Raw genomic sequence first — 111073 nt, 5'->3', positions numbered from 1 at the left:
GCACCATCACCCAGTCGTAGCCGTCGACGAAGGCGCGGTGGAACCAGTCGGTGACCTGGGTCGGCGACCACCCGCGCTGCAGGGCGTACGACCCCAGCACCATCAGCCGTGGGATGTGGTGCACCCAACCGTGCTCGGCGACCTGGTCGAGGGTGTGCGAGAGACAGCGCGCGTCGGTCGCGTCGGCGTCGAGCTCGGCGAACCACTGCGGCATCCGCTGCGTCGCCCGCAGCGCGTTCTCGCGCCGGTAGCCGTCGCCCTGGTGCCAGTAGGTGTGCCAGACGTAGTCGCGCCAGCCGATCACCTGCCGCACGAACCCCTCGACGCTCGCGATCGGCGCGGCACCACTGCGGTACGCCGCTTCCGCACGCTCGACGACCTCGAGCGGGTCGAGCAGCCCGAGGTTCATCGGCGCGCTGACCAGGCTGTGCGCCATCCACGGATCGCCCTCGAGGATCGCGTCCTCGTGCGCGCCGAACTCCGGCAGCCGGTGCTCGACGAAGTGGTCGAGCGCCGCCAGCGCCTCACGTCGGCTCGCCGCGAAGAGTCGCGGGCCGTCGCGGCCGATGAACTCGACGCCCTCGCTCTCCCACCGGTCGAGGTCGTCGCGCACCTGCGCGTCGATGTCGTCCTCGGTCGGCCACCACGGCTCGGTCACGCCGAGCGTCGTCGCGCCCTTCGGCGGCGGCTCGCGGTTGTCGTGGTCGAAGTTCCACTGCCCGCCGGTCGGCTCACCGTCCTCGACCAGTACGCCGTGCGCGAGGCGCGCGCGGCGGTAGAAGTCCTCCATCAGCAGGCGCTTGCCGCGACGGCCCTCGGCCCAGCGCTCGAAGTCCTCGCGCGGGGTCGCGAAACCCCGGGGCGGCAGGACGGTGCAGCCCATCCGCTCGACCAGCCCGAGGGCGGCGTACGACGTCGGGTGCACGATCTCGACGTCATCGAGGTCGCGCACCGCGTCGGCGTACGTCTCCGACTGCACGTAGGTCAGGCGGTCGCCGAGCTCCGCCGCGCGGTGCCGCATCGCACTGAGCACGAGGTGCGCCTTGGCCCGGTGGAACCGACGCCGCCGGAAGACCGCCTTCGACTCGACCATCAGCAGCGGCCCGCGGTGGCCGTCGGTGAAGTGCGGGCCGAGCTGGTCGCCGAAGAGCCACCGGGTCGTCATGCTGTCACCCTAGGCAGGCGGCACCGACAGGCTCAGTCGCCCTGCTCGGTGCGTACGACGTCACCGGTCTCGGCGTCGACCTCGACGGTCACCTCGTCCGGGGTGTCCTCGTCGATCTGGACCTCCCAGATGGCGGTGCCGTTGTCCTCGGACAGGTCGACGCCGGTGACGGTGCCCTGCACCTCGGCTAGCGCGGCCTCGATCGCTGCCAGGTAGTCGACGGAGACCCCGAGCAGCTGCTCGGTCTCGGCGGCGTCGTCGGCGTCGTTGTCGGACTCCTGGTCCGGGCCGCGGGTGACAGCCGTGGCGGCCGCGTCGAGCTCGAGGTCGTTCTCGATGCCGTCAGCGCCGACGACGGTGACGTCCCAGCCCTGCGGATCGCCGTCGACGGAGAAGACGGTGCCGTCGACCTCGCCGAGCGCCGTCTGGGCGGCGGTCTCGACATCACCCTGGAGGGTCGTGGTGCCCTGGTCGGCGGTGCCGCCGTCGTCCGAGGTCCCGGACGAGGTGGAGGTCTGCGCGTCGTCGGTGTCATCGTCCCCGCACGCGACCAGCCCGAGGGCGAGTGGCGCGAGGAGTGAGGCGGTCGCGAGGCGGGTGCCGAAGGTGGTGCGGTGCATGGGGATCGCTCCTGGTAGGTCGAGTTCTGAGTACGTCGTCGACCTTCCCGCGGAGACGGATAACGCGGCTTCCGCGCAACCTCAACAGTCCGCTAAGCCGCGAGCAGCCCCTTCACGTACGCCGCCTGCCCGAGGTGCTGCAGGCAGTCGCCGATGATGCTGACGAGCCGCTGGCCGGCCGTGACCGGCGGGTCCCAGTTCTGGTCGACCTCGCGCTCGAGCTCGCGCTCGTCGACAGTCTCGAGGTAGCGCGCGGTCGCGAGGGTGACCTCGTGGTGGTAGCCGACGAGGAGCTCCGGATCGCTGATCCGGATGGCATCGACCTGTTCGCTGGTGTGGCCGTAGCCGATGTCGTCGGTGCCGTTGGGCAGCCCGAGCTTCTCCTGCCACTCCTCCCACACCTGCGGTCCGTCGGCGAGGCCGGCGACGTGGTCGTCCTGCACGCGCGCCAGGTGCCACAGCAGCCAGGCGATCGAGTTGCCGGTGCCGCCCGGTCGGTGGTGCAGGGTCTCGTAGTCGAGGCCGTCGGCCACGCCGTCGTACAGCTCCGTGATCCGTCCGAACGCCTCGGTCAGCACTCCACGCGGGTCCATCGGCTCACCCCACCGGCGACGCGGACCGCACCTGCGGTGCGCTCGACTGCTCGTCCTTCATCCCGTCGATCTCGGCCAGGATGCGCGTGCGCTCGTCGTCGCTCAGCGAGACCTGCGCCTTCGCGAGACCCTCGTCGAGCTGCTGCGCGATCGTGTCGTCCTCCGCGCTGTACTGGTACGAGCTCACCTCGTCGACCACTCGCTGGGCTGCCTCGATCGCTGCCTGCTTCTCCTCGTCAGTCATGCGTTCCAACGTAGCGAGGGCGTGCGACGACGCAAGGTCCATCGGGGTGGCCGGGCACCTCGCCGCCCATCGGTGGTTGAGGTGCGAGCGCAGCGAGCCTCGAAACCACTAACCCTTCGAGTACCGCCAGAACGCCTGCAGCAGCTCCATCGCCGGGTCCGCCAGCCCGACCTGCGTCAGCAGCACCGCGACGGTCTCGTCGGGATGGACGTACGCCGACGTGCCGGTGCCGCCGACCCAGCCGTAGCGGCCGACCACGTTCCACGGGTCGATCACCTCGGTGTCGACCCCGCCGCCGAACCCCCAGCCCTGGCCGTCGAGGAAGAAGCCGCCCAGCTCGCGGTGCGCCGGCGTGATCTGGTCGCTCATCATGAGCCGCGCCGAGTCCTCGTGCATGATCCGCCAGCCCTGACCCATTCCGCCGCCGAGCAGCATCCGGCCGAACCTCAGCCAGTCGTCGACCGTCGTCACGATCCCGCCCGATCCGGATGCGAAGGCCGGCTCTTTGGTGAAGACACCGTCGGGCTCGTCGCTGACCTGCAGGACACCGCCGTCGTCCCGGGACCACAACGTGGTGAACCGGTCAAGCTTCTCCGCTGGGACGTGGAAGCCGCTGTCGACCATGCCGAGCTGGCCGAGCAGGTAGTCAGCCATCAGGTCGGCGAAGGACTTCCCGGACGCGCGGGCCAGCAGGACAGCGAGGACGTCGTACGACGCGTTGTAGGTCCACCCCTCCCCCGGCTGGTGCATGAGCGGAATCTCACCGAGCCGCCGCATCCACTCGTCCGGCTCGGGCACCTCGTGGATGTCATCGGCGGCCTGGCCGAGCCGCTCCATCAGCAGCCCGATCACCGGCGACTCCCAGGTCGCGAAGCCGTGACCGGCCGTCCCGGTCAGCAGGTGGCGCGCGGTGATCGGCCGGTCGACCGGCACCGTGTCGGCGAGCTCGCTGTCGAGAGTGCGTAGCACGCGAGGCGACGCCAGCTCGGGGAGGAAGTCGCCGACCGGGTCATCGAGGTCGAACAAGCCTTCCTCGACCACCATCAGGGCCAGCGCCGCTGTCAACGGCTTGGTGATCGACGCACCGCGGAAGATCGAGTCGCGCCGCATGAGAGCCCCGCTCGTCCCCTGCAGCCCGAGGGCCGCGACCTCGACGTCGTCCCCGCGTGCGACCAGCGCCACGAGACCGGGCACCGCCCCCGAGTCGACGTACGGCCGCAGCACTGCCTCGAGATCAGCCATGGACCGACGGTACGCCCGCCCGAACGGGTGTGGACCTGCGCCAGGGGCGGAGGGACCGTAGCCGCATGGCCGTGACCAGCTTCCAGGACCTGCCCCTCGCCGACCGCGATCACGAGTGGGACGGCGACGCCGCCGAGAAGCGCGTACGCGCGTGGGCGGGCGCCGAGGACGAGCCCAACGAGAAGTATCGCGACGCGCACGTCTGGTACGACGCCGAGAAGAAGGACAACTTCACGGCCTACAAGCTGCTCATCGCCGACCTCGTCGACGGTCGGCTACGCGCCGTCCCGAGGGGAGTGATGGCTGCCGGCAACGTCATGGTCGGCGGCCGCGGTGGCGTCGACATGCCCACGAAGGACGTCGACCGCGCCAAGAGCCACCTGGCGAAGTACTACGCCAAGATGGACGACGAAGCGCCCTGGGAGCGCGACTGGCCCTGGGTCAGAGGTGCTGGAGCTTGGCGTAGGGCGGCTTGATCCGCACCGACTGCTCGCCGAAGTCGACCGTCACCGCATGGGTGTCGAGGGCGGTGACGACGCCGAGGCCGTAGAGGTCGTGGCAGACGCGGTCGCCGACCTCGAAGACCTCCACCACCTGCTCCGTGGCGGGGGCGAACGGACTGCTGCTGAGGTGTCTCGGCCGTGAGCCGTGCGAACTGGTCATCGTCTGTCCATTATGCGCCCTTCCAGGTGAGATGCACCCATGGAGGACGAAATCGGGGTCGCACTACGCTCGCCGCATGAGCACTCCCGTAGCACTGGTCACCGGCGGATCCTCCGGCATCGGCGAGTCCACCGCCCGCGCTTTCGCGTCCCAGGGCTTCACGGTGTACGCCGTCGCCCGCCGCGTCGACAAGATGGCTGGACTGGCCTCGGAAGGCGTCCACACCTTCGCCATGGACGTCACCGACGACGCCTCGATGACAGCCGGGATCGCGCGGATTCTCGAGGAGCAGGGGCGGATCGACGTCCTGGTCAACAACGCCGGCTACGGGTCGTACGGCGCCGTCGAGGACGTGCCGATCGACAAGGCGCGGCGCCAGTTCGAGGTCAACGTCTTCGGCCTCGCCCGCCTGGTCCAGCTCGTGACGCCGCACATGCGCGCGCAGAAGTCGGGCCGCATCATCAACATCTCCTCGATCGGCGGGAAGTTCTACGAGCCGTTCGGTGCGTGGTACCACGCGACCAAGTTCGCCGTGGAGGGCTTCAGCGACAGCCTCCGCATGGAGCTGCGCCCCTTCGGCATCAAGGTCGTGCTCATCGAGCCCGGCCCGATCAGGACCGAGTGGAACGAGATCGCCCGTGACTCGCTGCTCGAGCGCTCAGGGTCGGGGCCGTACGCCGAGTGGGCGCGCAAGGCGTTCGACGTCATGCGGCGCTTCGACGAGCCGTCGCGCGCCTCGACGCCCGAGGAGGTGGCGGACAAGATCGTGAAGGCCGCCACCGTCTCCCGTCCAGCAGCCCGCTACCCCGTCGGCCGCGGCGCCCGGATGATCACCACCTCGCGCGACCTGCTTCCCGACCGGATCTTCGACGAGGTCGTGAGCCGGACCTACGGGACGCGGTGATGCGTCCCCTCGGTGGTTGAGGTGCGAGCGAAGTCTTTCGGTGGTTGAGGTGCGAGCGGAGCGAGCCTCGAAACCAGACCTGGTCGAGCGTGCCCGCGCGCTGATCCCCACCCACGGCCGCGCGATCCTCGGCATCACCGGCCCTCCTGGAGCCGGCAAGTCGACGCTGACCGCCGTCCTGCTCGCGGAGCTCGGTCCCGAGGTCGGCCACCTGCCGATGGACGGCTTCCACCTCGCCGACGTCCAGCTCGACCGGCTCGGCCTGCGTGACCGCAAGGGCGCGCCGGAGACGTTCGACGTCGATGGCTACGTCTCCGCGCTCTCGCGCCTGCACTCCGCGCCGGACTCGGTCCTCTACGTCCCCGGCTTCGAGCGCGACCTCGAGCAACCCATCGCCGCCGCCATCGCCATCCCGCCCTCGGCGCGACTGGTGATCACCGAGGGCAACTACCTGCTGCTCGCGGACGCTGGCTGGGAGCACGTACGCCCGCTGCTGGCCGAGTGCTGGTACGTCGACCTTTCCGACGACGTACGCCGCGAGCGCCTGGTCCGGCGGCACGAGCGGTTCGGGAAGTCGCCCGACGCCGCCGGTGCCTGGGTCGACCAGGTCGACGAGGCCAACGCGCGGCTGGTGGCGGCGGCCAGGGATGCAGCCGACCTCGTCGTTCGTGCTGACGGCGCGGCACCGCGCGTCTAGGCAGCCCGCTCCTCGCTGAGCTCCGCCAGCCGCACGCACCGGTCGCGGACGGGTGAAGGCGTCGCCGCCGCCAGGATGCGCCAGAACGGCCCGCTCCCGTCGAGCGTGCTGTGCTGCTTCAGCGCCTCGAAGACACGTGGATCCATCATCACGGCGGTGACGTGGGGTGCGATCGCCCCGGCATCTCCGGTGACCTTGGCCACGACCAACCCGAGCTCGGCCACGCACACGTCATTGGCGACGCGACCGGACAGACCGGCAGCCTTCAGCTCGGTCACCCGTCCGGCTTCCTCGCCTCCTTCCTCCAGCACGTGGTGGTTCTCCTCGCTCTTCGCCCACTGCTCCATCGGGACGATGTCGGTGGACCACAGCGTGCCGTGGCCCCACGTCGACCCTGCGGGCAATCGCCCGGAGTCATGGGCAGCCGCGAGCGCCCGGAACCAGCCCAGGTCGTCATCGTCGTCCCGCATCCGGTCGGCGACGTCGCGCGCGGTCACCTCGTCCACCGGCAGCGGCCGTGACTCGAACATCGCGAACGGCCAGACCGACACGGGCACCACACGACCGATGACGGTGGCGCCAGGCCCGATGTCGGTCGTGGCACCGAGGTTGAGCAGCTCCACTGTCTCGTCGTCGCCGAGACGGAGCGTGCGCAGCACGTCGCCCTGGACGTCGACCAGCTCGTACGCCGCGACCGCCGCGCGCTCCCACTCGTCGATGTGGTCGAGTCGCTCCAGAAGGCCAGGGTCGGCGCGCGCGTCGAGGAAGTCACGCAGCCCGCCCGCTTCGTAGGCCGCGAGCTGCTGGTAGACCCAGTCGCTCGCAGCGAGCAGGGTGCCGTACTCGACGAGCCCGACCGGGTCGTCGAGCAGGGACTCGACCTGATCGAAGTGCAGGCCGGCCATCACCGTGCGGACGAGCTGGTCGCATCGTGGGTCCTTCGTCAGCAGCATCCAGCGCAGCGACTGGTCGACAGCCCAGCGGGAGGACATCCATGCGGGCGCCTCGTCCTCGAGGCGAGCGAGCTCGAGCAGGCGGTGATGGGTGAGGGACTCCTCGACCAGGAGCCCCGACACATGGTGGTGCCACGCGGCCCAGGCATCACCGCGCGCCTCGGCGTCGGTCGCCAGTTCCATGCACCGCCGGTCGTCGTCGGTCAGCAGGTGCTCGAGCGACTCCCCGGGTCGCAGGGTCGCCACGAGATGGCGTTGGCCGGTGGAGCGCTGCTCGCTCTGCCTCAGCCGGTGGGCTCGGCGGCGCTGCTTGGCGGACCGGTTGCGGGGAGTGCGTCTCCGAGAGGTGGGCATGCCCTCAGTCAAGGACGACACCGACCTCGCCGCGAGGCCCCCGGCCACATCTGTGGACAACCACGGTCGCTGCTCACGGTCGGCCTACGTCCGCCTGGCGTAGCTGACCTTGTTGTCGGCATGGACCGTCATCGCATAGCGGGGGTCGTGGGCGAGGCGGTGGTGCCGTGGGCACAGGAGCCGTCCGTTGGCGAGCTCGGTGAGCCCGCCCCTGGACCAAGGATCGTCGTGGTGGGCGTGGCACCCCGACGCAGACGTCTCACATCCGCGAGCAGTGCAACCGCCGTCCCGGAGACCGAGGGCGACGCGCTGGGCCTTGGTGAAGAGCCGTGCGGCGCGGCCCAGGTCGAGCGGCTGGGATCTCGTCCCTAGGACCGCCGGGACGATGCGCGCCTCGCAGGCGAGACGGCGCGCCTGGCCCGCGGTCATCCGGGTGCCGTCGTCGAGCAGGGCGGTGGCGTTGTCGGACAGCAGCTGCTCGAGCGTCATGGTGACCACGACCGTGGCGTTCACGCCGGCGGTCTGCGGGGCCGAGTCGACCGGGTAGCGCTCGACGTACTCCACCAGTGCCTCGCCCAAGCGGCGGCGCTGCGGCTTCCAGTCGCCGGACTCGTCGCGGAGCTCGGCGTCGGTGTGGCGCGCTGGGTTGGCGAGCGCCAGCAGGTGGCGCTTCAGGATCGCACCCACGTGTGTCGGAACCGTGAAGCGACCGTGGCAGCGGCCCTCACCGTCGTCGATCAGCGTCAGCTCGACCCCGGCCGTCGCGCGTGACTCCTGGGCTGCCAGCGTTGCCGCTTCGTGGGACTCGCCCACGTCGGGCGCAACCACGTCGAGGATCCGCTTGCCGATCTGCTTGAGGTCGCGGGCATCGTGCTGATCAGCGAGCACGAGCAGCGCGGACTCCGCACGGTCACGGGTCTCGGTGTCCACGTGCACGGGCAGGACGTCGACCGCCTCCGCGATCACCCGGGCCTGCTCGGACCGCAGCTCCCCCGCAGTCATGGCGACGGCGAGCGAGGGGTGCCGCTCGAGCGCGCGGCCGAGCACCAGGTCTTGACGTGCCTCACGTCGGGTGGTCCGGGTCTGCACGGCAAGCCAGGCCGAGGCGTCACGCAGTCCGTGGTCGGCGGCGAGGTCGTCGGAGGCCGCCAGCACCCGTGCCGCCAGCTCGTCGAGCTGCGAACGGGCAGCTGCCAGCGCGACCAGCGCTGAGGCCTTCTGGCCCGTCGTCATGAACGCCGGCTCGACGGACGCGACGCCCTTCAGCGTGGACCGCAGGTCGCCCGCACACTCGACGATCGGGTGCAGTCGATCGGACAAGGGGCCACCTCCTCGGCGCGCGTCACGGACAGCCACCCTGATTCCGGGGTGGTGCGGTGAGACGTTCCGGCCCATTGCCAGGTCGCCACCCGTGAGCCGTCTGGCGTCCCCGGAGCACCAACCGGAGTTCTATGGGTGACTGCCCCGATCCCGGGATCACCGTCGCCTCAGACGGGTCCGTTCCGGATCGGCGTGCTTGCACGTCATCGTACACCTGTTCGAATATGGCCGCAACCCTCGCCGACTCGGACCGGGGGTCATCGGGCATGCTCGTCCCATGACCAAGTGCAACGTCCTGGGCGGCAACCTCGAACCGTGCGGCACCGACCCCGTCACCGGCTTCTACCGTGACGGCACCTGCACGGTCGGCCCGCAGGACGTCGGCCTCCACGCGATCTGCGCGGTCATGACCGAGGAGTTCCTCGCCCACCAGCGCTCGGTGGGCAACGACCTGTCGACCCCGCGCCCCGAGTGGCACTTTCCGGGCCTCGTGCCGGGTGATCGCTGGTGCGTTGTCGCGGCTCGCTGGCTCCAGGCGTACGACGCCGGCGTCGCCGCCCCGGTGGTCCTGGCCGCGACGTCCGAGATGGCACTTGAGGTGGTGCCGCTCGAGGTGCTGCAGGCCCACTCCGTCGACGTACCGCCGGACCTCAGCTCGATCGAGTGAGCTCTGATCAGTCCAGGCGACCCTCGGTGTACCTCGACAGGCGCAGCTCGTACCCCGTCTCGGCGCCGGTCGCCGTCAATGCCTCGCCCCCGCTCGTCGCGGCCCTCCAGACCCACGGACGGCTGTCGCTCCCGTCCCGGATGAGCTCGTCGCGCAGCTGGACCCGCACCTGTTCGAGCTCTTCGATGCTGTCGAAGCGGTGATCCAGCGCCCGCTGGCGCCCGTCCGCCGACGTACGTCGAGCAAGTGCACGCGCGGCCGCCGCGGGCTCGTCGAGCCTGCCCGTGCGCCAGGCCTGCCACTTCTCGTCGCTCTCCTCGAGGGTCTGCGACAGCGCCTCGACGATCCTGCCCAGCACGCCGGGCTGACGGCCCCAGACCTCGACCACCAGCGGCATCAAGTCGGGCCAGGTCAGGTGGGCGAATCGACCGCCGTTCGCGGCTTCCAGGGCTGGCCCGCGAAAGGGCGGCGAGATGTAGGTCAGGTCGATGCGGGCGTCCGGGTGGTGGTGCGCGGCGTATGCGAAGTACGAGGGCACCTGATCGGCGCGATGGCTGGCCGCCTCGGTCTTGAGCTCGACGATCCACAGACGGGACGCCGTCACGACGGCGTAGTCCGGCGCACATCCAGGCTCCACCCCGTCCCTCGACGGGAGGTCAAGCTCATCGACGAACACGGCTGCGTCGTCGAACTCGGCTATCCCAAAGCTGAGCTGGTCGAGACGGCGGAGGAACCGCAGTCCTCGCTCGGAGGGCGTGGATCTCGTGTTCCACCGGGGATAGGGCCCCTCCAGCACCAGCATCGTGAGAAGTCGCTGGCAGAACTCCTCGCGACCAAGCTTGAGCCGGCGCAGCAGTGCCCACGGGTCCTCGATCGAGCCGGTCAAAGCCCCAGCCTCCGAGCCACGTCGTCGCCCGCCACCCGGCGTACGGTCTCCGGATCTCCAACCACGACCAGCTCATCGGTGGCGCGGGACATCCCGACGTACAGCCGCTCACGCGCGCGGTCGCGCGATCCGTCCTCGTTGAGGCACAGCACGACGGCCCGCCGCTCGAGCCCCTTGCAGCCGAGGACGTGGCCGTAGAAGACGTCGTCGTCCCAGTAGGTGCGCCAGTAGCCGTCCTGGTCGTGGAAGTCCGTGCGCTCGACCTGGATCGGGTGCCGGTGGCCGGTCGTCAGGAGCGCGACGTGCTTCGGGTCCCAGCCGCCGTCGAGCAGGCGGTCGACCTCGTCGTCGGCGACGTCCAGCGGATCCTGCTGGCTCGCGTCGAGGAACCGGACGGTCGGCCCATCGCCACCGCGTGAGTACATCCGGCTCGGCGCCAGCGGGCCGAACGACTCGTGGATCTGCTTGGTGTTGCGCAGGTTGTGGTCGAGCACGAGCGGGACGAGCGCCACGGGCGGCCGTCCGAACCGAGCGAAGATGCGCTGGTTCTCGTCGGAGTAGACGAACAGCCCACCCTCCTCCTCGTCGCGCAGCGACCTGAGGACTGGCGTCCACCACGAGTCGGCGAAGTCCTGCGCCTCGTCGACGATCACGGCGTCGTACTTCTTGCCGTCGGGCAGGTCGGCGGCGAGCTCCGCCATCTCCGCCGGCAGCCGCTCCTCCCAGAACTCACTGTCCTGCCGGTCTCCCTCGGCCGCTCCCCACTGCTGGCCGAAGGCGTGGAACGTGCCGACGAACGCCGGTCGGTGCCGACGGTCCCACGTCGCGACCTCACGCCTGAGGTGCTCAGCCAGGCCGATTGAGTAGCAGAGCAGCGCGACCCGCTGCGGCTTGCGTCCGTGGCCGCCGCGGGTGAGCTCCTTGGCCTGCTGGAGGGCGAGGACGGTCTTGCCGCTGCCCGCGCCGCCGCGCACCTCGACGCGGTGGAGCAGCCGCGTCACGCTCAGGATCGACGCCTGCTCGAGGGTGAGCCGATCGGCCACGGCGGCGCGCTCGTCGGACTCGGCGCGGATGTCGTACGACGTCCCCAGCCGGCCAGTCAGGATCTCGGCGATCTCGTCGACGTCGTCGTGTGTCGCGACCCGCTGGCCGTGGGTCAACCTCGTCGCGGTCTGCCTGAGCCGTTCAGCGAGATGAGCCTGGTCGCCCTTGTCGTGCAGCGCCCAGCGGGGAAGCTCGGTCAGCGTGAAGTCGGCGTCGAAGTCGGAGTACGGCGTCACCACCGCGTGCGCCCACGCGACCCGCGTGCGGCTCCCCCAGCGCTCGTCGTGTTCGACGTAGGCCCGGAGGGCGTACTTCGCGTCGCGCGCCTGGTCGACGGGGTGGATCGTCGTCTCACGACCGCGGCGCATGATCCGCCAGCCGTCGTCCCACCAGACGCTGCCGCCCTTCACCTCGACCGCGACGATGCCAACGTCGGGCATCAGCACGACGAGGTCTACCTCGTGGTCCTTCTTCTCGTCGGTGAGTCGCAGGTTCGCGATGAGGACGTCGTCGTCGCCGAGCGTGTCGCGCAGCCGCTCCCACACCTCCTGCTCAGACGGCGTGGTGAAGGTCGGGCTCTCCGGGATCAGGCGCGGCATGCGGCCACCCCATCACTGATCGCGACGGCGCGTCCGGGGAACGCCGTCACCGGCCGGTCCCCGCCTCGTCCTCGTCGAACAGGGCGAGCTGGTCGACCTGCGGCTTGCGCACCGGACCGTCGACTATGAGCCGGAGACCGGCCCGCATGCGCGAGGCCAGGTCGCGGAGGTAGTCGTGCCGTGCCTGGATCACCTTCGCCTTGTTGGGCTGGTTCAGCTGGCGCGCTTCACGGACCCTGCTGCGCATCTCGCGGCGGCGCTGCTCGGTGATCCGGATCGCCTTGAGCAGGAGCCCGGTGTCGTTGCCGTAGATTCGCACCATCACGGCCGGACCGACCGAACCGCGACGCTCGCGCTCCAGCTCAGCCATCACGGCGTACGCCGTCCCGAACCGGCTGTCCTTCCGCTCGCCCTCGCGACGGGGCGCGGTGCGAACCAACGCGGCAAGCTCGCGTGACCACTCGTCGACCTGCGACAGCAACCGCTGGATCTCGCCCTGCACGGCAGACGGCACAGCAACACCCAGCCCGAGCTCGCGCGTCACGGTGATGCGCTGCTCGGTCAGGGCGAAGGTCAGGCCGAACTCCGTGCGGTTGAGGCGGTTGACCTCCTCCAGGGCTGCCGCCTCGTGGGTGACGCCGTCGACCAGCAGGCACGACAGCAGCACCCGCGGCGCCTCCTTGTGCACCAGCACCCACACCAGGCAGTCCTCGGCGGGCAGGGGGAGATCCCCGTCGCCGTCCCATGCCGGCGCCTCGTCGAAGACGCCCGCCACGGCCAGATCGACCAGGGCCCGCACCTCGTCCGGCGAGGACGGCCTTACGACCCGGTCGGTGTCGGGCGCTGGTCCGGGCTCGGCGACCATGGCCTGCGGCTCGAGCCCGCCGGCATCGAGCAGGATCGGGTGCAGTACGCCGTGCGTCTCGCGCAGCGCCTCGACCACCATCACGGCGGCACGGTCCACCTCGCGCGGCTCGAGCTCGACGCATAGGTCGAACTCGCCATTCGTGAGCACCTGCACCCACAGGACACCGCCGGTGAGCGTCACCTCGCACCACGGCGCGGCTGCGTCCGCCGGATCGGTGTCGATCACGACGCTGTCGTCGATCTCCAGCACTGCCAGCCGGTCAGCGAGTCGCTGGCGGAACTCCCGCCACGCCGTCTCCACCGCGTCGTCCCACCGACGCTCCACCCCATCGCTCATTGCTCCGACCCCTCACTGGATCGCCCCCGCGATCCCCACGAGGCTGACTCTAGGGACGACCACCGACACTGGGGCCGGCGAGCGCCGGCCTCACCGGCGAACCTGCAGCACCCCACGGGCCCCGCGCTCGGCGTCGACCATGACGTGGCTGACGAACGGGTAGTCGCCGGGCTCGTCCAGCACCAGCTCGACGAACCCGCCCTGGGCCGGGAGCAGCGGCAGCACCTGGGCACCCCCGTCGCGCGACGGCCCCGACCGGCTGCCGAGCTGCCACGCGCCCTCGGAGAACACGGTGTCGCACTGTCCGCCGACCACGTGGAAGGACGAGGCGCGGCTCGGTCCCGCGTCGAGCACCCAGAGCCGGACCCGTTCGCCGGTCCGGGCACGCAGGGGCTCGTGCGCGTACTGGTCGGGGTAGCCGTTGAACACCACGGCGTCCGGGTCCTCGGCCGCGACCTTGTCGAGGTCGGCGACCGCGCCGTTTGCCCCGTGGTACTGCTCCGACTGGACCAGGACGTACTCCCGGTCGACAGGGGGCAGGCCGGGCGGCTCGATCACGACGGCGCCGAAGAGGCCGTTGGCGATGTGCGCGGTCATCGGCATCGTGGAGCAGTGGTACATCCACACCCCGGCCCGGGTCGCGGTGAAGCGGTAGGTCAGCGACTCCCCGGGCGGGATCGTGCGCATCACCTCCTCGGGCGCGCGCACGCCCGCGTGGAAGTCGATCGAGTGGCCCATCGTCCCGTCGTTCACCAGCGTGATGACGAACCGGTCACCAACGCGTCCGCGGAGCACCGGGCCGGGCGCGGTGCCGTTGAAGGTCCACACCTCCTGGGTCACACCGGGAGCGACCTCCGCCTGCTGCTCGGTGATCCGGAAGGTGCGGCGGTGGACCCGTCCTGGTGCTAAGGGAGGCAGGACCGGGTCGTACGCCGCGAAGTCCGGTCCCGGGTCGCCGGCCGCGTCGATCGGGGCGCCGGACGCATCGTGGCCGTGGTGCTCGTGCCCGGCGGGCTCGACGGCACCTCTCTCGGCGTCACCCCCTGCCGCGCCGTCCGACCGACCGCCGGTGACCTCGACCGTGAACGTCATCCCCATCTGGCGGTGCCCGACGACCGAGCACCAGCCGTCGAGGTCGCGACCGACGACGCCGACGTCCAGCACGGTCTCCTCCCCCGGCGCGATGCGACCGGTGTCTGCGCCGGTCTCCAGGACCAGGTCGTGGACGTCGCCCGCGCTCTCGTTGCGCACCGTGATGACCAGCCGGTCACCGGCCGCCACCTCGACGCGGTCGGGGGTGAACCGCATCTCCCGAGCCACCACCTCGACCTCGACGGTCCGGCCGGTGGGTGCGACCCCGGCGTCCGCCGAGCCCACCCGGCCCAGCGCGGCCGGGTCGACGGCACCGCCGACGGCCACGGCCAGCGCGGCGAGCGCCACCCCGACAGCGGCCAGCCCGGTGTTCTGACCGCGGGGTCGGACGGCGGCCGCTGGGGACGCCTCGCCCCGGTGCCGAAGGCGTACGGCTCGCAGCAACAGCGGGACGAAGCTGGCGAGCGCGCCGAGCACCAGCACCGACGCCACCACCCGTACGACGCTCGGCACGGGCAGCAGGCACCACACCAGTCCGACGTTGGCGAGGGTCACCCGCAGCGCCCCGCCCGAGTCGAGCGCCTGGTTGGCCGTACGCACGGCGGCCGGTCCGCCGCCGAGCACCACCGGCACGAGGTAGGACAGGGCGCCGAGCAGCACCTGGGCGACGAATCCGGCAGCCAGGTAGGGCGCGGCGTCGTGCAACGCACGGGACACGTCGTCCCACTGGCCGCCGGCCGCGACCCGCACCGACACCCAGGCGAGCATCGCCACCAGCCACAGCACGCCCGCGCCGACCGACCACGTGGGGAAGCTGCCGGGCGGCTTGGCCCGCGCCGCGGCGATCATCGGGCGGACCAGGACCAGGACGCCGCCGAGGTAGGTCAGCAGGCCGAGCGCGACGACGCGGGGCTGGTCCGTCCACGCGGCGGCCGCCACCAGGCCGATCCCCGCGACCAGCACGGGCAGCGCGGCGCGCGACGTCTTCTCCGCACCCTCGGCCAGGCGCGTACGCAGCATCGTCGGCCAGAGGGTGACGAGGGTGCCCAGCACGGTGAGGCCGACCCAACCGAGCACGTTGATGCCGGCGTGGGCGATGCGCACGCGGGCGTCGAGGGGATCGGCGAGCCCGCGGGCGAGCCACACGCCCAGCGTCGCCCCGACGGGGAGCAGGGAGCCGGCGGCGAGGTAGTAGTGCACCGTCGGCGCGAAGCGTGACCGGAACCTGCCGCGCAGGCCTCGCGCCAGGGACACGACGTGCCACGTGACGACCAGCGCCACGGCCACCGCGCCGACCAGGACGAGGAGCCACCCGTCGAAGGCGACTCCGATCGTGACCGCGACCGCGCCGAGGTCGAACGTCGCCAGGCGGATCGACTGCTCCCGCCGCGGCGTCGCCGGTCCTCGCAGCAGCGTGTCGGCGAAGTAGCGGCTCCACACGAGGATCGCGTGGCCGGCGGCTCCGAGCAGCAGCAGGTGCAGCAGCAGCCAGCGCGGCTCCGGCACCCACTGGTGCACGAGCGCCACGACCACGGCTGCCAGCAGCCAGCCCACGACGGGCAGGTCCCGGATCGGCCAGAAGCCGCGGGTGCCACGTGTCGGTTCGCCGGCGCGGGTCCCGGAAGGCGTCTGCAGTGTCGTCATCGCGCGACCTCTGCGGTGCGCCTGGTGGGTGCGGTGGCGTGCGGCGCGGGCGGGCCCATCACCGTGCTCGCGGCAGCCACCACGAAGAACAGCAGCAGTGCCACGGCGTTGCCGGCACCGCCGATCTCGCGCGCCAGGTCGCTGCCGAGGGCGTCGCCTCCCCAGAGGCGGAGGACGAGCGATGCCTGGAGCAACAGCCACGGCGCCCACATCGCCGGGCGATAGGGCAGCGGCACCCGCGTCACCGCCGGGAGGATCGACGGAGCGTGCGCCATGATCATCGAGATGGTGAAGCCGAGGAAGACCGCGTGCACCAGCGCGTCGTACGCCGCCCCGTCGGCCGGCTGTCCCGAGACCAGCCAGATGCCGCCCGCAACGGCCAGCCAGCCCTGACCGGCGAGCATGCAGGCAGCCGCGAAGCGCGGGAGACCGCTGCTGCGGAGGGTCCGCCTCGCCACGTCGTACGTCACCAGCCAGGCGACCAGCAGCAGGATCACCAGGCCCAGGACGCCGGCCCCGACCCGCGGCCACATGGTCGCAGCCGGGACGCCGACGGTGACCGCGAGGCCCAGCAGCACCAGCGAGGTCCCCGCTCCCACCGGCATGGCCAGCCGGGCCAGCTCGAGCCGCTCGCCGCCGATCGTCAGCACGACGAAGCCGGCCAGCCACGGCAGCGCCAGGGCTGTGTCGGCGCCACCGAGGACGAGCACCGCGCCACCCAGCGCGAGGACCGCGCCGAGCGCGGTGACGAGGACCGCGTCATCGCGCTGGCGCCGCCACAGGGGGACGTAGATCGCGCACAGCCCGGCCGTGCCGGCCACGAGGAGGAGGTGGCCGAGCCGCTCCCCACCCGGGACGAGCAGCGTCAGGCCGCCGGACCCGAGGAGGGCGGGCGCGGCGTAGCCCCAGGACGTGCCGAGGGCGACCGCGCGCTCGAGTGCCACGAGCGTGCCGACGAAGCCGAGCACCATGAGCAGCCCGTGGGCCTCACCCAGGCGACCGGAGGGCACCGGCGCCCACACGCCCAGCAGGGTCAGGCCGGCGTCGACGCCGACGACCATCGCGACGGCTGCGGGGATCGCCAGCAGCGCGCGCGGCGCGGGTGCTCGCCGCTCGCTCACGGGAGGCTCACCACGCAGCCCAGGGTGTCGGGGCGCGGACGGAGCCCCGCACCGTCGGCGCCGAGCACCCCCTCGACGAGCCCGAGGTGGACCGCGCACACGACCGAGGGGTGCGACCGTGCCGCCTGGAGGATGGGACAGGCGTTCAGGGCGATCCGGTCGCCACTGGCCTCGGGGGCGAAGCCGGTATGGGCGAGGGCCAGCAGCACGCGCTCGCGGCCGTCCTCGACCGCTCCGAGCTGGGAGCGGAGTCGTTCGCCCCAGGCCCGGCCGCCGCGCACGGCGGCGGGGTCGAGCGAGGGCCGCTCGCCACGATCGACGCCGGCACTCGTGTCTGCGTCCGACGCTGGTTCCTGGTCCAGGCCGGAGGCGAGCGCCATGGCGAGCGCCGCATACTCCGGCTCGCGGGCGAGGTAGCCCCACGCCGGGCGACCGCGACCGCCGCTCCGGCTGGCGATGCGGCTCGCGTTGCCGCCCGCCACGATCGCGTCGAGGTGACCGCGCAGGGTGTTCGGGTGCAGCCCGGTGAGGTCCTCCAGCTCCCCCAACGTCACCGGTCGGCCGGCCTCGCGAAGGGTGGCCAGCACGCGGGCCTGGGCCGCGGTCACACCCTGCTCGTTTATTTCCACGGGGTTCATTGTAGATTATTAGCAACCCCAACAGAGGAGACACCCCATGTCCACCGTCACCATCGCCAGCAGCCACGCCGACGCAGAAGCGGCCGAGAAGGTCGAGCAGCACCATGCCGCGATGGCCGGCCGGCTCGACCTCCTCACGGCCGACGTCGTCCGCGCGGCACGCACCGACCGCGCCGAGATCGCGCGGGACGAGCTCCTGTCCTGGCTGCGCGACGACCTCGTGCCGCACGCGACCGCGGAGGAGCAGACGCTCTACCCGGCGGCCGCGCAGCTCCCGGAGACGCGGCTGCTGGTCGAGGCGATGCTCGCCGAGCACGTCCTCATCCACCGGCTCGTGGCCGACCTCGAGGCCGCGGCCGACCCGGTCGAGGCCGCCGCGATCGCCCGCGCCCTCGAGACCGTCTTCGACAGCCACCTCGCCAAGGAGAACGACCAGCTCATCCCGACGCTCGTCGCCTCGTCGGCGTACTCGGTGGCCGAGATGCTCGACGGCATGCACGACCTCCTCGGCGGCGGTCACGACGGCCACGACCACGTCGAGGAGGCCGCTCCGATCGCCGCCACCGGTGGGCACCAGTGCGCGTGCGGCGGCCACGACGAGGTGGGCCTGCCCGAGCTCGACGCCCGCACCATCCCGCACGCCATCCGCCACGCGACGATCTTCGGCGCACTGGAGGGTCTGCGCCTCGGCTCCGGCTTGCTGCTGGTCGCCGACCACAACCCGCTACCGCTCCTGGCCCAGCTCGAGCAGCGCGCTCCTGGCGCCTTCGCAGTGGACTACCGCGAGTCCGGCCCCGAGCTCTGGCGCCTGGAGCTGGCCCGCAAGGCCTGACCGGAGCGCGAACGTCGCAGCCGCTCGGCCGTGGTGGCCGGTCGGCCCACAGATCGGGACCAAAGGCCCTGCGCCCTGCGCGAACCGGAGCCCACACTGGCCAGATGACCTCGAGCTCCTCGCACGTGTACGTGCCGTGGTTCAGTCGCCGCCCTCGGCTTGCGCTCGCTGGAGTGCTGGCGATGTTCGTGGCCATCACAGCGGCGCGGCTCGCGCTGGGCGACGACCCCACGGTGGGCATCACGCTGTTTTACGTCGTGCCGATCAGCCTCGTCGCCCTGGCCTGGGGCCGCCTGCCCGGCGTGGTCGCGTCAGCGTCCGCCCTGGCCCTGCTCGCGCTGTGGGTGGCGATCGACGGCGTGGACCTCACCCCCCTCGGCTGGGCCGCGCGTGTCGTACCGATCATGCTCGTCGGCTTGGTCCTGGGCGACGCCTCGGACCGCCTGCGCCGTGCCGAGCAGGCCCGGGTCGAGCAGGTCGAGCGTGAGCTGCTCCACCGAGAGGCGGTCGAGATCAACGACTCGCTGCTCCAGGACATGGCCGCAGCCAAGTGGGCGCTCGAGGCCGGCCGCTCCGACGTCGGGCTCGAGCGCCTCAGCGAGGCGATCGCGTCGGGGCAGAAGCTCGTCTCACAGCTGATCCGCGACTCGGCGATGGGGCCGCTCGACATCTCGTCCGACGTACGCCCACGCTGACCGACGCAGTCGTTGGGCACGTCCCTCGCCGGCGACCTCGACCAGCTGCAGCAGCGACCCCATCACCGGCGTCTATCGCGACCGTACCTGCACGAACGGCCCGCAGGAGGTCGGCCTCCACGCGAACCGCGCCGTCATGACCGAGGAGCCACTCGCTCACCGAACGTCTGTGGGCCACGACTCTCTACCCGCCCCGAGTGGCACTTCCACGGCCCGGACGTCCCCGCCGACACCTCCCACCGTCACGAGTACTGACAGATCGAGCGGGGGTTTCGTGGCGGCACAGCGTTGACTAGCAGGGGTACCAGATGACGCCGCCCGGTTCATAACAGCGCGGCCCCGTGTAGCTGTGCGAGACACCAGGCGGCCACCACCCGCCATTGTTCGAGCTAGATGAGTCGTCATCAGTGTCGTTGTGACCAGAAGACGCATTGCGCACGATGTTCCACTGCCGCGTGTTGGATGCTCGAACGGCGTTGGCACGCCGACGCACTGGGGCCATCAATGCCTTGGTGTACGCCGTGAAGTAGGCCGACTTTACGCCGTAGCGCGACGCCGCAGCGAGCGCCAGTACGGCCAGCGCGCGATTTAGCTTTCGGTTGGCAGCCTCGTACTGCGCGCGTGTGCGCACAGGCGCTGATGCTGCCTGGGAAACCAAAGCGTTGGCTCGGCGCGTGCGTGCGATTGGCGTGCACGTCCGCGTCGGGCTGAACATCCCCACTTTTCCTCGCTTGGCCCGATTCGCGGCTGAGACAACGCGGGGGTAGAAGGCGCTGTTCGGCGCGATCATGAGCGGGAACCCCAGACCGCGTTCTGCGAGGGAAACCGAAAGCCACTCGCCCTCGGCCGGCTTCACCAGCGCCAGTAAGCGCTCGTACGGATCGCGAAGGTCGCGGTCGTACCGAAGAGCGATCACTTCTCCGGCAGGTAGCTGCACAGACGTGAAGTCGGTCGCTTGATCGGCCATGCATGTCCCGACCTCAGGTGTGTCGATGTTGAGGAAACGCACTCGTTCCTCGACGCCATCGACCGTCGCAACGATCGTGTCGCCGTCGGCGACTCGCTCGACGAGGCCCGCAGTTGATGGTGCCGCAGCGGCGGCAATCGGGAGAAAGCTAGTGACGGTCAGGATGACCGCAGCGGCACTGACCGCAGCACGCATGAGCGTTGGGAGTGACGCGGACGGAATGATCGGTGACGGCAAGAGAACTCCACTGTGAGTGCACGGACGCATGCTGCGAACATCGCAGCAGCGGATCTCAGCGGGCGCCCTGCGAACGCCAGTACGCGTTGAGCGCCCCGTTGGTCTTTACGAACCACACGATGGCGCCAACCAGGAAGAACCAGCCGAGCAGTAGCATCCACAGTCCGGTGACTCCGCTGACGGGACCCCGCATGCCTCGGCGCTCATAGAGCTTTCCCACCTCGCTCGACGAGAGGAACGGGCTCGCGATGCCGATGAAGATCGCCAGCACGAGAGCGAGCCCTCCACCCAGACCGTCACCCGTGTGACGCTTCATCTCGTCGTGCGTCGCGTAGTACCAGTACAGCGAGTAGATGCCCAGGGTGACGATGCAGAGCGCAAAGCAGGTCCCTGTGCTGCGAACCTTGCCAACCGGACCCGCAGCTGGTGCATACGCCGTTGCGACGGGGTAGCCGGTCGTCGCGGGGATCATCGGGTACCCCGGCTGCTGCGGAGCGGGCCAGTTCTGTCCCTGGATCGGGCTAGTCGTCACGTCGTTGTTCTCGGTCACAGGTCCCCCAGTGGCGTTGCGTTGGCTTTCGGCTCGGCGAAACGTACATGCCGTTTCGCCCCGTGTCCGGGTTTCGGTGAGTTGCCCGCCGACACGAGCGAGCGACGTGACCGGGACTTCAGAGCCGTCAAGACGACTTTGACGAAAGCGCCACGGGATGCGAGGCGTCTTACCTAGTCTGCTTCCACACATTCAGCATCACGGGGGAACAAGTCATGAAGAAGATCCTTGGCGCAGCGATGCTCGCCTCAATTCTGACGATGAGCATGACGGCCTGCGAGGTCCCGGAGGACGGGGGGACCGCTGCCGATGGCGCGTCCGTCAATCAGAAGAAGAAAGACAAGCCCGCGAAGGCTGACAAGGCCAAGAGCGAAGCGCCTAAGGAGACTGCCGGGCAGGAGAACGCTCGCGAGAGTGCCGAGTCGTACCTCGACGTCAGCGCGTTCTCTCGCACGGGGCTCATCAAGCAGCTCAAGTTCGAGGGCTACTCGGAGAAGGACGCGACCTATGGCGTCGACGCCCAGAAGGCCGACTGGATGAAGCAGGCCGCGGCCTCCGCTGAGAACTATCTGGACATGAGCTCCTTCTCGCGCGATGGCCTCATCCAGCAGCTGAAGTTCGAAGGCTTCACGCCGGAGCAGGCCGCGTTCGGGGCCAAGAAGAACGGACTCTAACCTCGCCTTTGCTTCGATGAGCGCAGTCGCCCGGCCCACTCGCTACTCCGGAGACCGGGAGTTGACCTAACCCGGCGATCAGGCAAAGGAGTTCGGTGAAGAAGGACATCCACGTCGTGGGCGCGGTCATCGTGTCATCGGGCAAAGTGCTGTGCGTTCAACGTGGGCCAGATGGCACTCTGCCGGGCCTGTGGGAGTTTCCCGGGGGCAAGATCGAGCCTGGTGAGACCGCGCAGGAAGCATTGCGTCGCGAGGTCGTGGAGGAGCTTCAGTGCCACGTGCACGTAGGCGAAGAGTTCACCACCACGCGCCACACGTATGACTTCGGCATCGTCCACCTCTCCACGTTCTACTGCGAACTCGTCGATGGATCTCCTCAACTTTCGGAGCACTCGGACATGACGTGGAGAGATCCTGCCGATCTCCGCGATCTGGTGTGGGCCCCAGCAGACATCCCAGCGGTCCAACTCATCGAACAACGCTTTGGTGTCTCGAGAAGCGCAGGCTGACGGACCGAGGCGGACGCTGTCTTGCTACCGAGCGCCATCGATCACCACCCAACTCTGGAAGGGTTCGAGACGTGACGACCGCAGGCGAACTCCCGACCGGACTACACGAGTCGGTGGTTACGGCTCAGCTGCAGGACCAGCTTCTGGCAGAAGTCACCCGGTTGGTAGAGCTCGGGAAAGTTGATGATGGGGATCAGACACACGTGCTGGTACGCCACATCAGCGCGGCCCTCCACCGCCGACTGGCGTCCATCAAAGACCCCGCCGCACGCCTCGTCGTGGCCAACGAGCTTCTCGGCGCTATCGAGCATCCAGCGGACTCCGTCCTGGGACCCGTGCAGCAACTGCACTCCCTTCGACCAGCACTCGGCCCAGGTCAGGTCACGCGGTTCACACAGCGGCCCAAGACCCCCCTTAACGACGCCGCCCTGCTGACCAACGCTCAGGGCGAACCCAGCCTTGCGTCCGAGTTGCGCGCCGAGATTGGGTCCGCCAACTCGATCGACCTCCTGTGCGCATTCGTCATGTGGCATGGGCTGCGTCTCATCGAGGGCGAGCTCGCATTGGCCCGCGAAGCAGGCATCCCCATTCGCGTCGTGACGACCACCTACATCGGCGGCACCCAACGCGAAGCGCTTGATCGCCTGGTTTCCGACTTCGGCGCCGAGGTCAAGGTCCAGTACGACGCCAAGCGCACCCGCCTCCACGCCAAGGCCTGGCTATTCGGTCGCGACAGCGGCTTCGACACTGCCTACGTCGGGTCTTCCAACCTGACGACTTCCGCAATGCTTGAGGGCGTTGAGTGGAACGTTCGACTCAGCAAGGCTGCGACCCCCAGCCTCTTGGACAAGTTCCGTGCGACGTTCGATGCCTACTGGAACAGCCCAGAGTTCGAGTCGTACGACCCGGAGCGCGACCGCGATCGTCTTGACGACGCCCTCCTCGAAGCGAAAGGGGTCAAGAGCTCAGATCGAGTCACCATCAGCCTGGTCGGACTCGAGGTCCGCGCCTACCCGTATCAGCAGGAGATGCTGGACGCGATCGAGGTCGAACGTGTCCTCCACGACCGCCACCGAAACCTGGTCGTCGCTGCGACCGGCACGGGGAAGACGGTCATCGCAGCATTGGACTACCGCCACTTGGTCCAGCAGGCAGGCGGTCAGATGCCCAGCCTCCTATTCGTTGCGCACCGCCGCGAGATCCTCGAACAATCAATGCGCACCTACCGGGAAGTGCTTTCCGATGGCGACTTCGGTGAGCTCTACGTCGGTGGGCAGCGGCCCGAGCGCTGGAAGCACGTCTTCGCGAGTGTGCAATCGCTCACGTCGTACGGCGTAGCCAATATCCCGTCGGATGCGTACGACGTTGTGGTGATCGACGAGTTCCACCACGCTGAGGCGAAGACCTACCGCCGCCTCATCGACCACCTGCGAGCGCAAGAGCTCCTTGGTCTCACTGCCACACCGGAACGCGCCGACGGCACCGATGTGCGCTCGTTCTTCGATGGTCGCACCGCTACCGAGCTCCGTCTGTGGGATGCCCTCGGCGCCGACCTCTTGTGCCCCTTCCACTACTTCGGCATTGCAGACGGGACGGACCTTCGTCAGATCACGTGGAGTCGCGGGCGGTACGACGAGGGTCAGCTGGCAGACGTGTATACCGGCAACGACGCCCGAGCTCGCATCGTGCTCACTCAGGTCCGAGACAAGATCGCTAACGTGGGCGAGATGCGGGCACTGGGCTTCTGCGTCAGCGTCGCGCATGCCGAGTACATGACCCGAGTCTTCAACGAAGCCGGCATACCTGCACAGACAGTTACCGGTGGTACCCCTAGCGATGACCGTGCGAACGCTCTCAGGCAGCTACGGGCGGCCGAGACGAACGTGCTGTTCACCGTCGACGTGTTCAACGAGGGTCTCGATATCCCCGACGTCGACACTGTGCTGTTCCTGCGGCCCACTGAGAGCTCGACGATCTTCATGCAGCAGCTGGGCCGTGGCCTCCGACGCACGCACCGCAAGGCGGTTCTCACGGTGCTCGACTTCGTGGGCTACCACCGCAAGGAGTTCAGCTTCTCGAGGAAGTTCGGCGTCCTGACCGGCATCCACGGCAAGCACCTGGAGAAGGCCGTGAAGGAGGACTTCCCCTTCCTGCCATCCGGTTGCCAGGTGCGCCTCGACAAACAGACCCAAGAGGTGGTGCTGGAGAACCTCAAGTCTCAGATCGCCAATCGATGGGCACAAATCGTGGCCCAGCTTCGTGTCACACAGGACGACTCGCTGGACTCGTTCTTGGAGTCCTCTGGTCTCGAGCTCAGCGACATCCTTCGGCGCGGTAGCCACTCCTGGACGAAGCTCCGTCAAGACGCTGGACTCGAGACGCTTCCGGGCTCAGAGCTTGAGGCGAAGCTTCTCAAGCGGGTACGAGCCTTCGCCCATGTCGACGACCCGCAGCGTGCGACTGCCTATCGCTCGCTGCTTGCCGACGAGTCACCGCGGTACGCCGAACTCACTGCTGGGGAGCAGCGCATCGCACGCATGCTTTACCACTCGTTCTGGTACGACGGCGGAGGGTTCGAATCGATCGAGGAAGGTTTCGACGCGATGCGTCACGAGGCGGCCGCCCGGGCGGAGGTCGCGACCGTCGTCGACCTGAGCTTCGAGGCAGCTCGACACGTCCCCGTCCCTCTTGGCGGAGCTCTGGCCGACATCCCACTCCAAGTCCACGCTCGCTACCAACGTGAAGAAATCCTGTCGGCGCTCGACTTCCCTCGCCTGCCGAACAGCTTCCGCGAGGGCGTCTTCTACTTCGCGGAGCGGAATGTGGACGCTTTCTTCATCACGCTCAGGAAGTCCGAGGCCGACTACTCGCCAACGACGATGTACGCCGACTACCCGATATCGCGGGACCTGTTTCACTGGGAGTCGCAATCGACAACCTCAACCAACTCCCCCACGGGTCGTCGCTACCTCGACAGCAGCTCGACGGTCCTGCTCTTCGTGCGTCAGGAGCCGAAGGACGGCTTCGGAACGTCGCCCTACCTGTTCCTTGGCCCGGCGTCGTACGTGTCTCACACCGGCGACCGACCCATCGCGATCACCTGGCGTCTAGCCACGCCGATGCCGACGGACTTCTTCAACCACGCGTCAGCGATCGCGCACTAGGGCAGCCCCGCCGCCCGGAAGTGACGCAAGCGATGCGCTTAGTTCGACCGTCTGACGCGGCTCGGCTCGGCTGCGGACGCGATCGCTTCGTCAAGTTCAGAGAATGGATGTGGCCGTCCTGCAGTGCTCGAGAGCGTCGTCAAGCTCATGGAGGCGCCTGCTTGTGTCGCGATGGCCTCGCGTCCGGTGACGTAGAACTGCCACTGCGAGACAGCTAGCGGGTCATATTCGTCGTGAGTCACGGCGGTGTGAAGGCCGAACACGTACGCATCTGCATGGAAGAGTTGCGTCGTCGACCATGCTCCCGTGGCTTCATCCCATCCGTACGCAGCGCCGACCTGGAATCTCGGAACACTGAGCTTGCTTTGTCCCCACGCCTGTAGGTATCCCGACGACTTGACCTCGATCCGCGCGCCATTCGGACTCGTGACGTCCCATGGGGCCCACTCAACTCGGGCAGCCGTTGAGCCGACAGCGCGAGCGACCAAGAACTCGGCGAGGTAGCCGCGGACGTTGTTAGTGCGCAGGTCGGTCATCGCGAATCGCCAGAAGTCGATGACTGCTGCTTCCACGCCCTCAAACGGCTCGGTCCCGGTCAGACGGGGAGCCTGCGGAGGATCAAACATCATCTGCCGATCGAATCAGTTCGGAGCGAGCCGCACTGCGAGTTTTACTCAAGCGGCGCCTTAACCTCGCCGCCAAAACACAACTTGTCCGGCCCATTTGCCGCCACGCCGTCGCAGCGGATTTTTGCAGGTAGGCCCATAGGCAGATGGGCCCCACGCTCGACGCGTAAGGGCCCACCTACCTGGCGATCATCAGCTGCAGCCGCTGGTGCTCCCGCAGCCCTCGCACACGTAGCACGAGCCGGCCGGGCGCATCTTCGTGCCGCAGGTCATGCAGAGCGGCGAGTCGACGGCGGTGCCGGTGAGCTTCTCGAAGAGCTCGGCGGTGGTCTTGGCCTCGCCCGTCGTGAGCTTGGCCGGGACCTCGCGGGCCTCGTTGCCGTGGGTGTCCTTGGTCTCGATGTCGATGACCTCGGTCTCGATACGCTCGCTGGCGCTCGCTACTCGACCAGCAGTGGGCTCCGCCTCGACGAGCTCGGCAGCCGAGCCCGTCTCCTCCACGAGCGGCTCGTAGGAGCCGGTCTCGAGGTGGCGCTGGCGCTCCGTGGCCGAGTAGATGCCGAGCATCGAGCGGTCCTCGAAGGACAGGTAGTCCAGGGCGAGGCGGCGGAAGATGTAGTCCATGATCGACTGCGACATCCGCACGTCCGGGTCGTCGGTGAGGCCGGCGGGCTCGAAGCGCAGGTTGGTGAACTTCGAGACGTAGGTCTCCAGCGGGACGCCGTACTGCAGGCCGACCGACACCGCGATCGAGAAGGCGTCCATCACGCCGGCCAGGGTCGAGCCCTGCTTGCCGAGCTTGAGGAAGACCTCGCCGAGGGTGCCGTCGTCGTGGGCGCCGGAGGTCATGTAGCCCTCGGCACCGCCGACGGTGAACGACGTGGTGCGAGCGGTGCGCGACTTCGGCAGGCGCTTGCGGACCGGGGCGTAGACGACCTTCTCGACGACCTTGGCCTCGACTGCAGAGTCGGAGGCGAGCTTGTCGGCCGCGTCCTTCTTGGCCTTGCCGCCACCGTCGGACAGGGGCTGGCCGACCTTGCAGTTGTCGCGGTAGATCGCGGTGGCCTTGAGGCCGAGCTTCCAGGACTGCATGTAGACGTCCTCGATCTCCTCGACCGTGGCCGTCTCCGGCAGGTTGACCGTCTTCGAGATCGCGCCCGACAGGAACGGCTGCGCGGCAGCCATCATCCGCACGTGGCCCATCGGCTTGAGCGAGCGGGCGCCCATCGCGGTGTCGAAGATCTCGTAGTGCTCGGTCTTGAGGCCGGGGGCGTCGATGACGTGGCCGTGCTCGCCGATGTAGGCGACGATCGCCTCGATCTGCTCCTCCTGGTAGCCCAGCTTCTTCAGGGCCCGCGGGATCGTCTGGTTGACGATCTGCATCGAGCCGCCACCGACGAGCTTCTTGAACTTCACCAGCGAGAAGTCGGGCTCGATGCCCGTCGTGTCGCAGTCCATCATGAAGCCGATCGTGCCGGTCGGCGCGAGCACCGAGGCCTGCGCGTTGCGGAAGCCGTTCTTCTCACCGGTCTTGATCACGTCGGCCCAGGCCTGCGTCGCGAGCTTGTGCACGCGGCCGTCCTCGGTGTGCAGCACGCGGACGACGTCGTTGGCCGCCTGGTGCTTGCGCATCACGCGCTTGTGGGCGTCGGCGTTGCGGGCGTAGCCGGCGTAGGGCCCGACGATGCCGGCGAGCTCGGCGCTGCGCTTGTACGACGTACCGGTCATGAGCGACGTGAGCGCGGCAGCCATCGAGCGGCCGCCCTCGGAGTCGTACCCGAGGCCCATCGCCATCAGCAGCGCTCCGAGGTTGGCGTAGCCGATGCCGAGCTGGCGGTAGTCGCGGGTGGTGTCGCCGATCGGGTCGGTCGGGAAGTCGGCGAAGCAGATCGAGATGTCCATCGCGGTGATGATGAACTCGACGGCCTTCGCGAAGAGGGCGGCGTCGAAGGTGTCGTCGTCCTTGAGGAACTTCAGCAGGTTGAGGCTGGCGAGGTTGCAGGACGAGTTGTCGAGCGACATGTACTCCGAGCACGGGTTGGACGCGGTGATGCGGCCGGTCTCCGGGTTCGTGTGCCAGTCGTTGATCGTGTCGTCGTACTGCAGGCCCGGGTCGGCGCAGGCCCAGGCGGCCTCGCTGATCTTGCGGAAGAGGTCGCGGGCGTCGACGGTCTCGATGACCCGGCCGTCCTCGCGGGCCTTGAGGCCGAACGACGTGCCGTCCTCGACCGCGCGCATGAACTCGTCGGTGACGCGGACGGAGTTGTTGGCGTTCTGGTACTGCACAGAGGTGATGTCGGCGCCGCCGAGGTCCATGTCGAACCCGGCGTCGCGGAGGGCGCGGATCTTGTCCTCCTCCTTCGCCTTCGTCATCACGAACTCCTCGATGTCCGGGTGGTCGACGTCGAGGACGACCATCTTGGCCGCACGACGCGTCGCGCCGCCCGACTTGATGGTGCCCGCGGAGGCGTCGGCGCCGCGCATGAAGGAGACCGGACCCGACGCCGTACCGCCGCTGGAGAGCAGCTCCTTCGACGAGCGGATGCGGGAGAGGTTGAGGCCGGCACCGGAGCCGCCCTTGAAGATGAAGCCCTCCTCCTTGTACCAGTTGAGGATCGAGTCCATCGAGTCGTCCACGCTCAGGATGAAGCAGGCGCTGACCTGTTGCGGCGAGGCGGTGCCGACGTTGAACCAGACGGGGCTGTTGAAGGAGAAGTACTGGTTGACGAGCAGCCAGGTGAGCTCGTGCTCGAACGTCTCGGCGTCGGCGTCGGTGGAGAAGTAGCCGTGCTCGATGCCGGCCTTGGTGTACGTCTTCACGACCCGGTCGATGAGCTGCTTGAGGCTCCACTCGCGGGCGTCGGTGCCGACCGCGCCGCGGAAGTACTTCGTCGTGACGATGGTCGAGGCGTTGACGGACCAGAAGTCGGGGAACTCGACACCGCGCTGCTCGAAGACCACGTCGCCGGTCTTCCAGTTCTGCTGCACGACGTCGCGACGCTCCCAGGTGATGGCGTCGTAGGGGTGCGTGCCCGGAGTGCTGAAGACACGCTCCAGCGACAGGCCCTTGCCCTTCGCGCCCTTGGCCTTCGAAGCGCCGGTGCTCACCGTCTCGGTCATGCTGTGTCCTCTATCCCGTGTGGTTGCTGAACTGTTGCGAGTCGTCTCGCTGGTGCTTGGTGAGGCCCGGCAGACCGCTTCCCCACGATCTGCCGGGCCCGCTTGGGGTCAGCCTGTCGTGGCGGGCTGATCGTGGGTCGCGCGTTCGAGTCGCAGCATGGCGATCTCGGCCGTGAAGTCGTCGGCCGACTCGAAGGCGCGGTAGACGCTCGCGAAGCGGAGGTAGGCCACCTCGTCGAGCGCGCGCAGCGGGGCGAGGATCGCGAGCCCGACCTCGTTGGCGTCGAACTCGGCCTGGCCGCTGAGGCGCAGCGCGTCCTCGACGTCCTGGCCCAGGCACGCGAGCTGGGCGTCGGTCACCGGTCGGCCCTTGCAGGCCTTGCGGACGCCGGCGATCGCCTTGTCGCGGTTGAAGGGCTCGGTCGCGCCGGAGCGCTTGAGCACCGTGAGCTGCATCTTCTCGACCGTCGTGAAGCGGCGGTCGCACTCCGAGCACGTACGACGCCGGCGGATCGACCCGCCGTCGTCGGCGACGCGGGAGTCGAGGACCTTGGTGTCCTCGTTCTTGCAGTAGGGACAGTGCATGGCAGCCTCTCCTCTCGAGTCGTCGTGCAGGCGCGCTTCATAGGCCCTGCGTGGGGTGTGAATGAACTGTGGATAACCGGCTCTGGGGTGTGGGCGACGCCCGGTCCCTCTGTGAATGAGCTGGGGATAACTACAGCGGTGTAAGTACTAGATGTAGTGGTAACCGTACGTCCCGACCACAACACTTGGCAAGGGAACGCCGGAGATCTCCCTGGGTATTTGCGTCATCAGGTAAAACCGCAGGTCAGTGCGCTGGATTCCCTCTGGGGGCGGCGTGTCGGACACATCCGGTTGGCTGATCAGGTGCCCCACTCAGGCCACATCCGTCACAATGAGCCCGTGTCCACGGGGAAGCGAGCAGGGTCGCGTCGCGGGGCATCCGCGCCACGGACACTGAACAAGGCAGCCCTCGTCCTCGGCGCCGCGATCACGCTGTGCGTCGTTGCCTGGGGCTACCTCGTCTACGCCGCCATCGACTTCGGTACGGCGGCACGCGGGGGCAGCTCGTCGGCGTGGTGGTTCATGGCCCTGGCCTGCCTCGGCGCGATGGCCTGCCTGTTCGTGGGACTGCTGCTGGTAGCCCGCCTGCTCCGGGCGCTGGGGATCACCGAGGCCCCGGAAAAGCCGTCTTCCGAGCCTCGCCCCGTCGGGGGCAAGCGCGCCGCTCGCTGAGCTGGTGTCGCCTAGGGTCACTGAGGTGCACCAGCTCCCGCGCGACACCCCCGCCAGCCAGGGCGTCGACCCCGCCGCCGTCCTCGGATTCCTCGACGCGGTGGACGCCGACCCCGCGGTCGAGCTCCACGGCCTGATGGTGCTGCGGCACGGGCACGTCGTGGCGGAGGGCTGGTGGGCGCCGCACACGCCCGAGCGGACCCGCCTGCTCTACTCGATCAGCAAGAGCTTCACCTCGACGGCCCTCGCGCTCGCCGTGGACGAAGGCCTGCTCGGGCTCGACGACACGGTGCTCGACCACTTCCCCGAGTACGCCGACGAGGACCTGTCGGCGTACACCCGGTCGACGACCCTGCGACACCTCGCCTCGATGGCGAGCGGCCACGGTCGCGAGATGTGGCCCGAGGCGGTGGCCGCGGATCCGAGCGAGCCCGTCCGCGGCTTCCTGGTCTCGGCTGCTCCCGAGCACGCTCCCGGCAGCGTCTTCGCCTACAGCCAGCCGTGCACCTACACGGTCGCCGCCGCGATCCAGCGCCGGACGGGGCAGCGGCTGAGCGAGTACCTCCGAGCCCGTCTCTTCGACCCGCTCGGCATCGGCGAGGTGGGCTGGCGCTGCTTCCCGCCCGGGCGCGAGCAGGGCTTCAGTGGGCTCTTCGCCCGGCTCGAGGACGTCGCCAAGCTCGGCCAGCTCTACCTCCAGCGCGGCCGGTGGGGCGACGACCAGCTCATCCCGGTTGCGTACGTCGACGAGGCCACGTCCGCGCAGGTGCCCTCGCCCGACATGGACCAGCCCGACTGGAGCCAGGGCTACGGCTACTGCTTCTGGATCGCGCGCCACGGCTACCGCGGCGACGGGGCGTTCGGCCAGTTCTGCATCGTGCTGCCGGAGCACGACGCGGTCATCGCGATCACCGGCGGCACCGAGGCGATGCAGGAGGTGGTCGACCACGTGTGGTCGCAACTCCTCCCTGGTTTGGGTGGCTCCGTCGACGCGTCTGCTCAGGACGCCCTTGATGATCGGCTTCGCACGCTCGGCCTCCCGCCGTGCGCGGCTGACCCTTCACCTGTCGTCCGCGCGGACGAGGCCGGCCCCGGACTGGCGGCAGGCACCTTCACGGTCTCGAGGGGCGACGATCGGATCGAGGTCACGGCGACCGAGGGCGACAACATTCTGACCTTCCCCGTGGGGTTGGGCTCGTGGCTGACCTCGGAGCCCGTGGATGCGTACGGCGACCCCGTCCCGCTCGCGGCGTCGGGCGGCTGGATCGACGGCGACACGCTCCGGGTCGAGGTCGTCTTCCTCGAGACACCCCACCGCATCGATGTCGAGTGCTCGCTCTCTTCAGGGGCCTCGCACGCCACCTGGCGCACCGCCCCCTTGGACGGCGGCAGGATCAAGACGCTGCACCGTCCGCGCTAGTGCGGCGTCCACGGTGCGTCAGCTGCACCACGGACACCGCACAATCAGCGGACGACGAGCTGCGGGAGTGCCTCGACGACCTCGAGGTCCTGGTCCTCGCCGTTGATCCAGATGGTCGACGGGATCTCCTCGGGCGGACCGCCGTTCACGGTGAAGCTCGCCGCGCCGTACTGCGTGTCCACACTGACGAGGACCTTGTCGGTCGTCTCGTAGACGTGGGCGACGTCGAGGTCGGGGTACGGCGCGCCCGGGCTGGTCGTGGTCGTCGAGCTGCCGTCGCCGAAATGCCACCTGTACGCGATGGGCTCGGCGGTGACGACGACCCTCGCCTGGACGAGGCTGACGGGGATGCTCGTCGCCTCCGTGTTGGACGTGTAGAAGTTCGTGTCGAGGTTGACCAGGGTCCGGCCGTCGGGCGGTTGGACCTCGAGCTCGGAGGCGGGCCAGTCGAGGTTCTCGAACGCCTTGAGCACCAGGATGCGGATGGGCGGCGGGTCGCCCACCTTCCGCTCCTCGTCTGCGGTGAGGCACGCCGTCCCGAAGACCTCGCCGTCACGGTAGAGGGTGTACCGGGTGCCGGGGACGCCAGCGGCGGTTGTGCACTCCTGGGGGTTGAAGCACACGCCCTCGGGGGTGCGCCCGTCGTCCTTGCAGAGCTGACGGACGGTCCAGGTGGCGGTGGGGTACTGCGTCTTCATGTCCTCTATCTCCGCAGAGGACTTGTCAGCGCACTCTTGGCTCGCAAACGTGAGGTCGACGTCCTCGCCGCATCCGGCGACGGCAGCACCGGCAGGAACGAGCGCAAGAAACGCCGCGATCACAACGAGACAAACCCATCGACGCATCATCCGGGCAGTTCCTTGCTCTCAAGGACCTGCCAGCTTGAGTCCACCGGCTTGAGCACGATCAGCTGCACACCCCGGCCACCCTCTAGCTGCTTCCAAGGACCGTTCGCGGTTTCTCGATACCTCGTGGGCGCCGATCGGACGACGAATCGGAAGGCGTTAGCACTCGGTGCACCCCGCGGCGCGAGGTTCAAGATCTTCCACCCGTCCCACTCGACTGACCCTCCGCCGTCATAGATGCCGTCGACCGTTTCGGCGATTCGCTTGCAGTCGTCGCAGTCCGGACCCAAGCTCAAAAAGCGTTCCGTGTCGCCGGTCACGAACATCCGCTGGTTCTCGTCGGCCCAACGCCGGATGAAGTCCTCCGCGCTCTCCTGCTCCGGCGTCTCCGAGTCCGTAGGCGAAGGCGTTGTCGGAGACGGCGATGTGGTCGGCGGGTCGGGCAGGATCGGTTCGGGGTCGGAACAGCCCGCGAGCAGGAGAGGTCCTGCGAGGGCCAGCGCGAGGATGCGGCGTACGTGCATGAAACTGCCTTCCCGAGACAACGTCTGCACCGCTGAAACTACCCATGGGAGCTGCCCGAGAAACAGCCCCTCGGCAAAGCCTGTGGAGAACTGGCGCCGAGGCTGAGGGGTCTCGATACGCCCGCTCGTTCCTCGCGGGCTACTCGACCACCGACGGGAAGCGCACCTCGCGGCTACTCGACCGCCGATGGGTGCGTTCTTCGCGGGCTACTCGACCACCCGTGCAAATGTGCGAGGGGCGGGCCACTGGGCCCGCCCCTCGTCTTCCCCTTGGTTCCACCAGCCGGGGTCGAAGCGGCTGATGGAGGCCTCTGCGTCAGTCGGTGACGACCGGGACGCGGAGCTTCTGGCCGGCGGCGAGGCCGGTCGACTCGAGGGCGTTGAGCCGCTCGATGTCGTTCATGACGCCGCGGACGTCGCCGTCGACGGCGATCTCGCTGGCGATGCCCCACAGCGTGTCGCCGGGCGCGACCTGGACGATCTCGGTCGGCTCGGGCTGACCGGCCTCGTCGGTGCCGACCGCGCCGCCGGCCAGCACGAAGGCGGCGGCGAGCGCGATGAACAGCGCGGTCAGGAAGACGACCAGTCGACCGCGACGGGTCAGGCGGACCGTCGAGCGGCGAACGGTGGTGGGGACGAAAGCGGGGGAAAGGCTGAGGGTGCTCATGGTGGCCTCCTGGGGAAGTGTCAGCCGGTCTGGTGTCTGTTGATCTATGTCTAGAGGGAGCCACCGACAATGGGTCTGGATCGTCGGGGTCGATCAGACGTTCGATCGAACAGGTGTACGACGTTAGAGCACGTGTTCGAACAACGCAAGCACCCGATCGAACATGTGTTCGGCGTGTCGAACAGACGGATTTCGCGACACGCAGGTTCGAACAGGTGTTTGATCCCGGGCCGCTCCGAGGACTACGGTGAGCGGACTTGCTTCCCGCGTCGAGAGGTTCCCAGTCATGGCCAGGTCGGACGACAAGACAGTCATCGAGATGCCGGACGGTCCCCCGGACGCCACCGGACTGACCCCGCGCCAGCAGCGCGTGCTCGCCACCATCAAGGACTCCATCGAGACCAAGGGCTACCCGCCCAGCATGCGCGAGATCGGCCAGGCCGTCGGCCTCACGTCGTCTTCCAGCGTGGCCCACCAGCTGCGCGTGCTCGAGGGCAAGGGCTTTCTCAAGCGCGACCCCAACCGGCCCCGCGCCCTCGAGGTGTTCCTGCCCGAGGTGATGGCCGCCCGTCGCTCGATGTCCAGCAGCGACGAGTCGAGCGTCGACGAGACCGGCATCGGCGACTTCTCCCCGACCGCGGTCAACATCCCCGTCGTCGGCCGGATCGCCGCCGGTGGCCCGATCCTCGCCGAGGAGCAGGTCACCGACGTGTTCCCGCTGCCCAAGCAGCTCGTCGGCGACGGCACCCTCTTCCTGCTCGAGGTCTCCGGCGACTCGATGGTCGACGCGGCCATCTGCAACGGCGACTACGTCGTGATCCGCCAGGAGCAGACGGCCGAGAACGGCCAGATCGTCGCCGCGCTCATCGACGGCGAGGCCACCGTGAAGACGTTCCAGCGCAAGGACGGCCACGTCTGGCTGCTGCCGCACAACGCGGCGTACGACCCGATCCCCGGTGACAACGCCACGATCCTCGGCGTCGTCACCGCGGTGCTGCGCAGCCTGTAGCCCGACGGGGTGGGACGGCCGTTGAAAGCAGCCACCCACCGGGACACGATGGCGGCATGAGCGACGCCGAGAAGACCTACGACTACGTCATCGTCGGAGCAGGAGTGGCCGCGGCCAGTGCCGTGAAGGGCATCCGGTCCGGGGACTCCAGCGGTTCGATCGGGGTGTACGGCTCCGAGCCCGACAAGCCGGTCTACCGGCCCGTGCTGTCGAAGGACCTCTGGCTCAAGGACGACGAGACCCTCGAGGGGAGCTCGCTCGCCGGCGACCTCGACGACGACGACCACGTCGACCTGGTCACCGACACGACCGTGACGGCGATCGACCCCGACGCGCACGTCGTACGCCTCGCCGACGGCACGAGCGTCGGCTACGGCAAGCTGCTGCTCGCCACCGGCGCCGAGCCGCGCACGCTCGCGGTCGACCCCGGGCCGCGCGTCGTCTACTACCGCACGGCAGCCGACTACGAGCGGCTCCGTGCGATCGCCACCCCGGGCAGCCACGTCGCCGTCGTCGGTGGCGGCTACATCGGCTCCGAGATCGCGTCCGCGCTCGTGCAGAACGACGTCCAGGTGACGCTCGTGCTCGACCTCGAGGACGTGCAGGAGCAGATGTTCCCGCGCGCGCTCGCGGCCAGCCTGACCAAGGCCTTCGCCGACCGCGGCGTCACCGTCGTGCACGGCTCGGTCGCGGGCGGCGAGGAGGCCGACGGCAGTGTCCGCATCCGCCTCGAGGACGGCACCGACATCGCCGCGGACGCCGCGGTGATCGGCGTCGGGGTCCTCCCCCGCACCGGGCTCGCCGAGGCCGCCGGCCTCGACGTCGACAACGGCGTCGTCGTCGACGACCACCTCCGCACGAGCGCGACCGATGTGTACGCCGCGGGCGACGTCGCGTCGTACCCCGATGCCCTCCTCGGGCGCCGCCGCGTCGAGCACGTCGACCACGCCGAGAAGTCCGGCGAGCACGCCGGAAAGGTGATGGCAGGCGCCGACGAGGCCTACGACTACACGCCGTTCTTCTGGTCCGACATCCTCGACGCCGGCTACGAGGCGATCGGCGAGACCAGCAGCCGGCTCGACATGGTCGAGGACTGGAAGGACGGGCAGGTCGGCACCGGAGTCGTCTACTACCTGCAGTCCGGCGCGGTGCGGGGCGTGCTGCTCTGGAACGTCTGGGACAGCGTCGACCAGGCCCGCGAGCTGATCGCGGAGACCGGCAAGGAGCCGCTGACAGACGTGGAGTCGCTGCGGGGGCGGATCCCCTTCGAGTAGCCTCGCGGCGATGTCCGAGCCTGCCGTTCCTGCGCCCGAGGTGTTCCGCACCCGTGAGGCGAACCGCCGGCGGCTGACGCCGGCCGGGCAGGCCGAGATCGACCGGCTCACCGCGGCAGGTGAGGCATCGGGCTGGCTCAGCCCGCTGGCGTACAACCTGACGATCAGCCACAGCCACCGGTTCGTCTGGTACCGCGTGGCCAAGGTCGCGACGCGCACGATCCGGCACCACTGCGAGACGCACGGCGTGACGCTCGACGTCGACCACGCGATGCGGGTGCGCTACCCGCTGGCGTCGTACGCCGACTACTTCACGTTCGCCTTCGTGCGCGACCCGCTCGACCGGTTCGTGTCCGCATGGCACGACAAGGTCGTCGACCACAATTACTACGACTTCGACGCAGGCACCCACGAGCGGATGCAGCGGGTCGAGGAGTTCGCGCGGTGGACGGCCACCCACGACCTGTCGGCGGTGCCGGGCACCGACCAGCACCTGACGCTGCAGAGCCGGATGATCGACCTCAACCGGGTCGACTTCGTGGGTCGGCTGGAGACGTTCGACCGCGACTTCGCCGAGGTGTGCGAGCGGATCGGCGCACCCGCCGTGCCGACCGCCCCGAAGAACCAGACCGCCCCCGGCGGCCGCGGCCGGCAGGTGTCGGCCGAGCTGCGCGAGCTGGTGAGAACGATGTACCGCCGCGACTACCAGGTCTTCGGCTACCCACCCGACGCCCCCGACCAGGAGGACTGACAGATGGCGCTCGAGCGGCCACGCTTCGGCACGACCAAGCTCCGCGAGGGCTACGACATCGCGGACGTCGACGCCGCGGTCGACCGCGTCTTCGTCGCACTGGCCGACGGGGCGACGTCGATGACGGCCTCGGACGTCAGCAGCCTGAGGTTCAACCCCGTGCGGCTGGCAGCGGGCTACGACATGGGCGAGGTCGACACCTGGCTCGACCAGGCGGCGGCGGAGCTCGGTCGGACGTCAGGAGGCGCGGCACCGGCGGCCCCGGCCGCTCCCGCGACGCCCGCACCGTCGGCGTACGAGACCACGGGCGGCACGCGGTCGGACGCCATCACCGAGGTGAGGCCGAGCTCGTCGCGCATCATGCTGGTGCTGGCGCTGGTGGTGCTGCTCGCGATCGTGGTCTACGCGTTCTACGCCTGACCCAGTCGCGACAGCGCCTGGCGCACGAGCGCGGGGTCGATCGTCGACCACATCGGCGGCAACGACGCCTTGAGGAAGCGCCCGTAGCGGGCGGTCTCGAGACGCGGGTCGAGCACGGCGACGACGCCGCGATCGGTCATCGTGCGGATGAGCCGACCCGCGCCCTGGGCGAGCAGCAGCGCCGCGTGGGTCGCCGACACCTCCATGAACCCGTTGCCGCCCGAGGCGTCGGCCGCCTTGGCGCGCGCCGACATCAGCGGGTCGTCGGGCCGCGGGAACGGGATCCGGTCGATGATCACGAGCTGGCACGTCTCGCCCGGCACGTCGAGGCCCTGCCACAGGGAGAGGGTGCCGAAGAGGCAGGTGTGCGGGTCCTCGACGAACTGCTTGGCGAGCTCGGGCAGCTGCGCGTCACCCTGCGCGAGCGTGGTGAGGTGCGGCAGCCTCGCACGGACGGCCTCGGCCGCGGTCTCGGCGGCGCGACGGCTCGAGAACAGGCCGAGGGTGCGCCCGTCGAGCTTGTCGACGAGGTCGCAGATCTCGTCGAGCTGCGCCTGCCCGAGGCCATCGCGGCCGGGCTGCGGCAGGTGGCGGGCGACGTAGAGGATGGCCTGCTGTCCGTAGTCGAACGGCGAGCCGACGTCGAGGCCCTTCCACGGCAGGACGGTGTCGTCGTCCGCGGGCGCCACGATCGAGCCCTCGCGCTCCGTCGGCTTGAGGCCGAGCGAGGTGGCGACGGCGCTGAAGTCGCCGCCGAGCATGAGCGTCGCGCTCGTGAAGACGACGGTCTTGTCGGTGAGGAGCTTGTCGCGCATCGGGCCCCACACCTGGAGCGGCGCGACGTGCAGCCGCGCCGGGAACCGGTCGCGCGCCTCCCCCAGCCACAGCACGTCGGCCTGCGAACCTGCGGCCATCCGCTCGGCGTTGACGAAGACCTCCTGCACCATGCCCTTCGCCTGGGTGCGGCCCGCGTCGCCCTCGCCCTCACCGCCGCCGGACTCCCGCGGGAACGCCGACAGGCAGGCGCGCGCCGCGTCGCGGACCAGCACCAGCGCGTCGGCCAGCTGGGTGGACACGTTGTCGATGCGGCCGGGCGACGTCGCCTCGATCGCCTCGGCCAGGGCCCCCGCGGCGTCCTCGAGGTCGCCGGCGGGATCGCCCGCGGCGTCCGCCGTCCAGCGGGTGGCGCGACGGGCCGCGCGCTCGATGTCGCCTGCGCCGAGCTCGTCGGTGGCGGCCTGGGTGACGCGGGCGGTGAGCTCGTGGGCCTCGTCGATCACGACCGTGTCGTAGTCGGGGATCATTGGCACGTCCTCGATCGCGTCGATCGCGAGGAGGGAGTGGTTGGTGACGATCAGGTGGCTGCGTTGCGCCTTCTCCTTCGCGAGCTCGGCGAAGCACTCCGCGCCGAACGGGCACTTCGAGGCGCCGAGGCACTCACGGTGGTTGACCGCGACCTGGCGCCACTCGCGGTCGGTGTGGCGCGGCGCGTTGTCGCGCTCGCCCGAGCCGCCCTGCTCGGACTCCTCCTCCGCCCACGCCCGCAGCTCGAGGACCTTCTCGGCCATCGACCCCGTCGGGACGTCGACGAGGGTGCCCTGGTCATCGGGGACGCCGGCCCGGATGCGGTGCAGGCAGGCGTAGTTGGACCGCCCCTTGAGGACGGCGTACGACGTGTCGAGGCCGGGCACGCCCTTGACCGCCTCGACCAGGCGCGGGAGGTCGCGCTCGACGAGCTGGTGCTGGAGCGCGAGGGTCGCCGTGGCGACGACGACGCGCTTGTCGTGGAGCATCGCCGGGACGAGGTAGCCCAGTGACTTGCCCGTGCCGGTGCCGGCCTGGACGAGGAGGTGGCGGCCCTCCTGCATGGCCTCCGCGACCTCGCCGGCCATCTGCACCTGGCCGTCGCGCTGCTGGCCGCCGAGGGCCGTGACCGCCTTCGCGAGCACCTCGCTGACGGGCGTGGTGGTCGCGGCGGTCTCGGGCACCAGAGAACCCTACGGGGCGGCGCCGACAGGACGGCGTACGCCATCCACAGGGGTGCTCAGTAGTTCTTCTTGCGGCCGATCTGGCGCTCGATGCGACGCTCGGGCTGGCCGAGGATCCTCGCGAGGAGCTTGACCCGGTAGCGGTAGGCGACGACACCCAGGACGACGATCAGCAGGAGCCACAACATGCAGCGAGCGTACGCCGACCCAGCAAGGTCTGGCGGGACTTGTCAGGCTCTCGCTGAACATGTCAGGGCGTGCACGGCCTGACATGTTCAGTGATTCCCGGCCAGCCGGGGATCACTGGAAACACGGCACACCAGGTCAGACGACGGCGCCCGAGTCCTCGGGAGTCCGCTCGACCTTCTCCTTCTTCACCCGCGACATCGGGTAGCGCTCCTGCAGGTAGGTCAGCAGCGGGGTGGCGACGAAGACCGAGGAGAACGTGCCGACGACGAGACCGACGAGCAGCGCGACGGCGAAGTCCTGGAGCGAGTCGCCACCGAGGAACACCAGCGCCGCCAGGATGAACATCGAGCCGAGACCGGTGTTGACCGTGCGCGGGATGGTCTCAACCGCGGCCTTGTTGGAGACGTCCGTGAAGTTGTCCTCGGGCTTCGAGCCCCACCAGCGTTCGCGGATGCGGTCGAACACCACGACGGTGTCGTTGACCGAGAGACCGATGATGGTCATCGCGGCGGCCAGGAAGATGCCGTCGATCGGCTTCTGCAGCCAGGCGAAGAGGCCGACCACGAGTATCACGTCGTGGAGCATCGCGAGCACGGCAGCGACGCCGAAGGTCCACTTGAACCGGATGGCGAGGTAGAGCAGCTGGGCCAGGAACGCGACACCGAAGGCGATGAGCGCGTTGTTGCGCAGCTCGTCGCCGAGCGAGGCTCCGATCGTCTGGTCGTCGATCTTCTCGACCGTGCCACCGACCTTGCCCAGCTCCTCCTCGATCCGCTGCTCCTCCTCGTTGGTGATCGTCGAGGTGCGGACGGTGAAGGCGGTGTCGCCGGTGTCGGCGGTCTGCACGACGGCCTCGGCGAAGCCGGCGTCGGCGACGGCCGTACGGGCCTGCTCGACGGTCATGTCGTTGCTGACGGAGTAGTCGAGCTGACGGCCGCCGGTGAACTCGACACCGAGCTGGAGGCCCTGCGTCACGATGCCGGCGATGGCGATCAGCAGACCGGCGGCGGAGACACCGAGCCACGTCCCGCGGCGCCTCATCAGCTGCGGGTCCTTCTTGTCGAGCCAGAGGCGCACCCTGCCGTGGTGGCTCAGGCCGCTGATCGCGGGACGCGCGGAGACGGGCTTGTTGGCGACCGCGAGGTCGCACAGCACGCGGGCGATGATCAGCGCCGAGACCATCGAGGCGACGACACCGATCGTCAGCGTCACACCGAAGCCCTTGATCGGACCGGAGCCGAGGAAGAACAGCAGCCCGGCCGCGAGCAGGGTCGTCACGTTGGAGTCGATGATCGCGCTCCACGCCTTGTTGAAGCCGACCGCAAGGGCCCGTCTCAGTCCGGCACTCGGGTAGGCGACGTACTCCTCCCGTGCTCGTTCGAAGACGAGCACGTTGGCATCGATGGCCATACCGATCGCGAGCACGAAGCCGGCGAGGCCGGGCAGCGTCAGCGTCGAGCCGAGGCCGACGAGCATCGCGTAGGCGAGCAGGGCGTACGACGCCAGCGCGACGGTGGCGGCGAACCCGACGAGGCGGTAGACGAAGATGATGAACAGGCCGGTCAGGACGATGCCGATGATGCCGGCCTCGATGGAGGCGTCGATCGCCGCGGCACCCAGCGAGGGGCCGACGAGGCGGTCGGAGATGGCCCTGAGCTCGAGCGGGAGCGAGCCGCCCTCGATCAGCGCCGCGAGCTCCCTGGCGTCGGTCGCGCTGAAGTTGCCGGTGATGTCGGTGGAGCCGCCCCGGATGCCGACGTCGCAGCCGACACCGGTGTTGACCTCGGGCGAGGAGATGATCTCGCCGTCGAGGACGATCGCGATGCGGCGCTTGGGGTCGCCGGACGGTTCGCAGGCGGCCTTGCCGGTGATGTCGGCCCAGGTGTCGCCACCCTTGCCGTTGAAGTCGATCGCGACGACCCACTCCACGCTCTGGTCGCGCTGCACGGCGCTGGCGCCGGTGATCTCCTCACCCTGGATGACCGTCGGGCCGACCTCCAGTGTGTCGCCCTGGTCGGACGGCAGGATCTCGTTGCCCTCCTTGGCGGGCTCCTGCTCGGCCTGGGCGGTCGCGATCACCTCGTGGATCGTCAGCTTGGCGGTGGTGCCGATGCGCTCTTCGGCCTCCTGCGCCTCCTCGTCGCTGGCGACGCCGGGCAGCTCGACGAGGATGCGGTTCTCGCCCTGGCGCACGAGCGTGGGCTCCGAGACACCGAGGGAGTCCACGCGACCGCGGAGCACCTGCAGGGTCTTGTCGACGTTCTCCGCGTTGGCCGGGGTCTGCTCCGTGCCTTCTGCCTGGAAGACGAACTGCGCGCCGCCCTTGAGGTCGAGACCCAGGTTGGGCTTGACGTTGATCGCCAGCGCCAGGCACCCGACCAGGAGGCCGAGCACGAGGAAGAACCGGACCCAGACACCACGTGACATGCGCGACATCCTCCACCACGAGACTCAGGAGCCCGAATCCGGGCACATGGGGGCTCAACGGCCGACCCCCGGCAAAGGTTCCGGTCGTCACCGGCCGTCGCCACCCCTCGACAACTCGCCGCGCCCCGGTGTTGTGTGGATCACACCCGCGACAGATCTCGCGGCGCACACCTCTCGGGAGAACACATGTCACCACGCACGCCCAGGGCCGCCGCCACCCGGCTGGCCACAATCACGGCGCTCGTCGCCGCCGGGCTCGCCGCCGCCACCGCGGCGGGCGCCACCGATGACGAGAGCCGCAGCACCGTCCCGCGCGAGCTCGCCCGCACCGCCGACGGCGACGTCACCCAGGTCGTCAAGGTCGCCGCCCCGTCGGTCGCCGACCGCAACGAGGTCATCGCCCTCGGACTCGACGTCACCGAGCACGCGGACAAGAAGGGAATCGAGGTCGTCCTCCACGACTCCCGCGACGCCCAGGTGCTCCGCGACGCCGGCTTCACCTGGACCGTCACCGTCGACGACCTCGAGGCGCTGACGAAGAAGAACCGCAAGCTCGACCGTGCGTACGCCGCCTCGGTCGCGGAGTCCGCGCTGCCGAGCGGCCGCACGTCCTACCGGCAGTACGCCGACTACCTCAGCGACATGGACCAGCTCGCGCGCACCTACCCGTCGCTCACCAAGCCGCTGACGCTGGCCAACACGACGGTGCTCGGAGCGGACATCCGCGGCATCGAGGTCACCGTCGGGGCCGACCGGGTCGCCGACGGCAAGCCGGTCTTCCTGCTCATGGGCGCGCACCACGCGCGCGAGTGGCCGAGCGCGGAGCACACCATGGAGTTCGCCTTCGACCTGCTCCAGTCCTACCGCGCCGGCGATGCCCGGGCGCGCGACCTGCTCTCACGCTCCCGCGTGATCCTGGTGCCGGTGGTCAACGTCGACGGGTTCACGATCTCGCGCGGGGCCACCCCGCGCGGCGACTTCTCGCAGTTCGACTACGAGATGAAGCGCAAGAACTGCTCGATCTCGGCGAACACCACGCCGCCGAGCGCCACCGTCCCGGACTACCGGTCCGGCACGTGTGCCGACAACCCGGCCGGTCGGCTGCGCGGCACCGACCTCAACCGCAACTACCCCGGCTTCTGGGGCGGCGGCGGCGCGAGCCCGAGCTGGTCGAGCGACACCTACCGCGGCGACGGCCCGGGCAGCGAGCCGGAGAGCGACGCCGTGCGCCAGCTCATCTCCGAGCGAGCCGTCACGATGATGATCTCCAACCACACCTACAGCAACCTGGTCCTGCGCCCGCCGGCCATCGCCGCCACCGGGCGCGCACCCGACGAGCCGGCGCTGGCCTCGATCGGCCAGGCGATGGCGGACCAGAACAGCTACGTCAACCAGGCGTCATACCAGCTCTACGACACCTCGGGCTCGACCGAGGACTGGAGCTACTGGATCACCGGCGGCTACGGCTACACCTTCGAGATCGGCGACGAGGGCTTCCACCCGGCCTACGAGGAGGCCGTCGTCGGCGAGTACCTCGGTGAGGCGCCCGCCGACAGCGCCGGTCGCGGCGGCAACGGGGAGGCGTACTGGATCGCGCTCGACGCAGCGGCCGACCCCGTGCACCACAGCCGCATCACCGGCACGGCCCCGGCCAAGCACACGATCAGCGTCTACAAGAACGTCGTCTCGCCGACGTCACCGGTGATCCAGCCGTCCGGTCCGCCGGCGGCACCGATCCTCTACGAGGACACCCTGACGACCGACTACGCCTCGACCGGCGGCGCCTTCACCTTCGACGTGAACCCGTCCACCCGGCCGCTCGTGGTCGGCCGCTACGGACGCCAGCCGCAGGGGCCGGCGCAGTCGCCGATCACGCTGACCAACCCGGCCGGCGTGCCGGCCGTCGGCAGCTCCGAGTCGACGACCTTCACGGTGCAGGGCCTCCCGCAGGCCGACAACGGCTTCGCCAACGTCTCGATCTCGTGGCCGGCCACGTCGGACCCGGAGGCGCAGGACTGGGACTTCACCGTCATCGGGCCCGACGGCGTCGCGGTCGGCTCGGGGGCGACGCTCAGCAACCCGGAGACGATCCGCATCCCCGACCCCAAGCCGGGGACGTACACGGTCGTCGCCGACAACTACGCCGGCGGAGCGCCGGAGTACGACTGGTCCGGCACCGTCACCTTCGAAGGCCCGACGCCGCCGATCGAGACCGGCATCACCGAGGCGTGGGTGCTCTCGTGCGCCGACAAGCGCGGCACCGTGGTGAGCACGCAGGACCTGGTGATCAAGCGCGGCCAGGCCGTCGACGTCGGCAACGTCTGCCGGCGCACGAAGGGCTGACCCGCTGTTCAGGGATCCCCGGTCAGCCGGGGATCCCTGAACATGTCGGCCCGTGCAAGGCCTGACAACTTCAGCGATCCCCGGTCAGCCGGGGATCGCTGGAAGGCAACGTCAGCGAGCGTACGCCGTCAGCTCGCTCGCGAGGTCGGCGTTGGCACGGCCGACGACGAGCGTGCCGTCGCCGGTGTGCTCCAGCGAGCCGATCTCGGCCTCCTGGTGGATCCGGTTGACCAGGTCGCCGCGCTCGTAGGGCAGCAGCACGTCGAACTCGACCTGCGGCCGCGGCAGCTCGGACTCGATCGTCCGCAGCGCGTCCTCGATGCCGTCGCCGGTCTTCGCGCTGACCACGACGCTGTGCGGCTCGCGGGCGCGCAGGCGGCTGATCACCATCGGGTCGGCCGCGTCGGCCTTGTTGATCACGATGATCTCGGGGACCTTGGTGGCACCGATCTCGGCGAGCACCTCGCGGACCGCCGCGATCTGGCCCTCGGGGTCGGGGTGCGACCCGTCGACGACGTGGAGCAGCAGGTCGCTGTCGGCGACCTCCTCCAGCGTCGAGCGGAAGGCCTCGACGAGGCCGTGGGGCAGGTGGCGGACGAAGCCCACGGTGTCGGACATCGTGTAGATGCGGCCGTCAGCGGTCGTCGTACGACGCGTGGTGGGGTCGAGGGTCGCGAAGAGCGAGTCCTCGACGAGCACGCCCGCGTCGGTGAGCCGGTTGAGCAGCGAGGACTTGCCTGCGTTGGTGTAGCCGGCGATCGCGACACTGGGGATGTGGTTGCGACGACGCGACTGGCGCTTGACGTCACGGGTGCCGCGCAGGTCCTTGAGCTCCTTGCGAAGCTTGGCGATCTTCGTGTTGATGCGACGCCGGTCGGTCTCGATCTTCGTCTCACCGGGGCCGCGGCCACCGATGCCGTCACCGCCGGCGGCACGACCGCCGGCCTGGCGCGAGAGGTTGCCACCCCAGCCGCGGAGGCGCTGCTTCATGTACTGCAGCTGCGCCAGCTCGACCTGCGCCTGGCCCTCCTTGCTCTTCGCGTGCTGGGCGAAGATGTCGAGGATCAGCGCGGTGCGGTCGACGACCTTGACCTTGATCTTGTCCTCGAGGTTGCGCAGCTGGCTCGGCGCGAGCTCGCCGTCGCAGATCACCGTGTCGGCGCCGGTCGCCTGGACGATCTCGCGGATCGCCTCGACCTTGCCGCGGCCGATGAAGGTCGCCGGGTCGGGCGACTGGCGGCGCTGGAAGATCGCCTCGAGCACCTCGGAGCCGGCGGTCTCCGCGAGCAGCGCGAGCTCGGCCATCGAGTTCTCGGCGTCGGCGACGGTTCCTTGCGTCCACACGCCGACGAGCACGACCTTCTCGAGGCGCAGCTGGCGGTACTCGACCTCGGTGATGTCCTCGAGCTCCGTGCGCAGCGCGGCGACGCGTCGCAGCGCGTGGCGCTCGGCGAGCTCCTGCGCGCCGATCGTCAGCTCTTCGGGGTCCGGCTCGTCATAGGCGTCGTCGGACGAGCCGTCGTCGGCGTAGCCGGACTCGAAGGAGTCCTCGGGGTCGAGGAGGTCGTCGTCCAGCTCGATCGAGTCGTCGTCCCAGCCGCGGGTCGCGTCGAGGGCGTCCTTGAGGTTGAAGTCAGGTGCGTTCGTCATATGCCGACAAGCGTAGGTCGGCAGGCACGCCGAGCGCGAACGGATTCACGCTGCGGCGGCACTCAGGAGCGCTTCACCCGCACGGTGGGGGACGTCGCCGAGGCGCAGAGCGGCTGCTCCGGCGAGGTGACGGTGACGTAGTAGCGGCCGGCGCGGGCGGGACGCCCGGTGCGGAAGGTGCCCGTCTGCTTGCTGGTCAGCACCACCAGGCGGCGGTCGGCGCCCTTCTTCTGGCGCCACAGGGTGATCGTCGCGTCCGCGCGGCAGCCCTGGGCGACCGAGTCGACGGCACCCTTGAGCTTGGTCGTCGTCACGCGCAGGTCGACCTCGCGCAGGTACGCGCAGGACGCCTGGCACCCGGGGGACACAGTGGGTACGCCGACGGTCGGCGTGCTGGTCGGCACCGGCGGCTGCGTGGTGGGCGGCTGCGTCGTCGGGGGCTGGGTCGTCGGGGGCTGGGTGGTCGGAGGCTGCGTGGTGGGAGGCGTGGTCGGCGTCGGGTCGTCGCAGGTGTCGTACGGATCCCGCGGGCAGGGGTCCTCGCAGTCGTAGACACCGTCGCCGTCGGAGTCTTCGCTGCACGGGTCCGGCGGCTCGCAGGGCAGCTGCGAGTCGGCACCGGCGCCGCTCGAGGGCTTCGGGCACACCGTCGGGTACTGCTCGATGTCGGGCGAGACCGATCCGTCGGCGACCTGACCGGCGGGTGCGGACCCGGCCGACTCCGCGGAGGCACCCGGCTGGGTGACCCCGAGTGCCGCCACGACGCCCAGCACCACCCCGACGAAGACCCGACTCCCGCGCTGCTGTCCCATGCGACGGACATGCCCCGCAGGCGGGCTCCCGAAACCTCCGGGACGGGGCGGCCTCAGCGGCGCCGCACCCGCACCGTCGTCGACCTGCTGCTGCCGCACTCGGCGACGCCGACGGCGTACCGCTTGCGGACCACAACGTAGTAGCGGCCGGCTGCCTTCGGGACGCGCGTGCGGAAGCGACCGCTGGACTTCGTCGTGACGACCAGGAGCTTGGTGTCGCGCCCCGCCTTCTTCCTCTTCAACGTCGCGCGGACCTCGTCCACGCACGCCGCGCGGTCGGAGCGCACCTTGCCGACGAGGCGCGACTTCTCCTTGCGGAGGCGGACCTTGGTCGCGACCGACGGGCAGCCCGACGACGTGGCGGCGGACTCCAGGCGGCAGCCGTCGTCCGCGTCGGCGCGGCCGTCGTCGTCGTCATCCGCGTCGCACGCGTCGCCGAGCGCGTCGGCGTCGCTGTTGGCCTGTGTCGGGTTGGCGGCCCTCGGGCAGTTGTCGGCCGGGCCGCTGATCCCGTCACCGTCGGGGTCGCCGTCGCACGCGTCACCCACGCCGTCGCGGTCGATGTCGGCCTGGTCGGGGTTGGCCACCGGGTCGCAGTTGTCGACGTGGTCCTCGACGCCGTCGCCGTCCGCGTCGCAGATGCTGTAGCTGATGGTGACGCTCCAGGACAGCACGCGGCCCGCGGACGGGCCCCAGTTGTCCACGAGCAACCGCCACGCGCCGCCGATCGCGGCTCCGTCGTGGAGGCTGAGCGGCTGGTCGGGGCGGTAGGAGCCGGGCGCCGAGGTCGGGCCGTAGACCGCCGCGGCCTCGTCGTCCCACGAGAGCGGGCGCACCTGCGGGCCGCTGTCGGCGAACCGCTTCTGGAGGATGGTGGTGCTGGTGGCGTGCGAGAGGCGTACGCGCAGCTGGAAGGCATCGGGGTGCTCGATCGCGACGGTGACGTCGACGTCCTCGACCACTCCGGGTGCAGCCGGTACGGCGAGCGAGGCCGTCGTCGTGGTGGACGGCGGGTCGCCGGCCGCGTCCGGCGCGACGGCCGTCGCGGATCCGCTGAAGGTGCGCACGCACGGCACGGGCGCGGAGGCGGCCGGGGCCGGTGCTGCGACCGTCGAGACGAACCCGGCCACCAGTGCGGTCAGGGCGAGGCGGATCGGGAGCAGGCGCATCGGCACAGGGTAGGTGGGACCGGCGGGGCCGGCCACACCTCTGCGGTCAGCGCTTGCGGATGCGTACGACACGCGAGGTCGCGTTGCCGCAGAGCGGTTGCGCGGGTGACCCGACGGTGGCGTAGTAGCGCCCGGCCCGACGCGGCGCCCTGGTGCGGAACTTCGCGGTCGATCGGGTGGTCACCACGACGAGCTTGCGGCCCTCGCCCGACTTCTTGCGCCAGATCGTGACCTCGACGCCCGCGCGACAGCCGAACGCGACCGACTCGACCTTGCCGGTGAGGCGGTGGCGGGCCTTCTGGTGCCGCAGCCCTATCGTGCTGGCGTAGGCGCAGCTCGCGGTGCACCCGGGGGGCGGTGGCACGGTCCCCGGCGGCGTCGTGGTCCCCGGCGGGACCGGGGTGGTCGCCGGCGGGGGCGGCGCGATGCCGGGAGTGGTGTCGCAGGCGTTGCCGATGCGGTCGCCGTCCCAATCGGTCTGGTCGTTCGCGGTCGTCGGGCAGTTGTCGCTGACGTCGGCGACGTTGTCGTTGTCGTCGTCGGGGTCGCAGGGATCGCCCTTGCCGTCCCGGTCGAGGTCGAACTGCTCGGGGTTGTGGAGACCGACGCAGTTGTCGCGGGTCTTGTCCCCGTGGAAGTCGCGGTCCTCGTCGCAGTCCGCCCACGTGACGGTGACGGTGATGTCCGACGGCATCGGCATGCCTGACTCGATGGAGAACGTGTAATCGCCCGACCAGTACTCGGGCAGCTCCTGCTTGGGACGCACCCGGACCTCACCGCTGCTCGGAGGGGAGTCGTAGTACCCATAAGGTGCCTGGTTGTCGAAGGTGACTCCGCCAGGCTGTCCGAGCCGGTTGAACTGGTCCGTCAACAGCCAGCGCGGGCCGTACTGGTACTCCGGTCCGCTGACGAGGTAGATGTCGCTGCGAATCTCCTGGTAGCCCACCCAGATCCGGACGTCCAGATCGGTGGCGGGCACGTTGGAGTCGAACCGCACGGTGGTGCCGCTCCGCGACTCCACGCACCGATCAGGTAACCCACCGGCGGCGACGGCTGCCGGACCCGATGCGAGGGTCACGAACCCCGTCGTCATCAGCAGCACCATCGCTACGAGCGCGCGCATCCCCCGTGTGTCCCCCATGCTCGGGTCCTACCCCGCCCTCGGTGCCCGAAACCTCACCGATGGCGCGGTCACTTCGGTGGCATCCGGATGCCGCCGTCGACGCGGATCGTCTCGCCGTTCATGTAGGAGTTGGTGAGGCACTCCACCACCATGCTGGCGAGCTCCTCGGCATGCCCGAGCCGCTTGGGGAAGAGCACGTTCTGCCCGAGGTTGGCCTTGAACTCGGCGGGGTCGGGGAACGCGTCGTAGATCGGGGTGTCGATCAGCCCGGGCGCGACGGTGTTGAGGCGGATGCCGGCAGCCGACAGGTCGCGGGCGACCGGGAGGGTCATCCCGACGACGCCGCCCTTGGACGCGGAGTAGGAGGCCTGGCCGATCTGCCCGTCGAAGGCGGCGACCGAGGCGAGGTTGACGATCGCGCCGCGTTGGCCGTCCTCGTCGGGCTCGTTGCGGCTCATCACCGTCGCGGCCTGGCGGGTCATGTCGAAGGTGCCGATCAGGTTGATCTCGACGACCTTGCGGAAGGCGTCGAGGTCGTGGGCCTGCTCGAGCAGCCCGTCGCGGCCGATCGTGCGCTGGGCCCAGCCGATGCCGGCGGAGTTGACGCACGCGCGCAGCGGGGCGATCTCGGCGGCGGCTTCGACGGCGGCGGCGACCTGGTCGGTCCTCGTCACGTCGACGGAGGCGAAGACGCCGTTGATCTCGGCGGCCAGCGCCTCGCCCTTCTCGGCGTTGAGGTCGGCGACGACCACGACGGCGCCCCTGGCGGCGAGGGCGCGCGCGACGGCGGCACCGATGCCGCTCGCGCCGCCGGTGACGATGGCGGAGGATCCGGTGATGTCCATGCGGAGGATCGTAGAAGGGTCGAGTGCTCGGCTACGCGGCGGCTACTACCGGGAGCGCACTCGACCTCAGAGGTCCGTCAGGCCCTCGGCCACCAGCACGGCCGGCCCGCTGAGCAGGACGCGATCCTCCTCGGTCCACACGACGGTGAGCGTGCCGCCGGGGACGTCGATGCGGTACGGCGTACCGCGGGGTGCGTCGTCGACCAGCGAGGTGGCCACCGCGACGGCGCAGGCGCCGGTTCCGCAGGACCGGGTCTCGCCCGAGCCGCGCTCGTGCACCCGCATGGCGACGTGGTGCTCGCCACGACGTGCGACGAACTCGACGTTGACGCCGTCGGGGTAGATCGAGTCGTCGTGCTCGGGCTCCTCGTCGAGGGCACCGGCCTCGGCGAGGTTGTCGACGAACACGACGGCGTGCGGGTTGCCCATCGAGACGTGCGCGGCCGGGTAGCTCCGGCCCGTGACGGTCACCTCGGTCTCGCCGAAGACCTCCGGCGCGCCCATGTCGGCGGTGAAGTCGTCGCCGGTGCGGTCGAGGACCTTGATGCCGTCGCGGGTGTGGATCTTCATCGGGAAGGGCTCGCCCTCGCGCTCGTGCAGGTAGCGCGCGAACACCCGAATCCCGTTGCCGCACATCTCGCTGACCGAGCCGTCGGAGTTGCGGTAGTCCATGAACCAGCCACCGTCGCGGCGGACGGCCCGCAACACACCGTCGCCACCGATGCCCGCGCGCCGGTCGCAGAGCGCGCGGACGCGCTCGGCGGACAGGTCACCGTGGACCGTGCCGTCGGCGTCGGGCAGCACCACGAAGTCGTTCTCCGTGCCGTGGCCCTTGAGGAAGAGGTAGCTCACCCTGCGATTGTGGCAGAGCGAGCCACCCCGACGAAGTCCTACTGCGGGTCGACCACCTTCGCGGACCCCTTGCCGCGCCGGCTCGGCTCGGCGACCGCGGTCAGCAGCTTGCGCGGGCCGAACTCGATGGCCGTCGCGGCACCGATCTCGGAGGCGCTGGTGAACGCGTCGCCCGCCGGCGCGAGGGTGTGGCCGAGCGCAGTGAGGGCGGGCCCGGAGGCGGTGATGAAGGCCGGCTCCGCGGTGACGCTCGCGGTGTTGCGCTGACTCGCACGCGGCGCCGCGATAGCCTCCTCGAGGGTCATGCCGAGGTCGATCCGGTTGACCAGCATCTGCAGGACGGTGGTGATGATCGTCGAGCCGCCGGGCGAGCCGAGCGCGAGGAACGGCTTGCCGTCCTTGAGCACGATCGTCGGCGACATGGAGCTGCGCGGCCGCTTGCCCGGCTGGATCCGGTTCGGGTCGGCGGCGTCGTACACCGTGGAGAAGTCGGTCAGCTCGTTGTTGAGCAGGAAGCCGTGGCCCGGCACCGTGATGCCGGAGCCGCCGGTCTGCTCGATGGTGAGCGTGTACTCGACGACGTTGCCCCACCTGTCGGCGACGGTGAGGTTGGTGGTGGAGATGTTCTCGGTGTCGGCGTCGGTCGTGCCCTTCGCGGTCGCCGGACCGCACACACCGTCGTACGACGTCACGTCACCGGCGGCGACCGGCTTGGTCGCGGCCTTGGCCGGGTTCAGCGAGCAGGCGCGCTCGGCGGCGAAGGTGTCGTCGAGCAGCCGCTTGACCGGCACGTCGACGAAGGCCGGGTCACCGACGTACTTCCCGCGGTCGGCGAAGGCGAGCGCGCTCGCCTCGAGGTAGTGGTGGAGCGCGGCCTCGGGCGTCATCGAGCCGAGGTCGTAGCGCTCCAGGATGTTGAGCGCCTCACCGACGGTGGTGCCGCCGGACGACGACGGCGCCATGCCGTAGACGTCGTGGCCGCGGTAGCTCGTCCTGCTCGCGCGCTGCGAGCGCACCTTGTAGTCGCGCAGGTCGCGCGGCGTGAGGTAGCCCTTCGGCGTCGGCAGCTCGGTGTTCTTCGTGGTCCGGGGCTTGCGGACCACGTCGGACATCAGCCGTGCGAGCGGGCCGCGGTAGAACGCGGACGTGCCCTTCTCCGCGATCAGCCGGTAGGTCTCGGCGAGGTCGGGGTTGCGGAAGATCGAGCCCACCGCGGGGGCGTCGCCGCCGCGGAGGAACAGCTTCTTGGTGTCCTTGAAGGCGCGGAACCGCTCCTCGTTGTCCAGGGTCTGCTGGCGGAAGGTGTCGTCGACCTTGAACCCGCGCGTCGCGACCTTGGTCGCCGGGGCGAGTGCCTCGCCGAGCGAGAAGGTGCCCCAGTTGGCCAGGGCCTTGTCCCACGTCGCGAGGGTGCCGGGAGTGCCGACGCTGACGCCGCTGGTGACCAGGTCGGGCGTGAAGGTGTACGGCTTGCCGGTCGCCGGGTCGATGAAGGCGTCCTGCGGCATCTTGTTGGGCGCGGTCTCGCGACCGTCGAGCGTGCGGACCTTGCCGGTCTTGGCGTTGTAGTAGACGAAGTAGCCGCCACCGCCGATGCCGGCGCTGTAGGGCTCGGTCACGCCGAGCGTCGCGGCCGCGGCGACGGCGGCGTCGACCGCGTTGCCACCGGCCTTCAGCACCTTGAGGCCGGCCGCGCTGGCCTCGGGGTCGACGGTCGTGACGGCGCCACCCGTGCCGATCGCGATCGGGATCTTGGCCGTGGGCCGCTGGTCAGGCGCGCCGGGCGGCTGGGCTCCGGTCGCGCCCGTGGGGGTCGCGAGCACGAGTCCGGTGATGAGGCCTGTCGCGGTGACGGCGGCGAGGGACGTACGCAGGTGCATGGGGGTCCTCCCGAGAGATGGTCCGTCCACCCTGCCCCCAGTCCGCGCGGGCTGTCCACGCCCTCCCGAGGGTGTCTCAGCGGACGACGCTGTAGCGCCCGCACATGAAGTCGAGGTTGCGCGCGGTCTCCTCCAGCCGCAGCTCGACGTGGCGCGGGAGCACCGGAGCGCCGCTGCCGATCGTCACCGGCGCGAACTGGACCCACACCTCGTCGAGCAGGCCGAGGTCGTGGAACTGCCCCACGAGCTCGCCACCACCGACGATCCAGAGGTCCTTGCCGTCGGCGACCTCGGTCATCTCTGCGTGCACGTCGGCGACGGCAGCGTCGGTGAAGCGGACCTGCTTGCTCGGTGCGAAGTCGCGGTGCGTGACCACCCACGTCGGCTTCGGACCCCACGGGTCGTCGTCGTGGTCGAGGATCCACTGCCAGGTGTTGGCTCCCATCACGCACGCGCCCGTGCGCTCGCTGAAGCCGGGGTAGGCCATCGGGCCGTCCATGTCGATGTCGCGCGAGGTCAGCCAGTCGAGGGAGTGGTCGTCGGTCGCGATGAAGCCGTCGAGGGTGCAGCCGGTGTAGTAGATCGTCGCCATCGACCCACCCTGACACCGGCCACCGACAGTGCGCTTGATCGAGATTGCCGTCTAGCGCACGAGGGCGTCGAGCGCCGGCTCCGCCGCCTCGAGCGGCAGGTGCCCCAGCATGATCAGCTGGGCCATCCCGTGGACGGTCGACCACAGCGCCGCCGACAGGGCCATCACGTCCCGCCCCTCCCAGCCGGGCTCCTGCACGAGGGCGGCCACCTCACCGCCGAGCAGGTCCTCGTTGCGGGCGATCAACGGCGCCATCTCCGCGCTCGGGGAGCCGGCCGCGCAGTAGTCGGGGTCGAAGACCAGCGCGAACGTCTGCGGGTGCGCGGCGGCGTACCGGATGTAGGCGAGGCCGAGCGCGCGCACCCGCTCGACGGGGCCGGCTGCGGACGCCACTGCCTCCTCCTGCGCCGCGAGCAGGGCGGCCATCCCCCGCACGCCGAGCGCGCTCAGCAGCGCCGCCCGGTCGCCGAAGTGGTGGTAGGGCGCGTTGTGGCTGACGCCGGCGCGACGGGCGACCTCGCGGAGGCTGATCTTCGGCGCCGAGGTCGTCTCGAGCAGGTCGAGGGCGGCGTCCTCGAGCGCGGCCTGGAGATTCCCGTGGTGGTATCCGCCGACAGATCTTGACATGAGCAACATCCTACTCCAATCTGGGCGTTGTCCACATTCTTGACAGTGTCTACTTAGGAGCTCCCATGGCCCGCATCCTCGTCATCGACGGTCACCCCGACCCCGCCTCCCTCACCGCCCAGCTCGCCGCGTCGTACACCGCCGGCGCGGGCGACGACGCGGTCGCGCTCGTGCTGCGCGACCTCGACTTCGACCTCACCCTGCGCACCGGCTACCGCACGCCGCAGGACCTCGAGCCCGACCTGGTCCGGGCACAGGAGCTGCTCGAGTGGGCCGACCACGTCGCGGTCTTCACGCCCCTGTGGTGGGGGTCGGTGCCCGCGCTGCTGAAGGGCTTCTTCGACCGCACGCTCGAGCGCGGCTGGGCCTTCCGCTACAAGGAGAACGGCATGCCGGAGGGCCTGCTCGCCGGCCGGACCGGGCGGCTCGCGGTCACCTCGGACTCGCCGGGGTGGTACCTCCCGTTCGTCGGCGACTCGACGGTCAAGCAGGTCAAGGGCCGGACGATGGAGTTCTGCGGCATCAAGCCGACGAAGCTGACCAGGTACGCCGACGTGCGGGGCCGCAGCGAGGCCGACATCGCCACCTGGATCCGGGAGGCCGCCGACCTCGGCGCCGCCGACGCCGCGCGCCCGGCCCGGGCCGGAGTCGTACGACCGCTGGCGCGGGTCAGCTGAGCGACTCGATCGCCCCGACCGCCTTCGCCACACGGTCGGGGTCGTCGTGCGCGACCCAGACGATGCGCGGGTCCTTGCGGAACCAGCCGTCCTGGCGTCGCGAGAACCGGCGGGTGCCGGTCTTGGTCTGCTCGATCGCCTCGGCCAGCGTCCGGTCGCCGGTGAGGAAGCCGATGACCTCGCGGTAGCCGATGGCCCGCTGCGAGGTGAGCCCGTCCGCGAGGCCGCGGTCGAGGAGGGCCTCGACCTCCTCGACGAAGCCGGCGGCGAACATCTCGTCCACCCGCCGGGCGATCCGCTCGTCGAGCGTCGGGCGGTCGATGTCGACGCCGATCTGGACGGTCAGCGGGTCGGCGTACTCCAGGCGCGGCATGCCGGCGCCGTAGGGGCGGCCGGTCAGGGCGATGACCTCGAGGGCGCGGACCGTGCGGCGCCCGTTGTCGGGCTCGATCTGCGCGGCGGCGGCCGGGTCGACGCCCTCGAGCCGGGCATGGAGGGCAGGCCCGCCGATCCGCTCGAGCTCCGCCTCCAGCTCACGGCGCAGCGACTCGTCGGTGCCGGGGAACTCGAAGCGATCGACGATCGCCCGGGTGTAGAGCGCCGATCCACCCACGAGCACCGGCGTCGCGCCGTGGCCGCGGATGTCCGCGATCGACGAGCGGGCCCACCCCTGGAAGTGCGCGACGGTGGCGGGCTCGGTGACGTCGAGGATGTCGAGCAGGTGGTGCGGGACCCCGCGGCGTTCGGCGACCGGCAGCTTCGCCGTGCCGATGTCCATGCCGCGGTAGACCTGCATCGCGTCGGTGTTGACCACCTCCCCGCCGAGGCGCTCGGCGAGGTCGAGGCTGAGCCCGGTCTTGCCGGATGCGGTCGCGCCGACGAGGGCGACGATCGGCTGGGGCATGGGCACATTGTCTCCTCTTGGCTACTGTCGGCGGCACCGGAGTCCTCACCCGTCGGGGTGGGCCGGCGTTCCTCGAGGAGGACCCTGATGAGTTTCCTGGACAAGGCGAAGGCCAAGCTCACCGACGCGGTCGACCAGCACGGCGACAAGATCGCCGACGGCATCGACAAGGCCGGCAAGTTCGCGAACGAGAAGACCGGCGGCAAGCACGCCGACAAGATCGACCAGGCCACCGGCAAGGCCCGCGACGCCCTCGACAACCTCGACGGCAAGAACGACGACATCCCGCCGGCCACCCCCGCACCCTGACGGCCCTAGGGTCGGCCGCGTGACCGACCGCTTCGTGCTCGTCCCGGCGTCCTACGTCTACCTCCTGCGCGAGGGCGACGCGGGGACCGAGGTGCTGCTCCAGCTGCGGCAGGGCACGCCCTACATGGACGGCCACTGGGCAGCCGCCGCGGCCGGGCACGTCGAGCGCGGCGAGACGGCGTACGACGCCGCGCGCCGCGAGGCGCTCGAGGAGCTCGGCGTCACCGACGTCTCGCTCGACCTCGAGTTCACCATGCAGCGCACCCAGCACGGCGAGCCGATCGACGAGCGCGTCGACTGGTTCTTCACCGCGCGGTCGTGGACCGGGACTCCCCGCGTCGTGGAGCCCGACAAGGCCGCTGCGATCGAGTGGTTCCCGCTCTCGGCGCTGCCGGAGCCGATGGTGCCGCACGAGGCGTGCGCCCTCGCGCACCTGTCGTCCGGCGCCGTCTACCTGACGTTCGGGTTCTGAGTCCGGGCTGGCCCCGCCCCTCGGGGGTGGTCAGTTCATGACCCGCGCGGCACGATCGAACGAACCAACCTGTGGGAGGGAACCCGATGAGCAACGAAGAGCTGAGCCCGATGCCGACCCCGGTCACCGAGGACCCGGAGCTCTACCCGGGCGGCGTGGACGCGATCGCCGACGACCCGGAGGACAACGGCCTGGGCCGCGACCTGACCCCGGAGGACAACCCCGCGGTCGACGACGTGCTGCCCGACGAGATCTCGGAGCCCGACGACAAGTCGCAGGCCCCCGAGGGCGAGGCGGACGATGCGGAGGCCGACACGACGGCCGAGTCGCCGGAGGCCGGCCAGGAGGCCGAGGACGGGTCGCCGGAGCCTCCGGCCTGACCTTCTCGTTGTCGGACTCCCCGCCTGTGCGGGGACTCATGCAGGATCGTGGAAGTTCCGAGCCGGATGCCGGCTCGGATCTTCCACAATGGCTGTCAGGCCGCGTCGGCGACGGCGCATCCGGAACCACACGGGCGAGCCGCCGGCCAACCGTCCACCTCGAGAAGACGGGAGAGCTTCGCTGCCGTCGAGCACGGCCGTTCGTAGACCTGCCCCCACGTGAGTCGTACGGTGCCCTGCCCGGCGACTGCAGCATCGAGGTCCCGTTCGAAGTCCTTGTCGCGCTGCTCCGCCGTGTCGTGCCACAACCGACCGTCGAGCTCGATCAGCCTTTCTCCGTAGGCCGCGTCGCGGTAGACGATGCCGCTGGCGGTGCCGACACGCTTCTGGCGCTGGGCGGGCGGCAGGCCGTGCGGTCGCTCGACCAACGTCAGGAACCCGTGCTCGAGGACCGAGCAGCTCCCCGCTGCTACGTCTCTCAGGACGCCGGCGAGGAAGTCCCGCCGCGGAGCTCTCGTGCGAGCATCCAGCGCGGCGACCATGCGGAGTGCCGTGGTGTGCCTGCTCTGCACGGCTCGCGAGACAGCGCCGATGGCGGCGAAGTCGCCCGTCTCCTGCAGTGCGACATCCAGGGCGGCTTCGTCGTAGCGCATGCGCGGCGGCCCGAGGTTCCACTGGACCCGGTCCTCCATGCCGAAGGTCCTCACGACCCGGACGCCCCGGGGTGCGACCACGCGGCGCGTGCGTGGGACAGCGACCGTGATCGGTCCGTCCTCGGACCCCGCTCGCCCCGGTCCGTCCGCAGCGCGCATCGCGGAGGCTCCGGCGAGGGCCGCACCCAGGTCGCTGCCGGAGGCTCCACCCGGGGCCGCGCACGCGAGGACCCCCGCCCAAGCCCGCTGCACCCACGTCGGGACACCCGTGTGGTCGATGAACACACCGGGGAACAGCGGCGTCAGGTCACGGCGGCGCACGAGACGGCGTACGTCGTGGGGCTGAAGACCGACGCCGATGGCTTGGCTCCGCGAGACGACGCCGTCCTGCGAGGCGAGCAGGTCGGCCAAGGGGTCCACTCCCCCACGATCGGACGTCGCGACGTGGCGCGCGACCCGTCTGGACCGATCTGTGGACGAAGGGATCGTGGAAGTCCTGAGCCGGGAGCCGGCTCGAAAGCTCCACGATCGTGCATGAGTCCCCGCTCAGGCGGGGACTCCGACAGGGGGTCAGCCGCAGGCGGCAGCCGGCGGCAGGGGCGCGGGCACCCCGACGGTCGGCATCCCGAGCCCCACGCCGGTCGGCGCGGAGGAAGACGACGTACGCCGCTCCCACGCGTCCCCCGCACGGGTGCGGCGGACGGAGTGGATCGGGCCGTCGGCGACCAGGTGGTGGGGGGCGGCGTACGTCACCGAGACCGTCACCATGTCGCCCGGGCGCACGGAGGACTCGGGCACCGAGGAGAAGTCCGCGGCGAAGTGGACGAGGCGGTTGTCGGGAGCGCGGCCGGAGAGTCGCTTGGTCTCGATGTCCTTGCGGCCCTCGCCCTCGGACACCATCAGCTCGACGGTGCGGCCGACGACCGCCTTGCCTTCTGTCCACGCGACCTCGTCCACCACCGCGGCGAGGCGGAGGTAGCGGTCCTTGACCACGTCGGGCGGGACCTGGTCGTCGAGCGTCGCGGCGGGCGTGCCGGGGCGCTTGGAGTACTGGAAGGTGAAGGCCGACGAGAAGCGCGCGGCTCGTACGACGTCGAGCGTGGCTTGGAAGTCCTCCTCGGTCTCACCGGGGAAGCCGACGATGATGTCGGTCGTGATCGCGGCGTCCGGGATCGCGGCCCGCACGCGGTCGATGATCCCGAGGTACTTCGACTGGCGGTAGGACCGGCGCATGTCTCGCAGGACCTTGTCGGAGCCGGACTGCAGCGGCATGTGGAGCGACGGCATGACGTTGGGCGTCTCCGCCATCGCCTCGATGACGTCGTCGGTGAACTCGGCCGGGTGGGGTGAGGTGAAGCGGACCCGCTCGAGACCCTCGACGCCGCCGCACGCGCGCAGCAGCTTGGAGAAGGCCTGCCGGTCGCCGAACTCGACGCCGTACGCATTCACGTTCTGCCCCAGCAGGGTGATTTCCGTGACTCCCTCGGCCACGAGCGCCTCGATCTCGGCAAGGATCTCGCCCGGCCGGCGGTCCTTCTCCTTGCCGCGCAGCGCCGGGACGATGCAGAACGTGCAGGTGTTGTTGCACCCGACCGACACCGACACCCAGGCGGCGTACGCCGACTCGCGCCGCGTCGGCAGCGTCGAGGGGAAGACCGACAGGGACTCGAGGATCTCGACCTGCGCCTCCTCGGCGAACCGCGCCCGCTCGAGCAGCACCGGCAGCGAGCCGATGTTGTGGGTGCCGAAGACGACGTCGACCCACGGCGCGCGCGACGTGATCGTCTCGCGGTCCTTCTGCGCCAGGCAGCCGCCGACGGCGATCTGCATGCCGGGCGTCGCGGCCTTCACCGAGGCGAGCTGGCCCAGGTTGCCGTAGAGCTTGTTGTCCGCGTTCTCCCGGACAGCGCAGGTGTTGAGCACGACGACGTCGGCCTGCCCCGAGTCCGCCCGGACGTAGCCGGCGTCCTCCAGCAGCCCGGCGAGGCGCTCGGAGTCGTGGACGTTCATCTGGCACCCGTGGGTCTTGACCTCGTAGGTGCGCGCGGGGGCGTCGGCGGCGCTGTCGAAAAGGGTGCTCATGGCGGGTCCAAGGGTACGGCCGCGCGAGGTGCCGCAGGAATCCCGGCGTCCTGCGGCTCGGAGGGACGCGCTCCCACCGCGTGGTGGGCCCAGGCCGTCGAGATGGGTCGTCCGGAGACATCCGCATGGCCCGTTGTGACTAGACGACGTAGTCCATCGAGGGCGAACATCAAGATTCCTCGGATTTCGCTGTTACTTCGACACAAGGTTCCTACTGCGATCAACAAATACCCCACAACACGCGTAGATCGCGCCCGCTCCCCCACCACGGATCCAGCACAGGAGACACGCCGTGAGCATCCTCGAGGTCTTCTCGTCCGCAGACGCCCGCGTGCACCTGAGGGTCCGGCGTGCCGCACGCGGGGCACTGGGCGTGCTTGTCACCATCCTGTTGCTGTCGATCGGTCTCGGGCGGGCGGATGCGGTCGAGCACCGCCCACGGGTGGCACGCCAGGTCGAGGTCCGCGGAACGCTCGCCTCCCTGCCGCCGATCGTCCAGCCCGGGACGTCCCCCGCGGCGCCGTCCGAGAAGGGCGCGCTGGTCGCCACCTTCACCCCGGCCTCGCCCGGCCAGCGGGTGACCCTCGAGCGGCAGACCCGCAACGGCTGGCGGACCGTCGCCACCACCGTCGAGGACGCCTGGGGCTCGGCAGCCTTCGCCCCCAGCGCCGGCACCTACCGTGCGCGCACCACCTCCGACGGCCGCACGTGGGTCACCGGCCGCGTCACCACCTCCCGCTGGGAGCCGAGCTTCGAGGACACGTTCTCCGGCACCGCTCTGGACACGTCGGTCTGGAACGACCAGAAGCGTGAGCACGAGAGCGTCTACGCGCCCCGCACCTGCGCCCGCGTCGACCCCAGCGCGCGTCGCGTGAGCAACGGCGTGCTGCGCCTCGGCGTCGCCCTCGACCCGGCGCTCGCAGGCACCCCGTGCAGCTACACGTCCACCCGCGCCGCCGGAACCGTCTCGGGAACGAGCCCCTACCTCCTCAACAGCCAGGTGGCGACGGAGCACACCCGCTTCTTCCAGCACGGCATCGTCGCCGCACGCATCAAGCCGCAGCGCGCGAAGGGCATGCACTCGGGCTTCTGGATGCTGCCCAACGGCACGACGTACGCCGACGGCCAACCTGCCGCGGGGACCGAGATCGACGTGATGGAGTTCTTCGGCGAGAACGGCCGGGGCACGGAGACCATCAGCTCGAGCATCCACTACTACCAGGGCGGCTGGAACAAGGTCAGCCTCGGTGACCCCGTCCCGGCCGCCCGGCGTGTGCTGGCCAGGAAGAACGACTGGTGGGACGAGTTCCACGTGTTCTCCGTCGAGTGGACCCCCACCGAGTACGTCTTCCGCGTCGACGGTCGGGAGTACTACCGCGAGGCCGAGGCGGTGTCGCAGGCGCAGCAGTACCTCGTCCTGTCGAACCTCACCTCGGACTACGAGCTCGCCGAGCTGACGGCCGACGAGATGGCCGACACCGCCCAGGTCGACTGGGTGCGGGTGTTCGACGCCTCCTCGACCGCAGCGTCGCGTGCCACCCACGGCCGCCGCGTCGCCCGCCGCACAGGTCGCTGACCAGACCGCTGGCCAGATCTCCGGGAGCGCCGTCGTAACTTCTCCACATTCTCCACGTTAGATCAACAGGAAGGTAACAAACGGTTCGCTCTACCCGCTCGGGAGGTCCAGTGCGCACCCCGTCCGTCGTCACGCTCGCCTGTCTCGCAGCATTCCTCGTCGCGCGGCCGCGCACGGGCAGCCTGGTTGGCGTCGTCGGATCGGGCACGTCATGAGCTCCGATGAACCCCACGTCTACTCGGTCGAGTGGACCGCGTGGGAGCGGGTGTTCGGCGTCGACGGCAAGGAGCACCACCGCGAGCGCAGGGGCGTGGTGCTCCCCCGGCAGCGCATCGTCCGCTCCGTGCTCACCTGCGACTACGAGGTGGTCGAGGTCGCCGAGCGGCTCGTGCTCGCTCCCGATCTAGGCTCACCGCATGCCGCGACTGCACGCGATCGAGCTGCTGCCGGACGACGCCGGCTGTGACGTCGTACGTCGTGACTGGCAGGCCCTGAGCGACGCGGGACTTCCCTCCCAGCTGGACCACCGCGGCACCACCAACAGCCCGCACGCCACGGTGGTCGCCGCACCATCGCTGGGCGCCGACGACGAGCAGCGGGCGCGTGAGCTCGTCGCGCCGCTGCTGCCCGTGGAGGTCGGGACTGGCGGCATCGCGCTCCTCGGCGGGGCCAAGGTCTCGCTGGTCCGCCTGCTCGACGTGCCCGACGAGCTCGTCCGGGCCGTGCTCGACCTGCGCTCCGGCCTCGCGGTGCAGCACGCCGGCTGGCTGCCGCACGTCACCCTGGCCCGTCGCGTCAGGCGGGTCGACGTACCCGCAGCCCTGGAGGTCCTCGGCCACGACGACGCCATGCTCACCCTGACCACGCTGCGGCGGTGGGATCCCGAGGCGGGAATCGTCACCACTCTGTGATGGTCAGTCCGGGCCATGTGTGATGGCCCGAACGGGCCACCTGCCGATAGGTTGCGCCTATGACCGCGCAGGAGACCGTCCCTGTCAGCGCCGGCAAGGGCGAGCCGCTCGTCGTGCTGAGCGACGTGCAGAAGCACTTCGGCCAGCTCCACGCCCTCAAGGACATCGACCTCACCGTCACGCGCGGCGAGGTCGTCGTGGTCATCGGTCCGTCGGGATCGGGCAAGTCGACCCTGTGCCGCACGATCAACCGTCTCGAGACGATCGACGAGGGCACGATCACCCTCGACGGCCAGCCGCTGCCGCAGGAGGGCAAGGCCCTCGCCGCACTGCGGGCCGAGGTCGGGATGGTCTTCCAGAGCTTCAACCTCTTCGCCCACAAGACGATCCTCGAGAACGTCACCCTCGGTCCGATCAAGGTCCGCGGGATGAAGAAGGAGACGGCGGAGAAGAAGGCACGCGAGCTCCTCGACCGCGTCGGCGTCGGCCATCAGGCCGAGAAGTACCCCGCCCAGCTCTCCGGCGGCCAGCAGCAGCGCGTGGCGATCGCCCGCGCGCTGGCGATGGAGCCGAAGGTGATGCTCTTCGACGAGCCGACCTCGGCCCTCGACCCGGAGATGATCAAGGAGGTCCTCGACGTCATGGTCGACCTCGCCCAGCAGGGCATGACGATGGTCGTCGTCACCCACGAGATGGGGTTCGCCCGCACCGCGGCCGACCGCGTGATCTTCATGGCGGACGGCGCCATCGTCGAGGAGAACACCCCCGAGGAGTTCTTCACCAACCCGTCCTCGGATCGCGCCAAGGACTTCCTCGGCAAGATCCTCAAGCACTGATCCATCCAAACCCAACGGGGGCCGAAGACACTTCGGCTCGGGACAGAAGGAGAAGCAATGCGATTCACCAGGACCAAGGCGGCACTGGCCGTCACGGCCCTCGCGTTCTCACTGGCTGCATGCGGTGACGCGGGCGAGGAAGGCGGCGAGGGCGCGGCCGCCCCCGAGGCCGCCAGCGACTGCGACGGCAAGTTCGAGGAGGGCTCGCGCATGGCCGAGCTCGCCGAGGCCGGTGCGATCAACGTGGGCGTGCGCTTCGACCAGCCCGGTCTGGGCTTCAAGGGCGGCACCGACGAGCTGCCCTCCGGCTTCGACGTCTCGATCGCCAAGCTGCTCGTGGCCGACCTCTGCATCGACCCCGACGACACGGACGCGGTGAACTACGAGGAGACCATCTCCGACAACCGCGAGCCCTACCTCGAGACGGGCCGCGTCGACCTGGTCGCCGCGTCGTACTCCATCACCGACGAGCGCCGCGAGATCGTCGGCCAGGCCGGTCCCTACTTCCTGACCGGTCAGCAGGTCCTCGTGCCCGCCGACAGCGACGTCGAGTCGATCGAGGACCTCAAGGGCGAGGAGGTGTGCTCCGCGTCGGGTTCGACGTCGCTGGAGAACGTCACCGCCGCCGGCGCCGTCGGCGTCCCGGCCGACACCTACAGCATCTGCGCCGAGCAGGTCGCCGACGGCTCCGTGCCGGCCATGTCGACCGACGGCTCGATCCTGCTGGGCCTCGCCGCCCAGTACGACGGTGAGCTGAAGGTCGTCGGCGAGGAGTTCTCCGAGGAGCGCATCGGCATCGGCTACAGCCCCGACGCCCCCGAGATGTGCCAGTGGATCACCGACGTGCTCCAGGAGTCGTACGACAACGGCGACTGGGAGGCCGCGTTCGAGGAGACCCTCGGCGCGTCGGGCAGCGAGACGCCGGACCCGCCGGAGCTCGACTCCTGCGAGTGATCGTGACGGACCTGCCGGGGCGGCCCATGGCCGCCCCGGTGGGCCCGACGGTCCCGAACCCACCGCGCTGACCGCGCCGCCCGACACGTCATGAGAGGAGCCGCATGGACGCCATCACCGACAACTACCAGCTGATCGTCATCAGCTTCGCCACCACGATCCTGTTGTTCGTCTTCGCCTCCATCGGCTCGCTCCTGCTCGGCACGCTGCTGGTCGCCATGCGCGTCGGACCGATCGCGGTGATGCGCCGTGCGGCGGCCACCTACGTGGTGCTCGTGCGCAACACGCCGCTGCTGCTGATCCTGCTGTTCTTCTCGATCGCGGCGCCCAAGATCGGCATCAACTTCCAGTTCGTCCGCATCATCATCCCCACCGGTTGGGGTGACATCCGGATGACCAACGCCTTCGCGGGCGCCGTCGTCGGCCTCACCCTCTACACCGCCACCTTCGTCTGCGAGGCGCTGCGCTCGGGCGTCAACGCCGTGCCGATCGGCCAGGCCGAGGCGGCCCGCGCCATCGGTCTCCCGTTCTCCGGGGTGATGCGCAACGTCGTGCTCCCCCAGGCCATCCGCGCCGGGCTCCCGCCCCTGGCCAGCACCCAGATCGCGCTGCTCAAGAACACGACGGTCGCGCTGAGCGTGCTGGTGCTCGAGGCGGCGTACGCCCTCAAGCAGCTGCTCGACGCCAACCCCGGTGACCGCTGGTGGCTGCTCGCGGTCTTCGCCGGCATCTTCGTGGTGCTCGTCGAGCTGGTCTCGCTGATCAGCAACCGCTTCGAGCGCAAGTGGAGGATCGCATGAATCAGAGCGTCCTCTTCGACGCCCCCGGGCCGAAGACCATCCAGCGCCACCGCATCTACACCGTGGTGACGCTGGCCGTCCTCCTGGCCGCGGTGGGCCTTGTCGCGTTCCGGCTCAACGAGCGCGGCCAGTTCGCCGGTGACAAGTGGGAGGTCTTCGTGACCCCCGCCTACGTCGAGTTCATCCTCGGTGGCCTCGTCGACACCCTCCAGATGGCCGGCGCCGCGATCGTCGGCGCGATGGTCCTGGGCCTCGTGCTGGGCATCGGCAAGATCTCCGACCACCAGATCATCCGGGGGCCCAGCTGGGCGATCGTGGAGTTCTTCCGCGCGGTGCCCGTGCTGATGCTGATGATCTTCTTCTTCTCCATCTACGGCATCTACAACGGCACGACCGGACCGTTCTGGTGCGTGGTGTGGGCCCTGACGCTCTACAACGGGGCCGTGCTGGCCGAGGTGTTCCGCGCCGGGCTGCTCGCCGTCCCGAAGGGCCAGTCCGAGGCGGCGTACGCCATCGGCATGCGCAAGAGCCAGGTGATCTGGATCGTGCTGCTGCCTCAGGCGGTCAAGATCATGATCCCGGCGATCATCAGCCAGTGCGTGGTGACGCTGAAGGACACCAGCCTCGGCTACGCCATCGCCGCCCCCGGCCTGACCGCTGTCGCGCGGCCGATCTACCTCGAGTTCCAGAACCACGTGCCGGTCTACCTCGTGATCGCCGCGGTCTACATCGTGGTCAACCTGCTCCTCACCGCGATCGCCACCTGGGTCCAGAAGCGCTTCGTGGGCGAGAAGAAGGTGCTCCAGGTGGCGGCGGTGGGAGAGCAGTCGGCCCAGCCCGGTCCGATCACCAACTGATCAGCGCTTCGCGGACACGTAGAGGGTGATGGTGCCCTCGACCACCACGGTCCCGTCGGCGCGGACACCGCGCACGCGGACCGGGAGGTCGTACCCCTCACCGATCTCCTGCGTCCACTGCTCCGGGTCGGTCTCGGCGATGCAGGTGACGTCGGAGTCGGCCTTGGCCGTGTAGGCGACCTCCATGCCCTTGGGGATCCAGCGGCGGTCGCGGGGGATCGTCGCCTCGGCGAGCGCGCCCATCGCGGCCTCGAGGCCGTTGCACAGCGCGATCGCGTGGACCGTGCCGATGTGGTTGTGCACCCGCCGGCGCTTGGTGATCACCAGCTCGGCGCGATCGGGCTCGAGCATGGTGAACCGCGGTCGGATGGTGGCGAAGTAGGGCGCCTTCTGGCTGAAGGCGAGCGAGAAGATCCTCGTGCCCAGGGGCAGCGCGGAGGTCTTCTTCCAGAGGTCCAGGACGGCAGGCATGCCGCGTACGTTACCCGTCGGTAACGAGCCACGCGAGGATGCGGTCAGCCGTCTCGTCCGCCGAGAGCTCGGTGTTGTCGATGGCGAGGTGCGGCCACCGTGCGAGCAGCCGCTCCCCCGGTGCGTCCCGCCCGGGCTCGGCGGTCATCCGGTAGTCGGCCTCCAGCTCGCGCACGTTGTTGTCCGACCAGTCGACGTCGCGCTTGGACTTCTTCTCCGCGAGCCGGTGCTCGGTGCGGTTGCGCACCAACCGGGTGTCGAGGTCGGCGACCAGCTCGACGACGGCGACGTGGCCGTCGTACGGCTCCACCAGCCGCTCGAGGTAGTCGGCCTCGGCCTGCTCGTCCATCCCCATCACGAACGTGAAGACGAGGTCCGTGCCTGCGGTCGCGGCCTCCTCGAGCAGGCGCCGGCGGAATTCGGTGTTGAGGGTCCTGAAGGGCGGTGTGCCGTAGTCGAAGACGTCGAGCAGCAGCTCGATCGTGTGGTGGTTGTGGAAGAGCTTGTAGTCCGACCGCTTGGCCACCGCCCGCCCGACCGTCATCTTGCCCACAGCGGGAGGTCCGAGGATCAGCAGCAGGTGCATGCGGCGATGCTAGGCAGAGACCGCGAGGACCTCGACCTGATTTCCGTGGGCGTCGGAGGTGTGGAACCGGACGTGCCCGGGGAAGGTGCCGCGCTGGCTCTCGTCGACCTCGAAGCCGAGGTCCCGCAGTCGGGCGGCCACCTCGTCGAAGGCGCCGAGGTCGTCCAGGACGAAGGCCGGGTGCGCCTTTCGGGCCGGCGCGAACGGGTCCTCGACGCCCACGTGCAGCTCGGCAGCGACGGCACCCGCGTCGTCGTACGCCCGGAACCAGCACCCGCCGCGGGCCACGAGGTCGACGGGCTTGTCGACCTCCGTCATCCCGAGCCCGTCGGCGTAGAACCGGCGCGCGGCGTCCTCGCCACCGGGCGGGCAGGCGACCTGCACGTGGTGGAGCCGCATCATGCGCTCACCGGCTGCGCGAGCGGCTTGCGCGCCACGACGAAGATCCGGCGGAACGGCAGGATCACGCGGCCGGAGGAGTCTGCCGGGTAGGCCTCGCGCAGCAGCGCACGGAACTCCTCCTCGAACAGCGGACGCAGGTCGTCGGGCAGCGCCTGGAGCGTCGGGCGCGCGCCGGTGCCGGAGACCCAGTCGAAGACCGGGTCGGGCCCGGAGAGCACGTGAAGGTACGTCGTCTCCCACGCGTCGACCTCGCAGCCGAGGTCCAGCAGGAGGCGGGCGTAGTCGTCGGGGCCGTGGCTCGTCGGCACCCGGGCACCGCGGGTGTGCTCGGCGTACGGCTCGCGGGCGGCGAGCTCGGTGCGGGTGGTGTGGCTCGGCTCGTCGAAGTTGCCGGGGACCTGGAAGGCGAACCAGCCGCCGGGTGCGACCCGGTCGATGAGGCCGGGCAGGAGGTCGAGGTGCTCGGGCAGCCACTGGAGGGTGGCGTTGGAGACCAGCACGTCGACCGGCGCGCGGAGTGCCAGCGGATCGGGCGTCGCCCAGTCGCGCAGGTCGGCGACCTCCCACCGGATGCCGTCGATCTGTGCCGCGGCCGCGATCATCTCGGGGCTGCTGTCGATGCCGGTGACCTGCGCACCGCGCCACCGGTCGGCGAGGAGCGATGTCAGGTTGCCGGGGCCGCAGCCGAGGTCGACCACGACCTTCGGCGCCTCGGCAGGCACCCGGGCGAGCAGGTCGACGAACGGCCTCCCGCGCTCGTCGGCGTACGCCAGGTAGCGGTCGGGGTCCCAGGTGTGGCTCATGTGGTGCTCCTCCTCAGGCTGGTGTCCACACCCCCGGACGGTAGTCCGCTGCAAATAGCTGGTGAAGAGGCTTCGACCACCGGCCTTTTGCTGCGGACTACCCGTCGATGGGGACGGGAATGTGTCTTGATGTCGAGATAACTCACCCTCCGTCACATCTCTCTCGATGTCAAGATTCTCGACCGAAGCGGTCGTCTGGCAGGATGGCCGGCATGCGGGACGAGGTGGACGACCTGGTCGAGGCCTGGGGGCGCGAACGCGGCGACCTCGACCTCGCGCCCGTCGAGGTCTTCTCGCGGATCAGCCGGCTGGCCCGCCACCTCGACCTCGCCCGGCGCGATGCATTCACCGCGCACGGCATCGAGTCGTGGGAGTTCGACGTGCTCGCCGCACTGCGCCGGGCCGGGTCGCCGTACGAGCTCTCCCCCGGTCGCCTGCTCCGCGAGACCCTCGTGACCAGCGGCACCATGACCAACCGGGTCGACCGGCTCGCCGCGCGCGGCCTCGTCGAGCGCCTGCCGGACCCGAAGGACCGCCGCGGCGTGCTGGTGCGGCTCACGGTCGAGGGCAAGGCGGCCGTCGACGGTGCGTTCGAGGCCCTCCTCGCGGCCGAGGCCGACCTGCTCGCCGACCTGCCGGACAAGCAGCGCACCCAGCTGGCCGGCCTGCTGCGCTCGCTGCTCGCGCCCTTCAGCTGAGCCCTACTCGACGGCCTCGGACGCCTCGAGCCACTCCATCTCGAGCTCGTCCTTCTCGGCGGCGAGCTCGCCGAGCTGGTTGCCGACGCGGGCGAGCAGGTCGTAGTCGCTGAGGTTCGCCTCCATCTCGGCGTGGAGCTCCGCCTCGCGGGCGGCGATCCGCTCGAGCTGCTTCTCCACGCGGGCCAGCACCTTGCGGGTGGCGCGGTCCTCGGCCGACCCGGCGCGCGCCTTGGTGGGGGGTGGCGGCACATTGCCATCGGACGGCGTCGAGACCTGCGATGTGCCGCCACCCACGGCGGCCGAGGCAGCGCGTCGTTCGAGGTACTCGTCCACCCCGCGCGGGAGCATCGACACCTGTCCGTCGCCGAGCAGCGCCCAGACGGAGTCGGTGACCCGCTCGAGGAAGTAGCGGTCGTGCGAGACCACGATGAGCGTGCCGGGCCAGCCGTCGAGGAAGTCCTCGAGGACGTTGAGGGTGTCGATGTCGAGGTCGTTGGTCGGCTCGTCGAGCAGCAGCACATTGGGCTCGGTGAGCAGCAGCTTGAGCAGCTGGAAGCGTCGCCGCTCGCCACCGGACAGGTCGCCGAGCCGCGCGGTCAGCCGGTCTCCGGTGAAGCCGAAGCGCTCGAGCATCGACGTCGCGGTGATCTCCTGGCCGTCGAGCGTCTTCGTCACGCGTCGGATCGCCTCGACCGTCGGCAGCACGCGGCCCTCCGGGTCGACGTCGTCGAGCGCCTGCGTGAGGTGCTGCATCGCGATCGTCCGGCCGTGCTTGACCCGCCCGACATCGGGCGGCAGCGCACCGGAGATCAGCGACAGCAGCGAGGTCTTGCCCGCTCCATTGACGCCGACGATCCCGATGCGGTCGCCCGGGCCGATCCGCCAGGTGGCGTGGTCGAGCAGCACCTTGTCGCCGCGTGCGAGGTCGACGTCCTCGATGTCGACGACGTCCTTGCCGAGCCGCTGGCTGGCGAAGCGCTGGAGCTCCATCCGGTCGCGCGGTGGCGGTACGTCGTCGATGAGGGCGTTGGCCGCGTCGATGCGGAACTTCGGCTTCGACGTACGCGCCGGCGGGCCGCGTCGCAGCCAGGCGAGCTCCTTGCGGGCGAGGTTGGCCCGGCGCGTCTCCGAGGCGGCGGCCTGGCGTGAGCGCTCGGCCTTCGCGAGCACGAACGCGGCGTAACCGCCCTCGTAGGAGTCGACCGCGCCGTCGTGCACCTCCCACGTCGTCTGGCAGACCTCGTCGAGGAACCACCGGTCGTGGGTCACCACGATCAGCGCGCTCGGCAGGCTGATGAGGTGGGCGGCGAGCCACGCGACGGCCTCGACGTCGAGGTGGTTGGTCGGCTCGTCGAGGACGATCAGGTCGTGGCGCGAGAGCAGCAGCGCGGCCAGCGCGCAGCGTCGGCGTTCGCCGCCCGACAGCCCGACGACGGCCCGGTCGAGGGTGACGCCCGCGAGCAGCTCCTCGACGACCTGCCGGGTCGTCGCGTCGGCCGCCCACTCATGGTCCTCGCGACCACCGAGCACCGCCTCGCGGACGCTGTGGCTGTCGACGAGCTCGTCGCCCTGGTGGAGGAAGCCGATCTCGACGCCACGGGTGCGCGAGACACGGCCCGCGTCGGGCTGCTCGATCCCGGTCATCACCTCGAGCAGCGTGGTCTTGCCGTCGCCGTTGCGGCCGACGACGCCGACCCGCTCCCCCACGGAGATGCCGAGGGAGACGTCGTCGAGCAGCGGCCGGACGCCGTAGGACTTCGAGACGCGCTCGAGGTTGATGAGGTTCGCCATGTCGGAGCCGATCCTCTCAGGCGGCACCATCTGGGCGTGCTTCGGCGTACGACTCACCGGACGGGCGGTGGTCCACCCACAATCTGCTCGCGGCGAATGTGGCTGGACCACCGCTCATCAGCGTGTCGGCGCACGCCACACCAGGGGGCGGTGGTCGACCCACATTCTGCGCGCCGCGAATGTGGGTGGACCACCGCTCGGCGGGATCAGCTGAGCGGCGGCTGGTCCTGCGAGGAGGCCGGCGCGCCGGCCTCGAGGGTCGGCGTGGCCACCGCGGAGGTGGTGCCGTACTTCTGGATGAGCGACTCGATGTCGAGGCCCGTCGTCGTCTTCAGCAGCTCCATGGTCTGGACGAGGTTGTTGCTCACCTGCCGCGGGAGCTCGCCGGCGCCGTCGGTCGAGATCACCGTGAGCTTGTCGATGCCGGCCATCGGCCGGGCGAGCTCGGCGGCCACCTTGGGCATCACCTCGATGAGCATCTGCAGGACCGCGGCCTCGTTGTAGCCGGCGAAGGCCTCGGCCTTCTTCTCCATCGCCTCGGCCTCGGCCTGGCCTGCAGCCAGGATGGCGGCACCCTGCGCCTCACCCTCGGCTCGCAGGGCGTCCGCCTCGGCGACGCGGCGGGCCTTCTCCGCCTCACCGCGCTTGGCGCCCTCGATGGCCTCGGCCTCCGCGAGCGCCGAGCGGCGGGACTTCTCGCCCTCACCGGTCAGCCGGGCCTTCTCGGCATCCGCCTCGGCGGCAGCGATCGACGCGGCCTTCTTGGCCTCGGCCTCGAGGATCTGGGAGTTGCGGCGACCCTGCGCCTCGGTCTCCACGCGGTAGCGCTCGGCGTCGGCCGGCTTGCGGACCTCGGTGTCGAGCTCGCGCTCCTTGAGCGCGGCCTGCCGCACGGCCACCTTCTCCTGCTCGAGGAGGATCGCCTGGTCGCGGTCGGCCTGCGCGAGCGGGCCGGCGGCGGAGGCCTGCGCGTTGGCGGCGTCGGTCTCGGCCTTGATCTCGGCGCTCTTCAGCGCGAGAGCGCGCTGGGTGATCGCGATCTCCTGCTCCGCCGCGATGCGCGCCTGCTCCGCCGCCTGGCGGGCGTTGGCCTCGGCGATGGAGGCGAGCTGGTTGAGCTTGGCGGCCTCGGGCCGGCCGAGGTCGGCGAGGTAGGAGCCGTCGTCGGTGATGTCCTGGATCTGGAACGTGTCGAGCACCAGCCCCTGACCGGTCAGCGAGGACTCGGACTCCTCGGCCACCCGCTGGGCGAAAGCGGCACGGTCTCGGATGATCTGCTCGACCGACATCGAGCCGACGATCGAGCGGAGCGCACCGGCGAGGACCTCCTGGGTGAACGTCTCGATCTCGGCCTGCTGGCTGAGGAAGCGCTGGCCGGCGGCGCGGATCGAGTCCTCGTTGCCGCCCACCTTGACCAGGGCCACGCCATCGAGGTTGAGCTTGATGCCCTGTCCCGACACCGCGCCGCGGATCTGCACGGAGATGCGCCGCGAGGACAGGTCGAGCGTCGCGAGCCGCTGCACGAACGGGATGACGAACACGCCGCCGCCCATGACGACCTTCTGGCCGGACAGGTCGGTGGAGATCTCGCCCGTCTCCGGGTTGCGTACCTCCCCCTTGCCCTTGCGTCCGGTGATGATGAACGACTCGTTGGGGCCGGCCACCTTGTAGCGGGTCACCACCAGCAGCGCGAGCAGCACCAGGAGGACGCCGAGGCCGATCACGGCGACGACGACGGCGGACAGTCCGAACATGGGCAGGGCTCCTCAGGCGAGATGGGCGAGATGGCGTACGACGGGTGGGTCAGGGCAGGAACAGGGGCTCGACGTGGACGGCGGTGGGCGAGATGACCGACGTGACGCTCACCTGGGTGCCCGCCGGGACGGCGCCGCTCGAGCGGGCGTTGAGCCGGGTGATGTGGCCACCGACGCTGACCGAGACCACGCCGAAGCCGCCCTCGGGGATCGCGCTGACGACCGAGGCGATCTTCTCGACCATGTCGGACGTGCGGACGGTGTCGGTCTCGCCGGTGCCTCGGAGGAACCGCGACGCCCGGGCCGCCGCCAGGCCCAGCAGGACCCCGAGCACCAGGCCGATGACCACGGCGACAGTGGTCGACCCGGTGACCGACAGCGCGATCGCGCCGCCGAAGCCGAGGGCGCCCAGGAAGCCGGCGAGGGCCTCGGTCGAGAAGAAGCCCGCGCTCAGGCCCTCGAGGGCGCCGTCGAGGACGTCGCCGAGCACCAGTGCGACGAGCAGCAGCAGCACGCCGAGCGCGCCGAGCACCAGGAACACGGTCACGAATGCCTCCCCCGGTCATCTGCGCGACATGCGACGCACACCCTAGCGCCCGTCCGGCCGGTCTGGGGAGGAACGCCTCAGGGCAGGAGGTGCGCTCCCGCGACCGGCCCGGTGGCCGTCAGCACGACCTCGTGACCGGCACCGGCCAGCCCTGTCGCGGTCTCGCGCGCGCCCTCGGCCGAGTCGCAGAGGAAGACGACCGTCGGCCCCGAACCGCTGACGATCCCGCGGAGCGCGCCTTCGGCCTCGCCCAGCGTGATCAGCTCGCCGAGCTCGGGACGCAGGTCGATGGCGGGCTCCTGCAGGTCGTTGTGCAGCGCCCGCGCTAGTCGTACGGGCTCACCGGAGGCCAGCGCCGCCAGCAGTGGCTCGGCCGACGCCGGCACCTCGGGGGCGTCGGGGCGGAGCACGTCGAAGTGGCGGTAGACCGCGGGCGTCGACAGGCCGACGGACGCGGGGACGGCGACCCACCACCACGCGCCGCGGTCGTCGACCGGGGTCACGAGCTCGCCGCGGCCCGCGCCCCGCGCCGTACCGCCCACGAGGGAGAACGGGATGTCGCTGCCGAGCTCGGCGGCCAGCGCCAGCAGGTCGTCATCGGAGGTGTCGAGCGCCCAGAGTCGGTCGCACGCGACGAGCGCGGCCGCGGCGTCGGCCGAGCCGCCGGCCATGCCGCCCGCGACCGGGATGTCCTTGCGGACCTCGAACGTACCCGTGGCACTCCGACCGGCCCGCTCGGCCAGCAGCCGTGCTGCTCGCAGCACGATGTTGTCGGGCCCGTCCGGTACGTCGTCGGCCTCGATGTGGTCCGCGACGCGGGTCGTCAGGGTGAGGTCGGCGGCGTCCGCCAGCGACAGGTCGTCGTGGATCCCGATCGCCTGGTAGACGGTGTCGAGCGGGTGGAAGCCGTCGTCGCGGACCCGGCCGACGCCGAGGTGGAGGTTGATCTTGGCGGCGGCGCGGACGGTGATGCTCATGCGGTCCTCGCGGCCGACAGCCCCTCGGCGATGCGGGCGAAGTCCGCGACCGTGAGCACCTCGCCGCGTGCGGTGGGGTCGACGCCGGCCGACTCGAGGGCCGCCGTAGCCACCTCGGCGGAGCCCGCCAGTCCGCGCAGCGCGGCACGGACCTGCTTGCGGCGCTGGGCGAAGGCGGCGTCGACCACGGCGAAGACCTCCTGGCGGGTGGCCGTGGTGACCGGCGGGTCGCGCCGGGTCCAGGCGACCAACCCGGAGTCGACGTTGGGGGCGGGCCAGAAGACGTTGCGTCCGATCGCACCGGCACGGCGTACGTCGGCGAACCAGGCGGCCTTCACGCTGGGCACGCCGTAGGTCTTCGACCCGGGCCCGGCGGCCAGCCGGTCGGCGACCTCCGCCTGCACCATGACCAGCCCGCGCTCGAGCGACGGCAGCAGCGTGAGCAGGTGGATCAGCACCGGCACGGACACGTTGTAGGGGAGGTTGGCGACGAGCGCGGTGGGGGGCGGACCGGGCACCTCCTCGACGCGCATCGCGTCGGCCAGCACGACCTCGAAGGCATCGACCTGGCCCGGGGCGTACGCCGCGATCGTGTCCGGCAACCGCTCTGCGAGGAGCGGGTCGAGCTCGATCGCGATCACGCGCTTCGCGACCTCGAGCAGGGCCAGGGTGAGCGAGCCGAGACCCGGGCCGACCTCGACGACGACGTCCTGGTCGGTGATGCCCGACTCGCGCACGATGCGGCGCACGGTGTTGGCGTCGATCACGAAGTTCTGACCGCGCTGCTTGGTCGGCCGGAGGTCGAGCTCGGCAGCGAGCGCACGCACCTCGGCCGGCCCGAGGAGCCTCGGGCCGGCCGGAGGGGTACTCATGGTGCGCAAGCGTAGTGGTGGGTCTCGATACGCCGCTCGCTGCGCTCGCAAGCTACTCGACCAGCAACGGTCAGCGGGGCAGTCCGAGCTTGGCCGCGCAGCCGGGCCACGAGCCGTAGCCGCCAGTCGCGTCGCGAAGCCGCGTGGCGACCGCGATCTGGGTCTCGCGGGAGGCCTGGTGCGGGTAGCCGGTGCCGCCGTAGGCACGCCAGGTGTTGACGTTGAACTGGAGGCCGCCGTAGTAGCCGTTGCCGGTGTTGATGGCCCAGTTGCCGCCGGACTCGCACTGCGCCAGGGAGTCCCAGACGGTGCTGCCGCCGGCGAAGCTGGAGGTCACGACCTCCTTGGTGCCGACCCGGACGATCGTCGGGACGGCCTTCACACGCACCTTGGCGTCGACGACCTTGCGGGCGACCATCTCGCCGTTGACGAAGCGGAGGCGGTAGGTCACGTTGCGGACGCCGTCGGAGCCGGCACGCACGACCTCCTCCTCACCCTCGAACAGGGTGGGGTCCTCGCGCTCGATCACGCCGGCGTCGACGACCTCGCGCGCGACCTTCCTCGTCGCGATGCGGATGTCCGTGACGACGACCTTGTCGCCGTCGGCGATCTCGGTGGTCGGCGACGGGGTGACCTTGTCGTGCTTGTCGACCTCGACGCCCATCGACGCGAGCACGTCGGCGACGGTCAGCGCCGCCACCTTCTTCTTGCGCAGGTCCTTCGCGCCGATCTTGATGCGGACGACCTTGGGGGTGACGACCTGGAGGCTGAGGCCCGTGCGGCCGATCGAGGAGCTGCGGCTGGCCGACAGGTCGGCGCCGTCGAAGCGGCGGCCGATCTCGTTCAGCGCGCTGGCGACGTCGGTGGAGCTGACCCAGTACGTCGTGGCGTCGCCGTCGATCGACAGCTCGAGCGGACGGCCGAACTGCACGGCGATGGCCGTGCCGTCGGTGACCGACTCGTTGATCGGCGGAGCGACCACGTCCTTGTCCGAGACGTCGATGCCCTCGGCGGCGAGCACGTCGGCGACGGTGTCGCCGAAGGCGCTGACCTGACGGGTCTGGCCGTCGAGGGTGAGGGTCACGTCCTTGCTGAGTGCGGCGTAGCCGACCGTCGTACCTCCGACGGCTGCCACGACGACGGCGACCAGGGTCGCCAGCACTGTCCTGGACCTGCTGAGCTGCGCGAGACGAGAGCGCACGATTCTCCGAACGTCGTACTCCCCGGGCCTCGGGCGACAGCACCCCCCACGGCCTGCGCTGGGCGTCCTTCCGTGCTGGAAGGAGCCGTACGACGTGCGAGCGGGGGTCTCGCAGGAGCGGCCCGAACCGCTCCTCGTGCTGCCGGAAATCACTCCCGATCCCGGCTGACAATCACAAGACGATAACGACGATGGGCGGTGGCGCAAACTCGAACGGCCAAATCCGGGCGAGATCCGGGTCACGCGGAGCAGCTACCAGGTCCCCCCGAAAGCGGCGTCGGTAGTGGCGTCGATGGCCCGGCAGAGCTCCTCGAGGTCGGCGCCGATCACATCCGCCATCGCCCGCACGGTGAGCGGGACGAGGTAGGAGGCGTTGGGTCGGCCGCGGTAGGGAGTGGGGGTGAGGTAGGGCGCGTCGGTCTCCACCAGGATGCGGTCGAGCGGCGTGATGGCGAGCGCGTCCCGCAGGGGCTGGGCGTTCTTGAAGGTGACGGTCCCCGCGAAGCTGAGGTGTGCGCCGCGGTCGAGGCAGCGACGGGCGAACGCGGCGTCGCCCGAGAAGCAGTGCATCACCCACCGCTCCGGCGCACCCTCCTCGTCGACGATCCGCAGCACGTCGTCGTGGGCGTCGCGGTCGTGGATGACCAGCGTCTTGTCGAGCCGCTTGGCGAGGTCGATGTGGCGGCGGAAGCTCTCCTCCTGCGCTGCCCGACCCTCGTCGCCGGTCCGGAAGGTGTCGAGGCCGGTCTCGCCGACCGCACGCACCTTGTCGTGCGACGCGGCGAGCCGCTCGATCTCCTCCAGCGCGGCCTCGAGGTCACCGGTCGCCGCCAGACGCGGCGCCTCGTTGGGGTGCAGCGCGACCCCGGCGACGAGCGCGTCGTGCTCGGCAGCCGCTGCCACGGCCCACCTGGCGCCCTCGAGGTCGCAGCCGATCTGCACGATGCGCGGCACCCCGACTGCAGCCGCCGCGGCGATGGCGTCCGAGGTGGCGGTCCAGTTGCCGTCGGCGATGTCGAGGTGGCAGTGGTTGTCCACGACCGGGTGGGGCAGCGGCTCCGGCGCGGGCGGGCGCTCGCGGTCGCGGCGGGCGCCGGTCTTCTCCTCGGTCGCGGCGCGGGACCGGTTCGGCCCCTCCCCTGCCTCAGCGGTGGACAACGTCGTACACCTCCCGCTTGGGCAGGCCGGCCCGCTTCGCGACCTCCGCGATCGCCTCCTTGCGGGTCGACCCCGACTCCTCCAGCGCAGCGACCGCGGCCCGCAGCGACCCGGGGTCGGTGTCGACCGCGGGGGCACCGCTCGAGCCCTCGACGACGATCGTCACCTCACCGCGTACGCCGTCCGCAGCCCACGCGACGAGCTCGGCCAGCGGACCGCGGCGCACCTCCTCGTGGGTCTTGGTCAGCTCACGACAGACGGCGGCGGGACGGTCGTCGCCCAACGCGTCGGCCATCGCGGCGAGGGCGGCCTCGGTGCGGTGCGGCGCCTCGAAGAACACCATCGTGCGCTCCTCGGTCGCCAGCGCCGCGAGCCGGCGGCCGCGCTCGCCGGCCTTGCGGGGCAGGAAGCCCTCGAAGCAGAACCGGTCGACGGGCAGACCGCTGACGGCCAGCGCGGTCAGCACCGCGCTGGGCCCGGGGACGGCAGTGACGCGCACGTCGTGCTCGACCGCCGCCGCCACGAGCCGGTAGCCCGGGTCGGACACGCTCGGCATCCCGGCGTCGGTCACGAGGACCACGCGGTCGCCGGCGAGCAGCGCCTCCAGCAGCACGGGCGTGCGGGCCTGCTCATTGCCCTCGAAGTAGGAGACGACGCGGCCGGACAGCGTGATGCCGAGGTCGGCGCAGAGCCGCTTCAGCCGGCGAGTGTCCTCGGCGGCGACCACGTCGGCACCGGACAGCTCCGCCGCGAGCCTCGGGGGTGCGTCGCCGGCCTGGCCGATCGGGGTGCCCGCGAGGACGAGGACGCCAGCCATGCGTCAGATCATCGCAGGCGCACCACGAAGCGCCACCTCCGCGCCGCGCGGTTGCCGGCGGCGTCGGTGGCCACCAGTCGTACGACATGGCGACCCGGTGCCAGCGCCTTTGCGGGCCGCCACCGCACGATCCCGCGCGCCCGGTCCCACCTCACCTTCGTGGCGCGGCGGCCGTCGACGCGGATCACGATGGCCTTCTTCGACACGACCGAGGCGGCGTCCCGGACACGGGCGGTGACGACCGGTCGGGAGGTGCGCACGGTGCGGACCGGACCGACCCGGGAGATCCGGGGCGGGGTGCCGTCAACGACCGGAACGGGCGTCGGGGACGGCGTCGAGGTCGCCGCTGCCCCCACGACCACGGTCACGGCGTCGCTGACGGTCGCGTGACCGGCGTGCTCGCCCGAGGCGTGGGCGACGGTGACCGTCGCGGTGTAGGTGCCGGGCGTGGCGTAGGTGTGGTCGGGGTCGGCGCCCGTCGCCGTCGTGCCGTCACCGAAGGCCCAGGAGTAGGTGAGGTCGGCGGTGCCGGGCGCGAGGTCGGCGCAGCCGATGCGACGGGCGGCGTTGTCGGGGTCGTGCACCACGACCGACACCGCCTGCGGGCCGGCGCGGACGGCCTTGGTGACCTCGACGAGACCGCTCGCACCGCTGGCGTCGGAGGTGAAGAGCGGCCAGATCTCGTTGGGCTCGGCGAAGGGCTGGGTGGTGTCGAGGCGGAAGTGCGCACCGCCGAGCTCGTCGTCGCAGGCCTGCTCGTGCACGTGGACGGACCCGTGCCGGGCAGATGGCTTGGTCCCGGTGACGCTGAGGGTGGTGTGGGTGCGGCCCCGGCTGCGGACCAGCACGGCCTCGCCCGCGATCGACGGGTAGTCGTCGAGGCCGACGGAGTAGGGGTGGACCTCACCGCGGGTGGTGACCTGCGTCGAGAACGCCACCGCGAGCGGCGCCGTGCCCTGCGCCGGCGCGGCGAGGGCGTCGATCGCCGGGAGCGCCCCGTCGGTCGGCGGGTCCGTGCCGGGCCCGCCGGTGCCGGTGACCGTCACCGGGAACTCCTCGACGTGGAGCCCGCCGCGCGAGTCGCTGACGCGGAGGCGGACGACGTACGTCCCGGGCGTCGTGTACTCGACCATGGTGTGGTCGGTGTAGGTCGGCGCCCCGCCCGTGCCGAGCTCCCAGGCGACGACGACCTCGTCGCCGTCGGGGTCGGACGCGTTGGCCGTGGCGTGCACGACGAGCGGCGCCGGGCCGGTCAGCGGCTCGACGACAGGGTCGGCGGTGGGCGGCTGGTTGGTGCTGTCGGCCGGGACGACCACGATCGTCCCCGTCATCAGCGGCCCGTGCAGCGAGCACTCGTAGCGGTAGGTGCCGGGCTGGTCGAAGGTGTAGGTCACCGACGGACCGCCGGCGTCGCGGTACTCCTGGAGGGCCGTCGGCCAGACCGTCTCCCACGGCTGTGACGGCGCGAGCGAGACGAGGTCGTGGCCCTGGGTGGCGCGGTCGAACTGCCACTCGACGGTGTCGCCGACCCTGATCGTGACGACCGAGGTGCCGGTGTCCACCGAGTCCCAGCGGTTGCCGCTGGTGTCGTCGACCGCGTCGACCACCCACGTCCGCGGCGCCTCGGCCGCCGTCGACGTCGTGGCGACCACCCCGACCACACCGACGGCTCCGACCGTCAGGGTCGCGGCGAGGAGCACCAGCGCGAGCGTCGTACGCAGGCGCGTACCAGCTCGAAGACGGACCCGGGGACCGGTCGGGTGGGGCATGGCGGCCTCTCGTCGAACAGCATGTCGAACGCGGTTCGCATCTCTGAACCGCTGTCACGAGTCTAGATGTGACCGCCGCCACGTCAAGGGGTCTGTGGCCGGGTGCTGGTTAGAGTTCCGGCGTGAACCCCACGGCCGCGGAGCGCAACCGCCCGCGCTGGAGGTCCGAGGAGAAGCTCCCGGGATGGGTCGGCGCCATCTGCCTGGCGAGCCTCGCGTTCTTCCTGAGGCGCTGGAACCTCGGCACGCCGCACGCCTTCTCCTTCGACGAGACCTACTACGCCAAGGACGCGTGGTCGCTGCTCAACCACGGCTACGTCCGCGCCTACGTCGAGGACGCCGACAAGACGATCCTCAACGGCAACGTCACCGGCCTGTGGCAGGACACCCCCTCGATGATCGTCCACCCGGAGGTCGGCAAGTGGCTGATCGCGGCCGGGATCAAGGTCTTCGGGATGGACCCGTCGGGCTGGCGGATGGCCTCGGCCGTCATCGGCGCGCTGATGGTCCTGCTCATGTGCCGCTTCGTGCGGCGCGTCACCGGTTCGACCGTGCTCGGCCTGGTCGCCGGACTGCTGCTCTCGATCGACGGCCTCCAGCTCGTGCTGTCGCGGCTGGCCCTGCTCGACATCTTCCTCGCGTTCTTCATCCTCTGCGGCGTGCACTGCGTGGTCGCGGACCGCCAGTGGCTGCGCGACCGGCTGGCCGAGGGCGGCACCCGCGTGCTGTGGCGTCCCTGGCTGCTCCTCGGCGGCGTCGCCTTCGGGCTGGCGTGCGGCACCAAGTGGTCGGCGGCCTACACGCTGGCGGTCTTCGGGCTCCTGGTGTGGCTGTGGAGCGCCGGCGCCCGGCGGGCCTTCGGCCAGCGTCGACCGCTGCTCCGCTCGATCGTCCTCGACGGCGTCCCGGCGTTCCTCGCGCTCGTCGGGGTCGGGCTGGTCACCTACGTCGCGACCTGGACCGGCTGGCTGATGCACGCCGACGCCTACGAGGCGGCCTACAGCAACACGCAGTACACGACCTACGGCGGCGGCACGCAGTGGCCGACCGCGACGGAGGAGGACGCGGACGGGTTCGGGGAGGTCACCCAGTCGCTGCGCTCGCTGTGGTCGTACCACCAGGACGTCTACACGTTCCACAGCCACTTCCTCAACGACTCGACCCACATCTATGCCAGCAAGCCGTCGACCTGGCTCGTGATGGGCCGGCCGGTCGGGGTGGACGCGCAGACCGACATCCAGCCGGGCGCCCAGGGCTGCGACGCGTCCAGCGGCTCGACGTGCATCCGGCAGATCCTGCTCCTCGGCAACCCGGTGATCTGGTGGGGCGGCTGCCTGGCGATGGTCGCCTCGCTGCTGCTGTGGATCGGCGCGCGCGACTGGCGTCACGGCGTCGCCGTGCTCGGGCTGGCCAGCACCTGGCTGCCGTGGTTCCTCTACGACGACCGGCCGATCTTCTTCTTCTACGCGATCACCAGCCTGCCCTTCCTGGTGCTGTCCGTGGCGCTCGCGATGGGCCACCTGATCGGGACGTCCGACGTGCCGACCCCACGACGTACGTTCGGGGTCGTCGTCGCCGGCAGCTACACCGTGCTCGCCCTGGTCGGCTTCGCGTGGTTCTGGCCGATCTGGACCGACGTGCTCCTCACCAAGTCCGAGTGGGACGCCCGGATCTGGTTCCAGCGCTGGATCTGACGCCGCCACGGCCCGGGCCGAGTGGGCCAGACCGGGCTACCGAAACCGGCTGAAACGTCCGAGAATCCATCAAGAAGTCCCGCAGTTCCGCCAACGCCGTGGTGGCGCCGACGGGAGCGACGGACGATGGAGACGCTCGCTCACGCGCGGGTCTTGTCGCCAGGGAGGGCGCGCCATGGAATCCACGTTCATCCACGTCTGTCTGAAGACGGCCGGCGCCCCCACCGAGGACGGCCACGAGGTGGGCGAGCGCTGGGTGTGCTCGTGCGGCGACAACTTCGTCTACCGCGAGGGCTTCAACCGCGGCGGCTATCCCGAGGTCGGGTGGTGGCCCGCTCCGGCGATCCCCCAGCCCCGGAGCTCGGGCATCCGCCTCTTCGGCCCGCGCAAGGGCTGACCGCCCGCCGGTCCACCCGGCGCCACGATCTCCGACGACCCCGCCCGATCCAGCCCGGGCGGGGTCGTCGCGTTCCCGGATGGCGTCACCACGAGCCGGGGAACCGTGACGAGCCGGCGATCGACAGCAGTGACACCGCGATCGCCACGGCGACCGAGATGAGGAGCGCCTCGCCGAGGTGCCGGCGCCGTGGCACGAGCAGCAGGGCGAGGCCCGCGAGCAGCGCGAGGAGCGGGACCACCCAGAACGGGATCACGCTGGCCGCCAGCACTGCGACGAAGGCGAGCACACCGCCGCCGAGCGCCGCCTGCACCAGGGGCACGGGACGCGAGCCGCGCGGCAGGCCGACCTCCGTCACCGCGCCGGCCATCGGCAGCTGGTCGGGCGCGAGCGCGCGCAGGAGGAGCGTCACCGTGGCCGCGTCGGTCACCACGACGACGTCGCGGAAGCGGTCCTCCACGGCATGGCGGCGGACCAGCTGGTCGAGGTGGTGTCCGCGGTCGACGTCGGGGAACCGGACCGGCGCGAGCAGCACGTCCGGCACCGGCTCGACGCCGAGACCGGTGACGACGCGCTTCGCCTCGACGGTCGGGGCCGTGAGGACGACGACGTCGGACCCCAGCGACTTCCGCAGCCGCGCGACCTCGTCGGGGCCCGCCTGGGCGCCCACCACGAAGATCCGCTGGTAGTCCGTCACGCCCCAGACGCTAGCGGTGGCCCGGGGTGGGTTGATCAACGTGCCCTAGCCTCACGGCATGAGCACCCGCGGTGGAGCCGTCGTCACCGGAGCCGGTCGCGGTCTGGGACGGCTCATCGCCGGCCTCCTCGTCGAGCGCGGACACGACGTCCTGGTGACCGACCTCGACGGCGAGGCCGCCGCAGCCGTGGCCGCCGAGCTCGGACCGCGTGCCAGCGCCCGCGCGCTCGACGTACGCGACGAGGTGGCGGTCGCGGCGGCCCGCGACGAGCTCGTCGAGCGGGCAGGTCGGCTCGAGGTCTGGGTCAACAACGCCGGCGTCCTCGTCACCGGGCCCGCGTGGGAGCAGGACCCACAGTCCCGGCGGCTGATGCTCGAGGTCAACGCGCTCGGCACGATCAACGGCACCGTCAGCGCGATCACGGCGATGCGCACCCACGGCGGCCACGTCGTCAACATCGTCTCCCTCGCAGGACTGGCGCCGGTGCCCGGCGAGGCGGTGTACGCCGCCTCGAAGCATGCCGCGATCGGCTTCTCCCTCAGCACCATCGCCGACCTGCGGCTCGCGGGGGTCAGGAACATCGACGTGTCGTGCATCTGCCCCGACGGGATCTGGACGCCGATGCTGCACGACAAGCTCGACGACCCCGGCGCCGCGCTGTCCTTCTCGGGCAGGCTCATGCAGCCCGAGGAGGTCGTCGCGGCGGTCGGCCGGGTGCTCGACAAGCCCCGACCCGTCACCACGCTCCCCCGCTCGCGCGGGGTGCAGGCACGGCTGGCAGCACTCGCCCCGCGGGTCGCCGTGGCCGCCGCGCCCCTCGTGGTGGCGCGCGGTCGGCGTACGCAGAAGAGGATGCTGCGGGACCGCTGAGCTAGTTGTCCCGCGACTCCAAGAAGCGCGTCACGAGCTGCCACACGCCGATCACGGCGATGACCACGCCGCCGAACGCCAGCACCTCGGCGACCGTCTGGGTCGCGGGCTCGGCCGAACGTCGCAGGACGAGACCACCCGCCAGGATCAGCAGTCCCACCAGTACAGCCACCAGCGCCCGAGTCACGGGACCAACGATACGTCGGCTGAGTGCACCGGTGTGCACCCAGACGGGATCTTGACACCCGGGCCTAGCATCGACAGCACCCGCTACACCTCGAGTGCGCGAGCCGGCTTCCGGCCCCAGGTTGCTACGGCCGCGCAGGGTCCGGCCGGCGCGTGACCCGGCCCACTCAGGGCCGGCGCGTCGTGAGGTGACGCCTGCGTGCCGCATGGAGGTCGGGCGACCGGGTACGAACCAGAGCGCCGCATCTCGGCGCGGCCAACTGAAGGAGGACAACCAGTGCCCGACGACGAGCTCGGCGACAGCATCCGGCACGGCGACGAGACCCGCGAGCACCCGACGACGAACCAGCCGTTGAACGCTCCCAGGCCGAGGCCGACGTGGAAGCCCTTGCTCTACCTGGTCCTCTTCGTCGCAGCACTCGTGATCTTCTACCTGTTCGGGCTCGCCGTCCTCGTGCCCTCCGACTGACACCGGCCGCTGGACGCAGAACCGCCCGCCACCTGTCTTCGCAGGTGGCGGGCGGTTCCTTGCTGGTGGAGCTGAGGGGATTCGAACCCCTGACCTTCTCATTGCGAACGAGACGCGCTACCAACTGCGCCACAGCCCCATGCGCCTCACGGCGCGACGCCAAGATACACGAGCAGATGGGGCCGTTCCGAATCGGCCCGGGTCAGTGCGTCATGGAGATCACCGGTGCGAACCGGGGATTCTCATGACGCACGGAGGAGGGCCTCAGGCGCCGCTGGCGCGGCGGTCGTCGTCGGCGTCGCGAGCGGTCTTGGCGGACTTCTCGGCGGAGCGGGCGAGGGCGGAGTCCTCGTCGTTGCGGCCGCTCGACCAGACGCCGGTGGAGTCGAGGTCGATCGTCGAGACCGTACGACGCTGGGCGGCGGACTTGCTGACGTAGGTCGGGAGCGTCGTGGGGACCATGTCCCAGCCACCCGGGACGGGCGCGGCGATGACGGCGGGCGCCTCGACGGGCGCGTCCTCGCTGGGCGCGACCGGAGCGGCCGGGCTGCGGGGCTGCGGCGGCGTCACGGGCATCTCGCCGGTCAGGTCGAGGTCGTCATCCTCGATGAGCGGCGGGTAGCCGATCTCGATGGCGGCGCGGGCGTCGCGCTGGCGACGCTCGGCGCGGACCGAGACACGGCAGGCGACCAGCCACGCGAGGAGGACGCCGGCCGGGATCGCGACCCACGGCCAGGTGATGACGGCAGCGGCCGCCAGTCCGATGACGACGGCGTTGGCGAGAGCGATGAGCGCGAGCACGTTGCGGCGGCGCTTGGCGGCGCGGCGGGCGGAGGCGCGCTCGGTCGCGGGCGGCGTACGACGCGCACTCACCGACGTCGTGACCTCCCGGCGCACCTCGGTGGTGACGGCGGCGACGGGCTCGACCGGCGCGTGCGCCTTGGTCTCGACCGGCGGCCGGAGGCGGGCGCGGATGGGCGCGACGACCAGGCGGGCGTTGCGACGGTCGACCGGCTCGCGCCGCGCGAGGATGCGCATGGTGTGCGAGAACTTCTCGACCGACCGGCTGCGGACCACCTCGTCGTGGTGCTTGAGGGCCTTGGGGATCAGGTAGACGGCCCACGCCACGGCAAGGGCGACGAAGATGAGAGCGCTCAGGTCCACGCTCGCAGCGTAGGAGCGCGGGACGCGAGCGGGGCGGATGTCAAGTGGTGTGTCGCAGAACTACTGGTGTGACTGGTGTGTTTCCAGCCGCGCGGCGATCCCCTCAGGGCACTCCTCCACCGTGACCGCGAAGACCCGGTGGTCGCGCCAGGCGCCGTCGATGTGGAGGAAGCGCGGCGCGTAGCCGACCTGCTCGAGGCCGAGCTTCTCGACGACGCGCAGCGAGTTGGTGTTCTCCGGGCGTACGCAGATCTCGATCCGGTGCAGGCCCACCGGGCCGAAGCAGTGGTCGATCGCCATCGCGACGGCGCGCGGCGCGACACCGCGACCGGCGACGTCCATCGACAGCCAGTAGCCGATGGAGGCCCACTGGGCCGAGCCGCGCGACACGTTGCTCACGGTCACCTGCCCGACGAAGCGGCCGCCGACCTCGACGACGAACGGAAGGCACTGTCCTTGCTTGGCCTGGTGGAGCAGGGAGCGCACGACCATCTTGTACGACGACGGGCGCGGGCTGGCGCCGGGCGGGACCGTGGCGTCCCACGGGCGGAGCCAGTCGTGGTTGCGGGCGCGCACCGCCTGCCACTCGTCGGCGTCCGACCTCCGCAGCGACCGCAGCACCACGCCGTACGACTCGAGTCGCGCGGGCCAGCCGGGCGCTGAGCCGCCCATCGTGTTCAGTGGTCGCTCCCGACGACCTGCTCGACCGCGTGCCGCAGCACGGGCTCGAGGACACCGAGGCCGTCCTTCACGCCGCCGCGAGAACCCGGGAGGTTGATGACGAGGCAGTCGCCGGAGACGCCGGCGATCCCGCGCGAGAGCATCGCGGTCGGGACGCCCTTCGCGACGCCGGCGGCGCGGATCGACTCGGCGATGCCGGGCACCTCGCGGTCGAGCAGCGGGGCCGTGGCCTCGGGGGTCCGGTCGGTCGGCGTGAGGCCGGTGCCACCGGTGGTGAGCACGACCCGGGCGCGATCCGCGACGGCGGCGGCGATGGCCTCGCGGACCGGGTCGCCGTCGGGGACGACGGCCGGCTCGTCGCAGTCGAACCCCTGGCCGCGCAGCCAGTCGACGATCAGCGGGCCGGTCTCGTCGGCGTACACCCCCGACGCGGCGCGGTTGGAGGCCACCACCACGGCGGCTCGGAGACGAGTGGGACTCATCGCTTCCAGTCCCCCGACCGCCCGCCGGACTTCGTCTCCACCCGGATGTCGGTGATCACGGCGGCCTTGTCGACGGCCTTGACCATGTCGACGACGGTGAGCGCGGCGACCGAGACGGCGGTCAGGGCCTCCATCTCGACGCCGGTGCGGTCCGTCGTGCGGACGGTGGCGGTGATGTCGACGGACTCGTCGGACACGGTGAGGTCGACCGTGACGCCGGAGATCGCGAGCGGGTGGCAGAGCGGGATGAGCGCGGGCGTCTGCTTGGCGCCCATGATCCCGGCGATCCGCGCCACCGCGAGCGCGTCGCCCTTCGGCACGCCCTCCCCGCGGAGCAGGTCGATCACGGCGGGGCTGACCAGCACGCGGCCGGTGGCGGACGCCGTACGAGCGGTGACGGCCTTGTCGCCGACGTCGACCATGCGCGCGGCACCGCTCTCGTCGACGTGCGTGAGGCGGTCCATCAGAAGTCCTCGTCGAGCTTGCGGACCGCGACCATCTCGCCAGCGGCGACCGAGGTGACGTCGGCCGCCACCTCGATGAGGCAGTTGGAACCGGCCAGGTCGCCGATGAGGTGCGAGCCGTGGCCACCCACCGGCGACACGAAGCTGCCGCCGCGGTCGGAGTCGACGAGCCCGCGCACCAGCTGGACCTTGCCCGGCGGCGAGGAGATGCCGTGGGTGAGGCGGGCCCGCGCGGTGGGGCGGGCGTAGGGCAGCTTGCCCATCATCCGGCGGATCGCAGGCAGGACGAACATCTCGAACGAGACGTAGGAGGAGACCGGGTTGCCGGGCAGGGTGAAGACCGGGGTGGCGTCCTCGCCGACGGTGCCGAAGCCCTGCGGCTTGCCGGGCTGCATGCCGACACCGCCGAACCACATCGTGCCGTGCTGGGACAGCGACTCCTTGACGACGTCGAAGTCCCCCTCGCTCACGCCGCCGCTGGTGACGACGATGTCGGCGCGGACCAGCTGGTCGCTCAGCGCCTCGGTGAAGGCGTGCGACTCGTCGGGGACGATGCCGACGCGGTAGGCGATCGCACCGGCGGAGCGGGCGGCCGCGGCGAGGAGGTAGGAGTTGCCGTCGTAGATCGAGTCGTGGCCCAGCGGCGTGCCGGGGTCGCGGAGCTCGGAGCCGGTGGAGATCACGACGACGCGCGGGCGCGGACGGGTGCGGACGGTCGCCCGCCCCACCGCAGCGAGCATGCCGAGGTGGCGCGGGCCCAGGACGGTGCCCTCCTCGAGCAGCATGTCGCCCTCGGAGATGTCGTCGCCGGTCGGGCGGATGTGCTGGCCCACCCTGGCCGGACGGTCGATGCGCACCTGCGCGACGCCGCGGTCGGTCCACTCGTAGGGGACGACCGTGGTGGCGCCGGTCGGCACGGGCGCGCCGGTCATGATCTTGACGGCGGTGCCCGGCGACATCGCGAGGATCGACGACTGGCCGGCCCCGATCTCACCGACGACGGGCAGCACGACGGGCGAGTCCTCGCTGGCGTCGGCGACGTCGTCGGCGACCACGGCGTAGCCGTCCATCGCGGAGTTGTCGAAGCTCGGCAGCGAGATCGGTGCCACGACGTCCTCGGCCAGCGCGAGGCCGAGCGCCTCCATCAGCGGCTGCGGGAACGCCGGCAGCGGCGAGATCGTGGCAAGGATGCGCTCGACGTAGTCCTCCACGGGCAGGAGGGCGGGGTGCGGCTCAGGCATGCCCTAGCCGCTCCTGCTCGTCGAGGACGGTGCCGCCCTCGACGCGCTGCGCGGACTTCGACGCCAGCGCGACGTCGCCGACCACCTTCACGCCACGACCGAAGGTCCAGTCGCCCTCGACCTTGAACGAGTCGGCCTCGCGCAGCGACGGCGCACCCTCGGGGAACCGCTTGTCGAAGTCGCCGACCAGCTTGTAGAAGTCGCCGTCGAGCGAGATGTAGGGCACGTCGTCGCCGGCCTGGTCGAGCACGAAGTCCTTGCCGAGGTCGTAGACGTCGGAGCGCAGCACCAGCAGGTCGTCGGTCGTCTTCACCGGCACGAACCGGTCGCGGCCGACCTCGATCGTGCGCGCGCCCTCGAACACCTCGATCGCCGCACCCATCGCGGTCTCGACCTGGATCACCTCGGGGGTGGCCTTGTCGGCCGGGTCGAGGTGCTTCACGTTCTTGATCAGCGGGAGGCCGAGGATGCCGCCGCGGGCGTCGAGGGTGCCGACCATCGCCTCGATGTCGAACCACAGGTTGTTGGTCGAGCAGTACTTGTGGCGCTCGAGGTCGGCCAGTGCCTCCCGGTCGGCGTCGGGCGTCTGCGCCGTCTCGCGCAGCACGATGCGGCCGTCGCTCTTGCGGCGGGCGAAGTGGCCGCCCTTGCGGTCCGAGGGCGTACGTCGCACGGCCTCGATCGCGAACGGTGCGCCGCTCTGGGCGAACCAGCCCGCGACGCGCGCGTCCGGCACGGCGCCGAGGTTGTCGGAGTTGGAGACGAAGACGTAGCGGTAGCCCGCATCCTTGAGCCGGGCGAGCAGTCCGGTGCCGCGCAGGGCGGTGTAGATGTCGCCGTGGCCGGGAGGGCACCACTCGAGGTCGGGGGCCTTGGGGTACGCCGCCGGCATCAGGTCCGCGGCGAGGAGCTTGGGCTCCTTGTTCTGCAGGAACTCCAGGGGCAGACCGTCGACGGCGAGGTCCTCGTAGCGGGCGAGGGCCTCCATCGTGTCGGCCGAGGTGCGGAAGGAGTTCATGAACATCAGCGGCAACGTGGCGTCGTACTGCTGGCGCAGGTGCAGCACCTGCCGGGCGATGATGTCGAGGAAGCTCAGCCCGCGGCGCACGCAGAGCAGCGACTTCGCGCGCTCCATGCCCATCGAGGTGCCGAGGCCGCCGTTGAGCTTGATCACCGCGGTCTTCCCGATCGCCTCGGCAGCGACGTCGTCGGGGACGTCGACGTCGGCCAGCGCCTCCATGTCGAGCGGCTCGATCGTGTCCTCCGCGATCATGCCGGTCTCGCCGTGCTCGAGGAGCCGGTAGTAGTGCGCGAACGTGTCGATCGCGACCTCGTCGACCCCGGCCCGGCGCATCTTCTCGCGCGCCAGCTCGAGGCCGCGGACGTTGCCCTTGCTTGCCATGCTTCGATCGTAGGCTGCTGACGTGCCCTCGCCACAGTCGCCCGACAGCCGGTTCGCCAAGAGCGCACTGCGCGACCAGGTGATGGCGGGTCGGAAGCGGCGCCCGCTCGAGGCCGCCGCCCGCTTCTCGTCGTCGGTCGCGGAGGTCGCGCTGGCCTGGCAGCCCGTCCGCGACGCGGCCACCGTGACGGCGTACGTCTCCGTCGGCAGCGAGCCCGGCACCGGCCTGCTCCTCGACGCCCTCGTCGCTGCTGGCAAACGGGTGCTGCTGCCCGTGGTCGTGGCGGGACTCGACCTGGACTGGGCGGTGTACACCGGCCGCTCCGGCCTCGCACCCGCGGTGCGCGGGCTGCTCGAGCCGACCGGGCCGCGGCTCGGCAAGGACGCGATCGCCCAGGCCGACGTGGTGCTCGTGCCCGGCGCGGCGGTCTCGGCCGACGGCACCCGGCTCGGGCAGGGCGGCGGGTGCTACGACCGCGCCCTCCCCCGGATCACCGCCGGGACGCCGGTGGCCGTGCTGCTGTACGACGACGAGGTCGGCCTCGCCGTGCCCAGCGATCCCCACGACGTACGCGTCGGCTTCGCGCTGACGGCGGGCGGCGTCAGGGCGCTGGCGTGAGCACCAACCGGTCGTCGGTCGCCGCCTCGACGGCCTCGCGGCTGTAGGCCCAGGGCAGGGTCTCGCCCTCGACGTAGAGCTCGGTCTGGTCGGAGTAGTGCGAGGACGCGGGGTGGCCGGAGACGCCGGTGAGGTTGATCCAGCGTGAGTCGTCGAAGTCGGCGAGCGAGACGACCATCCGCATCGACGGCGCGGCAGTGACCTCGTAGCCCTCGGCGGCGTTCCACGAGGTCGCGTCGACGATCGACGATCCGCCGCCGACCTCCCAGCCGTCGCGGTTGAACAGCCGCTCGACGGGCCCGACGCCGGACTCGCCGAGGGTCGCGTTGTGGAGGTTCATCCGGTGGAGGCGTCCCCAGGTCCAGCGACGGGGGTCGCGGGCCTGGCGACGCGTCAGCTCGTCGCGCGCCTCGAGCAGCGCCTGGCGCAGGATGTCGTCGCGGGTCTCGACCACGTCCTCGGTCGTGACGTCGTCCCACCACTGCCCGGCCGGCTCGGGCAGCAGCCGGCCGACGACCAGGAACCACCGGTCGCCGCCGTCGGGCCACGACCGCTGGCGCAGGTCGTCGTGGAAGGTGAGCTCGAGCAGCTTGCGCCACACGACGTTGAAGTACGCCGCCGGTGCGCTGTCGGCCGGTGAGGTGAAGTCCCAGTCGCGCAGCAGGTCCTGGGCGTTGCGGTAGTAGCGGTTGGGCAGGTCCTCGATGTCGAGCAGGTAGGGCACGAGTGTCTCGGCCATCGGGTTGGTCGAGTCGAGCTGGAGGCGCGACATCTCCTGCACCGACAGCTCGCCCTCGGCGAGCAGCGCGTCGCGGATGCGGGTCGAGCGGTAGCCGTAGTCCCAGTCCTTCGTCAGCAGGTAGGGGTAGTCCTCGTCGGTGACCGCCTGGTTGGCGGTGGCGATGAAGCCCTCCTCCGGGTCGAGCACGCTGGGCAGCCCGTCGAAGGGGATGTAGTCGCCCGTCCAGTCGTTGGCGCTGATCCAGCCCTCGACCGGCAGCGTGCCGTCGTTGCCCGAGCGGCGGATCGGGATCCGGCCCGGCGCCTGGTAGCCGATGTGGCCCTCGCGGTCGGCGTACACGAGGTTCTGCGCGGGCACCGCGAAGTCGGCGGCGGCCGCGCGGAACTCGTCCCAGTTCGACGCACGGTTGAGCCCGAGGATCGCGTCTGCGGTGGGCGCCGGGTCGAGCGCGGTCCACGCCAGCGCGACGGCGTACCCGCTGCCGCGCTCGCCGGGCTCGTCGGTGGGGGCGTTGGCGCCGACCGTGGCGAGCTCCGACGACACGTCGCTGATCAGCGGGCCGTGGACGGTCTCGCGCACGCGGAGCTCGACGTCGTCCTCGCCCCGCACCTTGATCGTCTCCGTGCGGACCTCCATCGCGACGGTCTCGCCGTCGCGGACGTAACGGTCGTCGCCCTCGGTCTGCTCGAGGAAGAGGTCGGTGACGTCGGGGCCCAGGTTGGTGAAGCCCCAGGCGATGTCGGCGTTGTGGCCGATGACCACGCCGGGCACGCCGGAGAACGTGAACCCGCTCGTGTCGAGGGTGCACTCGGGGGTGATCTCGCGGCAGCGCAGGCCCATCTGCATCCAGATGCCGGGCTGGCTGACGCCGAGGTGCGGGTCGTTGGCCAGCAGCGGCATCCCGGTCGCGCTGCGTTCGCCGGAGACGACCCACGAGTTGCTGCCGATGCCGCGCCCACGTCCGAGCATGTCGGGCATCGCGGCGACGGTGTCCTGCACCCGTCGGAGGGCCTTGACCACACCGGGCGGATACGCCGGGCGTCGCGGGTTGCGGGTCGCGTTGGCCGTCGCGTTCTGCTCGAAGACGCCGTCGACGACCCCGCCACCGGACACGATCGGCGGGTTCTCGTCGTAGGGGTACGCCGGCCACAGCGAGGCGATCTCCGCCGGTGTCTGGTCGACGGAGAGCTGGGCCCGGTCGATCTCGGCATCCATGTTGCCGCGCAGGTCCCATGCCATCGCCTTGAGCCATGCCAGCGAGTCGACCGGCTCCCACTCCGCGGGCGTGTAGTCGAGACCGGTCAGTCCGAGCACGGAGTACTCGGCCGCCAGCTCCGAGGGCGAACGCTCGGCGAGGTAGGCGTTGACCCCCTCGGCGTAGGCCGTCAGCGCCTCACGGGTGGACGGCTGCAGGAGGGCCCACTCCTGCTCGGCGACGCCGCGCCAGTCCATCGTGCGGATGAACTTGTCGGTCTCGAGGGTGTCGGGCCCGAAGATCTCCGAGAGCCGGCCGCCGGTCACGTGCCTCCGGAAGTCCATCTCGAAGAACCGCTCCTGGGCGTGCACGTAGCCCTGCGCACGCATCAGGTCGGTGTCGTTGTCGGCGTAGATCTGCGGGATGCCGTAGTCGTCGCGCAGCACCTCCACCGACGCGGTCAGCCCCGGGAGGCTCGCCTCGCCGTCGGTCTGCGGCAGCGGGCGGCGGACGACGCCCACCACGGCGGCCGCGAGCACGAGCAGCACGAGCACGATCCCGACGGCGGTCCAGGCCGACCAGCGCACGGCCCGCGGCAGCCCCCGGAAGGCCTGCCACCGGCTGGGGCGGGGCAGGTCGGCGGCCGGGGGGACGGTGGTGGGGGAAGGGTCGCTCATCGCGCTCCCCATTGTGCCGTACCATTGGCAGTCGAGAGGCCCGAGTGCCAGCGCGTCGCGCCGGCCCGTCGCCAGTCGTCACCCGCACCGTCCCGAGGATCCCGCGATGCCCACCTACCAGTACGCCTGCACCGAGTGCGGCCACTCCTTCGAGCAGTTCCAGAGCTTCAGCGACGACGCGCTGACCGTCTGCCCGGTCTGCGACGGCAAGCTGCGCAAGCTCTTCAACGCGGTCGGCGTGGTCTTCAAGGGCTCGGGCTTCTACCGCAACGACAGCCGCTCGACGACGTCGTCCTCGGAGCCGGCGGCCGCGTCGTCCTCCGCGAGCACGTCCTCGTCCACGGACTCGTCGTCCTCCTCGAGCTCGACGTCCGACTCCTCGAAGTCGACGTCCACCACCACGAAGTCCTCGTCGAGCTCGTCCTCCGACTGATCCCGTCGGCCTGTGGAGAGGCCCAGCGCGCGGGCACCCGTCCCGCCTAGCGTCGGGGGATGTTCCCGGGCCTCCCGCCGGCACGCCGCCGGATCCGTGCCGTACGCCACCAGCTCCGGCGCCGACGTCGGCTGATCGCGGCGCTGCTCGCAGCCGCCGCGGTCGTGGCCGCACTGCGCACGGTCGCGCCGCCGGCGCCCGACACCGTCGCCGTGCTGGTCGCCGCCCGCGACCTGCCCTCGGGAGCCCTGCTGGAGGACGGCGACCTGGTGGCGCGCGACTTCCCGGCCGAGCTCGCCCCGCCGGCCGCGGCGGACGCTGCTGCAGGTCGCGTGCTGGCGGCTCCGGTGCGGCGCGGCGAGGTGCTCACCGACGTACGCCTCGTCGGTCCGGCGCTCGCCGACGCGGTCCCCGGCGAGACCGTGCTGCCGGTCCGACTACCGGATGCGGGCATGGCGACACTGCTCCGCGCGGGCGACGAGGTCGACCTGGTGGCGACCGACCCCGGCACGGGCGACACGACCGTCGTGGCGCGCGACGTCACGGTTCTCGCGACGCCGACGGGTGTCCCAGACGGGCCGGCGGGTGGCGCGGGAGGTGCGCTCGTGGTGGTCGGTGCCTCCGCGACCGAGGCGATCGCCATCGCCCGAGCAGCACTGTCGCAGTACCTGACAGTGTCCTGGACGCGCTAGCGTGCGGTGCGTCCCCGGACTCTCGGGGCTATAAGGAGGCACAACATGAGTGGTTTCAAGAACTTCATCCTCAAGGGCAATCTGATCGAGATCGCCACCGGTCTGATCATGGCGCTTGCCTTCGCAGCGGTGGTCACGACCTTCACCGCGTGGCTGACCGGCTTGATGCCGGACTCGGCATCGGAGTACTTCTCGACCGAGGCGCAGAGCTTCGGCGCCTTCCTCAACGCCGTTGTCGCGTTCCTGATCATGGCCGCAGTGGTCTACTTCTTGATCATCGTCCCGTACACCAAGGCGAAGGAGCGCTTCTTCCCGAGCGATGAAGAAGGCACCCCGGCCGACGTCGCCCTCCTCGAGGAGATCCGCGACCTGCTCCGCACGCGCGGCGGCGCCGTCTGACCGACGTACGACCACTCGTTCGGCTCGCCCTCCGGGGCGGGCCGTTCGTGCGTCCGGGGTAGTCCCCATCGAATGGGTCGTCCCGACGCTTTCGCGACGACCCAATCGATGGGGACTACACGGGGAGTCAGCCGTGGTGCGGCGGGACCTGGTCGCGGTACCAGTCGTCGCCCTTGCCCGAGGTGTCCTCCCGGGCGTCGGTGTCGTCGCTGGTCTGCTCCGGTACGCCGTCGCCGAAGGCCGCGGCCAGGCGACGCCGCCGCTTCCACTCGGGCTCGGGCGGCTCGGCAGGTCGGTCGGAGGCCATCACGCACAGACTCCGAAGATCGGCTTCTCCTCCGGCTCCGTCGTCTCGGACGGGGTCGGCGGGGCGGGGGTCTCGGAGGCCGTCGGCGTCTCGGACGGGGTCTCCGAAGGGGTCTCGCTGGGCGTCTCGGACGGCGTGCCGGACGGGCTCTCTCCCGCGGTCGGCGTCTCCGTCGATCCGGGCGGGCCCTCGGCGCTGACCGACGTGCCGCCGATCAGCTTCGGCGGGAGCACCTTGTCCTCGGCGAGGAGCTTCCAGATCTCGTCGGCCTGCTCGGTCCAGAAGACCTTGCCGCTGAAGTCCGGGTCGTCGACCGGGTAGTAGTCGGTCGGGAGGGTGACGAACTTGATCTTGTCCAGGCCGATGTCCTGCAGCTGCAGCGCGATCCTGCCCAGCCGCGTCACCGAGTCGAACTCCGAGTCGGTCGTCAGGCCCTCGGTGGCCGCGTCGAGGAGCTTCACGACCTTGTCGGGCCGGGTCAGGGTGCCGGCCGAGAGCACCTTGCGGACGAGCGCGCCGATGAACTCCTGCTGGCGTCGGATGCGGGAGATGTCGTTCTGCTCGATCTGGTCGCCGACGTAGCGGGCCCGGACGTAGTCCAGGGCCTCGTCACCGGTCAGCAGCGACGGGTCCCCCTTCGGGACGAAGATCTGTCGCGGCCGGTCGACGATGTCCTCCGGGACGCACACCGGCACGCCGTCGACGGCGTCGACCATGTTGCCGAAGCTGCCGAAGTCGATCACGATGAAGTGCTCGACGAGGATCCCCGTCTCCTCCTCCAGCTGGCGCAGCGTGCACTTCGGGCCGTTGACGCTGAAGGCCTCGTTCCACATCACGTCGGTGGCCGCAGGAGCGTCGCACCCGTCCTCGGGCCGGTTGACGATCGAGTCGCGCGGGATGGAGACGGCGTACGCCCTGCTGCGGTCGGCGGAGAGGTGCACCAGGATGCTGGTGTCGGAGCGGGCGCCCTCCTCCTTGTCGAGGCCGCAGCCCTCGCAGTCGCGGGAGTCCGAGCCCATCACGAGGATGTCGAGGGGCTCGCCATTGCCCGTGTAGAGGTTCTCCGGACGCTCCTCGTCACCGCCGAGGTCGTCGAGCGAGATCCCCTCGATGTTGCCGTTGAGGTGGCGCACGAAGTAGACGACGCCCAGCCCGGTGATCAGGGCGAGCACGACGGCGCTGATCACGATCACGCGGCCCACGGTGTGCTTGCGCGCGACCGTGCCCTTGCGCTTCGGTCCGTCCGAGCCGGGCTCGGACGTTGCCGTGGCCGGCGCCTCCGACGATGCGTCCGACGGCGCCTCCGGGCGCGACTCATCCGACACGGGGCTCACCTTCGACAGGGCGGACAGGGCTGACGGGACCTGAACCTACTTCACGAGTGCAAGATCTCACCTTCCGGCGACACCGCGATCCGCGCTCGTTTCATCGGATCCCCGAACGGGCGAAGCCGGCGACCGTTGCCGAACCAGCGCCAGATCGGGAACGTCTCCGTCAGGCCGGCCATGCGCGTGGTCGTACGCCGGCGTGGCAGGATTCTCCCGCCGCCCCAGTAGCTCAGTGGATAGAGCAGCCGCCTCCTAAGCGAAAGGTCGCAAGTTCGACTCTTGCCTGGGGCACCCAAGCCGTTGTCTTTCTCGGCCTGCGCCGGTGGCGCGACACTCAGGTGCGGGTGCCGACCGCGACGAGGTACTCCTTCTCGAAGCGTGCTGCACCGGGGGTACCGCGGTCCCAGGTCTCGCAGAACGCATCGAGGGCTGCGTCGAACTCGGCGGCGCGGCCCTCCCGCTCGGCGTTGGCACGCACCGCGATGGTGGGGCCGTAGTAGGTCTTGAAGTGCTCGCCGTAGTCGCGGGCGTGCGGGAAGGCGGTGATCTCGAGGGTCTGCTTCTCGAGGGTGTGGAGCTCGACCCGCCCGCCGAACAGGCCGCGCAGGTGTTCCTCGCTGCCCCACAGCGGCGGCGGGGACGCTCCGGGAGGCGGCGGCGGCGCGAACGGCTTCATCATCGCGAAGAGCGCGCCGAGCATCCCTTCCGGCGTCCAGCTCAGGAGCCCGATGCTCCCTCCGGGCCGGCACACCCGCACGAGCTCGTCGGCCGCGGCCTGGTGGTGCGGCGCGAACATCACGCCGATCGACGAAATCACGACGTCGTACGACGCGTCGTCGAACGGCAGGTCCTCCGCGTCGGCCGGGGTCCACGTGAGGTCGAGTCCCTCCGCCTCCGCCCGGGCCCGGCCGGCTTCCAGGAGCTCGGGTGTCAGGTCGCTGGCCGTCACGGTCGCGCCCTTCCTGGCTGCGGGGATGGAGGCGTTCCCCGTGCCGGCCGCGACATCGAGGACGCGGGTGCCGGGCTCGATGGGGCACGCGTCGACCAGACGCGGTCCGAGCGGGAGGAGGAAGGTCTCCACCATGTGCGGGTAGTCGCCGGAGGCCCACATGGTGCGGTGTCGAGCCTTGAGCTCGCTGTCTGCTGTCTGGGTCGTCATGGTTCTTTCCTCCCGGTTGTTGGTGCCTCCACCTTCCTGCCGCCGTCTTCCGAGCACATCGGGAGAATTGCCCATCCCGGTCCCTACACTCAGACGATGGAGGCACCGGCCGACGAGCTCGAGGCCGGTCGGCGCGCGCTGGCGCTGGCCCACTGGGCGCTCGCCCGGAAGTCCCTCGAGGCGGTGCTGGCCGCGGACGAGTCGGCCGAGGCGCGCGAGGGCCTCGGGCTGGCGCTGTGGTTCCTCGGCGATGTCGCCGGTGGGATCGACTCGCGCTCGCGCGCGTTCGAGCTGTACGCCGCCGCCGGCCGCTGCGGCGACGCTGCGCGAACCGCCGTGTGGGTGTCCCACCAGCACGTCGTCGGTGGCCGGCAGTCGGCCGCGCGGGGGTGGCTGGGTCGCGCCGAGCGCGCCCTCGAGGCGGTGGTGGAGTGCGAGGGTCACGGGTGGGTCGCGGTGGAGAAGGCACGGCACGCCGCAGCCCTCGAGGACCGGATCTCCCACGGCCTCCGTGCCGTCGACATCGCCCGCCGGCTGCATGCAGGCGACCTCGAGGTCTTCGCCCTCAGCGTGGTGGGGCGTGCGCGGGTGGAGGCGGGGCAGGTCGAGGACGGGCTGCTGCTGCTCGAGGAGGCGATGGCCGGCGCTACTGGCGGGCAGGTGGGCAACGTCCACACCCTCGCCGAGGCCTACTGCAACCTGATCCTCGCCAGCACCAGCGCCGGTGACTGGGTGCGTGCCAACGAGTGGTGCCAGCACGTCGACGCCTTCGCCCGTACGCACACTGCCGCTCCCCTCTTCGGCACGTGTCGCGGAGTGCATGCCGACGTGCTCTTCGCGACCGGCCACTGGGTCGAGGCGGAGCAGGCCCTCGACACGTCGCTCGTCACCCTCGCGGGGTCCGTGCCGGAGCTGGCCGAGCCGTCGGTGGCGTCCCTCGCGGAGCTCCGGGTCGGCCAGGACCGCCTGGCCGAGGCGGAGGCGCTGCTCGTCGACCGCAAGGAGTCTCCCGCGGCCCTCCGGGTGCTCGCCCTGCTCCGGTTGGCGCAGCACCGTCCGGAGGTGGCCGTCGTCCTCCTCGACCGCGCGCTGCGCCAGGCCGCGGGCGGCGTCGTCGGGCGGGCTCGCGTCCTGCTCGCCCTGGTCGAGGCCCGCGTGGAGCTCGCCGACCTCCCGGGAGCACACGCCGCCGCCCGGGAGCTGTCCGACCTCGCGCGCGCATCAGGGATCAGCGTGGCGACCGCCCAGGCCGAGCTGGCCCACGGTCGGGTCGCCCGGGCCGAAGGACGTACGACGGATGCAGCCGAGCACGCACGCGCCGCGCTCAGCGAGTTCTCGGGACTGGCGATGCCCGTGGACGCGGCCGAGGCCAGGCTCCAGCTGGCCCGGGCGCTCCGCGACGACGCCCCGGACGTCGCCGAGGACGAGGCGCGCACCGCGCTCGCCGTCTTCGAGAAGCTCGGTGCCGTCCGGTCGGCAGCGGCCACCCGCGCCTTCCTCGCGTCCGGCTCGGGAGGCGAGCGGGATCGGTCCAGCGAGCTGGGGCCACTCACCCCTCGCGAGCTCGAAGTGCTCGAGCTCGTCGCCCAGGGCCTGTCGAACGCCGCCATCGCGGCGACGCTGGTCATCTCGGAGAAGACCGCCGGGCACCACGTCAGCCACATCCTGACCAAGCTGGGCGTGCACAACCGCACCGAGGCCGCGGGGCGCCTGAGACGACCCTGATGCGCCGACCGAGCAGCGCCGGCCCTGGGTCAGGACGTGGGCTCGCGCACGGCGAGCACGGCACGCGCCGCGGCGTCCTCGATGCCGACGTCCACGTGCTCCTCCTCGCCGTCCCCCACTCGGATGCGTACGACGTGCCCACCCGATCGGGCAGCGAGGCTGACGAAGCCCGGGCCGAGGAGCTCGAGGAGCTGGTCGAGGCGCGGCAGCCACACCGCCTCGCGCTCCTCGACGTCATCGAGCGCCCACTCGGTCGTCCCGTTGAAGGCGAGGACCCGGCCGTGCGGCTGGTCGCGCACCTCGACGACCATGTCGCTCACGGTGAAGACCATGTCGTCGAGCTCGCGGTCGGGCACCCAGAAGGTGTCGCCGTTGCGCGGCGACCACGCCACGCCGGCCTCGTGCAGTCGGTGGGCGAGGTCGTGGGAGATCACCTCGCCAGTGTGCCTCGCTAGGGCACGGTCAGGGTCGAGCGCGCGACGGCGGGCAGGACGAGGTCGGTGCCGGAGTAGCGCACGACCACGGGCTTCGTGCCCGCCTTCAGCTTGCGTACGACGACGCGCGCCGCGCCCTCGACGACCTGGGCCTCGACCGTGCGGCCACCGATGGTGAGGGTGATCGCACCTGCCGGCTTCGCGGCTCCGGGCGCCTTGACCTTGACGTCCACGACCACCTTCGTGCGCCTGACGTCGGTGCGGACCCTCAGGTCGGAGACGGCCATCACGGGGCTCCCCACCGCGGCGGTCTCCACCGTGTCGCGGTAGGAGCGCTTGGACCACGTGACCTCGACGGCCAGGCTGTGTCCCACGTCGCCGCGGCGGACGGTGTAGGTGTTGCGCGTGGTCCCGGCGATCCGCTTCCCGTCGCGCAGCCAGCGGTACGACGCCGTGGCGTTCGCGGGTCGGGCCGTGCCGACCTTGGCGACGAGCTTGCTCCCCACCCGGGCCTTGCCCTGCACGACGGCCGGCTCGGTGATCCTCACCGGCTTGGCGAGGACGGGCGTCGTCGGCTCGGTGGCCGAGCGCGACTTCTTGAAGCCGCCGGAGCTCGCGATCGTGCGGGCGGTGATGCTCTTGTCGATGAGGCTGCGGGTCAGGACGAGGCTCGATCCGGTGGCGTCGTCGAGGGCGGCGCCGTCGGCGTACCACTGGGTCTTGACCTTGGTCGGTTGCGGCGACCATGCGGACGGGGTGAGCGTCAGGGTCTGGCCGACCTCCGGGACGCCCTGGATCGTCGGGGCTGCCGTGCGCTGGAACGTGCCCGGAGCGACGGGTGCGGTCGCGAGGACCGCCTGGCCGGCGGCATAGCCGTCGAGCTGGGCTGTCACCTCGGCGGTCAGCGCCTTGCCCTTCACGTCGGGCGTCGGGACATAGCTGGGCGCCGTGGCGCCCGGGATGGCGGCACCGTCGGCGAGCCACCGCACGTTGATGCTGGTGGGCGTGGGGGTCCACGTCCCGGGCGCCACCTCCAACGGAGCTCCGACTGCCGGAGTGCCGACGATGGCGGGCGCTGCGGTGGGCGCGACGACGCGGTCGTTGAAGTGGATGAACCCCGACGGCCAGCCGCCACCGGTCTTGGTGATGCGCCGCCAGTGGAAGTTGCCGCCCCAGTAGTCCTCCGAGACGATGATCTCCGTGTCCGAGATGACCTGCTCGACGTAGGCGACGTGCCCGTTCGAGCCGGCCGGGCTGACGTTCGGCCGGTACCACGCGATCGACCCGACCGTGGGGGTCTGGTCGGTGATGCTCGCCATCGCCACGCCCCAGTTGGAGGCGTTGCCGCTGCCCTCCCACGGCCGGACATCCGGCATGCCCGTCTGGATCAGCCGGTAGGCGACGTAGTTGGTGCAGTTGTGCCCGGAGTACATCCGCCAGTACGACGTGCCCGACGCCTGGCCATAGCCGAAGTTGCTGTAGCCGGCGGCCGGGCAGCCGGACCACCCCGAGCACAGGTACGTCGACGTGACGAGGTCGATGCGGGCCGTCGTGGTCGGCGTGACGAGCAGGACGAGCGCGAGGGCTCCGACGGCCCACCGGGTGGTCCGACCCGCCCATGTCACCGCAGCACGCAGCGCTCCGCGAGCCCGCTGGGGCTGTTGTGACGAGTGTGAAAGTTGAGACAGGAGGGACACAAAGAGAGATCGTATGAGCGATCTGTCAAGGCCGCCACGCCGATGAGTGAAGAACAAATGTGTAATTCGTTCGGCACGCTCGCCCCACGCTCAGCGGACCAGGCCGGCCAGCCCATCGAGGTGGGCGCGCACGTCCTCGGCCGTCCCGAGGCCGTGCACACGGATCAGCTCGGCGAGCGCCGGGTGGTCGGCGGCGAGCAGCTCGGCGGCACGCACCAGGTCCTGCCCCGAGGCCACGGTCCGCAACAGCTCGGCGGTCGTCGGCTCGCCGACCGGGCGGCGGCTCGCGCCGGTGAGGGTGGTGGAGTCCTCCTGGCGGATCTCGTCGAGCCGGCGGGCCACCTCGCTGTGCGCCAGGCCGGTGCCGACCTCCTCGGCGAGCTCGACCAGCGCCCGCAGCCGCTGGACCGCGAGCGGGTTGCCGATCGTCGTACGCCTGCCGCTCGCGAGCTGCGACAGCATGGGCGCGCTCATGCCGATCGTGCGCGCGACCGCAGCCTGGCTGAGCCCGAGCGCCCCGGTGATCCGATCGAGGACGTCACCGATGGCGGCGCCGTAGAGCTCCTGCTGCCGCAGCAGGCTCTCGGAGGGGGCGACCATCCCCGAATCGTAACGCATGCGAATGTTATGTTTGCGATCGCAAACGCTGGGTAGGACGACCCGCAGGAGGTACCACCATGACGACCATGCGGAAGCACCCGCGGCCCACCAGGGCCCTCTCGTTCCTGGCTGCGCTGGCCCTGCTCGCCCTCGGGACCGCGCTCGGCGTGACACCGTCCTACGGCGCTGCCGACGAGATCGGGACCGCGTCGGACACCGACACCGACTTCGCCCGGATGATCCTCGTGCTCGACTCGTCGGGCTCGATGGCGGAGCCGGCCGGCGGCGGCACCACCAAGATCGAGGCCGCCCGCCAGGCCCTCGGCACCGTCGTCGACGGACTGCCCGACGAGGCCTACGTCGGGCTCCGGGTCTACGGCGCCACCGTGTTCTCCCGCGACCAGAAGGGCGCGTGCACCGACTCCCAGCTGGTCGTCGACCCGGCGACCGACAACCGCGACGAGCTGCGCACGGCGCTCGCCCAGTACGAGCCCTACGGCGAGACGCCCATCGGCTTCGCGCTCCGGAAGGCAGCCGGCGACATCGGCGGCGAGTCCACCCGCTCCATCGTGCTCGTCTCCGACGGCATCGCCACGTGCGAGCCGGATCCGTGCATCGTCGCGGGCGAGCTCGCCCAGTCGGGCATCGACCTGCAGATCGACGTCGTCGGACTCAGCGTCGACGCGAAGGCCCGGGCCCAGCTGAGGTGCGTGGCCGCGAAGGGCAACGGCACCTACTACGACGCCGACGATGCCGACGACATCGTCGAGAGCCTCCAGACGGCGACCGACCGCGCCCTGCGCCCCTTCGCCCTCGACGGCACCCCGCTCGCCGGCGGTCCTGCCGCCGACCCCACCCCGATCGGGGTCGGGCTGTGGAGCGACAAGGTGGGGACCCGCCCGGGAAACGCGGAGCGCTGGTTCTCCTACACCCGCACCATGCCGGGCTCGACCGTGCGGGTCGGGCTCTCCAGCCTCGGCGGGGACCCGGACGAGTGGGACACCGTGCAGCTCGCTACCAGCACGGCGATCGGCAGCCCCTGCGGCACCGACAGCAGTCTCAAGGCGATCAACTCCGCCGAGCTCCTCGGCGTCGAGGTCGCTGCAGGGCCACGGGGCAACGACGACTGTGCGACCTCCGAGGAGATTCTCGTCAAGGTGTCGAGGTCCCTGAGCAACCTGGGTCGCGGGCAGTCACCGTTCAGCCTCCAGGTGGTCGAGGAGCCGCCCGCCGACGGGACGTCGCTCCCGGAGGCGGACGGCTGGACCGACCTGGTCCTCGAGCCACCGACGGTGGCCGGGAAGCCACAGCCCGTCACCGGCGGCGACTCCTTCGCCACGGCGCCGGTCCTCACTGACGGCGCCTACCGTGGCAGCATCGTGCCGGGTGAGACGCAGGCATTCCGGGTCGAGCTGGGCTACGGCCAGACGCTCAGCGCCCGCCTGCGCACCCCGCCGGCGTCACCCCGGCTGCGCGAACAGGTCGGCTTCCAGGGACCGTTCGGATCGCTCCGCGTCTACAGCCCGATGCGCGGCCAGGTCCCGATGAGCGGCGACGGCATCGACACGAGCGGATTCGCCGCGGGCAGCGAGTCGGACGTGATGGGGGTGCAGACCCCCGAGCTCCGCTACAACAACCGCGACAGCTCGGCGACCCTCAGCACCAGCCTGCCGGGCTACTACTACCTCGTCTATGCCGCCGACGCCGACTTCCAGGACCGGTCCTTCGAGATGCCCTTCCGGATCGATCTCCAGGTCAGGGGCGAGGAGTCCGGGGCACCCGAGTACGCCGACGGGCAGGGGCTGGTCACCGGCACCGACGGCCCGCTGGGATCACCGGTCACGGCGTCGGCCGACCCGACCGACGAGCCCACCGCCGAGCCGACCGACGAGGCCACCGACGAGCCGACCGACGGCTCCGAGGACGGTGGCTCGGCCGTGGAGGCCGGCGCGGACGACGCCGGGATCGGCACCGGCACGCTCGTCGCGGCCGGTGGGCTGTGCGTGGTGGCGCTGGGGTGCGTGGCCCTCGCGGTCGGGCTGCTCCGGAGCCGCCGCGCCTGAGCAGTGCACGTACCAACGTAGGCAGTTCGGCCACGGCCCGGCCGGCACGAGCGGCGGCGCGCAGGTCCGTGGCTCGAACTGCCTACGTTGGATCGGGTGGTGAGGCCGGTCAGGCCAGGAGCAGCCACGCCGCGCCGAGCAGGCACGCCGCCGCGACGACCAGGAGCAGCACGGCGATCAGGCGCGGGTCGGGGCGCTCGGCCTGCGGACCGTCGGAGGCCTCGCGAGCGACCTCGGGCGGAGCGACGCCCTCCAGCTGGTCGAGGACGACCACGGGCTCCGTCGGCTCGGCCGTGCCGGAGAGGTCGAGTGCGAGGAGCCGCTCGCGCAGGGCCACCGCCGTCTGGGGGCGCGCCGTCGGGTCGGGCCGGACCGCCTCGAGCAGCAGGTCGACCAGCGGCTGCAGGCCGGGCTCGGCGGCCACCCGGGCGGCGAGAGCATCGTGGGCAGCGGGAGGTCGGAGGCCGGTCAGCATCTCGAGGCCGACCATGCCCGCGGCGTACACGTCCTGGGTGACGGCCGGGTCGGCTCCCGCCAGCTGCTCGGGCGCCATGTAGCCCGGCGAGCCGATCACCTGGCTGGCGTGGGTCAGGCGCGGGTCCGAGATCCGCGCCGAGATGCCGAAGTCGGTGAGCATCAGGTGCGGGCGCGCGGTGCCGGTGGCGCGCAGCAGCAGGTTGGCCGGCTTCACGTCGCGGTGCACGACCCCGGTCCCGTGCACGGCGTCGAGGGCGGTGAGCAGCTGCACGAGCAGCTCGCGGACCCAGCGTGCGGGCAGGGCGCCGTGGTCGCCGACGAGGGTCGCCACCGAGCCGCCCCGGACGAGCGGCATCGTGAAGAGCACCCGGTCGTCCTCGCCCGCCCACGACAGCGGGGTGACGACGTGGTCGTGCGCGATGCGGGTGCCCTGCTCGCGCATGAAGCGCATCAGCGACGCGGAGTCGGACTGGCGCAGCACCTTGCCGGCGTACACCTGCTGGTCGCGGCGGTCGCGCACCACCCACACCGAGCCCATGCCACCATCGGCGATCGGGTCGAGCAGCTCGAACCGACCGGCGAAGACCTCCCCCACGAGTCGTGGCCTCAGACGGTCTCGAAGCGGATGCCCGCGGCCTGCAGCCGGGCCAGCAGCGCGTCGCCCATCGCGACCGCCGGGGTGACCTGACCGGAGGTCTCCGGGTTGTCGTCGAAGGCCAGGCACAGCGCGGCCTCCGACAGCATCTTCGCGGTCTCGGTGTAGCCGGGGTCGCCGCCCGACACCTTGGTGCGGACGGTCTGGCCGCCGCCCTCGCCGACGAACTCGACGGTGAACCACGACCTGTCGCGCTTGGCCTCGTCGGGCCCGGACCCCTGCGGCACCTTGCTCTTCAGGAAGTTGCGCAGCGGCGGCACCTGGGCGGCAACCGTCAGCAGCCCGACAGCGGCCGCACCGCCGGCGGCGTAGTGCAGTGTCTTGGTGCCGGCCCAGTGGGAGTAGCGGAACTTCGGGCCGTACGCCGCCAGCGCGGCGCCGCTGCGGGCGACGACGATCGGGTCGATCGTCGGCAGCGGGAGCAACCAGTAGCCGAGCAGCGGGTCGCGGTGCGGCTTGCCGCCGACCGAGCGCGACGACCGGCCGTCGGCGGGCTTGCCCTCGGCGCGGCGGCGCGCGGCGTAGGTCTTCCTCATGTCCTTGGCGCGCGCGAACTGGTTGAGCGCCGAGTGGAAGGTGCCGCCCGAGAAGGTGCCGGCGGACCGGACGACGCCGCGCATCGTGATCGGCACGTCGGAGGGCAGCTGCTGGACGGTGAAGTAGGCGCCGAGGTCGTGCGGGATCGAGTCGAACCCGCACGCGTGCACCAGCCGGGCGCCGGTGCGGACCGCGGTCTGGTGGTGCGCGAGGAAGGTCTGGTCGACGAACTCGGGCTCGCCGGTCAGGTCGACGTAGTCGGTGCCGGCCTCGGCGCAGGCGGCCACCAGCGGTCCACCGTGCTCGAGGTAGGGGCCGATGGTGGTGATCACGACGCGGGCACGGCGGGCGATGTCGGCCAGCGCGGCGGGGTCGGTCGAGTCGGCGACCAGCACCTCGACACCGTCGCCCCCCGCCTCGGCCAGGCGACGGCGTACGGCCTCGAGCTTGTCGGCGTTGCGCCCGGCGATCGCCCAGCGCAGGCCTGACGGGGCGTGCTCGGCGAGGTAGTCGGCGGTGAGGCCGCCGGTGAAGCCGGTGGCCCCGAACAGCACGATGTCGAGGTCCCGGTCTGCGTCGCTCATCGCGCCATCGTGCCACGCGGAACCGGGCCCCCGACCGGCCCGTCCCACGGCCATGAGCGTTCGCAGGATCACCACCGCTGTCGCGGCCACGACCACCCTCGCTGCGGCAGTCGGCGTGGGCTACCTGCTGGGCACCGACAGCGGCTCGGGCGACGTGCCCCCCGGCTCACCGCCGATCGCGCTGGCCAACGCCGACCTCGCTGTCGCGGCCAGCTGCGACGACCTACTCCAGTCCTACGTCGATCGCGGGATCGAGCAGGTCGGCCCCTACGGCTGGGGCGGCGGCATCGTCGCGTTCGACGCGGGCGGCGCGGCCGAGTCGAGCTCGCCGAGCGCGGGCATGGAACGCTCGGCGGGCTCGGGCGTGAAGACGTCGCGATCGACCAGCAACGAGTCCGGCACCAACGTGCAGGAGCTGGGCGTCGACGAGTCCGACGTGGTCAAGGTCGCGGGGCCCCTGCTGCTGCGGATGCGCGAGGGCGAGCTGCTGGCGTACGACGTCTCCGGCGCTGAGCCGTCGCTGCTGTCCACCACCAGGATCGACGACTCCCGCGGCAACGGCCTCGTCGGCGACCCGGGCGGCGAGCTGCTCCTCGTGGGCGGCCGCGCGGTCGTGACCGGCACCTCGCCGGACGGGCTCGAGACCACGATCACGACGGTCGACCTGGCCGACCCGACCTCGCCGAGCATCGTCGACTCCACGACCGTCCGCGGTCGCGCATCGGCCGTCCGGCTGCACGGGGACGTCGTCCGCGTCGTGCTGCAGACCGGGCTCCCGGAGCTCGACTTCTCGTTCCCCGACGGCACGTTCGGGCAGATCCGCGCCGAGCTGCGCAACCGTTCGCTGGTCCGCGACACCACCCTGTCCGACTGGCTGCCGACCATCGACGGCGAGCCGTTCGTCGACTGCTCCGACGTCGCCGTGCCCGACGACGAGACCGTCCCGCTCGGCACCACCACCGTTGTGGCCTTCGACCCCGCGACGCCGACGGAGCTGACGACGACCGCGGTCGCGACGGACAGCGACACGGCGTACTTCTCGACCGACCGCTTCTACCTCGCTGCCGGCTCCGCGACGTGGGGCGGGTGGACCGACTGCATGGACTGCCGCGTCGGCCCGGGCATGCCGAGCGGCACTACGCCGCTCTACGCCTTCGCGCTCGACGGGACCACGACGACGTACGTCGCCTCCGGTGAGGTCGAGGGCACGATCGCGGACCGCTGGTCGATGGACGCCGTCGGCGGATCGCTGCGGGTCGCGGTCGGGCCGAGCAGCGAGACCGGCAACTTCAACTCGGTCGTCACCCTGCGCGAGGACGGCTCCGACCTCGTCGAGGACGGCCGCGTCGACGACCTCGGTGTCGACGAGCAGATCAAGTCGGTGCGGTGGTTCGACGACCTCGCGATCGTGGTGACCTTCCGCCAGACCGACCCGCTCTACGCGATCGACCTGACCGACCCGGCCAGTCCGCGGCTGCTCGGCGAGCTCAAGATCCCCGGCTTCTCGGAGTACCTCCACCCCCTCGGCGAGCACCGGCTCATCGGGATGGGCCAGGACGCGGACCTCAACGGGATGACCCGCGGTGCGCAGGCGGCGCTCTTCGACGTCACCGACCTGACGAACCCGCGGCAGATCGACGTCGTGCGCTACGACGCGGAGTCCTACGCCGGAGCGGCCAACGACCCGCGCCAGTTCACTTGGCTGCCCGAGCAGCGGGTCGCGCTGACCGTCGTGTCGCAGGGCTGGAGCGGCACCACCGGCTGGGTCTCGGTGCTCTCGCTCGACGACGGCTCGATGACGAACCGGATGGTCGAGGTCGAGCACGGCAGCGACGTCGCGCAGGTCCGCCTGGTCCCGCTCTCGTCGGGCAGGGTGGCCCTGGTGACCGGCGAGGACGTCTCGTTCTTCGACATCGCTGGTTGAGGTGCGAGCGCAACGAGCCTCGAAACCTGCCTGCCGCCCGTCGTACGCTCGACGCATGTGCCGCAACATCCGACCGCTGAACAACTTCGAGCCGCCCGCGTCGCGTGACGAGGTGACGGCCGCCGCGCTGCAGTACGTGCGCAAGGTCGCCGGGACGACCAAGCCGTCGCAGGCCAACGAGGCGGCCTTCTACGCAGCGGTGAAGGAGATCGCCCACATCACCGAACACCTGCTCGACGACCTGGTGACGACGGCGCCGCCGAAGAACCGCGAGGCGGAGGCGGAGAAGGCCCGGGCGCGGGCGCGGGTCAGGTACGGCGCGTGACCCTGAGCCGGTCGGCGTACGCCTTCACCCAGGGCGAGGCGCACGAGGCGGCTGAGGTGGACCCGGGCGAGGTCGAGGCGGCCCTCGACCTGCTCGCCACCCGGCCGCTGGTCGTGCTGACCGGCGCGGGCCTGTCGACCGACTCCGGGATCCCGGACTACCGCGGTCCGGGAGCGCCGGTGCGGGCGCCGATGACCTACCAGGAGTTCATCGCGACGCCGGAGGCGCAGCGCCGCTACTGGGCGCGCAGCCACGTCGGCTGGCAGCGGATGGGCCACGCCGAGCCCAACGACGGGCACCGCGCCCTCGCCGCGGTCGACCCGCTGCTGCTCATCACGCAGAACGTCGACGGTCTCCACGAGGCTGCCGGCTCGCAACGACTCATCGCGCTCCACGGCCGGGTCGCCGACGTCATCTGCCTGTCCTGCCGCGCGACGTCGTCGCGCGCTGCCCTCGCGGGGCTGCTCGACGAGCTCAACCCCGGCTGGATCGATCGGCACGGCTCGGCCCTCACCAAGCCCGACGGCGACGTCGAGCTCGACGAGACGGCGGACTTCGTGGTGCCGACCTGCGAGTGCGGCGGACCGCTGAAGCCGGACGTCGTGTTCTTCGGCGAGAACGTCCCCGCCGACCGCGTCGCCCGGTGCTACGCCGCCGTCGAGGCCCTCGGCACCGGCGGCGCGCTCCTGGTGGCCGGGTCGTCGCTGACGGTGATGAGCGGGCTGCGGTTCGTGAAGCGCGCGGCGGCCGGAGGCACGCCGGTCGTCATCGTGAACCGTGGTGCGACCCGGGGCGATGCGTTGGCGACGTACAAGCTCGAGGTGGGGACGAGCGAGTTCCTGACGGAGCTGGCGGCGCTGGTCGCCTAGCGCCGCACGAAGATGTGCTCCGCCGCCTCGACCACCAGCTCGGCGGTCTCGCCGCCGGAGCCGATCAGGATGCCCTCGTCGGTGCGGGCGATGGTGACGGTCTTGCCGGGGAGGGCGCCGACGCGGCGCAGCAGGCCCATCAGCTCCTCGTCCTTCTGCATCTCCTCGGAGATCCGCTTGACGTGGACGAGCTGGTCCTCGGCGCCGGCGGCGAGCGAGAGCGGCTCGACGTCGGTCATGAAGTCCTCACCGCCGACGTCACCGAGCTCGTCGAGCCCCGGGATCGGGTTGCCGTAGGGCGACTCGGTCGGGTGGTCGAGCAGCTCGAGCAGCCGGCGCTCGACCGTCTCGGACATCACGTGCTCCCAGCGGCAGGCCTCGGCGTGCACGAGCTCCCAGTCGAGGCCGATCACGTCGGTGAGCAGGCGCTCGGCCAGCCGGTGCTTGCGCATCACGCGGGTGGCCAGCAGCTGGCCCTCGTCGGTGAGCTCGAGGTGGCGGTCGCCCTCGACGGTGAGCAGCCCGTCGCGCTCCATCCGCGCCACTGTCTGCGACACCGTCGGTCCCGACTGGTGCAGCCGCTCAGCGATCCGCGCGCGCAGCGGAACGATGTCCTCCTCCACGAGCTCGTAGATCGTGCGGAGGTACATCTCGGTGGTGTCGATCAGGTCACTCACGCGGGCCATTGTGTCCCATCGGTGGCTGCCGCGCTGCGCCCGCCCGTGGCACAGTGAGGCCGGTGACCGAACTCCTCGTCCCTCAGCGTTTCTGCGGTCCACCCGACTCGGGCAACGGCGGCTGGACCGCCGGCGCGCTGGCCGCCCTGGACGACGCCGACGCCCCCGACGACCGGTCCGACGGGTGGCCCGCGATCGAGGTGTCGCTGCGCCAGCCCCCGCCCCTCGACTCCCCGATGCAGGTCGACACCGACGCCGGCGTGCTCACCGCGTCGTTCGGCGGGGCGGTGATCGCCACTGCCCACCGGGTCGACCGCGACCTGCTGGAGGTGGAGCCGGTCTCCCCCGAGGTCGCGACGGGCGCCGAGTCGTCGTACCCCGGACTCGACTTCCACCCGTTCGCGACCTGCTTCGCCTGCGGTACGTCGCGCAGCGAGGGCGACGGCCTGCGGATCTTCCCCGGCCAGACCGGCGACGGCCCCGCCGGCGCCCTCGTCGCGGCCACGTGGACGCCGCACCCCAGCCTCCACGAGGACTGGCACACCTATGTCGACGAGACGCCGCGCGCGTCGGTCGCCACCACGTGGGCGGCGCTGGACTGCATCGGCGGGTGGGCCGGCGACCTCACCGAGCGGCTGATGGTGCTGGGCCGGATGACCGCGCGGGTCGACGACCTCCCCGTGATCGGTGAGCCCCACGTCGTGGTCGGCGAGGGCCGCGGCCAGGACGGCCGCAAGACCTTCACCGCCGCGACGCTGTACGACGCGGACGGCCGCGTGGTCGCGACCGCGGAGCACACCTGGATCGCCGTCGACGCCGAGCTGTTCGGCGGCCGGATGCCGGGGTGACGAGCTCGACCGACGTCGTGGCGTGGCTGCTCGCCGGCGACGTGGCCGTGGCCCACCAGACGACGCGCGACCTCCTCCGGCGCGACGACCCGTCCCTCCGCGCTCGCATCGCCACCGAGGGACATGGCGCGGTGCTGCTCGCCGCACGCAACCCGGACGGTCACTGGGGCCGTGGCTTCTACCAGCCCAAGTGGACAAGCACCCACTACACCCTGCTCGAGCTGCGCAACCTCGGCCTGCCCGGTGACCACCCGGCCGCGGTCGAGTCCGTGGGCCTGGTCCTGGCCCACGAGAGGGGGCCTGACGGCGGCCTCGATCCGAGCCACCGCGCGACCGTCAGCGACGCGTGCATCAACGGCATGGGTCTCCGCTACGCCAGCTGGTTCGGAGCTCCCGAGGTGCACCTGACCGGGCTGGTCGACGTCCTGCTGTCGCGCGCGGTATCCGACGGCGGCTTCAACTGCCACCACCGGCCACCGCGCAACCCGGTGTCGCACTCGTCCCTGCACACCACCGTCTCGGTCCTGGAGGGGTTCACGGACTATCTCGCAGCCGGCCACCGGCACCGTCGGCGGGAGGTGGGTGCGGCGATGGGCTCCGCGGTGGAGTTCGTCCTGCGGCACGAGCTGTTCCGCAGCGAGAAGACGGGCGAGGTGATCCGGCAGGACTTCCTGGTGCCGCACCATCCCCCACGCTGGCACTTCGACATCCTCCGCGGACTCGACTGCCTTGCCGCAGTGGGCGTGCCACCCGACCCCCGGATGGATGCCGCGCTCGAGGCCCTGCTGGCCAGGCGCCGCCCGGACGGCCGCTGGACGGCGCGGGCCTGGCCGGGTCATACGCACGTGCCGGCCGACCCCGCGGACCGCTCACGATGGGCGACGCTCACGGCACTGCGAGTGCTCGAGCGCTACGCGAGCTGAGCGACGCGATCTTGACCCCACCCCCCGGGCTGTTGAGAGGATTGGGCCATGGCTGATTTGAACGATCCAACCGTCACGTGGTGGCGCAACGCCGTCGTCTACCAGATCTACGTCCGCAGCTTCGCGGACAGTGACGGCGACGGCATCGGCGACCTGCCCGGCATCACCTCGCGGCTGCCGCACCTGGCCGACCTGGGCGTCGACGCCCTCTGGATCACGCCGTTCTACACCTCGCCGCAGCACGACCACGGCTACGACGTCGCCGACTACCGCGACGTCGACCCGCTCTTCGGCCAGCTCTCCGACGCCGACGACCTCATCTCCCGCGCGCACGAGCTCGGCCTGCGCGTGGTCGTCGACCTGGTGCCCAACCACTCCTCCGACGAGCACGAGTGGTTCCAGGCCGCCCTGGCGGCCGAGCCGGGCAGCCCCGAGCGCGCCCGCTACCTCTTCCGCGACAGCGAGGACGGGAAGCCGCCCAACAACTG

General features: G+C 70.9%; 113 protein-coding genes, 2 tRNA genes and 2 pseudogenes (2 of these 117 running past the window's edge). 47 read left to right on the top strand and 70 right to left on the bottom strand.

The window, feature by feature from the left end:
- From EUA06_RS06040 to EUA06_RS06020, 5 genes are all read right to left on the bottom strand, one after another.
- Window positions 1–1165, bottom strand: the 5' portion of a protein-coding gene (locus EUA06_RS06040; RefSeq protein ID WP_129474111.1) for a cryptochrome/photolyase family protein. It extends 305 nt beyond the left edge of the window; 1165 of the gene's 1470 nt are visible here — the first part of the coding sequence; its start codon is at window positions 1163–1165; its stop codon lies beyond the left edge, outside the window.
- 32 nt (window positions 1166–1197) lie between these two features.
- Window positions 1198–1785, bottom strand: a complete 588-nt coding sequence (locus tag EUA06_RS06035; protein ID WP_129474110.1) for a PepSY domain-containing protein — start codon at window positions 1783–1785, stop codon at window positions 1198–1200.
- A 92-nt stretch (window positions 1786–1877) separates the two neighbouring features.
- Complete coding sequence (locus tag EUA06_RS06030; protein ID WP_129474109.1) at window positions 1878–2378, bottom strand: mycothiol transferase; 501 nt, start codon at window positions 2376–2378, stop codon at window positions 1878–1880.
- Between the two features lie 4 nt (window positions 2379–2382).
- Complete coding sequence (locus EUA06_RS06025; protein ID WP_129474108.1) at window positions 2383–2622, bottom strand: hypothetical protein; 240 nt, start codon at window positions 2620–2622, stop codon at window positions 2383–2385.
- Between the two features lie 108 nt (window positions 2623–2730).
- On the bottom strand, window positions 2731–3864 hold the full coding sequence (locus EUA06_RS06020) for a serine hydrolase domain-containing protein (RefSeq protein ID WP_129474107.1): 1134 nt from the start codon (window positions 3862–3864) through the stop codon (window positions 2731–2733).
- 65 nt (window positions 3865–3929) lie between these two features.
- Between EUA06_RS06020 and EUA06_RS06015 the strand changes: the two genes are divergently transcribed.
- On the top strand, window positions 3930–4340 hold the full coding sequence (locus tag EUA06_RS06015) for a hypothetical protein (RefSeq protein WP_129474106.1): 411 nt from the start codon (window positions 3930–3932) through the stop codon (window positions 4338–4340).
- Here EUA06_RS06015 and EUA06_RS06010 read toward each other — a convergent pair.
- On the bottom strand, window positions 4306–4527 hold the full coding sequence (locus EUA06_RS06010) for a hypothetical protein (protein WP_129474105.1): 222 nt from the start codon (window positions 4525–4527) through the stop codon (window positions 4306–4308). The two genes, EUA06_RS06015 and EUA06_RS06010, sit on opposite strands and share 35 nt — an antisense overlap.
- 76 nt (window positions 4528–4603) lie before the next feature.
- Here EUA06_RS06010 and EUA06_RS06005 point away from each other — a divergent pair, with 76 nt between their 5' ends.
- Window positions 4604–5431, top strand: coding sequence for an oxidoreductase (locus EUA06_RS06005; protein ID WP_129474104.1), 828 nt, complete (start codon window positions 4604–4606; stop codon window positions 5429–5431).
- A 49-nt stretch (window positions 5432–5480) separates the two neighbouring features.
- Window positions 5481–6128, top strand: a complete 648-nt coding sequence (locus tag EUA06_RS06000; RefSeq protein ID WP_129474103.1) for a nucleoside/nucleotide kinase family protein — start codon at window positions 5481–5483, stop codon at window positions 6126–6128.
- Here the strand turns inward: EUA06_RS06000 and EUA06_RS05995 are convergent.
- On the bottom strand, window positions 6125–7435 hold the full coding sequence (locus EUA06_RS05995) for a hypothetical protein (RefSeq protein WP_129474102.1): 1311 nt from the start codon (window positions 7433–7435) through the stop codon (window positions 6125–6127). The two genes, EUA06_RS06000 and EUA06_RS05995, sit on opposite strands and share 4 nt — an antisense overlap.
- An 84-nt stretch (window positions 7436–7519) precedes the next feature.
- Window positions 7520–8755 (bottom strand): HNH endonuclease signature motif containing protein, encoded by a 1236-nt coding sequence (locus tag EUA06_RS05990; RefSeq protein WP_165354277.1) that lies wholly within the window; start codon window positions 8753–8755, stop codon window positions 7520–7522.
- A gap of 277 nt (window positions 8756–9032) precedes the next feature.
- On the opposite strand from EUA06_RS05990, the gene EUA06_RS05985 reads away from it, so the two are divergent.
- Window positions 9033–9422: a DUF2237 family protein gene (locus EUA06_RS05985; protein ID WP_129474100.1), complete on the top strand. Its 390-nt coding sequence runs from the start codon at window positions 9033–9035 to the stop codon at window positions 9420–9422.
- Window positions 9423–9429: 7 nt separating this feature from the next.
- Here the strand turns inward: EUA06_RS05985 and EUA06_RS05980 are convergent, their stop codons facing one another.
- The 6 genes from EUA06_RS05980 to EUA06_RS05955 all read right to left on the bottom strand — a co-directional run bounded on the left by EUA06_RS05980 (window position 9430) and on the right by EUA06_RS05955 (window position 17641).
- On the bottom strand, window positions 9430–10308 hold the full coding sequence (locus EUA06_RS05980; protein ID WP_129474099.1) for a hypothetical protein: 879 nt from the start codon (window positions 10306–10308) through the stop codon (window positions 9430–9432).
- The gene (locus EUA06_RS05975; protein WP_129474098.1) at window positions 10305–11951 is read right to left on the bottom strand and encodes a nuclease-related domain-containing DEAD/DEAH box helicase; all 1647 of its coding nucleotides are present in this window, start codon (window positions 11949–11951) and stop codon (window positions 10305–10307) included. The genes EUA06_RS05980 and EUA06_RS05975 overlap by 4 nt, the downstream gene beginning before the upstream one ends.
- Window positions 11952–11997: 46 nt before the next feature.
- Window positions 11998–13155 carry a T3SS (YopN, CesT) and YbjN peptide-binding chaperone 1 gene (locus tag EUA06_RS05970; RefSeq protein ID WP_129474097.1) on the bottom strand — a complete coding sequence of 386 codons (1158 nt, stop codon included), beginning with the start codon at window positions 13153–13155 and terminating at the stop codon, window positions 11998–12000.
- Window positions 13156–13245: 90 nt separating this feature from the next.
- On the bottom strand, window positions 13246–15891 hold the full coding sequence (locus tag EUA06_RS05965; protein ID WP_129474096.1) for a multicopper oxidase domain-containing protein: 2646 nt from the start codon (window positions 15889–15891) through the stop codon (window positions 13246–13248).
- Entirely contained in the window at window positions 15888–17012 is a 1125-nt protein-coding gene (locus EUA06_RS05960; RefSeq protein ID WP_207208226.1) for a hypothetical protein, read from the bottom strand. Before EUA06_RS05960 ends, EUA06_RS05965 begins: the two co-directional genes overlap by 4 nt.
- Complete coding sequence (locus tag EUA06_RS05955; RefSeq protein WP_129474095.1) at window positions 17009–17641, bottom strand: helix-turn-helix transcriptional regulator; 633 nt, start codon at window positions 17639–17641, stop codon at window positions 17009–17011. The genes EUA06_RS05960 and EUA06_RS05955 overlap by 4 nt, the downstream gene beginning before the upstream one ends.
- A gap of 46 nt (window positions 17642–17687) precedes the next feature.
- On the opposite strand from EUA06_RS05955, the pseudogene EUA06_RS23300 reads away from it, so the two are divergent.
- The 4 genes and pseudogenes from EUA06_RS23300 to EUA06_RS23350 form a co-directional block, all read left to right on the top strand.
- Window positions 17688–18149, top strand: a pseudogene (locus EUA06_RS23300) (hemerythrin domain-containing protein); the annotation flags it as partial.
- Window positions 18144–18482 (top strand): DUF2249 domain-containing protein, encoded by a 339-nt coding sequence (locus tag EUA06_RS23295; RefSeq protein WP_340640784.1) that lies wholly within the window; start codon window positions 18144–18146, stop codon window positions 18480–18482. The pseudogene EUA06_RS23300 and the gene EUA06_RS23295, both read left to right, overlap by 6 nt.
- 104 nt (window positions 18483–18586) lie before the next feature.
- Window positions 18587–19177: a hypothetical protein gene (locus EUA06_RS05945; protein WP_129474093.1), complete on the top strand. Its 591-nt coding sequence runs from the start codon at window positions 18587–18589 to the stop codon at window positions 19175–19177.
- A gap of 52 nt (window positions 19178–19229) precedes the next feature.
- Window positions 19230–19469, top strand: a pseudogene (locus EUA06_RS23350) (DUF2237 family protein); the annotation flags it as partial.
- On the opposite strand, the gene EUA06_RS05935 reads toward EUA06_RS23350, so the two are convergent.
- Together EUA06_RS05935 and EUA06_RS05930 are read right to left on the bottom strand one after the other, a co-directional pair.
- On the bottom strand, window positions 19470–20339 hold the full coding sequence (locus EUA06_RS05935) for a thermonuclease family protein (protein ID WP_165354276.1): 870 nt from the start codon (window positions 20337–20339) through the stop codon (window positions 19470–19472).
- A 97-nt stretch (window positions 20340–20436) separates the two neighbouring features.
- Complete coding sequence (locus tag EUA06_RS05930; RefSeq protein WP_207208225.1) at window positions 20437–20931, bottom strand: DUF4234 domain-containing protein; 495 nt, start codon at window positions 20929–20931, stop codon at window positions 20437–20439.
- Window positions 20932–21146: 215 nt separating this feature from the next.
- Here EUA06_RS05930 and EUA06_RS05925 point away from each other — a divergent pair, with 215 nt between their 5' ends.
- The 3 genes from EUA06_RS05925 to EUA06_RS05915 all read left to right on the top strand — a co-directional run bounded on the left by EUA06_RS05925 (window position 21147) and on the right by EUA06_RS05915 (window position 25278).
- Complete coding sequence (locus EUA06_RS05925; protein WP_129474091.1) at window positions 21147–21605, top strand: Ltp family lipoprotein; 459 nt, start codon at window positions 21147–21149, stop codon at window positions 21603–21605.
- A gap of 95 nt (window positions 21606–21700) precedes the next feature.
- Window positions 21701–22114 carry a (deoxy)nucleoside triphosphate pyrophosphohydrolase gene (locus EUA06_RS05920; protein ID WP_129474090.1) on the top strand — a complete coding sequence of 138 codons (414 nt, stop codon included), beginning with the start codon at window positions 21701–21703 and terminating at the stop codon, window positions 22112–22114.
- Window positions 22115–22185: 71 nt separating this feature from the next.
- Window positions 22186–25278: a DEAD/DEAH box helicase gene (locus EUA06_RS05915; RefSeq protein WP_129474089.1), complete on the top strand. Its 3093-nt coding sequence runs from the start codon at window positions 22186–22188 to the stop codon at window positions 25276–25278.
- Between the two features lie 38 nt (window positions 25279–25316).
- Here the strand turns inward: EUA06_RS05915 and EUA06_RS05910 are convergent, their stop codons facing one another.
- From EUA06_RS05910 to nrdR, 3 genes are all read right to left on the bottom strand, one after another.
- Window positions 25317–25907, bottom strand: coding sequence for a hypothetical protein (locus EUA06_RS05910; RefSeq protein ID WP_129474088.1), 591 nt, complete (start codon window positions 25905–25907; stop codon window positions 25317–25319).
- 189 nt (window positions 25908–26096) lie between these two features.
- A complete protein-coding gene (locus EUA06_RS05905; RefSeq protein WP_129474087.1) occupies window positions 26097–29024 on the bottom strand; it encodes a vitamin B12-dependent ribonucleotide reductase in 2928 nt (975 codons plus the stop codon).
- A 108-nt stretch (window positions 29025–29132) separates the two neighbouring features.
- Window positions 29133–29609: a transcriptional regulator NrdR gene (gene nrdR, locus EUA06_RS05900; protein WP_129474086.1), complete on the bottom strand. Its 477-nt coding sequence runs from the start codon at window positions 29607–29609 to the stop codon at window positions 29133–29135.
- A 339-nt stretch (window positions 29610–29948) separates the two neighbouring features.
- Between nrdR and EUA06_RS05895 the strand changes: the two genes are divergently transcribed.
- Both EUA06_RS05895 and EUA06_RS05890 read left to right on the top strand, forming a co-directional pair.
- Window positions 29949–30281: a hypothetical protein gene (locus tag EUA06_RS05895; protein ID WP_129474085.1), complete on the top strand. Its 333-nt coding sequence runs from the start codon at window positions 29949–29951 to the stop codon at window positions 30279–30281.
- Window positions 30282–30306: 25 nt separating this feature from the next.
- Window positions 30307–31701 carry a serine hydrolase domain-containing protein gene (locus EUA06_RS05890; RefSeq protein ID WP_129474084.1) on the top strand — a complete coding sequence of 465 codons (1395 nt, stop codon included), beginning with the start codon at window positions 30307–30309 and terminating at the stop codon, window positions 31699–31701.
- A 44-nt stretch (window positions 31702–31745) separates the two neighbouring features.
- Here EUA06_RS05890 and EUA06_RS05885 read toward each other — a convergent pair whose 3' ends face one another.
- From EUA06_RS05885 to EUA06_RS05875, 3 genes are all read right to left on the bottom strand, one after another.
- Complete coding sequence (locus EUA06_RS05885) at window positions 31746–32399, bottom strand: hypothetical protein (protein WP_129474083.1); 654 nt, start codon at window positions 32397–32399, stop codon at window positions 31746–31748.
- A gap of 146 nt (window positions 32400–32545) precedes the next feature.
- Window positions 32546–33070, bottom strand: coding sequence for a hypothetical protein (locus EUA06_RS05880; RefSeq protein WP_129474082.1), 525 nt, complete (start codon window positions 33068–33070; stop codon window positions 32546–32548).
- A 316-nt stretch (window positions 33071–33386) separates the two neighbouring features.
- Complete coding sequence (locus EUA06_RS05875) at window positions 33387–33737, bottom strand: LysM peptidoglycan-binding domain-containing protein (RefSeq protein WP_129474081.1); 351 nt, start codon at window positions 33735–33737, stop codon at window positions 33387–33389.
- A 286-nt stretch (window positions 33738–34023) separates the two neighbouring features.
- Here EUA06_RS05875 and lexA point away from each other — a divergent pair, with 286 nt between their 5' ends.
- The 4 genes from lexA to EUA06_RS05855 are packed head-to-tail and all read left to right on the top strand — an operon-like array spanning window position 34024 to window position 37191.
- The gene (gene lexA, locus EUA06_RS05870) at window positions 34024–34746 is read left to right on the top strand and encodes a transcriptional repressor LexA (RefSeq protein ID WP_129474080.1); all 723 of its coding nucleotides are present in this window, start codon (window positions 34024–34026) and stop codon (window positions 34744–34746) included.
- 56 nt (window positions 34747–34802) lie between these two features.
- A complete protein-coding gene (locus EUA06_RS05865; protein ID WP_129474079.1) occupies window positions 34803–36020 on the top strand; it encodes an NAD(P)/FAD-dependent oxidoreductase in 1218 nt (405 codons plus the stop codon).
- 10 nt (window positions 36021–36030) lie between these two features.
- On the top strand, window positions 36031–36771 hold the full coding sequence (locus EUA06_RS05860) for a sulfotransferase family 2 domain-containing protein (RefSeq protein WP_129474078.1): 741 nt from the start codon (window positions 36031–36033) through the stop codon (window positions 36769–36771).
- 3 nt (window positions 36772–36774) lie between these two features.
- Complete coding sequence (locus tag EUA06_RS05855; protein WP_242497985.1) at window positions 36775–37191, top strand: DivIVA domain-containing protein; 417 nt, start codon at window positions 36775–36777, stop codon at window positions 37189–37191.
- Here the strand turns inward: EUA06_RS05855 and EUA06_RS05850 are convergent.
- From EUA06_RS05850 to secD, 3 genes are all read right to left on the bottom strand, one after another.
- On the bottom strand, window positions 37182–39182 hold the full coding sequence (locus EUA06_RS05850) for an ATP-dependent DNA helicase (protein WP_422879745.1): 2001 nt from the start codon (window positions 39180–39182) through the stop codon (window positions 37182–37184). The two genes, EUA06_RS05855 and EUA06_RS05850, sit on opposite strands and share 10 nt — an antisense overlap.
- A 53-nt stretch (window positions 39183–39235) precedes the next feature.
- On the bottom strand, window positions 39236–39367 hold the full coding sequence (locus EUA06_RS23205; RefSeq protein WP_277985657.1) for a hypothetical protein: 132 nt from the start codon (window positions 39365–39367) through the stop codon (window positions 39236–39238).
- A gap of 136 nt (window positions 39368–39503) precedes the next feature.
- Window positions 39504–41795, bottom strand: a complete 2292-nt coding sequence (secD, locus tag EUA06_RS05845; protein ID WP_129474077.1) for a protein translocase subunit SecD — start codon at window positions 41793–41795, stop codon at window positions 39504–39506.
- A gap of 186 nt (window positions 41796–41981) precedes the next feature.
- Between secD and EUA06_RS05840 the strand changes: the two genes are divergently transcribed.
- Window positions 41982–44138 (top strand): M14 family zinc carboxypeptidase, encoded by a 2157-nt coding sequence (locus EUA06_RS05840; protein ID WP_129474076.1) that lies wholly within the window; start codon window positions 41982–41984, stop codon window positions 44136–44138.
- Window positions 44139–44249: 111 nt separating this feature from the next.
- On the opposite strand, the gene hflX is transcribed toward EUA06_RS05840, so the two are convergent.
- From hflX to EUA06_RS05795, 9 genes are all read right to left on the bottom strand, one after another.
- The gene (hflX, locus tag EUA06_RS05835) at window positions 44250–45788 is read right to left on the bottom strand and encodes a GTPase HflX (RefSeq protein WP_207208224.1); all 1539 of its coding nucleotides are present in this window, start codon (window positions 45786–45788) and stop codon (window positions 44250–44252) included.
- Window positions 45789–45850: 62 nt separating this feature from the next.
- Complete coding sequence (locus EUA06_RS22690) at window positions 45851–46600, bottom strand: hypothetical protein (RefSeq protein ID WP_207208223.1); 750 nt, start codon at window positions 46598–46600, stop codon at window positions 45851–45853.
- 53 nt (window positions 46601–46653) lie between these two features.
- Complete coding sequence (locus EUA06_RS22940; protein WP_129474075.1) at window positions 46654–47769, bottom strand: thrombospondin type 3 repeat-containing protein; 1116 nt, start codon at window positions 47767–47769, stop codon at window positions 46654–46656.
- A 46-nt stretch (window positions 47770–47815) separates the two neighbouring features.
- A complete protein-coding gene (locus EUA06_RS05820) occupies window positions 47816–48910 on the bottom strand; it encodes a thrombospondin type 3 repeat-containing protein (protein ID WP_129474074.1) in 1095 nt (364 codons plus the stop codon).
- A 50-nt stretch (window positions 48911–48960) separates the two neighbouring features.
- A complete protein-coding gene (locus tag EUA06_RS05815; protein WP_129474073.1) occupies window positions 48961–49737 on the bottom strand; it encodes an SDR family oxidoreductase in 777 nt (258 codons plus the stop codon).
- A 66-nt stretch (window positions 49738–49803) separates the two neighbouring features.
- Window positions 49804–50589, bottom strand: coding sequence for a diaminopimelate epimerase (gene dapF / locus EUA06_RS05810; protein ID WP_129474072.1), 786 nt, complete (start codon window positions 50587–50589; stop codon window positions 49804–49806).
- Between the two features lie 38 nt (window positions 50590–50627).
- Complete coding sequence (gene ggt / locus EUA06_RS05805; protein WP_129474071.1) at window positions 50628–52469, bottom strand: gamma-glutamyltransferase; 1842 nt, start codon at window positions 52467–52469, stop codon at window positions 50628–50630.
- A 76-nt stretch (window positions 52470–52545) separates the two neighbouring features.
- Complete coding sequence (locus EUA06_RS05800) at window positions 52546–53061, bottom strand: dihydrofolate reductase family protein (protein WP_129474070.1); 516 nt, start codon at window positions 53059–53061, stop codon at window positions 52546–52548.
- 51 nt (window positions 53062–53112) lie between these two features.
- Entirely contained in the window at window positions 53113–53688 is a 576-nt protein-coding gene (locus tag EUA06_RS05795; RefSeq protein ID WP_165354274.1) for a TetR/AcrR family transcriptional regulator, read from the bottom strand.
- 65 nt (window positions 53689–53753) lie between these two features.
- Here EUA06_RS05795 and EUA06_RS05790 point away from each other — a divergent pair, with 65 nt between their 5' ends.
- Complete coding sequence (locus EUA06_RS05790; RefSeq protein WP_129474068.1) at window positions 53754–54365, top strand: NAD(P)H-dependent oxidoreductase; 612 nt, start codon at window positions 53754–53756, stop codon at window positions 54363–54365.
- On the opposite strand, the gene miaA is transcribed toward EUA06_RS05790, so the two are convergent.
- Window positions 54358–55269, bottom strand: coding sequence for a tRNA (adenosine(37)-N6)-dimethylallyltransferase MiaA (gene miaA, locus EUA06_RS05785; protein WP_129474067.1), 912 nt, complete (start codon window positions 55267–55269; stop codon window positions 54358–54360). The two genes, EUA06_RS05790 and miaA, sit on opposite strands and share 8 nt — an antisense overlap.
- 87 nt (window positions 55270–55356) lie before the next feature.
- On the opposite strand from miaA, the gene EUA06_RS05780 reads away from it, so the two are divergent.
- The 3 genes from EUA06_RS05780 to EUA06_RS05770 all read left to right on the top strand — a co-directional run bounded on the left by EUA06_RS05780 (window position 55357) and on the right by EUA06_RS05770 (window position 56430).
- Window positions 55357–55578: an antitoxin gene (locus EUA06_RS05780; RefSeq protein ID WP_129474066.1), complete on the top strand. Its 222-nt coding sequence runs from the start codon at window positions 55357–55359 to the stop codon at window positions 55576–55578.
- A gap of 19 nt (window positions 55579–55597) precedes the next feature.
- Window positions 55598–56050 (top strand): NUDIX hydrolase, encoded by a 453-nt coding sequence (locus EUA06_RS05775; RefSeq protein WP_129474065.1) that lies wholly within the window; start codon window positions 55598–55600, stop codon window positions 56048–56050.
- Window positions 56051–56136: 86 nt separating this feature from the next.
- Window positions 56137–56430, top strand: coding sequence for a hypothetical protein (locus EUA06_RS05770; protein ID WP_129474064.1), 294 nt, complete (start codon window positions 56137–56139; stop codon window positions 56428–56430).
- A 95-nt stretch (window positions 56431–56525) separates the two neighbouring features.
- On the opposite strand, the gene EUA06_RS05765 is transcribed toward EUA06_RS05770, so the two are convergent.
- Window positions 56526–57503 (bottom strand): hypothetical protein, encoded by a 978-nt coding sequence (locus tag EUA06_RS05765; protein WP_129474063.1) that lies wholly within the window; start codon window positions 57501–57503, stop codon window positions 56526–56528.
- Between the two features lie 150 nt (window positions 57504–57653).
- The gene (gene miaB, locus EUA06_RS05760) at window positions 57654–59165 is read right to left on the bottom strand and encodes a tRNA (N6-isopentenyl adenosine(37)-C2)-methylthiotransferase MiaB (RefSeq protein ID WP_129474062.1); all 1512 of its coding nucleotides are present in this window, start codon (window positions 59163–59165) and stop codon (window positions 57654–57656) included.
- A gap of 292 nt (window positions 59166–59457) precedes the next feature.
- On the opposite strand from miaB, the gene EUA06_RS23200 reads away from it, so the two are divergent.
- From EUA06_RS23200 to EUA06_RS05725, 7 genes are all read left to right on the top strand, one after another.
- Entirely contained in the window at window positions 59458–60741 is a 1284-nt protein-coding gene (locus EUA06_RS23200) for a glycoside hydrolase family 16 protein (RefSeq protein WP_129474061.1), read from the top strand.
- A gap of 211 nt (window positions 60742–60952) precedes the next feature.
- Window positions 60953–61207: a hypothetical protein gene (locus tag EUA06_RS05750; protein WP_129474060.1), complete on the top strand. Its 255-nt coding sequence runs from the start codon at window positions 60953–60955 to the stop codon at window positions 61205–61207.
- The gene (locus tag EUA06_RS05745; protein ID WP_129474059.1) at window positions 61158–61652 is read left to right on the top strand and encodes a 2'-5' RNA ligase family protein; all 495 of its coding nucleotides are present in this window, start codon (window positions 61158–61160) and stop codon (window positions 61650–61652) included. The genes EUA06_RS05750 and EUA06_RS05745 overlap by 50 nt, the downstream gene beginning before the upstream one ends.
- A gap of 59 nt (window positions 61653–61711) precedes the next feature.
- Complete coding sequence (locus EUA06_RS05740; protein WP_129474058.1) at window positions 61712–62488, top strand: amino acid ABC transporter ATP-binding protein; 777 nt, start codon at window positions 61712–61714, stop codon at window positions 62486–62488.
- 57 nt (window positions 62489–62545) lie between these two features.
- Window positions 62546–63442, top strand: a complete 897-nt coding sequence (locus EUA06_RS05735; RefSeq protein WP_129474057.1) for a glutamate ABC transporter substrate-binding protein — start codon at window positions 62546–62548, stop codon at window positions 63440–63442.
- A 104-nt stretch (window positions 63443–63546) separates the two neighbouring features.
- The gene (locus tag EUA06_RS05730) at window positions 63547–64242 is read left to right on the top strand and encodes an amino acid ABC transporter permease (protein ID WP_129474056.1); all 696 of its coding nucleotides are present in this window, start codon (window positions 63547–63549) and stop codon (window positions 64240–64242) included.
- A complete protein-coding gene (locus EUA06_RS05725; protein WP_129474055.1) occupies window positions 64239–65099 on the top strand; it encodes an amino acid ABC transporter permease in 861 nt (286 codons plus the stop codon). Before EUA06_RS05730 ends, EUA06_RS05725 begins: the two co-directional genes overlap by 4 nt.
- Here EUA06_RS05725 and EUA06_RS05720 read toward each other — a convergent pair whose 3' ends face one another.
- The 4 genes from EUA06_RS05720 to EUA06_RS05705 are packed head-to-tail and all read right to left on the bottom strand — an operon-like array spanning window position 65100 to window position 67361.
- A complete protein-coding gene (locus EUA06_RS05720) occupies window positions 65100–65570 on the bottom strand; it encodes a hotdog fold domain-containing protein (protein WP_129474054.1) in 471 nt (156 codons plus the stop codon).
- A gap of 10 nt (window positions 65571–65580) precedes the next feature.
- Window positions 65581–66156 carry an ATP-binding protein gene (locus EUA06_RS05715; RefSeq protein ID WP_129474053.1) on the bottom strand — a complete coding sequence of 192 codons (576 nt, stop codon included), beginning with the start codon at window positions 66154–66156 and terminating at the stop codon, window positions 65581–65583.
- Window positions 66157–66165: 9 nt separating this feature from the next.
- Window positions 66166–66558: a VOC family protein gene (locus EUA06_RS05710; protein ID WP_242497984.1), complete on the bottom strand. Its 393-nt coding sequence runs from the start codon at window positions 66556–66558 to the stop codon at window positions 66166–66168.
- Entirely contained in the window at window positions 66555–67361 is an 807-nt protein-coding gene (locus tag EUA06_RS05705) for a trans-aconitate 2-methyltransferase (RefSeq protein WP_129474052.1), read from the bottom strand. Before EUA06_RS05705 ends, EUA06_RS05710 begins: the two co-directional genes overlap by 4 nt.
- 212 nt (window positions 67362–67573) lie before the next feature.
- Between EUA06_RS05705 and EUA06_RS05700 the strand changes: the two genes are divergently transcribed.
- A complete protein-coding gene (locus tag EUA06_RS05700; RefSeq protein ID WP_129474051.1) occupies window positions 67574–68059 on the top strand; it encodes a MarR family winged helix-turn-helix transcriptional regulator in 486 nt (161 codons plus the stop codon).
- 3 nt (window positions 68060–68062) lie between these two features.
- Here the strand turns inward: EUA06_RS05700 and EUA06_RS05695 are convergent, their stop codons facing one another.
- The 9 genes from EUA06_RS05695 to EUA06_RS05655 form a co-directional block, all read right to left on the bottom strand.
- Window positions 68063–69853, bottom strand: a complete 1791-nt coding sequence (locus tag EUA06_RS05695; RefSeq protein ID WP_129474050.1) for an ABC-F family ATP-binding cassette domain-containing protein — start codon at window positions 69851–69853, stop codon at window positions 68063–68065.
- Between the two features lie 206 nt (window positions 69854–70059).
- Complete coding sequence (locus EUA06_RS05690) at window positions 70060–71607, bottom strand: flotillin family protein (protein ID WP_129474049.1); 1548 nt, start codon at window positions 71605–71607, stop codon at window positions 70060–70062.
- A gap of 49 nt (window positions 71608–71656) precedes the next feature.
- Window positions 71657–72154 carry a hypothetical protein gene (locus tag EUA06_RS05685; RefSeq protein ID WP_129474048.1) on the bottom strand — a complete coding sequence of 166 codons (498 nt, stop codon included), beginning with the start codon at window positions 72152–72154 and terminating at the stop codon, window positions 71657–71659.
- A gap of 77 nt (window positions 72155–72231) precedes the next feature.
- Window positions 72232–73131: a 4-(cytidine 5'-diphospho)-2-C-methyl-D-erythritol kinase gene (locus EUA06_RS05680; RefSeq protein ID WP_129474047.1), complete on the bottom strand. Its 900-nt coding sequence runs from the start codon at window positions 73129–73131 to the stop codon at window positions 72232–72234.
- The gene (gene rsmA / locus EUA06_RS05675) at window positions 73128–74003 is read right to left on the bottom strand and encodes a 16S rRNA (adenine(1518)-N(6)/adenine(1519)-N(6))-dimethyltransferase RsmA (protein ID WP_129474046.1); all 876 of its coding nucleotides are present in this window, start codon (window positions 74001–74003) and stop codon (window positions 73128–73130) included. Before rsmA ends, EUA06_RS05680 begins: the two co-directional genes overlap by 4 nt.
- Before the next feature lie 70 nt (window positions 74004–74073).
- Entirely contained in the window at window positions 74074–75204 is a 1131-nt protein-coding gene (locus tag EUA06_RS23195) for a resuscitation-promoting factor (protein ID WP_277985656.1), read from the bottom strand.
- A 252-nt stretch (window positions 75205–75456) separates the two neighbouring features.
- Complete coding sequence (locus tag EUA06_RS05665) at window positions 75457–76362, bottom strand: TatD family hydrolase (protein WP_129474045.1); 906 nt, start codon at window positions 76360–76362, stop codon at window positions 75457–75459.
- The gene (gene rsmI, locus EUA06_RS05660; RefSeq protein WP_129474044.1) at window positions 76349–77179 is read right to left on the bottom strand and encodes a 16S rRNA (cytidine(1402)-2'-O)-methyltransferase; all 831 of its coding nucleotides are present in this window, start codon (window positions 77177–77179) and stop codon (window positions 76349–76351) included. The genes EUA06_RS05665 and rsmI overlap by 14 nt, the downstream gene beginning before the upstream one ends.
- 8 nt (window positions 77180–77187) lie before the next feature.
- Window positions 77188–78948, bottom strand: coding sequence for a PKD domain-containing protein (locus EUA06_RS05655; RefSeq protein WP_129474043.1), 1761 nt, complete (start codon window positions 78946–78948; stop codon window positions 77188–77190).
- A 122-nt stretch (window positions 78949–79070) separates the two neighbouring features.
- On the opposite strand from EUA06_RS05655, the gene EUA06_RS05650 reads away from it, so the two are divergent.
- Both EUA06_RS05650 and EUA06_RS05645 read left to right on the top strand, forming a co-directional pair.
- Complete coding sequence (locus EUA06_RS05650) at window positions 79071–80642, top strand: dolichyl-phosphate-mannose--protein mannosyltransferase (RefSeq protein ID WP_129474042.1); 1572 nt, start codon at window positions 79071–79073, stop codon at window positions 80640–80642.
- A gap of 175 nt (window positions 80643–80817) precedes the next feature.
- Window positions 80818–81039, top strand: coding sequence for a hypothetical protein (locus tag EUA06_RS05645; RefSeq protein WP_129474041.1), 222 nt, complete (start codon window positions 80818–80820; stop codon window positions 81037–81039).
- An 85-nt stretch (window positions 81040–81124) separates the two neighbouring features.
- Here EUA06_RS05645 and EUA06_RS05640 read toward each other — a convergent pair whose 3' ends face one another.
- Entirely contained in the window at window positions 81125–81736 is a 612-nt protein-coding gene (locus EUA06_RS05640) for a hypothetical protein (protein WP_129474040.1), read from the bottom strand.
- A gap of 58 nt (window positions 81737–81794) precedes the next feature.
- Between EUA06_RS05640 and EUA06_RS05635 the strand changes: the two genes are divergently transcribed.
- Entirely contained in the window at window positions 81795–82607 is an 813-nt protein-coding gene (locus EUA06_RS05635) for an SDR family oxidoreductase (RefSeq protein ID WP_129474039.1), read from the top strand.
- A 1-nt stretch (window position 82608) separates the two neighbouring features.
- On the opposite strand, the gene EUA06_RS05630 is transcribed toward EUA06_RS05635, so the two are convergent.
- Window positions 82609–82794: a hypothetical protein gene (locus EUA06_RS05630; protein ID WP_129474038.1), complete on the bottom strand. Its 186-nt coding sequence runs from the start codon at window positions 82792–82794 to the stop codon at window positions 82609–82611.
- Between the two features lie 276 nt (window positions 82795–83070).
- Between EUA06_RS05630 and EUA06_RS05625 the strand changes: the two genes are divergently transcribed.
- A complete protein-coding gene (locus tag EUA06_RS05625; protein ID WP_129474037.1) occupies window positions 83071–83262 on the top strand; it encodes a hypothetical protein in 192 nt (63 codons plus the stop codon).
- 63 nt (window positions 83263–83325) lie between these two features.
- Here the strand turns inward: EUA06_RS05625 and EUA06_RS05620 are convergent.
- From EUA06_RS05620 to EUA06_RS05590, 7 genes are all read right to left on the bottom strand, one after another.
- Window positions 83326–83401: transfer RNA gene (locus tag EUA06_RS05620), tRNA-Ala, on the bottom strand.
- 125 nt (window positions 83402–83526) lie between these two features.
- Window positions 83527–84426 (bottom strand): divisome protein SepX/GlpR, encoded by a 900-nt coding sequence (sepX, locus tag EUA06_RS05615; RefSeq protein WP_129474036.1) that lies wholly within the window; start codon window positions 84424–84426, stop codon window positions 83527–83529.
- Between the two features lie 60 nt (window positions 84427–84486).
- Window positions 84487–85098 carry a GNAT family N-acetyltransferase gene (locus tag EUA06_RS05610; RefSeq protein ID WP_129474035.1) on the bottom strand — a complete coding sequence of 204 codons (612 nt, stop codon included), beginning with the start codon at window positions 85096–85098 and terminating at the stop codon, window positions 84487–84489.
- Between the two features lie 5 nt (window positions 85099–85103).
- Window positions 85104–85589: a MogA/MoaB family molybdenum cofactor biosynthesis protein gene (locus EUA06_RS05605; RefSeq protein ID WP_129474034.1), complete on the bottom strand. Its 486-nt coding sequence runs from the start codon at window positions 85587–85589 to the stop codon at window positions 85104–85106.
- Complete coding sequence (gene moaC / locus EUA06_RS05600; protein WP_129474033.1) at window positions 85586–86053, bottom strand: cyclic pyranopterin monophosphate synthase MoaC; 468 nt, start codon at window positions 86051–86053, stop codon at window positions 85586–85588. Before moaC ends, EUA06_RS05605 begins: the two co-directional genes overlap by 4 nt.
- Window positions 86053–87294 carry a molybdotransferase-like divisome protein Glp gene (glp, locus tag EUA06_RS05595; RefSeq protein WP_129474032.1) on the bottom strand — a complete coding sequence of 414 codons (1242 nt, stop codon included), beginning with the start codon at window positions 87292–87294 and terminating at the stop codon, window positions 86053–86055. The genes moaC and glp overlap by 1 nt, the downstream gene beginning before the upstream one ends.
- A complete protein-coding gene (locus EUA06_RS05590) occupies window positions 87287–88696 on the bottom strand; it encodes a UTP--glucose-1-phosphate uridylyltransferase (protein WP_129474031.1) in 1410 nt (469 codons plus the stop codon). Before EUA06_RS05590 ends, glp begins: the two co-directional genes overlap by 8 nt.
- Window positions 88697–88718: 22 nt before the next feature.
- Between EUA06_RS05590 and EUA06_RS05585 the strand changes: the two genes are divergently transcribed.
- On the top strand, window positions 88719–89315 hold the full coding sequence (locus tag EUA06_RS05585) for a 5-formyltetrahydrofolate cyclo-ligase (protein WP_242497983.1): 597 nt from the start codon (window positions 88719–88721) through the stop codon (window positions 89313–89315).
- Here EUA06_RS05585 and EUA06_RS05580 read toward each other — a convergent pair.
- Entirely contained in the window at window positions 89299–91929 is a 2631-nt protein-coding gene (locus tag EUA06_RS05580) for a penicillin acylase family protein (RefSeq protein WP_129474030.1), read from the bottom strand. The two genes, EUA06_RS05585 and EUA06_RS05580, sit on opposite strands and share 17 nt — an antisense overlap.
- Window positions 91930–92035: 106 nt before the next feature.
- On the opposite strand from EUA06_RS05580, the gene EUA06_RS05575 reads away from it, so the two are divergent.
- From EUA06_RS05575 to EUA06_RS05565, 3 genes are read left to right on the top strand one after another with little or no spacing between them, the layout of a single operon-like run.
- Entirely contained in the window at window positions 92036–92362 is a 327-nt protein-coding gene (locus EUA06_RS05575; RefSeq protein ID WP_129474029.1) for an FmdB family zinc ribbon protein, read from the top strand.
- A 59-nt stretch (window positions 92363–92421) separates the two neighbouring features.
- Window positions 92422–93054 (top strand): SAF domain-containing protein, encoded by a 633-nt coding sequence (locus tag EUA06_RS05570; RefSeq protein ID WP_129474028.1) that lies wholly within the window; start codon window positions 92422–92424, stop codon window positions 93052–93054.
- Window positions 93055–93099: 45 nt separating this feature from the next.
- A complete protein-coding gene (locus EUA06_RS05565) occupies window positions 93100–93453 on the top strand; it encodes a large conductance mechanosensitive channel protein MscL (protein ID WP_129474027.1) in 354 nt (117 codons plus the stop codon).
- Between the two features lie 127 nt (window positions 93454–93580).
- Here EUA06_RS05565 and EUA06_RS05560 read toward each other — a convergent pair whose 3' ends face one another.
- From EUA06_RS05560 to EUA06_RS23190, 3 genes are read right to left on the bottom strand one after another with little or no spacing between them, the layout of a single operon-like run.
- Window positions 93581–93760: a hypothetical protein gene (locus EUA06_RS05560; protein WP_129474026.1), complete on the bottom strand. Its 180-nt coding sequence runs from the start codon at window positions 93758–93760 to the stop codon at window positions 93581–93583.
- Complete coding sequence (locus tag EUA06_RS05555; protein ID WP_129474025.1) at window positions 93760–95085, bottom strand: LCP family protein; 1326 nt, start codon at window positions 95083–95085, stop codon at window positions 93760–93762. Before EUA06_RS05555 ends, EUA06_RS05560 begins: the two co-directional genes overlap by 1 nt.
- A 50-nt stretch (window positions 95086–95135) precedes the next feature.
- Entirely contained in the window at window positions 95136–95267 is a 132-nt protein-coding gene (locus EUA06_RS23190; RefSeq protein WP_277985655.1) for a hypothetical protein, read from the bottom strand.
- Window positions 95268–95306: 39 nt separating this feature from the next.
- Here EUA06_RS23190 and EUA06_RS05550 point away from each other — a divergent pair.
- Window positions 95307–95379, top strand: a tRNA-Arg gene (locus tag EUA06_RS05550).
- A gap of 43 nt (window positions 95380–95422) precedes the next feature.
- On the opposite strand, the gene EUA06_RS23185 is transcribed toward EUA06_RS05550, so the two are convergent.
- Window positions 95423–96247 (bottom strand): class I SAM-dependent methyltransferase, encoded by an 825-nt coding sequence (locus tag EUA06_RS23185; RefSeq protein ID WP_129474024.1) that lies wholly within the window; start codon window positions 96245–96247, stop codon window positions 95423–95425.
- A gap of 96 nt (window positions 96248–96343) precedes the next feature.
- On the opposite strand from EUA06_RS23185, the gene EUA06_RS05540 reads away from it, so the two are divergent.
- Window positions 96344–97972, top strand: a complete 1629-nt coding sequence (locus EUA06_RS05540) for a helix-turn-helix transcriptional regulator (RefSeq protein WP_129474023.1) — start codon at window positions 96344–96346, stop codon at window positions 97970–97972.
- A 29-nt stretch (window positions 97973–98001) separates the two neighbouring features.
- Here the strand turns inward: EUA06_RS05540 and EUA06_RS05535 are convergent, their stop codons facing one another.
- The 3 genes from EUA06_RS05535 to EUA06_RS05525 form a co-directional block, all read right to left on the bottom strand.
- Window positions 98002–98406 (bottom strand): pilus assembly protein CpaE, encoded by a 405-nt coding sequence (locus EUA06_RS05535; RefSeq protein WP_129474022.1) that lies wholly within the window; start codon window positions 98404–98406, stop codon window positions 98002–98004.
- A 17-nt stretch (window positions 98407–98423) separates the two neighbouring features.
- Entirely contained in the window at window positions 98424–100031 is a 1608-nt protein-coding gene (locus tag EUA06_RS05530; protein ID WP_129474021.1) for a CHAP domain-containing protein, read from the bottom strand.
- Between the two features lie 162 nt (window positions 100032–100193).
- Complete coding sequence (locus EUA06_RS05525; protein WP_129474020.1) at window positions 100194–100703, bottom strand: DNA-binding protein; 510 nt, start codon at window positions 100701–100703, stop codon at window positions 100194–100196.
- A 77-nt stretch (window positions 100704–100780) separates the two neighbouring features.
- Here EUA06_RS05525 and EUA06_RS05520 point away from each other — a divergent pair, with 77 nt between their 5' ends.
- The gene (locus EUA06_RS05520; RefSeq protein WP_129474019.1) at window positions 100781–102766 is read left to right on the top strand and encodes a VWA domain-containing protein; all 1986 of its coding nucleotides are present in this window, start codon (window positions 100781–100783) and stop codon (window positions 102764–102766) included.
- A 109-nt stretch (window positions 102767–102875) separates the two neighbouring features.
- Here EUA06_RS05520 and EUA06_RS05515 read toward each other — a convergent pair whose 3' ends face one another.
- The gene (locus EUA06_RS05515) at window positions 102876–103838 is read right to left on the bottom strand and encodes a serine/threonine-protein kinase (RefSeq protein WP_129474018.1); all 963 of its coding nucleotides are present in this window, start codon (window positions 103836–103838) and stop codon (window positions 102876–102878) included.
- Between the two features lie 11 nt (window positions 103839–103849).
- Window positions 103850–105019 (bottom strand): saccharopine dehydrogenase family protein, encoded by a 1170-nt coding sequence (locus EUA06_RS05510; protein ID WP_129474017.1) that lies wholly within the window; start codon window positions 105017–105019, stop codon window positions 103850–103852.
- A gap of 52 nt (window positions 105020–105071) precedes the next feature.
- Here EUA06_RS05510 and EUA06_RS05505 point away from each other — a divergent pair, with 52 nt between their 5' ends.
- From EUA06_RS05505 to EUA06_RS05495, 3 genes are read left to right on the top strand one after another with little or no spacing between them, the layout of a single operon-like run.
- Window positions 105072–106943, top strand: a complete 1872-nt coding sequence (locus tag EUA06_RS05505; protein WP_165354273.1) for a beta-propeller domain-containing protein — start codon at window positions 105072–105074, stop codon at window positions 106941–106943.
- Window positions 106944–106998: 55 nt separating this feature from the next.
- Complete coding sequence (locus tag EUA06_RS05500; protein ID WP_129474015.1) at window positions 106999–107268, top strand: DUF2277 domain-containing protein; 270 nt, start codon at window positions 106999–107001, stop codon at window positions 107266–107268.
- Entirely contained in the window at window positions 107265–108137 is an 873-nt protein-coding gene (locus tag EUA06_RS05495) for a Sir2 family NAD-dependent protein deacetylase (protein WP_242497982.1), read from the top strand. The genes EUA06_RS05500 and EUA06_RS05495 overlap by 4 nt, the downstream gene beginning before the upstream one ends.
- On the opposite strand, the gene EUA06_RS05490 is transcribed toward EUA06_RS05495, so the two are convergent.
- A complete protein-coding gene (locus EUA06_RS05490; RefSeq protein ID WP_129474014.1) occupies window positions 108134–108814 on the bottom strand; it encodes an iron-dependent transcriptional repressor DtxR in 681 nt (226 codons plus the stop codon). The genes EUA06_RS05495 and EUA06_RS05490 overlap by 4 nt on opposite strands.
- A 62-nt stretch (window positions 108815–108876) precedes the next feature.
- On the opposite strand from EUA06_RS05490, the gene EUA06_RS05485 reads away from it, so the two are divergent.
- The 3 genes in view from EUA06_RS05485 to EUA06_RS05475 are tightly spaced (at most 48 nt apart) and all read left to right on the top strand, a layout consistent with a single transcriptional unit that may run on beyond the window.
- Window positions 108877–109662, top strand: coding sequence for a hotdog family protein (locus tag EUA06_RS05485; RefSeq protein WP_207208221.1), 786 nt, complete (start codon window positions 108877–108879; stop codon window positions 109660–109662).
- A complete protein-coding gene (locus EUA06_RS05480; protein ID WP_129474012.1) occupies window positions 109659–110585 on the top strand; it encodes a prenyltransferase/squalene oxidase repeat-containing protein in 927 nt (308 codons plus the stop codon). The genes EUA06_RS05485 and EUA06_RS05480 overlap by 4 nt, the downstream gene beginning before the upstream one ends.
- A 48-nt stretch (window positions 110586–110633) precedes the next feature.
- A protein-coding gene (locus EUA06_RS05475; protein WP_129474011.1) for a glycoside hydrolase family 13 protein crosses the window boundary here: on the top strand, window positions 110634–111073 show its start. 1141 nt of this gene lie beyond the right edge of the window; the window shows 440 of its 1581 coding nt (coding positions 1–440); its start codon is at window positions 110634–110636; its stop codon lies beyond the right edge, outside the window.

It is taken from the genome of Nocardioides glacieisoli (genome assembly GCF_004137245.1).
Classification (GTDB): domain Bacteria; phylum Actinomycetota; class Actinomycetes; order Propionibacteriales; family Nocardioidaceae; genus Nocardioides; species Nocardioides glacieisoli.
Note: the sequence above shows the minus strand (reverse complement) of the source record. Positions and strands in the feature narration are given on the sequence as shown.

Bases quoted from the DNA above. Each gene is read 5' to 3' on its own strand.
- EUA06_RS06035 (WP_129474110.1), bottom strand. From the start codon at position 1,785: ATGCACCGCACCACCTTCGGCACCCGCCTCGCGACCGCCTCACTCCTC.
- EUA06_RS06030 (WP_129474109.1), bottom strand. From the start codon at position 2,378: ATGGACCCGCGTGGAGTGCTGACCGAGGCGTTCGGACGGATCACGGAG.
- EUA06_RS06025 (WP_129474108.1), bottom strand. From the start codon at position 2,622: ATGACTGACGAGGAGAAGCAGGCAGCGATCGAGGCAGCCCAGCGAGTG.
- EUA06_RS06020 (WP_129474107.1), bottom strand. From the start codon at position 3,864: ATGGCTGATCTCGAGGCAGTGCTGCGGCCGTACGTCGACTCGGGGGCG.
- EUA06_RS06015 (WP_129474106.1), top strand. From the start codon at position 3,930: ATGGCCGTGACCAGCTTCCAGGACCTGCCCCTCGCCGACCGCGATCAC.
- EUA06_RS06010 (WP_129474105.1), bottom strand. From the start codon at position 4,527: ATGACCAGTTCGCACGGCTCACGGCCGAGACACCTCAGCAGCAGTCCG.
- EUA06_RS06005 (WP_129474104.1), top strand. From the start codon at position 4,604: ATGAGCACTCCCGTAGCACTGGTCACCGGCGGATCCTCCGGCATCGGC.
- EUA06_RS05995 (WP_129474102.1), bottom strand. From the start codon at position 7,435: ATGCCCACCTCTCGGAGACGCACTCCCCGCAACCGGTCCGCCAAGCAG.
- EUA06_RS05985 (WP_129474100.1), top strand. From the start codon at position 9,033: ATGACCAAGTGCAACGTCCTGGGCGGCAACCTCGAACCGTGCGGCACC.
- EUA06_RS05975 (WP_129474098.1), bottom strand. From the start codon at position 11,951: ATGCCGCGCCTGATCCCGGAGAGCCCGACCTTCACCACGCCGTCTGAG.
- EUA06_RS05970 (WP_129474097.1), bottom strand. From the start codon at position 13,155: ATGAGCGATGGGGTGGAGCGTCGGTGGGACGACGCGGTGGAGACGGCG.
- EUA06_RS05965 (WP_129474096.1), bottom strand. From the start codon at position 15,891: ATGACGACACTGCAGACGCCTTCCGGGACCCGCGCCGGCGAACCGACA.
- EUA06_RS23295 (WP_340640784.1), top strand. From the start codon at position 18,144: ATGCACGACCTCCTCGGCGGCGGTCACGACGGCCACGACCACGTCGAG.
- EUA06_RS05945 (WP_129474093.1), top strand. From the start codon at position 18,587: ATGACCTCGAGCTCCTCGCACGTGTACGTGCCGTGGTTCAGTCGCCGC.
- EUA06_RS05935 (WP_165354276.1), bottom strand. From the start codon at position 20,339: ATGCGTGCTGCGGTCAGTGCCGCTGCGGTCATCCTGACCGTCACTAGC.
- EUA06_RS05925 (WP_129474091.1), top strand. From the start codon at position 21,147: ATGAAGAAGATCCTTGGCGCAGCGATGCTCGCCTCAATTCTGACGATG.
- EUA06_RS05910 (WP_129474088.1), bottom strand. From the start codon at position 25,907: ATGATGTTTGATCCTCCGCAGGCTCCCCGTCTGACCGGGACCGAGCCG.
- EUA06_RS05905 (WP_129474087.1), bottom strand. From the start codon at position 29,024: ATGACCGAGACGGTGAGCACCGGCGCTTCGAAGGCCAAGGGCGCGAAG.
- nrdR (WP_129474086.1), bottom strand. From the start codon at position 29,609: ATGCACTGTCCCTACTGCAAGAACGAGGACACCAAGGTCCTCGACTCC.
- EUA06_RS05885 (WP_129474083.1), bottom strand. From the start codon at position 32,399: ATGAAGACGCAGTACCCCACCGCCACCTGGACCGTCCGTCAGCTCTGC.
- EUA06_RS05880 (WP_129474082.1), bottom strand. From the start codon at position 33,070: ATGCACGTACGCCGCATCCTCGCGCTGGCCCTCGCAGGACCTCTCCTG.
- EUA06_RS05875 (WP_129474081.1), bottom strand. From the start codon at position 33,737: ATGAGCACCCTCAGCCTTTCCCCCGCTTTCGTCCCCACCACCGTTCGC.
- lexA (WP_129474080.1), top strand. From the start codon at position 34,024: ATGGCCAGGTCGGACGACAAGACAGTCATCGAGATGCCGGACGGTCCC.
- EUA06_RS05865 (WP_129474079.1), top strand. From the start codon at position 34,803: ATGAGCGACGCCGAGAAGACCTACGACTACGTCATCGTCGGAGCAGGA.
- EUA06_RS05860 (WP_129474078.1), top strand. From the start codon at position 36,031: ATGTCCGAGCCTGCCGTTCCTGCGCCCGAGGTGTTCCGCACCCGTGAG.
- EUA06_RS05855 (WP_242497985.1), top strand. From the start codon at position 36,775: ATGGCGCTCGAGCGGCCACGCTTCGGCACGACCAAGCTCCGCGAGGGC.
- EUA06_RS23205 (WP_277985657.1), bottom strand. From the start codon at position 39,367: ATGTTGTGGCTCCTGCTGATCGTCGTCCTGGGTGTCGTCGCCTACCGC.
- secD (WP_129474077.1), bottom strand. From the start codon at position 41,795: ATGTCACGTGGTGTCTGGGTCCGGTTCTTCCTCGTGCTCGGCCTCCTG.
- EUA06_RS05840 (WP_129474076.1), top strand. From the start codon at position 41,982: ATGTCACCACGCACGCCCAGGGCCGCCGCCACCCGGCTGGCCACAATC.
- hflX (WP_207208224.1), bottom strand. From the start codon at position 45,788: ATGACGAACGCACCTGACTTCAACCTCAAGGACGCCCTCGACGCGACC.
- EUA06_RS22690 (WP_207208223.1), bottom strand. From the start codon at position 46,600: ATGGGACAGCAGCGCGGGAGTCGGGTCTTCGTCGGGGTGGTGCTGGGC.
- EUA06_RS22940 (WP_129474075.1), bottom strand. From the start codon at position 47,769: ATGCGCCTGCTCCCGATCCGCCTCGCCCTGACCGCACTGGTGGCCGGG.
- EUA06_RS05820 (WP_129474074.1), bottom strand. From the start codon at position 48,910: ATGGGGGACACACGGGGGATGCGCGCGCTCGTAGCGATGGTGCTGCTG.
- EUA06_RS05815 (WP_129474073.1), bottom strand. From the start codon at position 49,737: ATGGACATCACCGGATCCTCCGCCATCGTCACCGGCGGCGCGAGCGGC.
- ggt (WP_129474071.1), bottom strand. From the start codon at position 52,469: ATGCACCTGCGTACGTCCCTCGCCGCCGTCACCGCGACAGGCCTCATC.
- EUA06_RS05800 (WP_129474070.1), bottom strand. From the start codon at position 53,061: ATGGCGACGATCTACTACACCGGCTGCACCCTCGACGGCTTCATCGCG.
- EUA06_RS05795 (WP_165354274.1), bottom strand. From the start codon at position 53,688: ATGTCAAGATCTGTCGGCGGATACCACCACGGGAATCTCCAGGCCGCG.
- EUA06_RS05790 (WP_129474068.1), top strand. From the start codon at position 53,754: ATGGCCCGCATCCTCGTCATCGACGGTCACCCCGACCCCGCCTCCCTC.
- miaA (WP_129474067.1), bottom strand. From the start codon at position 55,269: ATGCCCCAGCCGATCGTCGCCCTCGTCGGCGCGACCGCATCCGGCAAG.
- EUA06_RS05780 (WP_129474066.1), top strand. From the start codon at position 55,357: ATGAGTTTCCTGGACAAGGCGAAGGCCAAGCTCACCGACGCGGTCGAC.
- EUA06_RS05770 (WP_129474064.1), top strand. From the start codon at position 56,137: ATGAGCAACGAAGAGCTGAGCCCGATGCCGACCCCGGTCACCGAGGAC.
- miaB (WP_129474062.1), bottom strand. From the start codon at position 59,165: ATGAGCACCCTTTTCGACAGCGCCGCCGACGCCCCCGCGCGCACCTAC.
- EUA06_RS05750 (WP_129474060.1), top strand. From the start codon at position 60,953: ATGAGCTCCGATGAACCCCACGTCTACTCGGTCGAGTGGACCGCGTGG.
- EUA06_RS05745 (WP_129474059.1), top strand. From the start codon at position 61,158: ATGCCGCGACTGCACGCGATCGAGCTGCTGCCGGACGACGCCGGCTGT.
- EUA06_RS05740 (WP_129474058.1), top strand. From the start codon at position 61,712: ATGACCGCGCAGGAGACCGTCCCTGTCAGCGCCGGCAAGGGCGAGCCG.
- EUA06_RS05735 (WP_129474057.1), top strand. From the start codon at position 62,546: ATGCGATTCACCAGGACCAAGGCGGCACTGGCCGTCACGGCCCTCGCG.
- EUA06_RS05730 (WP_129474056.1), top strand. From the start codon at position 63,547: ATGGACGCCATCACCGACAACTACCAGCTGATCGTCATCAGCTTCGCC.
- EUA06_RS05725 (WP_129474055.1), top strand. From the start codon at position 64,239: ATGAATCAGAGCGTCCTCTTCGACGCCCCCGGGCCGAAGACCATCCAG.
- EUA06_RS05720 (WP_129474054.1), bottom strand. From the start codon at position 65,570: ATGCCTGCCGTCCTGGACCTCTGGAAGAAGACCTCCGCGCTGCCCCTG.
- EUA06_RS05715 (WP_129474053.1), bottom strand. From the start codon at position 66,156: ATGCACCTGCTGCTGATCCTCGGACCTCCCGCTGTGGGCAAGATGACG.
- EUA06_RS05710 (WP_242497984.1), bottom strand. From the start codon at position 66,558: ATGATGCGGCTCCACCACGTGCAGGTCGCCTGCCCGCCCGGTGGCGAG.
- EUA06_RS05705 (WP_129474052.1), bottom strand. From the start codon at position 67,361: ATGAGCCACACCTGGGACCCCGACCGCTACCTGGCGTACGCCGACGAG.
- EUA06_RS05700 (WP_129474051.1), top strand. From the start codon at position 67,574: ATGCGGGACGAGGTGGACGACCTGGTCGAGGCCTGGGGGCGCGAACGC.
- EUA06_RS05695 (WP_129474050.1), bottom strand. From the start codon at position 69,853: ATGGCGAACCTCATCAACCTCGAGCGCGTCTCGAAGTCCTACGGCGTC.
- EUA06_RS05690 (WP_129474049.1), bottom strand. From the start codon at position 71,607: ATGTTCGGACTGTCCGCCGTCGTCGTCGCCGTGATCGGCCTCGGCGTC.
- EUA06_RS05680 (WP_129474047.1), bottom strand. From the start codon at position 73,131: ATGAGCATCACCGTCCGCGCCGCCGCCAAGATCAACCTCCACCTCGGC.
- rsmA (WP_129474046.1), bottom strand. From the start codon at position 74,003: ATGAGTACCCCTCCGGCCGGCCCGAGGCTCCTCGGGCCGGCCGAGGTG.
- rsmI (WP_129474044.1), bottom strand. From the start codon at position 77,179: ATGGCTGGCGTCCTCGTCCTCGCGGGCACCCCGATCGGCCAGGCCGGC.
- EUA06_RS05655 (WP_129474043.1), bottom strand. From the start codon at position 78,948: ATGCCCCACCCGACCGGTCCCCGGGTCCGTCTTCGAGCTGGTACGCGC.
- EUA06_RS05645 (WP_129474041.1), top strand. From the start codon at position 80,818: ATGGAATCCACGTTCATCCACGTCTGTCTGAAGACGGCCGGCGCCCCC.
- EUA06_RS05635 (WP_129474039.1), top strand. From the start codon at position 81,795: ATGAGCACCCGCGGTGGAGCCGTCGTCACCGGAGCCGGTCGCGGTCTG.
- EUA06_RS05610 (WP_129474035.1), bottom strand. From the start codon at position 85,098: ATGGGCGGCTCAGCGCCCGGCTGGCCCGCGCGACTCGAGTCGTACGGC.
- EUA06_RS05605 (WP_129474034.1), bottom strand. From the start codon at position 85,589: ATGAGTCCCACTCGTCTCCGAGCCGCCGTGGTGGTGGCCTCCAACCGC.
- moaC (WP_129474033.1), bottom strand. From the start codon at position 86,053: ATGGACCGCCTCACGCACGTCGACGAGAGCGGTGCCGCGCGCATGGTC.
- glp (WP_129474032.1), bottom strand. From the start codon at position 87,294: ATGCCTGAGCCGCACCCCGCCCTCCTGCCCGTGGAGGACTACGTCGAG.
- EUA06_RS05590 (WP_129474031.1), bottom strand. From the start codon at position 88,696: ATGGCAAGCAAGGGCAACGTCCGCGGCCTCGAGCTGGCGCGCGAGAAG.
- EUA06_RS05580 (WP_129474030.1), bottom strand. From the start codon at position 91,929: ATGAGCGACCCTTCCCCCACCACCGTCCCCCCGGCCGCCGACCTGCCC.
- EUA06_RS05575 (WP_129474029.1), top strand. From the start codon at position 92,036: ATGCCCACCTACCAGTACGCCTGCACCGAGTGCGGCCACTCCTTCGAG.
- EUA06_RS05570 (WP_129474028.1), top strand. From the start codon at position 92,422: ATGTTCCCGGGCCTCCCGCCGGCACGCCGCCGGATCCGTGCCGTACGC.
- EUA06_RS05565 (WP_129474027.1), top strand. From the start codon at position 93,100: ATGAGTGGTTTCAAGAACTTCATCCTCAAGGGCAATCTGATCGAGATC.
- EUA06_RS05560 (WP_129474026.1), bottom strand. From the start codon at position 93,760: ATGGCCTCCGACCGACCTGCCGAGCCGCCCGAGCCCGAGTGGAAGCGG.
- EUA06_RS23190 (WP_277985655.1), bottom strand. From the start codon at position 95,267: ATGGCCGGCCTGACGGAGACGTTCCCGATCTGGCGCTGGTTCGGCAAC.
- EUA06_RS23185 (WP_129474024.1), bottom strand. From the start codon at position 96,247: ATGACGACCCAGACAGCAGACAGCGAGCTCAAGGCTCGACACCGCACC.
- EUA06_RS05540 (WP_129474023.1), top strand. From the start codon at position 96,344: ATGGAGGCACCGGCCGACGAGCTCGAGGCCGGTCGGCGCGCGCTGGCG.
- EUA06_RS05525 (WP_129474020.1), bottom strand. From the start codon at position 100,703: ATGGTCGCCCCCTCCGAGAGCCTGCTGCGGCAGCAGGAGCTCTACGGC.
- EUA06_RS05520 (WP_129474019.1), top strand. From the start codon at position 100,781: ATGACGACCATGCGGAAGCACCCGCGGCCCACCAGGGCCCTCTCGTTC.
- EUA06_RS05510 (WP_129474017.1), bottom strand. From the start codon at position 105,019: ATGAGCGACGCAGACCGGGACCTCGACATCGTGCTGTTCGGGGCCACC.
- EUA06_RS05505 (WP_165354273.1), top strand. From the start codon at position 105,072: ATGAGCGTTCGCAGGATCACCACCGCTGTCGCGGCCACGACCACCCTC.
- EUA06_RS05500 (WP_129474015.1), top strand. From the start codon at position 106,999: ATGTGCCGCAACATCCGACCGCTGAACAACTTCGAGCCGCCCGCGTCG.